80 protein-coding genes (2 of these 80 running past the window's edge) are annotated in these 115,343 nt (G+C 63.6%); 31 read left to right on the forward strand and 49 right to left on the reverse strand.

All coding sequences use genetic code 11. The features are described from left to right. Positions 1 to 327: the 3' portion of a 1-deoxy-D-xylulose-5-phosphate synthase gene (gene dxs / locus AT395_RS17730; RefSeq protein ID WP_048627522.1), read on the forward strand. Its footprint begins 1,599 nt before the window's first position; the window shows 327 of its 1,926 coding nt (coding positions 1,600-1,926); the start codon falls outside the window, past its left edge; it ends in the stop codon at positions 325 to 327. Between the two features lie 109 nt (positions 328 to 436). Here dxs and hpnN read toward each other — a convergent pair whose 3' ends face one another. Then, on the reverse strand, positions 437 to 3,070 hold the full coding sequence (gene hpnN / locus AT395_RS17735) for a hopanoid transporter HpnN (protein WP_048627523.1): 2,634 nt from the start codon (positions 3,068 to 3,070) through the stop codon (positions 437 to 439). Between the two features lie 239 nt (positions 3,071 to 3,309). Here hpnN and AT395_RS17740 point away from each other — a divergent pair, with 239 nt between their 5' ends. From AT395_RS17740 to AT395_RS17760, 5 genes are all read left to right on the forward strand, one after another. After that, positions 3,310 to 3,957: an MlaC/ttg2D family ABC transporter substrate-binding protein gene (locus tag AT395_RS17740; RefSeq protein WP_042112023.1), complete on the forward strand. Its 648-nt coding sequence runs from the start codon at positions 3,310 to 3,312 to the stop codon at positions 3,955 to 3,957. Positions 3,958 to 4,316: 359 nt separating this feature from the next. Continuing rightward, on the forward strand, positions 4,317 to 5,276 hold the full coding sequence (gene ispH, locus AT395_RS17745) for a 4-hydroxy-3-methylbut-2-enyl diphosphate reductase (RefSeq protein WP_042112025.1): 960 nt from the start codon (positions 4,317 to 4,319) through the stop codon (positions 5,274 to 5,276). A gap of 23 nt (positions 5,277 to 5,299) precedes the next feature. Beyond that, complete coding sequence (hpnH, locus tag AT395_RS17750) at positions 5,300 to 6,421, forward strand: adenosyl-hopene transferase HpnH (protein WP_042112027.1); 1,122 nt, start codon at positions 5,300 to 5,302, stop codon at positions 6,419 to 6,421. After that, positions 6,422 to 7,417 (forward strand): hopanoid-associated sugar epimerase, encoded by a 996-nt coding sequence (hpnA, locus tag AT395_RS17755; protein WP_042112029.1) that lies wholly within the window; start codon positions 6,422 to 6,424, stop codon positions 7,415 to 7,417. Continuing rightward, a complete protein-coding gene (locus AT395_RS17760) occupies positions 7,414 to 8,616 on the forward strand; it encodes a glycosyltransferase (protein ID WP_052765378.1) in 1,203 nt (400 codons plus the stop codon). The genes hpnA and AT395_RS17760 overlap by 4 nt, the downstream gene beginning before the upstream one ends. Positions 8,617 to 8,733: 117 nt before the next feature. Here AT395_RS17760 and AT395_RS17765 read toward each other — a convergent pair whose 3' ends face one another. The 4 genes from AT395_RS17765 to hpnD form a co-directional block, all read right to left on the reverse strand. Further along, positions 8,734 to 9,438: a phosphorylase gene (locus AT395_RS17765; RefSeq protein ID WP_053086301.1), complete on the reverse strand. Its 705-nt coding sequence runs from the start codon at positions 9,436 to 9,438 to the stop codon at positions 8,734 to 8,736. Between the two features lie 23 nt (positions 9,439 to 9,461). Next, positions 9,462 to 11,426, reverse strand: a complete 1,965-nt coding sequence (shc, locus tag AT395_RS17770) for a squalene--hopene cyclase (RefSeq protein ID WP_048627538.1) — start codon at positions 11,424 to 11,426, stop codon at positions 9,462 to 9,464. Between the two features lie 226 nt (positions 11,427 to 11,652). After that, positions 11,653 to 12,906, reverse strand: a complete 1,254-nt coding sequence (hpnE, locus tag AT395_RS17775; RefSeq protein ID WP_048627524.1) for a hydroxysqualene dehydroxylase HpnE — start codon at positions 12,904 to 12,906, stop codon at positions 11,653 to 11,655. Beyond that, complete coding sequence (gene hpnD, locus AT395_RS17780) at positions 12,906 to 13,754, reverse strand: presqualene diphosphate synthase HpnD (protein ID WP_082117581.1); 849 nt, start codon at positions 13,752 to 13,754, stop codon at positions 12,906 to 12,908. Before hpnD ends, hpnE begins: the two co-directional genes overlap by 1 nt. Positions 13,755 to 13,930: 176 nt before the next feature. Here hpnD and hpnC point away from each other — a divergent pair, with 176 nt between their 5' ends. The 3 genes from hpnC to AT395_RS17795 all read left to right on the forward strand — a co-directional run bounded on the left by hpnC (position 13,931) and on the right by AT395_RS17795 (position 17,241). Further along, positions 13,931 to 14,794 (forward strand): squalene synthase HpnC, encoded by an 864-nt coding sequence (hpnC, locus tag AT395_RS17785; protein ID WP_048627525.1) that lies wholly within the window; start codon positions 13,931 to 13,933, stop codon positions 14,792 to 14,794. 204 nt (positions 14,795 to 14,998) lie between these two features. After that, the gene (locus AT395_RS17790) at positions 14,999 to 15,949 is read left to right on the forward strand and encodes a DMT family transporter (RefSeq protein ID WP_231586200.1); all 951 of its coding nucleotides are present in this window, start codon (positions 14,999 to 15,001) and stop codon (positions 15,947 to 15,949) included. Positions 15,950 to 16,074: 125 nt separating this feature from the next. Next, positions 16,075 to 17,241, forward strand: coding sequence for an NAD(P)H-dependent flavin oxidoreductase (locus tag AT395_RS17795; RefSeq protein WP_048627526.1), 1,167 nt, complete (start codon positions 16,075 to 16,077; stop codon positions 17,239 to 17,241). Between the two features lie 6 nt (positions 17,242 to 17,247). Here AT395_RS17795 and AT395_RS17800 read toward each other — a convergent pair whose 3' ends face one another. From AT395_RS17800 to AT395_RS17830, 7 genes are all read right to left on the reverse strand, one after another. Then, the gene (locus AT395_RS17800) at positions 17,248 to 17,850 is read right to left on the reverse strand and encodes a hypothetical protein (protein WP_048627527.1); all 603 of its coding nucleotides are present in this window, start codon (positions 17,848 to 17,850) and stop codon (positions 17,248 to 17,250) included. A gap of 167 nt (positions 17,851 to 18,017) precedes the next feature. Continuing rightward, positions 18,018 to 18,956 (reverse strand): LysR family transcriptional regulator, encoded by a 939-nt coding sequence (locus AT395_RS17805; protein ID WP_048627528.1) that lies wholly within the window; start codon positions 18,954 to 18,956, stop codon positions 18,018 to 18,020. Positions 18,957 to 18,958: 2 nt separating this feature from the next. Then, positions 18,959 to 19,330, reverse strand: coding sequence for a cytochrome o ubiquinol oxidase subunit IV (gene cyoD / locus AT395_RS17810; RefSeq protein ID WP_042112047.1), 372 nt, complete (start codon positions 19,328 to 19,330; stop codon positions 18,959 to 18,961). Then, a complete protein-coding gene (gene cyoC, locus AT395_RS17815) occupies positions 19,327 to 19,962 on the reverse strand; it encodes a cytochrome o ubiquinol oxidase subunit III (protein WP_042112049.1) in 636 nt (211 codons plus the stop codon). Before cyoC ends, cyoD begins: the two co-directional genes overlap by 4 nt. After that, positions 19,962 to 21,968: a cytochrome o ubiquinol oxidase subunit I gene (gene cyoB, locus AT395_RS17820; protein ID WP_048627529.1), complete on the reverse strand. Its 2,007-nt coding sequence runs from the start codon at positions 21,966 to 21,968 to the stop codon at positions 19,962 to 19,964. The genes cyoC and cyoB overlap by 1 nt, the downstream gene beginning before the upstream one ends. A gap of 3 nt (positions 21,969 to 21,971) precedes the next feature. Beyond that, on the reverse strand, positions 21,972 to 22,943 hold the full coding sequence (cyoA, locus tag AT395_RS17825; protein WP_335645770.1) for a ubiquinol oxidase subunit II: 972 nt from the start codon (positions 22,941 to 22,943) through the stop codon (positions 21,972 to 21,974). A gap of 421 nt (positions 22,944 to 23,364) precedes the next feature. Beyond that, the gene (locus AT395_RS17830) at positions 23,365 to 26,742 is read right to left on the reverse strand and encodes an autotransporter outer membrane beta-barrel domain-containing protein (RefSeq protein WP_083577665.1); all 3,378 of its coding nucleotides are present in this window, start codon (positions 26,740 to 26,742) and stop codon (positions 23,365 to 23,367) included. Positions 26,743 to 27,566: 824 nt separating this feature from the next. Here AT395_RS17830 and AT395_RS17835 point away from each other — a divergent pair. After that, positions 27,567 to 28,169 (forward strand): response regulator transcription factor, encoded by a 603-nt coding sequence (locus AT395_RS17835; protein ID WP_042112055.1) that lies wholly within the window; start codon positions 27,567 to 27,569, stop codon positions 28,167 to 28,169. Positions 28,170 to 28,205: 36 nt separating this feature from the next. Next, positions 28,206 to 29,786, forward strand: coding sequence for a sensor histidine kinase (locus AT395_RS17840; protein ID WP_082164610.1), 1,581 nt, complete (start codon positions 28,206 to 28,208; stop codon positions 29,784 to 29,786). Between the two features lie 111 nt (positions 29,787 to 29,897). Here the strand turns inward: AT395_RS17840 and AT395_RS17845 are convergent, their stop codons facing one another. Genes AT395_RS17845 through macA form a run of 3 tightly spaced genes read right to left on the reverse strand, consistent with a single transcriptional unit; the run spans position 29,898 to position 34,609 of the window. Continuing rightward, the gene (locus AT395_RS17845) at positions 29,898 to 31,313 is read right to left on the reverse strand and encodes an efflux transporter outer membrane subunit (protein WP_048627542.1); all 1,416 of its coding nucleotides are present in this window, start codon (positions 31,311 to 31,313) and stop codon (positions 29,898 to 29,900) included. 20 nt (positions 31,314 to 31,333) lie between these two features. After that, on the reverse strand, positions 31,334 to 33,403 hold the full coding sequence (locus AT395_RS17850) for a MacB family efflux pump subunit (protein ID WP_042112061.1): 2,070 nt from the start codon (positions 33,401 to 33,403) through the stop codon (positions 31,334 to 31,336). Positions 33,404 to 33,433: 30 nt separating this feature from the next. Further along, positions 33,434 to 34,609 (reverse strand): macrolide transporter subunit MacA, encoded by a 1,176-nt coding sequence (gene macA / locus AT395_RS17855; protein ID WP_048627532.1) that lies wholly within the window; start codon positions 34,607 to 34,609, stop codon positions 33,434 to 33,436. 529 nt (positions 34,610 to 35,138) lie between these two features. Here macA and AT395_RS17860 point away from each other — a divergent pair. Beyond that, entirely contained in the window at positions 35,139 to 35,774 is a 636-nt protein-coding gene (locus AT395_RS17860) for a trimeric intracellular cation channel family protein (RefSeq protein ID WP_042112065.1), read from the forward strand. 54 nt (positions 35,775 to 35,828) lie between these two features. On the opposite strand, the gene AT395_RS17865 is transcribed toward AT395_RS17860, so the two are convergent. The 10 genes from AT395_RS17865 to AT395_RS17910 all read right to left on the reverse strand — a co-directional run bounded on the left by AT395_RS17865 (position 35,829) and on the right by AT395_RS17910 (position 68,081). Continuing rightward, complete coding sequence (locus tag AT395_RS17865; RefSeq protein ID WP_058375230.1) at positions 35,829 to 48,020, reverse strand: filamentous haemagglutinin family protein; 12,192 nt, start codon at positions 48,018 to 48,020, stop codon at positions 35,829 to 35,831. Between the two features lie 219 nt (positions 48,021 to 48,239). After that, on the reverse strand, positions 48,240 to 49,265 hold the full coding sequence (locus AT395_RS17870) for a FecR family protein (protein WP_042112069.1): 1,026 nt from the start codon (positions 49,263 to 49,265) through the stop codon (positions 48,240 to 48,242). Positions 49,266 to 49,355: 90 nt separating this feature from the next. Beyond that, positions 49,356 to 49,898 (reverse strand): RNA polymerase sigma factor, encoded by a 543-nt coding sequence (locus AT395_RS17875; RefSeq protein WP_042112071.1) that lies wholly within the window; start codon positions 49,896 to 49,898, stop codon positions 49,356 to 49,358. Beyond that, the gene (locus AT395_RS17880; protein WP_048627545.1) at positions 49,895 to 50,626 is read right to left on the reverse strand and encodes a hypothetical protein; all 732 of its coding nucleotides are present in this window, start codon (positions 50,624 to 50,626) and stop codon (positions 49,895 to 49,897) included. Before AT395_RS17880 ends, AT395_RS17875 begins: the two co-directional genes overlap by 4 nt. A gap of 188 nt (positions 50,627 to 50,814) precedes the next feature. Continuing rightward, positions 50,815 to 51,483, reverse strand: coding sequence for an RNA polymerase sigma factor (locus AT395_RS17885; protein WP_124988726.1), 669 nt, complete (start codon positions 51,481 to 51,483; stop codon positions 50,815 to 50,817). A gap of 173 nt (positions 51,484 to 51,656) precedes the next feature. After that, complete coding sequence (locus AT395_RS17890; RefSeq protein WP_058375232.1) at positions 51,657 to 63,902, reverse strand: filamentous haemagglutinin family protein; 12,246 nt, start codon at positions 63,900 to 63,902, stop codon at positions 51,657 to 51,659. A 169-nt stretch (positions 63,903 to 64,071) separates the two neighbouring features. Continuing rightward, positions 64,072 to 65,097 (reverse strand): FecR family protein, encoded by a 1,026-nt coding sequence (locus AT395_RS17895; protein ID WP_058375233.1) that lies wholly within the window; start codon positions 65,095 to 65,097, stop codon positions 64,072 to 64,074. A gap of 213 nt (positions 65,098 to 65,310) precedes the next feature. Then, on the reverse strand, positions 65,311 to 65,817 hold the full coding sequence (locus AT395_RS17900) for an RNA polymerase sigma factor (RefSeq protein ID WP_042116836.1): 507 nt from the start codon (positions 65,815 to 65,817) through the stop codon (positions 65,311 to 65,313). Further along, a complete protein-coding gene (locus AT395_RS17905; RefSeq protein ID WP_048629881.1) occupies positions 65,807 to 66,508 on the reverse strand; it encodes a secretin and TonB N-terminal domain-containing protein in 702 nt (233 codons plus the stop codon). Before AT395_RS17905 ends, AT395_RS17900 begins: the two co-directional genes overlap by 11 nt. Before the next feature lie 256 nt (positions 66,509 to 66,764). Further along, the gene (locus tag AT395_RS17910) at positions 66,765 to 68,081 is read right to left on the reverse strand and encodes a citrate synthase (protein WP_224787591.1); all 1,317 of its coding nucleotides are present in this window, start codon (positions 68,079 to 68,081) and stop codon (positions 66,765 to 66,767) included. Between the two features lie 193 nt (positions 68,082 to 68,274). Between AT395_RS17910 and AT395_RS17915 the strand changes: the two genes are divergently transcribed. From AT395_RS17915 to AT395_RS17925, 3 genes are all read left to right on the forward strand, one after another. Next, entirely contained in the window at positions 68,275 to 69,639 is a 1,365-nt protein-coding gene (locus AT395_RS17915; RefSeq protein ID WP_048629882.1) for an MFS transporter, read from the forward strand. Between the two features lie 23 nt (positions 69,640 to 69,662). Beyond that, a complete protein-coding gene (locus tag AT395_RS17920) occupies positions 69,663 to 70,652 on the forward strand; it encodes a substrate-binding domain-containing protein (protein WP_048629883.1) in 990 nt (329 codons plus the stop codon). Positions 70,653 to 70,715: 63 nt separating this feature from the next. Beyond that, a complete protein-coding gene (locus AT395_RS17925; RefSeq protein WP_231606171.1) occupies positions 70,716 to 71,480 on the forward strand; it encodes a class II aldolase/adducin family protein in 765 nt (254 codons plus the stop codon). Between the two features lie 28 nt (positions 71,481 to 71,508). Here the strand turns inward: AT395_RS17925 and AT395_RS17930 are convergent, their stop codons facing one another. Beyond that, positions 71,509 to 72,228, reverse strand: coding sequence for an SDR family NAD(P)-dependent oxidoreductase (locus tag AT395_RS17930; RefSeq protein WP_048629884.1), 720 nt, complete (start codon positions 72,226 to 72,228; stop codon positions 71,509 to 71,511). 174 nt (positions 72,229 to 72,402) lie between these two features. Between AT395_RS17930 and AT395_RS17935 the strand changes: the two genes are divergently transcribed. After that, positions 72,403 to 73,338, forward strand: a complete 936-nt coding sequence (locus tag AT395_RS17935; protein WP_048629969.1) for a LysR family transcriptional regulator — start codon at positions 72,403 to 72,405, stop codon at positions 73,336 to 73,338. Between the two features lie 59 nt (positions 73,339 to 73,397). Next, complete coding sequence (locus AT395_RS17940; protein WP_174554645.1) at positions 73,398 to 73,535, forward strand: hypothetical protein; 138 nt, start codon at positions 73,398 to 73,400, stop codon at positions 73,533 to 73,535. A gap of 73 nt (positions 73,536 to 73,608) precedes the next feature. Here the strand turns inward: AT395_RS17940 and pdxA are convergent, their stop codons facing one another. The 3 genes from pdxA to AT395_RS17955 form a co-directional block, all read right to left on the reverse strand. Beyond that, positions 73,609 to 74,610 carry a 4-hydroxythreonine-4-phosphate dehydrogenase PdxA gene (pdxA, locus tag AT395_RS17945; RefSeq protein WP_042116847.1) on the reverse strand — a complete coding sequence of 334 codons (1,002 nt, stop codon included), beginning with the start codon at positions 74,608 to 74,610 and terminating at the stop codon, positions 73,609 to 73,611. Positions 74,611 to 74,733: 123 nt separating this feature from the next. Then, a complete protein-coding gene (locus AT395_RS17950) occupies positions 74,734 to 76,008 on the reverse strand; it encodes a four-carbon acid sugar kinase family protein (protein ID WP_048629885.1) in 1,275 nt (424 codons plus the stop codon). Beyond that, complete coding sequence (locus AT395_RS17955; RefSeq protein WP_042116852.1) at positions 76,005 to 76,994, reverse strand: 2-keto-3-deoxygluconate permease; 990 nt, start codon at positions 76,992 to 76,994, stop codon at positions 76,005 to 76,007. The genes AT395_RS17950 and AT395_RS17955 overlap by 4 nt, the downstream gene beginning before the upstream one ends. Positions 76,995 to 77,340: 346 nt before the next feature. Between AT395_RS17955 and AT395_RS17960 the strand changes: the two genes are divergently transcribed. Together AT395_RS17960 and AT395_RS17965 are read left to right on the forward strand one after the other, a co-directional pair. Then, the gene (locus AT395_RS17960) at positions 77,341 to 78,105 is read left to right on the forward strand and encodes a DeoR/GlpR family DNA-binding transcription regulator (protein ID WP_042118870.1); all 765 of its coding nucleotides are present in this window, start codon (positions 77,341 to 77,343) and stop codon (positions 78,103 to 78,105) included. Positions 78,106 to 78,202: 97 nt separating this feature from the next. Next, a complete protein-coding gene (locus tag AT395_RS17965) occupies positions 78,203 to 78,928 on the forward strand; it encodes an ABC transporter substrate-binding protein (RefSeq protein WP_048629886.1) in 726 nt (241 codons plus the stop codon). Positions 78,929 to 79,012: 84 nt separating this feature from the next. Here AT395_RS17965 and argC read toward each other — a convergent pair whose 3' ends face one another. Next, entirely contained in the window at positions 79,013 to 79,936 is a 924-nt protein-coding gene (argC, locus tag AT395_RS17970; RefSeq protein WP_048629887.1) for an N-acetyl-gamma-glutamyl-phosphate reductase, read from the reverse strand. A gap of 126 nt (positions 79,937 to 80,062) precedes the next feature. On the opposite strand from argC, the gene AT395_RS17975 reads away from it, so the two are divergent. From AT395_RS17975 to AT395_RS18000, 6 genes are all read left to right on the forward strand, one after another. Continuing rightward, entirely contained in the window at positions 80,063 to 80,956 is an 894-nt protein-coding gene (locus AT395_RS17975; protein WP_042116860.1) for a LysR family transcriptional regulator, read from the forward strand. A 338-nt stretch (positions 80,957 to 81,294) separates the two neighbouring features. After that, positions 81,295 to 82,089 (forward strand): DUF3050 domain-containing protein, encoded by a 795-nt coding sequence (locus AT395_RS17980; protein WP_224787593.1) that lies wholly within the window; start codon positions 81,295 to 81,297, stop codon positions 82,087 to 82,089. A 98-nt stretch (positions 82,090 to 82,187) separates the two neighbouring features. Continuing rightward, the gene (locus tag AT395_RS17985; RefSeq protein WP_048629888.1) at positions 82,188 to 83,111 is read left to right on the forward strand and encodes a diiron oxygenase; all 924 of its coding nucleotides are present in this window, start codon (positions 82,188 to 82,190) and stop codon (positions 83,109 to 83,111) included. A 10-nt stretch (positions 83,112 to 83,121) separates the two neighbouring features. After that, a complete protein-coding gene (locus tag AT395_RS17990; protein WP_048629889.1) occupies positions 83,122 to 86,724 on the forward strand; it encodes an amino acid adenylation domain-containing protein in 3,603 nt (1,200 codons plus the stop codon). A gap of 72 nt (positions 86,725 to 86,796) precedes the next feature. Next, positions 86,797 to 87,291: an SRPBCC family protein gene (locus AT395_RS17995; protein ID WP_048629890.1), complete on the forward strand. Its 495-nt coding sequence runs from the start codon at positions 86,797 to 86,799 to the stop codon at positions 87,289 to 87,291. Between the two features lie 125 nt (positions 87,292 to 87,416). Further along, positions 87,417 to 88,643, forward strand: coding sequence for an aminotransferase-like domain-containing protein (locus tag AT395_RS18000; RefSeq protein ID WP_048629891.1), 1,227 nt, complete (start codon positions 87,417 to 87,419; stop codon positions 88,641 to 88,643). A 123-nt stretch (positions 88,644 to 88,766) separates the two neighbouring features. Here the strand turns inward: AT395_RS18000 and AT395_RS18005 are convergent, their stop codons facing one another. Beyond that, entirely contained in the window at positions 88,767 to 89,681 is a 915-nt protein-coding gene (locus tag AT395_RS18005; RefSeq protein WP_042118876.1) for a LysR family transcriptional regulator, read from the reverse strand. A gap of 303 nt (positions 89,682 to 89,984) precedes the next feature. On the opposite strand from AT395_RS18005, the gene AT395_RS18010 reads away from it, so the two are divergent. Beyond that, a complete protein-coding gene (locus tag AT395_RS18010; RefSeq protein WP_335645771.1) occupies positions 89,985 to 90,962 on the forward strand; it encodes a sigma-54-dependent Fis family transcriptional regulator in 978 nt (325 codons plus the stop codon). 73 nt (positions 90,963 to 91,035) lie between these two features. Here AT395_RS18010 and AT395_RS18015 read toward each other — a convergent pair whose 3' ends face one another. Next, entirely contained in the window at positions 91,036 to 92,034 is a 999-nt protein-coding gene (locus AT395_RS18015; protein ID WP_048629893.1) for an aldo/keto reductase, read from the reverse strand. Positions 92,035 to 92,472: 438 nt separating this feature from the next. On the opposite strand from AT395_RS18015, the gene AT395_RS18020 reads away from it, so the two are divergent. Next, a complete protein-coding gene (locus tag AT395_RS18020; RefSeq protein ID WP_052765683.1) occupies positions 92,473 to 93,228 on the forward strand; it encodes a 4'-phosphopantetheinyl transferase family protein in 756 nt (251 codons plus the stop codon). 309 nt (positions 93,229 to 93,537) lie between these two features. Continuing rightward, positions 93,538 to 96,273 (forward strand): autotransporter outer membrane beta-barrel domain-containing protein, encoded by a 2,736-nt coding sequence (locus tag AT395_RS18025; RefSeq protein WP_072632870.1) that lies wholly within the window; start codon positions 93,538 to 93,540, stop codon positions 96,271 to 96,273. Positions 96,274 to 96,413: 140 nt separating this feature from the next. Here the strand turns inward: AT395_RS18025 and AT395_RS18030 are convergent, their stop codons facing one another. The 13 genes from AT395_RS18030 to AT395_RS18095 form a co-directional block, all read right to left on the reverse strand. Next, positions 96,414 to 97,073, reverse strand: a complete 660-nt coding sequence (locus AT395_RS18030) for a GntR family transcriptional regulator (RefSeq protein ID WP_048629895.1) — start codon at positions 97,071 to 97,073, stop codon at positions 96,414 to 96,416. A gap of 24 nt (positions 97,074 to 97,097) precedes the next feature. Then, positions 97,098 to 97,907, reverse strand: a complete 810-nt coding sequence (locus AT395_RS18035; RefSeq protein ID WP_048629896.1) for an alpha/beta hydrolase — start codon at positions 97,905 to 97,907, stop codon at positions 97,098 to 97,100. A gap of 17 nt (positions 97,908 to 97,924) precedes the next feature. Continuing rightward, positions 97,925 to 98,812, reverse strand: coding sequence for a 4-hydroxy-tetrahydrodipicolinate synthase (dapA, locus tag AT395_RS18040; RefSeq protein ID WP_048629897.1), 888 nt, complete (start codon positions 98,810 to 98,812; stop codon positions 97,925 to 97,927). 33 nt (positions 98,813 to 98,845) lie between these two features. Next, a complete protein-coding gene (locus AT395_RS18045) occupies positions 98,846 to 99,592 on the reverse strand; it encodes an ABC transporter permease (protein ID WP_042116888.1) in 747 nt (248 codons plus the stop codon). Positions 99,593 to 99,602: 10 nt separating this feature from the next. Next, a complete protein-coding gene (locus tag AT395_RS18050; protein ID WP_048629898.1) occupies positions 99,603 to 100,157 on the reverse strand; it encodes a VOC family protein in 555 nt (184 codons plus the stop codon). A 60-nt stretch (positions 100,158 to 100,217) separates the two neighbouring features. Continuing rightward, positions 100,218 to 101,315 carry a porin gene (locus tag AT395_RS18055; protein ID WP_048629899.1) on the reverse strand — a complete coding sequence of 366 codons (1,098 nt, stop codon included), beginning with the start codon at positions 101,313 to 101,315 and terminating at the stop codon, positions 100,218 to 100,220. A gap of 68 nt (positions 101,316 to 101,383) precedes the next feature. Further along, positions 101,384 to 102,259 (reverse strand): ABC transporter ATP-binding protein, encoded by an 876-nt coding sequence (locus AT395_RS18060; RefSeq protein WP_082117961.1) that lies wholly within the window; start codon positions 102,257 to 102,259, stop codon positions 101,384 to 101,386. After that, complete coding sequence (locus AT395_RS18065; RefSeq protein ID WP_042116895.1) at positions 102,256 to 102,657, reverse strand: VOC family protein; 402 nt, start codon at positions 102,655 to 102,657, stop codon at positions 102,256 to 102,258. Before AT395_RS18065 ends, AT395_RS18060 begins: the two co-directional genes overlap by 4 nt. A 116-nt stretch (positions 102,658 to 102,773) precedes the next feature. Next, positions 102,774 to 103,769, reverse strand: a complete 996-nt coding sequence (locus tag AT395_RS18070; protein ID WP_042116897.1) for an ABC transporter substrate-binding protein — start codon at positions 103,767 to 103,769, stop codon at positions 102,774 to 102,776. A gap of 63 nt (positions 103,770 to 103,832) precedes the next feature. Further along, positions 103,833 to 104,762: a fumarylacetoacetate hydrolase family protein gene (locus tag AT395_RS18075; RefSeq protein ID WP_042116898.1), complete on the reverse strand. Its 930-nt coding sequence runs from the start codon at positions 104,760 to 104,762 to the stop codon at positions 103,833 to 103,835. Between the two features lie 647 nt (positions 104,763 to 105,409). Then, positions 105,410 to 106,906 carry a monocarboxylate uptake permease MctP gene (gene mctP, locus AT395_RS18085; protein ID WP_042116901.1) on the reverse strand — a complete coding sequence of 499 codons (1,497 nt, stop codon included), beginning with the start codon at positions 106,904 to 106,906 and terminating at the stop codon, positions 105,410 to 105,412. Further along, complete coding sequence (locus tag AT395_RS18090; protein ID WP_039365210.1) at positions 106,906 to 107,085, reverse strand: DUF3311 domain-containing protein; 180 nt, start codon at positions 107,083 to 107,085, stop codon at positions 106,906 to 106,908. Before AT395_RS18090 ends, mctP begins: the two co-directional genes overlap by 1 nt. A 207-nt stretch (positions 107,086 to 107,292) precedes the next feature. After that, complete coding sequence (locus tag AT395_RS18095; protein ID WP_048629900.1) at positions 107,293 to 108,186, reverse strand: LysR family transcriptional regulator; 894 nt, start codon at positions 108,184 to 108,186, stop codon at positions 107,293 to 107,295. Positions 108,187 to 108,285: 99 nt separating this feature from the next. On the opposite strand from AT395_RS18095, the gene AT395_RS18100 reads away from it, so the two are divergent. From AT395_RS18100 to AT395_RS18110, 3 genes are read left to right on the forward strand one after another with little or no spacing between them, the layout of a single operon-like run. Further along, positions 108,286 to 109,590, forward strand: coding sequence for a CitMHS family transporter (locus AT395_RS18100; protein WP_042116904.1), 1,305 nt, complete (start codon positions 108,286 to 108,288; stop codon positions 109,588 to 109,590). 23 nt (positions 109,591 to 109,613) lie between these two features. Continuing rightward, positions 109,614 to 110,981: an acyclic terpene utilization AtuA family protein gene (locus tag AT395_RS18105; protein ID WP_048629901.1), complete on the forward strand. Its 1,368-nt coding sequence runs from the start codon at positions 109,614 to 109,616 to the stop codon at positions 110,979 to 110,981. Between the two features lies 1 nt (position 110,982). Next, positions 110,983 to 111,294 (forward strand): AtuA-related protein, encoded by a 312-nt coding sequence (locus tag AT395_RS18110; RefSeq protein ID WP_042116907.1) that lies wholly within the window; start codon positions 110,983 to 110,985, stop codon positions 111,292 to 111,294. Positions 111,295 to 111,337: 43 nt separating this feature from the next. Here AT395_RS18110 and AT395_RS18115 read toward each other — a convergent pair whose 3' ends face one another. The 4 genes in view from AT395_RS18115 to AT395_RS18130 are tightly spaced (at most 27 nt apart) and all read right to left on the reverse strand, a layout consistent with a single transcriptional unit that may run on beyond the window. Further along, positions 111,338 to 111,766, reverse strand: a complete 429-nt coding sequence (locus AT395_RS18115; RefSeq protein WP_048629902.1) for a Rossmann-fold NAD(P)-binding domain-containing protein — start codon at positions 111,764 to 111,766, stop codon at positions 111,338 to 111,340. Further along, positions 111,763 to 113,436 carry a GMC family oxidoreductase gene (locus AT395_RS18120; RefSeq protein WP_048629903.1) on the reverse strand — a complete coding sequence of 558 codons (1,674 nt, stop codon included), beginning with the start codon at positions 113,434 to 113,436 and terminating at the stop codon, positions 111,763 to 111,765. Before AT395_RS18120 ends, AT395_RS18115 begins: the two co-directional genes overlap by 4 nt. A 27-nt stretch (positions 113,437 to 113,463) precedes the next feature. Further along, positions 113,464 to 115,008 carry an aldehyde dehydrogenase family protein gene (locus AT395_RS18125; RefSeq protein ID WP_083577666.1) on the reverse strand — a complete coding sequence of 515 codons (1,545 nt, stop codon included), beginning with the start codon at positions 115,006 to 115,008 and terminating at the stop codon, positions 113,464 to 113,466. Positions 115,009 to 115,019: 11 nt separating this feature from the next. Further along, positions 115,020 to 115,343 carry the end of an ABC transporter substrate-binding protein gene (locus AT395_RS18130; RefSeq protein ID WP_045852671.1) on the reverse strand. The gene runs 699 nt beyond the window's last position, so the window shows 324 of its 1,023 coding nt (coding positions 700-1,023); the start codon falls outside the window, past its right edge; its stop codon occupies positions 115,020 to 115,022.

A 115,343-nucleotide genomic window follows, 5' to 3' on the forward strand; every position in this document is an offset into this window, starting at 1 on the left:
GTCAACATGCGCTTTGTCAAACCACTCGATAACGCCACGCTGCTCGACATGGCACGTACGCACGACCTCGTCGTCACGCTTGAGGAAGGCGCGGTGATGGGCGGTGCGGGCACGGCCTGTGTCGAAGTACTCAATGCCAATGGCGTGCTGGTTCCGGTGCTGCAATTGGGATTGCCCGACACGTACATCGATCAGGGCACCCCGGCGCAGCAACTCGCGTCTGTCGGGCTCGATGCGCCGGGTATTGCGGCGTCGATTCGCCGGGCGCTGGCCGAGCGTCTGGGCGGCAAGGTCGAGGCGGTGCCGTCGGCGCCGTCGGCGCCTTGAGCGAGATCGCTTCCCTGCGCTCAGATAGAAAAACGGCACCGGAAGGTGCCGTTTTTCATTGCCCCCGAGCCCTCGGACCGTGATCCTCAGGCGCGGTAATCGAGGAAAGTCATGGCTTCTGTGGCACGTCCTTCTCGCGCGGCTTGCCCATGAGCACCGGCTGGAAGAACACTGCACCGATCAGCGTGCATACCAGCGAGAGCGCGAGCAGCTTGCCCATGCTCGACGTGCCCGGGTGGTGCGACAGCCACAGACTCCCGAAGGCGATACCCGTCGTTGCCGCGGAGAGCACAATGGCCTGCGTCAGACTCGACGCGAGCAACTGCGTCTTCCCCTCGCGCCAGGCGATGACGTAGTAGATCTTGAACGCCACGCCAACGCCGAGCAGCAGCGGCAGCGCGATGATGTTCGCAAAGTTCAGCGGCAGGCCGATCAGCACGGTAATTTCGAGCGTGACGGCCGCCGAGACCAGCAGCGGCACCAGCGTTCGCAGTACGTCGCCGAAATTGCGCAATGCGAGCCACAGCAGCACCGTGATCGAGAGCAACGCCCAGATTCCCGCCTCGATGAAAGCGCGAATGATCGTGTCGGCCGAGCGCAAGATCGAAATCGGACCGCCCACGGCATCCGGTGCGCTCGCCAGCACGGCTGCACTGAACTTGCGCAGCATGGCGTCGTCGCTCGGGTCAGCGCCCTTCTCGACATGCGGAGAAATGTTCACGAGCGCGCGCCCATCGGCAGCCACCCATTGCGACACGATGTCCCTGGGCAGCGATTCACGCGTCACCTCGCGCGGTTGCAGCGCGTCGCGCAACTGACCGAGGGCGAGTTTCAACGGCCCAGCAATCGCACGATCGGCGCGCTCACGCGTGGCGGCATCCGCCGCCGCAAGCTTGCGCAAGGCTATCGCCAGACGCTGCGCTTCCTTGGCCCCTTCGCCCGGATGATCGAGCGCGGCGTCTTCCAACTGGCCGGCGGCCGTCTTGAGCGAGGACACGCGAGCCGCATCGGCCACGGGCGGCAGCGGCGTCTGCGTGAGCACCGGCAGCAGCGACGCGGCCGCCGTGCCGATCTGCGCGAGCTTGGCCGGCTGCTCCGTCGGGATGAACGTTGTGAGCGTAACCACGCGGCCGACCTCGGGCACCGCACGCAACTTCGCGGCTTCGGCGTTGGCAGCGTCAAGCGTCGGCGCGAGCAATTGCACGTCGTTGACTCCGGCTTCCGGCGAATTCGCCAGATCCAGCAGCGTCGCCATCGACTCCGTTTTCGGGTCTTTCAGATGCAATGGGTTGAAGTCGAAGTGCAGATGCGCCAACAGCGGCAGGCCGGCCACCACGAGGGCGAGGGTGCCGTACAACAGCGGCTTGCGGTACTTGTCGGTGAAATCGTCGACCGGACCCAGGCTGCGAAAACCGGGTGGGCTCGCTTCCCCCTTCGGCTTGAACACACTGATGAGTGCGGGCAGCAACGTGATCGCCGACGGGAAGGCCACGCACAAAATGCCTACGCCTGCGATCAGGCCCAGTTCGGAAACCCCGCGATAGTCCGTCGGCAGGAACGAGAAAAAGCTCGCCGCCGTGGCCGCTGCGGCCAGCGACAACGGCATGGCGATTGCCTTGCCGGCCCCGGCGAGCGCCCCGCGAAGCACGTCGTCGCTCGACGACTTGCCGTCGCTGTCCAGACGATGTCGCTCCTCGCGATAGCGCACGCCGAACTGAATGCCGAAGTCCACGCCAATGCCCACGAACAACACGGCGAACGCCACCGAAATCATGTTGAGCGCCCCGACCATCATCAGGCCGAGTGCAAACGTGACGACCAGCCCCGCCAGCAAGGTGATGAACACCGCGAGAATCATCTTGCCCGAGCGCACCGCCAGCCACAGCACCACGAGTACGGCCAGCATCGTGATGATGGCGTTCGGGCCGGCGTCTTCGCGCACCGAAGCAAACTCCTCGTCGGACAGCGGACGTGGGCCCGTCAGGCGCACCGTCGCGCCATAGCGTTCAGCAAGCTTCAGATCGGCAGCGGCGTCACGAATACGCGTTGCGGCGTTCGCGCCGGCTTCGAGCGCCGCATAGTCCAGCACCGGCTGGACCTGCACATAGCTGCGCGCCACGGTATCCGGCGCGACCAGCGAGCGCCACGACATTCCCGCCGGACGCCCGGCCAGCACCGCCTCGGTCGTATCGGCGGCGTTGCCGAGCAGGCGTGCCATGTCCGGCAGCTTCACCTGCCCCGTGAGCAGCGGGGTCTGCAGCGTGACCGACAGCAGGTTCGACAAGCCCGTCAGGCTGGGGTCCTGCGCCAGACGGTTGAGCAGCGGCTTGGCGTCTTCAAGCTTGCCGGTCAGCGACTTCACGTCGTCGAGCGAGGCAAAGAGCAGCGCATTGCGCGCAAAGAACTCGCCCGATCCCGGACGGCTCACCGAGCGGAACACGTCTGTCTCGGTCGAGAGCTTCTCTGCCAGTTCGGCGGCGGCCCGGTCGGCGAATTCCACGGCCGGAGCCTGTACCACGGCAAGCGTGATATCAGCCTTCTGCGGGAAAGCGCGGTCGATTTCGCGGCCGCGCTCGGCGGCAGGCGTATTCGAATCGATCAGGCTGGAAATATCGGTGTTGATCGCAAAGTGCTTGGCGACGTATACCGAACTCGCGATAACGAGGAGCAGCGAAGCGAAGATGACTGGGTACGCGTGCTTCGCCGAAAAACGGACGATGCGCACGACGAGCGAAGTCAGCATGTAGCGGTTCCGGAAGAAAGTGGAGGCCGCCCTCGCCTTTGGCCAATTCGATCCATATCGTCACGAAACGTTATGTATGCGATGCGCCGGGGAACCAATCGCGGAGGAAATCCGTCGATCCGCCCATGAAAAACGAGGAAACGGTGAATTTACAAAATCGCAGCAGTATACAAGGCCGCGTGCACTACACTACGGGCCTACCCGTTTTAACCGACTAAAACCGACGAAGACGAGCTGGTATGAACAAATTTCTGGTGACGGCAACTGCCGCCGTCGCATTGAGCGGCATCGGTGTTGCCTCTGGCGCCTGGGCACAGGCGAGCAGCGCCAATCCGAACGACATGGTGAAAACGGCCGTCGAAACGGTCGTCAAGGGTGCCAAAGCAGACCCGGCTGCCCGCGATGGCGACGTGAGCGCGACGGCGCGTGTCGTCGCCCGCGACTTCCTGCCTTACACCGACTTCCACCGCACCACGCGCTATGCCGTGGGCCCCAAGGCGTTCGATGCCGCCACGCCGGCCCAGCAGCAGCAGGTTTTCGAGCAGTTCCAGCAGTTGCTCGTCAACACCTTTGCGCTGCAACTCTCGCAAGTACGCGGCACCCAGATCTCGTTCAAGTTCGCCCCGGCCAAACTCACGGCGAACAGCAACGATGTTGTGGTCGGCGCCTCGGTCAGCGGTACCGGCGACAATCTTTCGGTCGCCTACCGTCTGGCCAAGACCGAGAAGGGCTGGAAGATCTACGACATCAACATGATGGGCGAGAACGTGGCCGACGCATGGCTCATCCAGTTGTATCAGCCGCAATTCAAGGCACGCATCGCTCAGGGCGGGATCGACAGCCTGATCGCCTATCTGCGCGAGAAGAACGAGCGTTTCGGCAAGTAAAATCAATGACTTATCGGCGAGCCTCGTGAGCGGCGCGGTCCATCCAGGGCGGCCTCGCCAGCGCGTTCCGCCGGCTTGCACCCACTTGCCGGCAGAATCGATACAAATTCGCCACAGATAAACGCCGATTCGTCAACACTTATGCAACACTCGCAGGCGGTTTCCCACAGGGGGTCGCCAGCAGATTTTGGCCGCGGCGGTTACAATCGCTGCTTGTCAAACGACCGGACGGCGGTCCCCCCGAGGGTGTGCGCGAATTGCCAGCGAAACTGGCGCCGCGCGTTCCATGAGGCCATAGTTTTTACAACGTGGACACCCAGTAGAACCGCCATCCCGGCCGACCTGAGCCGGAGAGCTGAATGCAAGTCTTCCTTGCCCAACCCCGAGGGTTTTGTGCGGGTGTCATACGTGCCATCGAGATCGTGGAGCGCGCCCTGGAAAAATACGGCGCCCCGGTCTACGTTCGCCATGAGATCGTCCACAACAAACATGTGGTCGATTCGCTCAAGGCCAAGGGCGCGCGCTTTATCGATGAGCTGTCCGAAGCGCCTGCTGGCGCCGTGACCATTTTCAGCGCGCATGGCGTCGCACGGGTCGTTGAGCTGGAAGCGCAGACGCGTGGCCTGAAGGTGCTCAACGCCACCTGCCCGCTCGTCACCAAAGTGCACATTCAGGGCAAGAACTACGTATCTGCCGGTCGTGAAGTCATTCTGATCGGCCATGCGGGTCACCCCGAGGTCGAGGGGACGATGGGCCAGATCGATGGGCCCGTGCATCTCGTTCAGACCGAGGACGATGTCGATGCTTTGCCGCTCGCCGACAACACGCCGCTGTCGTACGTGACCCAGACCACGCTGTCGGTCGACGAGACTCGCGGTATCATTGCTGCACTGCAACGTCGCTTCACCAATATCGTCGGCCCGAACACCAAGGACATCTGCTACGCCACGCAGAACCGGCAAACGGCCGTACGCGAGCTGTGCGAGCGTGTGGACGTACTGCTCGTGGTCGGCGCGACGAACAGCTCGAACTCGAACCGCCTGCGCGAAATCGGCACCGAAATGGGACTGCCGAGCTATCTGGTGGCCGACGGCTCCGAGTTGAACCCCGAATGGGTGCGTGGTCAGGCCCGCATCGGCATTACCGCCGGGGCGTCCGCGCCCGAGCGCATGGTCGAAGACGTGATCGACGCACTGCGTCGCATCGACACCGTCGAAGTGACTCTCATGGACGGCATCGAGGAAACCATCCAGTTTCGCCTGCCGTCGGAATTGATTAAAACCGAGCCGGCCGCCGTACAACACGCGGTCGCTGGCTAACGCAACACGAACAGGAGCCGAACTTGGCCATCCCCTTCCTGCAACAGGCGTATGTTGGCGCCTACCTGATGAAACAACGCTTCAAGGGCAACAAGCGCTACCCGCTGGTGCTGATGCTCGAACCGCTGTTCCGTTGCAACCTCGCATGCTCGGGCTGCGGCAAGATCGATTATCCGGACCCCATCCTGAATCAGCGTGTCTCGCTCAAGGACTCGCTCGACGCCGTAGACGAATGCGGCGCACCGGTGGTCTCGATCGCTGGCGGCGAACCGCTGCTGCACAAGGAAATGCCGCAAATCGTCAAGGGCATCATCGAGCGCAAGAAGTTCGTCTATCTGTGCACGAACGCCCTGCTGCTTGAAAAGAAGATCGACGATTACGAGCCGAGCCCGTTCTTCGTCTGGTCGATTCACCTCGACGGCGACCGCGAAATGCACGACGCTGCCGTGTCGCAGGAAGGTGTGTACGACCGCGCCGTGGCCGCCATCAAGCTGGCCAAGTCGCGCGGCTTCCGCGTGAACATCAACTGCACGCTGTTCAACAACGCCGATCCCGAGAAGGTCGCCAAGTTCTTCGATTCGACGAAGGATCTGGGCCTCGACGGCATTACCGTCTCGCCGGGCTATGCCTACGAGCGCGCCCCCGATCAGCAGCACTTCCTGAACCGCTCGAAGACCAAGCAACTGTTCCGCGACATTCTCAAGCGCGGCAACGGCGGCAAGAACTGGTCGTTCAGCCAGTCGAGCCTGTTCCTGGACTTCCTCGCGGGCAATCGTTCGTACCACTGCACGCCGTGGGGCAACCCGACGCGTACCGTGTTCGGCTGGCAGCGTCCGTGCTACCTGCTTGGCGAAGGCTATGCCAAGACGTACAAGGAACTGATGGACACCACCGACTGGGACAAGTACGGTGTGGGCAACTACGAGAAGTGCGCCGACTGCATGGTGCACAGCGGTTTCGAAGCCACGGCTGTGAACGAGACGCTCACGCGTCCGCTGCGCGCGCTGGGTGTGGCGCTCAAGGGTGTACGTACCGATGGCCCGATGGCCGAAGACGTCTCGTTCGCCAAGCAGCGTCCGGCTGAGTTCGTGTTCTCCAAGCACGTCGAGATCAAGCTCGACGAACTGCGCCGGGCAAAGGCGTAAATGCCGTCGCGTGTGCTGGTCACCGGCGCCTCCGGGTTCGTCGGTTCTGCGGTAGCACGCACGGCGCTCGCGCGCGGTCACGAGGTTCGCCTGCTGGTGCGAGGCACCAGCCCGCGCGCGAACCTCGCCGACCTGCCCGTTGAAGTCGTGGAAGGCGACATGCGCGATGCCGCATCGATGCAACGCGCGCTTGCCGGGGTGGATGCTCTGCTCCACGTCGCCGCCGACTATCGTCTGTGGGCGAAAGATCCCAACGACATCATGCGAGCCAATATCGACGGCACGCGCACGGTGATGGAAGCCGCGCTGCGTGCCGGGGTCGAGCGTGTGGTGTACACGAGCAGCGTTGCCACGCTGCGTGTGCACGACGCCACGGGCCCGGTCGATGAAACCTCCCCCAACGACGAAGCCACGACCATTGGCGTGTACAAGCGCAGCAAGGTCGCGGCCGAGCGTCTGGTCGAGCGAATGATCGCAAACGACGGTCTGCCTGCCGTGATCGTCAATCCGTCCACGCCCATCGGGCCGCGCGACATCAAGCCCACACCCACCGGGCGCATCATCGTCGAAGCCGCGCAAGGCAAGATTCCCGCATTCGTCGATACGGGCCTGAATCTCGTGCATGTCGACGACTGCGCCGAAGGCCATCTGCTTGCTCTCGAGCGCGGTCGCATCGGTGAGCGCTACATTCTCGGCGGCGACGACGTGCTGCTGCGCGACATGCTCGCGAGCATTGCGGGCATGGTCAATCGCAAGGCCCCGACGATCGCCCTGCCGCGCTGGCCGCTCTATCCGCTCGCGATGGCCGCGCAAGGCGTTGCCCGTTTTACGGGCAAAGAACCGTTCGTCACGGTCGATGGCCTGAAAATGTCGCGTTATCACATGTTCTTCTCGTCCGAGAAGGCAAAACGCGAACTTGGCTACACCGCCCGCCCCTACCCCGAAGGCCTGCGCGATGCGCTTGCCTGGTTTGGTTCTGCCGGATATCTGTCATGACTGTTTTGGCCTGGATCGCCGCGCTCTCGCTGGCCATCTGGATCTATCTGCTGAGTTCGCAGGGCGACTTCTGGCGCGCCCGCGAACGCGACGATCTCGACGAAGACCGCTTGCCCGTGCCCGAGGTCTGGCCTGCCGTGGCCGTTGTCATTCCCGCGCGCAACGAGGCGGAATCGATCGGACAGGTGGTTGAATCCCTGTGCCGTCAGGACTATGCGGGACGCCTGCGTATCGTTGTCGTCGACGACCAGAGCAACGACGGCACGGCCGATCTCGCGCGTGAGGCAGCCACCCGTGCTGCCGCAGATGGCTTCAACCGCCGGGTAGATGTGCTGAGCGGACAACCGCTGCCCGGCGGCTGGACCGGCAAGATGTGGGCGGTACGTCAGGGCGTGGCGTTTGCCAGTGACCCCGGCACCAACGACGACGGTATCGCCCCCGACTATCTGCTGCACACCGACGCAGACATCGCGCACACCCCGGAAAACGTGCGCCGTCTGGTCACGCGCGCCACGGGCGACAAGCGGGTACTCGTCTCACTCATGGCGAAGCTGCGCTGCACCGCATGGTTCGAGCGCACGTTGATTCCGGCGTTCGTGCTGTTCTTCCAGATGTTGTACCCGTTCGCGTGGGTCAACGATCCGAAGAAGCGCATGGCCGCCGCCGCCGGTGGCTGCATGCTGATCCACCGCGCCTCGCTCGAAGCCGGCGGCGGTATCGAGGCGATACGCGACGAGATCATCGACGACTGCGCCATGGGGCGCCTGCTCAAGAAGCAAGGGGCAATCTGGCTGGGCCTGACCGAGCGCGCCATCAGCGTGCGTCCGTACGACAACCTTGGCGAGATTCGCAAAATGGTGTCGCGTACGGCCTACGCGCAATTGCGGTACTCGCCCGTGCTGCTGGCAGGCACAATCGTGTCGCTGCTGCTCACATTCATCGTGCCGCCGGTCATGACGCTCTTCGCGTCAGGCATTGCGCAATGGCTCGGCCTCTTCGCCTGGATCGCGATGACGCTGTCCTATCTGCCGATGTTGCGCTTCTATCGTCAACCGTCTAGCTTCGGCCCGTTGCTGCCGCTGGTCGCGGCGCTGTACACCGTCTTCACATTCGATTCGGCGCTGCAACACTGGCGCGGTCGTGGCGGCATGTGGAAGGGACGCGCTCAGGCGCGCGGACAGCAATCGTCGGACGTATGAACTGACTCACGCCCTCGCACCGGCATCCGCCCAAAAGAAAAATGCCAGCCCGTCTGCAAAGACGCGCTGGCATTTTTCTTGAGAGACGTTTGCCCTTGGGGGCGGTAAGCGTGGCGATCAGATCCCTGCGGCGCCGGCGCCAAATCCATCCCCCAGCTTGAGGGCCACGATCTGGCGTCCGTGACGCATGGCCTGCCTGGCGAGGCTCGCGTCTTTACCGACCCGCAGCAGCGCGGGCAATTGCAGCGGATTGGCGGCGAGCGAGCGCAGCACGCCCAGAATATCAGTGGAACCGTCGCTGCGAAGCCCGGCGAGCGCCGCCGGGGGAAGCGAGCGTTCCGCCGGATCGATGACCACGCGTGCTGCAACGAACGGCAGACCGTGTGCCTGCGCGACGCGCGCCACGACATGCGACTCCATATCCGCCGCCGCCGCCCCGGTCTCACGGAACAACGCGGCCTTGTCGCCGGCATTCACCACGGGGGCGCTCACCCCTGCGAGATCGGCGCGCAAGGCGCCGGGCATGGCGCGACGCAAGGCGTCCGCCCAGCCGGTCGCCGAAACATACTCGTGCGCTTGCCGCGGCATGTCGAGCACCTTGTGCGCGATCACCCACTGCCCCGGCTTCACGCCGGGAATCAAGCCGCCGGCAGTGCCGAAACTCACCAGTCCACGCGCGCCGTCGTGCGCAATAGCGGCTTCGAGGTCTGCGGCAAGCGTGTTGTTCTGCGCGCAAACTACGACCACGCCGTCGCCGCGCGCAATGCGCGCCTCGAAGGGCATGCCGGTCACAACGATGATGGGCGGGTTCAGGGGACTCACTTATTTGGCGTGCGTTTCAAGGACTACATGCCGCAGGGTACGGGGCAATCGTTGCGCACCGTCAGATTGCGATAACGAGCCAGTGCCCACAGCGGGAAGAACTTGCGATAGCCGTGATAGCGCAGATAGAACACGCGCGGGAAACCCGTCGCCGTGTAGAGTTCTTCGTCCCACAGTCCTTCTTCGTTCTGCGTATTGAGCAGATAGTCGACGCCACGCTTGACCGCCGGATCGTTGGCCTTACCCGCCGCCATCAGGCCGAGCAATGCCCAGGCCGTCTGCGACGACGTGCTCGGTGCCGCCTCGTAGCCCTTGTAATCGAGCTTGTAGCTATCGCCGTCCTCGCCCCAGCCACCATCGGCGTTCTGGATCGAGATGAGCCACTGTGCCGCACGTGCCATGGCCGGATGCTCCGGCGGCAAACCTGCTGCCTGCAAGCCGCACATGGCCGACCATGTGCCGTACACGAAATTCATGCCCCAGCGGCCATACCAGCTGCCGTCGGCTTCCTGATCGTCGAGAATGTACTTCAATGCCAGATCCGCAGAGGCCTTGCGCGCCGGCGACTGCGGCAGTTGCGCCAGCATCGACAGGCAACGCGCGGAGACGTCTACCGTGGGCGGATCGAGCAACGCGCCATGATCCGAGAACGGAATGCTGTTCAGGTACAGATGCGTGTTCTCCGGTTCGAACGCCCCCCACCCACCGTTACTGCTCTGCATGCCAATGACCCACTCCGTGCCACGGTCGATCGCATGGCGCATCGGGCGCGGACTCGCATCGATCTTGTCGTTCTCGAAGGTACCGGCAAGCTTCTCGTAGCGATCCATCGCCATGGCCACGACAGCGGTGTCGTCCACGTCCGGGTAATGGGGGTTGGCGAACTGGAAGGCCCAGCCGCCCGGACGCACGTTCGGCCGACGCGAGATCCAGTCGCCGCGCACATCCAGAATCTGCAACGGAATGAGCCACTCGAGCCCTTTGCCCGCCTGTTCAATGGCACGCTTGTCGCCGGTTTCGAGCAGCGCGTGCGCCGACAATGCGGTGTCCCACACCGGCGACAGACACGGCTGCACATAGGTTTCGTGTTCGGCCGGTGTCACCAGCTTCTCGACCGACTTGCGGGCAATCGCGCGGCTCGGATGATCTTCCGGATAGCCAAGCACGTCGTACATCATGACCGCATTGGCCATGGCCGGATAAATGGCACCGAGGCCGTCTTCGCCGTTCAGGCGCTCCTCGACGAAATCGACAGCACGCCGGATCGACTTTTCGCGCAGCTTCTTGGGGAAGAACGGATCGAGCGCACGCAGCACCTGATCGACACCCGAGAAAAACGTGAACCAGAAGCGGCTCTGATGCGGCGCACGCTTGGGCGGGCCGACGTCCTTGGGACTGCCGATGAACAGTTCGTCGATGCCGACACCCTTCGGATTGCGCGCGCGCGGACGCTTTGCCTGCAACACGAGCAGCGGCACGATCACGGTGCGCGCCCAGTACGACACCTTCGACAGGTGGAACGGGAACCACTGCGGCAGCAGCATGATCTCGACGGGCATCATCGGCACCGCCCTCCATTCGAGCACGCCGTAGAGCGCGAGCAGAATGCGCGTGAAGACGTTCGAATTCTGTGCACCACCACGCGAGAGAATGGCCTCACGCGCGCGCACCATGTGCGGGGCGTCGATCGGCTCTCCGATCATCTTGAGCGCGAAGTACGCCTTCACGCTGGCGCTCATGTCGAATTTGCCCTTGTGAAACAGCGGCCAGCCGCCGTGTTCGCCCTGAATTCGACGCAGGTAGGCCGCGATCTTCGCCTCCAGCTCGGCGTCGACCTTCTCCCCGAGATGGTGACGCAGCAGCACGTACTCGGCCGGAATGGTCGAGTCGGCTTCCAGTTCGAACAGCCAGTGACCGTCGTCCTGTTGCAGATCGAGCAGTGCCGTGATCGAGCGTTCGATCCCCGTTTCAAGGGTCTGCGTGGCCATCGCCGTGCTCACCTTCTGAGCGAGCTCCGTATGCAGCTTGAGGTCCACGGCCGTGGCAGTGGCCGTGCGTCGCGCTTCTTTTTCGGAAGCATCGCGTATCGTATCCATGGCGTTCTTGCCTTCTCAAAGGCGTATGAGCGGCGCGTGGTGCGCGCCGGTTAAACATTCACTCTTGCGATTACGCCGGGTTCTTCTGCCCGGCTGGCGCGTAAGACGATGACAGCGCTCAGTCCGGACGCAGCACGTCGGCCGCCCGGTTGCCGCTGCGCAGCGCACCCTCGATGGTCGCGGGCAACCCGGTGGCCGTCCAGTCGCCGGCCAGCACGAGATTGCGCCAACGCGTGCGCGCGCCCGGACGGCGCTTGTCCTGTGCCGGCGTGGCTGCGAACGTGGCGCGCTTCTCACGCACCAGTTGCCACACCGGCATCGGTGCCGACGGCACCCGACAAGCGCGCGCGACCTCTTCCCAGATGCGAAGCGCGAGCGATTCGCGCGATTCGTCGAGCAGGTGGTCTGCGCCGCTGATCGTGACCGACAGGCGGCCGTCGAACGCGAAGATCCAGTCGCTCACCCCGTTCACCACGCCGATCATCGGCGGGCAGCCCGGCGGCGGCGATACCTGGAAATGCGCGTTGACGATGGCGCGGTATTCATCCGGCGTCGTCAGCTCAGGCACCAGCGCGGCCGCAACATTCGGCGGCACGGCGAGCACAACGGCGTCGTCGGTCCCGAGCGGCTGCGGGCCATCGCCAAAATCGATCGATTCCACGCGGCTGCCGTCAGGCGAATAACCCAACGCCCGCACACGGTGCTGCATCATCACGCGCGCGCCCTTCGCTTCCAGATACGCCAGCGCAGGCGTGACGAACGACACGTCCAGACCGTCGCTCGCAATCAGGGGGTGACAGGCCTTGCCCCCCGCCGCGAGTGTCTCCCGAATGACAGCGGCCGCCATCTGCGCCGAGCCTTCCGCCGGATCGGCGTTGAGTACGGCGAGAAACAACGGGTGAATCAGCCGCTTGTACAGCATGGGCGGGCAACGCATGGCGTCGGTCATCGTCGCATCGGGCCCGGCGCGCAGCAACGGTGCGAGCGACAGATAGTCCGACCACTTCGTGCCCGGTACGCGGGCACGCCGGTCGAAAATCCACCACGGCAAACGCCCTTCCGACAGACGTACTGTCCAGCGCTCGTCGCTATCGAGGTCGATGAACGCGAACTCGGCGCGATCGGGGCCGCTCAGCGTGTGTTCCGAACCGATGATGCGCGTGAACTCGCGCATTGTCGTATTGCCCGAGAGCACCAGATGATTGCCGTTATCGATCACGGCATTCAATTGCCGGTCGAAATACGAGCGGCACCGCCCGCCCGCCTGCGGCGCCGCCTCGTGCAGCACGACGGACACACCGCGCGTGGCAAGCCTGACCGCGGCGGCCAGCCCTGCAAGGCCGGCGCCGATGACGTGAACTGTGCCCGCCATCAGAAGACCATCTGCCGCAGCAGCATCAGAATGAGGCGCCAGCGCGGCACACGCACCCGCTCGCGAGGCACGGCAAAGCCGCGCGCAACGAGTTTGTCGAGAATGGCGCCATACGCCTTGGCCATCACCGCAGGGGCGACGACCACGCGACGCGGATGCCGCGCCATGATCGTGCGCGCCTTCGCGTAGTGCTCGCGCGCCTGGGCCACGAGCGGCGCACAGGCGCGGTCGAGCCCGGCTGCCACGACAGTCTCGGGCGTGGCGTTCACGATACCGGCGTCGGCCAGCGTTTCACGCGGCAGATAGACGCGGCCGATGCCGGCGTCTTCATCGATATCGCGCAGGATATTCGTCAACTGGAGTGCACGGCCGAGGTGATACGACAGGTCAATGCCGTCCTGCTCGGGCATACCGAACACCTTGACCGACAAACGGCCGACGGCGCTCGCGACGCGATCGCAATAGAGATCGAGCGTGGGCAGATCGGGCGCAACAATCGGGCCGCAGGCATCCATTTCCATGCCGTCGATGACGGCAAGGAAGTCTTCGTGCTTCAGACCGAATTGCTTGACCACGCGGGCGAGGTTCGCGAGCGAGGGCGCCGGGCGACCGTCGTACAGATCGGCCAGATCGCGCCGCCAGGCGGCCAGACGCGACATCCGGCTCGCCGATGTGTCTTCGCCGTCGTCGGCAATGTCATCCACTGCGCGGCAAAAAGCGTAGATCTCGAACATGCCTTCGCGCTGCGCGGGCGGCAGAATGCGCATGGCAGCGTAAAAACTGCTGCCCGAGGCCACGCGTGCGCTGCTTTGCTCAGGCGAAATTTCGATGGGTTCGGCGACGCTCACGAGGCTCCTCGTCGTGCAGGGGAACAGGGTGACACCACGGAAAAAACTCAGGGGATTCTTGCAAGGAGGGAAGTATACCGGGGATTGGCGCGACTTTCCCGCCAGGATCTGGAACGATAGCATAGAATCTCGGGGCACTCAGCGCAGCCGCGTTGCCATAATTGCCTCACCCGCCGATGACTTCCGACGCCAAGATCGAGCATTACGAGAACTTCCCGGTCGCCAGTATCCTGCTGCCGCGCGAAATGCGCGCGCCGGTGGGCGTGATCTACAACTTCGCACGCACCGCCGACGACATTGCCGATGAGGGCGATGCGACCAATGCCGAGCGCCATGCCGGCCTCGCCGCCTATCAGGCCGAACTCGACAAGATCGCCGCCGGGCAGCCCACATCGCCTGACAAACCGCTGTTCGCCGCCCTCGCGCGCGTCATTGCCGAGCATCGACTCAGCGTGCAGCCCTTCGCCGACCTGCTCTCGGCATTCGATCAGGATATCGAGGTCAAACGCTACGCAACATTTGCCGAGTTGCGCGACTACACCCGTCGCTCGGCCGACCCGGTCGGGCGCATCATGCTTGGCCTGTTCAAGCTGGACACCCCGGAAAACATCGCCTGCTCGGACGACATTTGCTCAGCCCTGCAACTCATCAACTTCTGGCAGGACGTAGAGGTCGACTGGCGCAAGGCGCGCGTGTATCTACCGCAGGACGACATGGCCCGCTTCGGCGTCACCGACGCCGATATCGGCGCGCAGACATTCGACGACCGCTGGCGCGCGCTCATGCGTTACGAAGTCGACTTCGCCCGCAAGATGATGCTTCGCGGCGCGCCGCTGGCCAACCGCGTGCCGGGTCGTTTCGGGCTTGAGTTGTGCTGCGTGGTGCATGGCGGCCTGCGCATTCTCGACATGATCGAAGCCGCCAACTACGACGTCTTCCGCCACCGCCCGCAACTGGGCAAGTCCGACGGACTGCGCGTGTTCCTGCGCGGCCTCTGCATGAAACTGAGCGGCAAGCCGCCCAAGGCTCGTAGCGCCTGATGCCGCTCGGCGCCATTGCGCTGTGCCGCGCCCTCCCGTCACGCAGCCCATAACACCCCGTGGCACTACCGATTTCTCCGTTTCTGGCGCTTCTCACCCCTCCACGACTGCCCTAACGTGACGGGATAGCGCGCCGTCCGTCTCGGCATATCGCCATATCGGCCGATCGGCGCGCTCGTCTGCGACCTCCGGGAGCCCGTGCGCGTGAATCTGCCAGCCAGTCTGCAACGTCTTGCCTCGAATCGATCCCCGGTGCGATCCCACGCCGGCGTGCTCTTTGCCGTCGTCATCGTGGCATGGGGCGTGAACTGGCCGGTCAGCAAGGCGTTGCTCGCCCATGTCTCACCGTGGTGGAGCGCGGCGCTGCGCTCAGTCGTCGGCATGACGACGCTCTTCGTCATCTGTGCCCTCACCCGGCGTCTCGTGTTGCCACGCCGGGGCGATCTGCCCGTTATCCTGAGCGTCGGGCTGCTACACATGACGTTGTTCTCGCTGCTCGTCGCGCTGAGCCTTCAATACGTCAGTGCGGGGCGCTCCGCCGTACTCGCTTACACCACGCCTCTCTGGGTGATGCCGGCGGCGCGTGTGTGGCTGGGCGAAGCGCTCACGCCGCGCCGTCTGCTAGGACTGGCCTGCGGTCTGCTGGGTCTGGCGGTCATGTTCAATCCGCTTGCATTCGACTGGCACGACCGCCATGCCGTGTTCGGCAATGCGCTGGTGCTGGCGGCGGCGTTCGTGTGGGCGGTGGCGATCGTCCATATGCGGGCGCATCGCTGGGTCAACGGTCCGTTCGAACTCAGCCCTTGGCAGTTGCTGCTGGCGAGCAGCGTGATGTGCACGCTCGCGGCCGGGGTCGACGGCGCGCCACGCATCACCGGCTGGGGCGGATTTTCGGGATTGCTGGCGTACGGCGGCGTTATGGGCGGCGGCATCGCCTACTGGCTCGCGGGCGTGGTCACGCGGCAATTGCCGGCGGGTGTCACCTCGCTCGGGCTGCTGGGTGTACCGGTCGTCGGCACGCTGGCTTCGGCGCTCATCCTGCGCGAGTCGCTCGGGCTGGACGTCTGGATCGCCCTCGTGCTGATTGTCGGCGGCATTGCGCTCGGCACGGTGCCGGGCACTGCGACGTCATGCCGCACGCAGCGCGCCGCCTGAGCGCCCCGGCGCTTGACCCATCGCAATAACCGTTCGACAGGCAGATGCCAGACTGCCTCTTCGCGTGCGCGTCGCCATGGTGGCCCGGTCGCGCCGGCGAACCCACTTCGACGAACGGAACTGACATGAACGAGCAATGGTTGACCCTGGCCGGCCGCCGGCTGGTGCCGGTGGTGCAAGGCGGCATGGGAATCGGCATCTCCGCGCACCGGCTGGCGGGCACGGTCGCGCGGTACAACGGCATGGGCACGATCGCGAGCATCGATCTGCGTCACCATCACCCCGACCTGCTCGCCAAAGTCGAGGGCACTCGCGACAAGGCGGCCGTCGAAGCCGTCAATCTGATCGCGCTGGATCGTGAAGTCCGGGCGGCCAAAGCAATGGCGAACGGTAGCGGACTCGTGGCGGTAAACGTCATGAAAGCCGTGAGCGCACACGCCGCGCTGGTGCGCCAGGCGTGCGAAAGCGGGGCCGACGCCATTGTGATGGGCGCGGGACTACCGCTCGATCTCCCCGAACTCACGGCGGCATACCCGAATGTCGCCCTCATTCCGATTCTGTCCGATTCGCGGGGCGTGAGTCTCGTGCTGCGCAAATGGATGAAGAAGGGGCGTCTGCCCGATGCCATCGTCATCGAACATCCTGCGCATGCGGGCGGCCATCTCGGCGCATCGCGCATCGAGGATTTGAGCGATGCGCGCTTCTCGTTCGAGCGCGTGCTGGAGGAATGCCGCGAGATCTATGCCGCGCTGGGCATCGAATGGGCCAGCGTGCCGCTGATCGTGGCAGGGGGCATTTATCGGCACGAGCAGGTCCGGCATTGGCTCGACAAGGGCGCGGCCGGCGTGCAGTTGGGCACGGCCTTCGCCGTGACCGAAGAATCGGATGCGCACCCGGCATTCAAGGAAGTGCTCGCGAGTGCGCGCCCCGAAGACATTGTCGAATTCACCAGCGTGGCCGGATTGCCCGCACGCGCCGTGCTCACGCCGTGGCTGCGGAAATACCTGTCGCGAGAGACTGCGTTGCAAGCAAAGGCGAAGGTGCGACAGTGTCTGGAAGGATTTGATTGCTTGCAGGCGTGCGGGCTTCGCGACGGCGTGGCACGCATCGGACAGTTTTGCATCGACCTGAAACTCGCTCAGGCCGTGCGCGGTGATGTTGCACGCGGACTCTTCTTCCGTGGACGCGACCCGCTGCCCTTCGGCGAGCGTATCCGGCCCGTGGCCGATCTCATGCGCTATCTGCTCACGGGCGAGAAGCCGGAGGAGGGAAATGCGGCGAATGCAGCCTAATTCGGATCAATTCGCCGGCGATCCGGGTTGAGGGACTGCGGTGGCGTCGGGTTGGCTGGCACTTCCCGGTTCGATTCGCGCCGCGATCCGTCGATCGAAAAACGCCGCGAGTGCCGGGTCGTTCACTTTGAGATCGAACTGAAGCTCGTCGACGGCGTTGAAGTAGCCGTCGCACAAATCGGCCTTCTCGGCTTCGGTCGGTTGATCGTCGATGCTGCGCGCGTACACAACGAACTGGCGCTCCACGAGCATGGGCAACTGCGTGCGCAACAGATCGTCGAAACGCTCACGCGCCTGCGCATCGGTGTAGGTCGCCTGCAATTCGGCACGCACCCGCCGGCCCTCGGCAAGGTACTCGCGGTGACGCGCCTGCCAGGCACGCAACGCCGCGTTGCCATGTGCGCGGGTCGACTCGCCGTAGAGGCCGCATTTCTGGACAAGCCGTTCCAGTACCAACTCCACGCCTTCCGGCGAGGCGATGGCGGCCCCCATCAATTCAGCGTCGTTCTTGTATTGCGGCGGTTGCGCAAGCGCGGGCGCCACCCACACGACGCCCGCGCCGGCCAGTGCACAGGCGACGAGGCGTCGCAATACGTTGCCACGTAGCATCGTTCCACTCGAAGGGATGGCGGGCTCGCACTGCCCCGCTCTCGGAGATATCGCATCGGCCACGACGTCGATGGCTGCATCTTAGCCGAAGTCACGCCCCAGCGCGCCGCAGCCCGTGCCCCTGCGCGCAAGCCCCGTCAGAACGGATCAGGTCGGGTCCGGTTCTGTCAGCCCGATGTCGCGACCGGGTAGACCTCCGGCCCGAGCTTCTCGACCATGTAACGTACGAAGTCCTCGAGTTTTGACGACACGTAGCGTCCTGCCAGATGCACGAGATGCATCGGCTCGCCGAATTGCGCGTCGGCCTCCAGCACACGTACCAGCCGCCCTGCGCCCACCTCAGGTGCGAGCAGATACTCGGGCAGCAGCGCGATCCCCATGCCATGCACCGCAGCCTGCAACTGCGCAAGCGGATTGTGAGCGATGAGCCGGGCGTCGCGTCCCGCCCCACCACTCGCTCCGGCTTGGGTGAACAGCCAGCGGCCCAGCACATCGTCGTAGCGGAACCCCAGACACTCGTGTCCGGCCAGATCGGCGGGATGCTGTGGCACCCCGCGTCGCGCCAGATAGCCCGGCGACGCGCATGCCATACGTGTCACCCCGCGCAACGTGTGCGCGACCAGCCCCGGCTCGGGATTCCCGCCCGACTGAAAGGCCGCGTGAATCCCCTCCTCTTCGAGATCGACGGCGCGATCCTTCAGGGCGAGATCGAGCGCCACGTCCGGATGCGATTGCAGATACTCGGCAAAAATCGGCATCAGCAGATGCGAGCCTACGGTGGTCGGTGCGCTCACACGAAGCTGACCGACTGGCCGGGACATCGCGTTCGACATGGATGCGCCAGCCGGTGCGGCATCGCCCAGCGCATCGGCATTCTCCACGCGTGCCAGCACCTCGGCACACTCGGCGAAGTATCGTTGCCCCAGTTCGGTCGGCACTTGACGCCGGCCGCTGCGCCGCAGCAGCGGCTGCCCGAGACGCGCCTCCAGCGCCTGCACATGGCGCGCCGCCGTGACCGCCGACATGCCGCAAGCCGCCGCACCGGCCGACAAGCTGCCGGCGCGCACGACCTGCACGAACACCTCCATGCATTTGAGGCGATCCATGATCAATCGCGCAGCTTGGCCCGCTCAATGGACATGTGCGTCGGCATCATGTTGGTGTTGGCGTTGTGCATCACCCAGAGCGACCCCGCAACGATGATCGCGATCAACCCTGCCGTACACAGGAAGATGGCCGAGTTCTGGCGCTGACTGCGCTTCGCGCCGATGTGCAGGAAGTACACGAGTTGCACGACCAGTTGCGCGACACACAGCACAACAATGGTGGCCAACCCCATATCGGCGGGCACGAGCTTGAGCATGACCGCGCCGAACGACGCGAATGTGAGCACCAGAGAGAGGAAAAAGCCGATGACGTAGTCGCGCAGGTGACTCTGCGAGGCATACGCCGCATGGTCGTGAACTTGAGCGCTCGTCATACGAACTCCCGCAGATAGACGAAGGTGAAGACACAGATCCAGACGAGGTCGAGAAAGTGCCAGAACAGGCTGAGGCATTGCAGACGGCGGCGGACCACGGCGTCGAAGCCGAAGCGGCCGATCTGGTGAATCATCACGACAAGCCACAGCAAACCACAGGTGACGTGCAGGCCGTGGGTACCCACGAGGGTGAAGAATGCCGACAGGAACGCGCTGCGTCCCGGCCCGGCGCCCTCGTGGAGCAATGCCGAAAATTCGTAGACTTCCATGGCGACGAAGGCTGCCCCGAGCGCAAACGTGACCCATAGCCAGCGCTGGACGACGGCCTCGTTGCCCGGGCGCATCGACAGCGATGCCAGGCCAAAGGTGAAGCTCGAGAGCAGCAGCAGCATGGTCTCGCCGAGCACGAACGGCAGTTCGAAGAGTTCGCGCCCGGTGGGCCCGCCGGCGGTGTTCTGCACGAGCACGCCGAACGTGGCGAAGAGCACGCAGAAGATAAGGCAGTCGCTCATCAGGTAGATCCAGAAACCGAGCGTGGTGGTCGCACCGGTGTCGTGATGACCGTGAGCGTGATCGTTGGACGACGCCTGAGCGCCGTGCCCGTGATGGGGATGAAGGGATGCCGAGGACATCAGGCGGCCTTTTGCAGGGATTGACGCGCAGGAAGCGCTGCACGCAGGTCGGCAAAGCGGGCGTTTTCGATACGCTCCACTTCGGCCGCCGGCACGTAATAATCGACGTCGCGGTCGTAGGTGCGCCACAGGAAGACGGCAACGGTGGCGACAAGGCTCGCACCGGCCAGCCACCAGATATGCCACACGAGCGCGAAGCACATGACACCGCTGAAGACGGAGACGAGGAAGCCGGTGCCGGTGTTGCGCGGCATGTGAATGTCTTCGTATTGCTTGGGCTCACGCCACGCGAGGCCGCGCTCTTTGTCGTCCCAGTGCTGTTCGAGCGAGTCGATGTGGGGCACGTGCGCGAAGTTGTAGAACGGCGCGGGCGAGGATGTCGCCCATTCGAGGCTGCGCGCGTCCCACGGGTCACCGGTCAGATCGCGGTTGGCATGGCGGTCGCGAATGCTCACAACGAGTTGGACGATGAACGCCAGAATCCCCAGTCCGATGACGGCGGCGCCCACGGCGGCCACGATCAGGTAGGGCTGCCAGTCGGCCTGCACGTAATGGTTCATGCGACGTGTCATGCCTTTGAAGCCCAACACGTACAGCGGCATGAAGGCGAGGTAGAAACCCACCAGCCAGCAGGTGAAGGAGATCTTGCCCCAGCGCTCGTTGAGGGTGAAACCGAACACTTTGGGGAACCAGAAGGTGATGCCGGCAAGGCACCCGAACACCACGCCGCCGATGATGACGTTGTGGAAGTGAGCCACCAGGAACAGCGAGTTGTGCAGCACGAAGTCGGCGCCCGGCACGGCGAGCAGCACGCCGGTCATGCCGCCGATGGCGAACGTCACCATGAAACCGATGGTCCAGAGCGTTGACGAGTGGTATCGGATACGGCCCTGATACATGGTGAACAGCCAGTTGAACAGCTTCACACCGGTGGGAATCGAGATGATGGTGGTCATGATCCCGAAGAACGCATTGACGTTGGCGCCGGACCCCATGGTGAAGAAGTGATGCAGCCACACGAAGAACGACAGAATGCCGATCGACGAGGTGGCGTAGACCATGGATTTGTAGCCGAACAGGGGCTTGCGCGAGAACGTGGCGATGATTTCGGAAAACGCGCCGAACGCCGGCAAAATCAGGATGTACACCTCGGGGTGGCCCCAGATCCAGATGAGGTTGACGTACATCATGGCGTTGCCGCCCAGTTCGTTGGTGAAGAAGTGCATGTCCAGATAACGATCGGCGGTGAGCAGCGCGAGCGTGGCGGTCAGCACGGGGAACACGGCAACGATGAGGATGTTGGTGATGAGCGCGGTCCACGTGAACACGGGCATTTTCATCAGGTTCATGCCAGGCGCACGCATGCGCAGGATGGTGACGATGAAGTTGATGCCGGTGAGCGTGGTGCCCAGCCCCGATATCTGTAGCGACCAGATGTAGTAGTCGACTCCGACGGTGGGGCTATACCCGAGTTCGGAGAGCGGCGGATAGGCGACCCAGCCGGTGGCGGCAAAGTCGCCCACGAACATGGACATCATGACGAGCACGGCGCCCATGGCGGAGAGCCAGAACGAGAGGGAGTTCACGAACGGGAACGCCACGTCGCGCGCACCGATTTGCAGCGGCACGATAACGTTCATCAGGCCAAGCACGAGCGGCGTGGCCACGAAGAAGATCATGATGACGCCGTGCGCCGTGAAGATCTGGTCGTAGTGATGCGGCGGCAGGTAACCCGCTTCGCCACCGGCGGCAACGGCCTGTTGTGCGCGCATCATGATGGCGTCGGCGAACCCGCGCAGCAGCATGACGAGCGCGAGCACGATGTACATGACACCAATGCGTTTGTGGTCGACGGAGGTGATCCACTCTTTCCAGAGGTAGCCCCACTTCCGGTAGTAGGTGATGGCGCCCAACAGCGCCGCGCCCCCCATAAGCACCACGGCAAGTGTGCCCATGATGATGGGCTCGTGCAGCGGAATGGCGTCGAGATCTAATTTTCCGAACATGACTTACTCCGTGAGCGCGCGTTGGGCAGCGGGTTGTGCACCGGCTTCGCGCTCGGGACGCAGCGCGAGCAACGCTCGGCGCTTCATTGGATCGAGTTGGCCGTCCACGCGGCAATTGGCGGCGGCGATGATGTCGTCGATGGCGTTACCCGTGACTCGCATGCCTTGCGCGGCACCCTCCATGGGCCCCATGTATTTGCCGACGACGGCATCGAACAGACCCGGCATAACGTTCGCGTAGATCGCCACGGGGGCGCCGGTGCCCGGTTGTTCGAGCTTGACGTAGGTGGGCGCGTCGAGCGTGTCTGGCACAGACTGGGCTTCTTTGACCCACTTTTCGAAATCGCCGCGCGAGGTCACGTGGGCCTTGAAGTGCATGTCCGAGAAGCCCGCACCGCTGTAGGCCGACGACATCCCGGCATAGGTGCCGGTCTCGTTGGCAATCAGGTGGAGCTTTGTCTGCATGCCCGACATGGCGTAGACCATGCTGCCAAGCTGCGGAATGAAGAAGGCGTTCATCAACGACTCGGCCGTGAGCTTGAACTCGACAGGCGTGTCGACCGGCAACACGAGTTTGTTGACGGTAGCGACGTGGTAATCGGGGTAGATGAAAAGCCACTTCCAGTTGAGCGCCACGACTTCGACTCGCACCGGCGGCTTGTCGGTTGCCACGGGCTCGATGGGACGGTAGGGGTCCAGCTTGTGCGTGGTCTCCCAGATCATCACGGCAAGCGACACGACGATGACGACCGGGATACTCCACACGACAACTTCGATCTTGGTCGAATGTGCCCATTTGGGCGAATACGTCGCGGCAGTGTTGGTCTCGCGATAACGCCAGAAGAACACGAGCGTGAGCACGATCACCGGAATGACGACGAGCAGCATGACGCCCAACGCAATCAGGATCAGATGCTTTTCCTGTTCGCCAACGCTACCCTTCGGGTTCAGCAACTCCAGCGTGCAACCGCTCATGGGCACCATCGCCATCGCCGCTGCGACGCGCGCGCACACCATGCGCCAACGAACGCTGGGTGCTGTGTCTGCCCCTCCTCTCAGGGGGGGCGAGACCTTATGCATGGACATCTTTAGCCTCTATGTATGGATACACAATTTGCGTGACGAATGCTACGCATGCGCATATTCCATACATCGCGACATAATGACGCAGGCCACGACTTCCCGGTTCGTGCACCCGCTGTTGGCTTTCTTATCTTGTTTTGTTAGCGCTGGAACCTGCTTTATTTACTGCGTTTTTGATACTGGTTACCTCAGCTGCGCCAGACCGGAGACCCCCTTCCGATACTCAGACAATGAACCAACTCGTCTCGGAAGGGGGTCCCCGGTCCGGCCTCTTACGCCCCAGATTCTCCCCCCCTCTCCTCTCTCCTCCCCCCTAGAAGCGCCACGTCGCTGACACCGACCCCGATACGTCCGCATTGCCCGCCTTGTAAACACTGCTCGATACCGCAGCACCGATCACCACGCGCCGCGCTATCCGATACGACACGCCCGCCTGTATACCAAGGCTGTCTCTTCCCACCACCTCGCTCCTTGTCGTAAAGGTCGCCCCGGGATACCCCGCGAAGTACGCACTCTGATTTATCGCGCCTCCCGTCAACTCATGGTTCCACGTCGCCTGCAAATTCGCCGTCAACGCATTTCCTGAAACCATCGGCAACTCGAAACGCACTTCTCCCCCCAATCGACTCCTCAGCGAATTGAACGTCTTGCCGTCAACGTGCAATCGCACACCATCAGCATTTCCCTCCGTTACGCTCGGACGATACAAGGCCGTGTAATCAAACGCCGCCACCGGACCCGCACTGGTCGTGCCGCTCAACTGCCAACGCCATCCACCGCCCACCGTGGCCGACGCCGTTGCCCCCGTCCACGTTCCCCTTGGCGTCGCCGAGTATCCGTTCACAGCAACCGTGCGATCAACTCGGCCATCTTCAACCCCCGCACGCACCGCCGCAAACGCATGGGGCCCTGCGCTCAGATCCGGCGCGTATCGTGCATGTACGCCAATATCGAACGCCGTCGTCTTGCCCGACCCCGGTGTCTGGCCATCAAGACGTGTCGACTGACTACTGACAGCACCGTGCGCACCAAGGGTCCAGTCTCGGCCCTCGCCCGCCACCTTCTCCACACCAAAGACAACGCCGTAGGTGTTGCCGCTCACCCCCGCCATGTCGCCGTCGCGACTCCGCCAGTAACCGCTTCCGAACGGCATCGCGAACGCTCGCCAATTGCCGCCGGCTACGCTTTCGCCCGTGCTGATGCCGGTGTCCGCGCCCGCACCATTTGCGCCGTCTGCCCCCACCGCGGCAGCCACGATGTCGGTGATCTGACGCTCACGCATCAATCCTCCCGCGAACATGGCGCCATAGGCGGCAGGCGTGAGTTGCGGCAACGCTTTGGCAATGCCGCTGCCATCGGCCGCCGAGAAGTCCAGCGCCGTGACAAGCGGCTGCAAGTCCGTACCGGCACTGCCGGCGATCTTGTCTAACGCCGCCCCCACCCGCTGGCTGTTGCCGTCGGTGCTGTACTGGGAGTAAGCATTCGCCGCACGCGTCACCGCCACGCGATAGGTGTTGCCACCAAGCGACGTGGCGCTCGTCAGCAGCGTCGGCGAAGACAGCAGGGTGGTCACGTTGGCAAACGCACCATTGATGCTCGACGCATTGAGCCATTGATCCGACGTGACGCTGAAAGCATTCGCGTACCAACCCCGCTGTGGAGCGATGGCGAGTGTGCCGTCCAGTGTCGCAGTGCCCGAGACGATCAGTTTGCTGAAGGTGCCATCGCCCGAGAGTTCAGCAAGCAGGCGTCCCGTGTTCGTCTGCCTGTAGTCGCCGGCGATGCTGATAAAACTCCCTGCCAACAAGGGCGCAACGGTGCCTTCGTTCAAGAAGCGTCCGGCAGCGTTAAGCTGGTAGCGGCTGTTGCCGCTGAGCGTCGCGCCGTTTGCGACAGACACGTCGTAGACGGTGTGATCGCCGTTAATTTGCGTGGTCCCGCCAAGCATCGACACCGACAGGTTGTTGCCAATGATATTGCCGTCGAAGCGCAGGTTGAAGGTCGAATCGGGCTGCTCGGTCGCACGGCCGTTCGCGTCAGGTGCCAGACCGAATTTGAGTTGCGTCAGACGAAGGGCGCCGTTGTCGTCGAGCCGCGAGTAAGACGACAGAATGTCGCCGTAGAGCGCCGCCCCCCGCATGATGTTGATCTGCCCGACGTAACCGCTCTCGGACATATATAGCGAGGCGAATTTGCCCGAGAGTCGGCCTGTGACGTCGACCTGCGACACCAGCGGCCCATTGATTTCGTCGGGCAACGCCAGCGCTTTGTTCAGCTCCTCGCGAAAGTACGAGCCTCGATATTCCATGCCTTTACCATCGCCGAGCGGGTTATAGCCGAAATCGAAGCTCGCCGCGATGCCGTGTTCGCCCATTGCCTGAACGTCGCCACGCTGTACAAACGTGTGGTTTTTGCCATAGGCAAACATCACGCCACGGCCATAGGCGCCGTCGGCATACACGCGCGTTCCGGGCAGCACGGTGATGGTATTCCCAACGCCGTCAACCCGAACACCCGCGCCCCCGGGGCCGATGCTCAGCAGATCGGCCAATTGCGAAACATTGTTGTAGCTGCCGTAGACATGCAACCCCAGCCCTTGCGTGGCGGTGTTGTAGACGTTCGGCAGGTAAGCCGTACCGTCCGCATTGCGCGCGAAGTACGGTTGGTCATTCACGAGGCTCAGCCCATCGTTGTATATCGAACGACCAAAGAAATTACGGCGGTCGATGTTGTAGCCGAGGTCTTGAAGCGCTGCCAGTTCGGCCTCCATGAACCCGGTGTAATTGCGATAGGCCTGATGACTCATCAGGCTGTTTTTCAACTCGATATGGGACATGAACGGCAGGTCCACATACCTGACGTTGTCGATCGTGGCCGTCGTGGCCACGGGAATCCCTTTCATCGCCCCCGCCAGCACTTCGCTTACGTGATCGCCGGTAAAGTACCCCCCCTCGTCGCTGACGTCGAATGGATCGTTTGCGGGGGGTTTGGTGCAAAACGGACAATAGATGACTTGTCCCGGCCGGGCCGGATTACCATTCGCGTCGCGCAAATGAGAGGTCCAGACATCGAGCTGGTCGGGGAAGGACGCAGCGTATGGCGACGGCCCCGCGTAGTTCATTTTGATATTGGTACCAATACCCAGGTTATGCCCCACCTCATGAAAGATCACCGCTGGCAAATCGGCTTGCCGATTGAGCGGGACTTGCGACGGAATGTACGGCGCCGTCGAGAAATTCATGTCGGTGATGGTGATTTCTCCGTGCGCCTTGAAGTAGTCCGGGTCCAGCACCCGGTTTTGAAGCAGCGTTGAGACCACCATCGTGTCAACACCACGTTCGTCAGCACCAAACGGGCTATAGGCATGGGTGCCGCCCGTGTTCGACAAGCCGATGTTAAGGATCGCCGGGGTCTGCCCCTGCCCAAACCTCAGAATCTCGCCCCAGTAGCGCAAGGCAGCCACCGTCTGAGCCCTCTGGGTTGCCGAAATGACGCCGCTCGACGGCACCGGCTGCCCCGTAATTTCCGACGTCCGATAGTCGCCGAAGGATGGCGACACGAAGCGCGCAACGATGAACGGCACTCCGTTTGCGTCGGCGATGGTCTCAATATCGTCGGATGCGCCGGCCCCCGGCGACACCATCATGCAAAGCGCCGCAAACGCGACGCCGGTCATACGAATCGTCCTCATTCAGTACTCCGTATCCATTTTTCGGCTTTTGTAATGCTTTGTAATGCCAAGCGCATGGTACGGAGAGCTCCGGGGAGCGTCACTGCGATTTATACGGGGTTCGGGGGAGACCGCCCGCACACCCTTGTTAAATCAAGACTTTTTGAATTTACAGGCTGTCATTCCCGGGGAAAACGGCCCGACTTGTACTAATCACAGTTTCGCCCGGGAGGGTCGATGACGATACTTCACTCACCGACTGACGCAACAAAGCGGCAGCCGAAAACCGAAACCACGACACATCGACTCAAGGAGAAACAATATGCCCGCCATCATCGCTTACGGCTTTCCCGCACTCCTCGGCCTGGTCGGCGTCATCGCCCCGATTTTCGGCTGAACCGCGCCTCAACCCGACCCGCCCCCGGAGAACGACACCATGAGCCACCTCTACGATTTCATCGACAGCTTGCTGACCAACGACACCTGCGTCGAAACCGGCATGCAATGCGCCATGACCATCGGCCACTTCTTCGGCTACTGAACCACCCGTAGCCCCCGCGCCATCAGAGATCTCGTTCACCAAGGAGAAACACCATGCCCGTCACCCTCTTTCACGCCGCCCTGGAGCTGTTCGATAAAGTCAGCCACCTTGTGCCGCTCCCCTTCTGAATCGCCATGACGACAATGAAGAAAGGACCGCACCAGCGGTCCTTTTTCTTTCACGATGTGGCAACGCCCGGAAGGAAGACCTCTATGTCGCCCGTGTGGCATTGGTGGGAATTTCGTCATCCGGTGATTTTTTAGTAGGATTCCACTATTCCATATAAAAATCCGGGGCCAGAGGGATGTCATCTCCCACTAAAGTTTTTTGCATCGAGGACGACCATGATTCGGCAGATCTGATTCGCGAGGATCTGACGGACCGGGGCTATGTCGTCAAGGTGGCGCACGACTTCACGACAGCGCTGGCGACGCTCGCGTCGTTTATGCCAGACGTCATCCTGTGCGACGTCAATGTGCCGGGCATGACCGGCTTCGAGTTTCTGGAAAGCGCGCGCAGCATTATTCAGGGCGAACGCAAGATCCCTTTCATTTTTCTGACGGGCAACGCCGACAAGGCGTCGATTATGCGCGGGCACAGCACCGGCGCCGACGAGTACATGCTCAAGCCGGTCGACTTCGACGTGCTCGACACTGTGATCCGCAAGTACACCGATCACGAGGAAATCCCGGATGGCACACCGCTGCCGTTTGGCCTCACAAAGCGGGAAGTGGAAGTGCTGCAGTGGTCGGCACGCGGCAAGACGTCGGCCGAAATTTCGATCATTCTCGATCTGGGCAAACGCACGGTGGACTTCCACATCGATAACGCCCGCGAGAAGCTCAACGTCGCCACACGCACGGAAGCCGTGGTACGCGCGGCGCTACTCAATATCATCCAGCTTTGATTGCCTCAGACTCTCCTCCCGCGACGGATCACCCGCATGGCTAAAGCATCTTCCTCTGCCCACAAGCAACTCCCGATCCGGCGCAAGATGTATCTGCTGCTCGCCGTTTGCCTCATCGCCATGCTCGCGGTGGGCGTTATCGTGCACCGTGAGGTCGACGCGTCGCAGCGACGCGCGATCGAAGCGGAACGCACGCAGATCGAACACCTCAGCGTGCTCGAGGCGATCAACGATTACATTTCGGACTTCCGCACGGTGGAATCCGAAGCCCTCGCCCCGATGTCGCCCAAGGCACTGGCCGATATCCGCACGGCCGCCGCCGAGTTCGATGACAAGATCAAAGCCGCCACCGATCGCTATCAAAAGGTGCTCGTTCACGACGAGTTCCGTCTGGCCTTCGCGAAATTCCAGACACAGTGGGCACAGTATCGGCGCGCCTCGAATCAGGTGTTTCAACTCGCCCAGGCCGGCAAGCTGAACGAGGCCGTGAAGCTCTATCGCGGCGAGTCGAACAATAAGTACACGCAGGCAAACAGCACCTTCGGCTCACTGGTGTTTCGCAGTACCGAGGCGCTGATCAAGGAAGTCGAAGCCAAGAACAAGGCGGCCCGCAATCGCTTGCTGCAAATCGATGGCCTGATCGCGGCAATGATCGCCGTGACACTGCTCTGCCTGATCTATGTCGATACGGTGATCCTCAAGCCACTCACCCGCCTGATCCGTATGTCGGGCAATGCCGTGTCGGGCAAGGAAAAGCTGCGCCTGCCCTGGCTCTCGCGCGGCGATGAAATCGGCACGCTCTCCCGCTCGCTCGCCAAGTTCCAGGAGAGTACGTCGTCGCTGGTGCGTAATCAGAAGCTCGCCACCGCGAAGAACACGATCCTGCAACGCGCGCTGGCCAATGAGGAACGCCTCAACAATTTCCAGAAGACCTTCCGGTCGATGGCCACGCACGAGTTCCGCACGCTCCTCAATGTGATCGACGGGCATGCGCAGCGCCTGCTGAGCCCGCGTAACGAGGAAACGGATTCGAGTCCGCGCTATACGAAAATCCGCGAAGCGGTTGCCAAGCTCAACAGCCTGATTCAAAACTGGCTGGATGCCGCGCAAAGCGCGTCGCTCGACGACCCGAAGTTCGGCAAGCGCGCCGAGTTGTCTCTCGTCTCCCTGCTGGAGGACGTGCGCGGTGTCGGCTCGGACATGTTCCCGAACGCCACGATTACGGTGCAAGCCGCTCCGGAACTCGACACCCGCATGGTCGGCGACAGCAACGTGCTGTTCCATGCGTTTATCAACCTGATCAGCAACGCCACCAAGTACACGATGGTGGCGCCCGCCATCGATATCGGCGTGTCCGATGCAGGGGACGCCCTGCGCGTGGTCTTGCGGGACAACGGTACCGGTATTCCGGAAGACGAACTCAGGGATATCTTCCAGATGTCGTTCCGCTCGCGCAGCAACGCCGTGCTGGAAGACGGCTCCGGTGTGGGCCTTGCCGTGGTCCACGCCGCCATCGAATTCCACAAAGGCACCATTGAAGTGGCGAGTCAGGTCGGTGTGGGCACCACGTTTACGATCACGCTGCCGAAATCGCCTGACATCGGCGAAGCCGCCTGAGACCATCGCGCGAGATTTGCCAAAAGCAAAACGGGCCGGCATTGCCGGCCCGTTTTGCTTGGTCGCTCGCGCCTTGCAGCTCCCCTCTGCCGCAGGGCCATCCGCCGCCCGTCAAGCGGGCGGCGCCACGTCTGAAGGATTGCCCGAGCCCCCCAACGCCTTGTAGAGCGCCATACGATTGTTCAATCGGTTGAGACGAACCCGCGCGTCTGCGGTCTGCGCGTCGCGCAGGCTCTTTTGCTGAAGAAGCCAGGGCTGAATGTCGATGGCGCCGGCCAGATAACGCGAGCGAAAGAGGGCTTCCGCGCGCTGCGCCTGCGCCAGCGACAAGGCGCGCTGCTCGCCCTCTTTCGCCAGTTGCTCGCGCGCCGAAAGCGCATTCTCGACTTCGCTCAGGGCAGTGAAGAGACTCTTGCGGAAGGTCACGGCAGCTTCGTCGAATTGTGTTTGCGACACCTTGATCTGCAATTGCATGGTGTTCCACTGAACGAACGGCAACGCCAGCCCAAGCCCCAATGTCCCCAACGGGTTGGCCAGCACGCGCTCGAGTGACGAACTCGATGTCCCGAGCGTTCCCGTCAGAGTGAACGTTGGATAGAAGCTCGTGCGCGCTACGTCGACGTTGGCGAGCATTTCTCGCAGACGCCGCTCCGCCGCTTGCAGATCGGGACGACGCCCCAGCAACTCGGCAGGCAACCCGGCCGGCACGACAGGCAACGCCTGCGTGGGCAACGCCGACGGCTCGTCGGCCGCCTGCTGAGGCGGACGGTCGAACAGGATCGCGAGCGCGTTGCGGTTCTCGGTGCGTTGTTGCAGCAGTTGCGTGAGCGCCGCGCGCTGATCCGACAACGTTTGCTCGGCTTGCGCGACGTCCAGCGCCGAGACGGCGCCCGCAGCAAAGCGCGAGCGAACCAGCGCGAGAACTTGCTCGCCGTACGCGATATCGCTTTGCGCGTAAGCAATCACCTGATTCAGGTACCCGATCTGCCAGTAGTACTGTGCCGTCTGGCTGATCACGGCCAGACGCGCCGCTTCGCGATCGGCCTCGGTGGCTTCGAACTCCCAGCGGGCGGCGTCGCGTTGCGCAGCAAGCTTGCCCCACAGGTCCAGCTCGTAGCTCGCCGTCGCCGTCAGACCGCTTGCGCGCGCCATGGCATGGTTGTCCAGCCGGCGCGATACGCTCCCCTGACCTTGCACCGTCACCCCCGGCGTAAGGTTGGTATCTGCCAGTCCGGCCTGCAACTGCGCGCGATACGCCCGGATGCCGGCCACGGCGAGGTCGTTGTTGACGGCCAGTACGTCGGCAATCAGACGGTCGAGCACGGGGTCGCCGAACGCACGCCAGAAATCGGGGGCGATCGCGTTAGCCGACGCGGCGGCCACCGGCGCACCGGTCCACTGCGCCGGCACCGGCACGGCCGGCAGCGGTTCGTGACGAACGCCGGCGCAGCCGGCCAGCAACGTGGCCGCACTCGCCAGTGCGAGCACCGTGCGGGTCAGCGTCGGAATACGAATCGTAGGAATCATTCGGATCATCAGGCAGTACCTCAATCGCGTGCCAGCGCTTCGACGGGGTCCAGCCGCGCGGCATTGCGCGCAGGCATGAAGCCGAACACAACGCCGATGAGCGTCGAACACAGGAAAGCCGTGACAACGGAGCCTATCGAAAACACCATTTTCCATTTGGCGACGAACAGCGAGAAGACGAAGCTCGCCCCGAAGGACAGCGCGATACCGATCGCGCCGCCCATCAGGCACACCATCACGGCCTCGACCAGGAACTGCTGCATGATGTCGCTCTGCCGTGCCCCTACCGCCATACGGATACCGATTTCCCGCGTGCGCTCGGTCACGGACACGATCATGATATTCATCACGCCAATCCCGCCCACGACGAGCGAAATCACGGCAATCAGCGAGAGCAACAGCGTGAGCGACTGACTCGTCTTCTCGACGGTCTTCACCACGCTGTCCATGTTGTAGGTGAAGAAGTCCTTGCGCCCGTGACGCTGCGTCATGAGCGATTCCAGACTTTTCTCGGCCACACTGCTCGGCTGGCCGTCTCGCACCCGCACCGTAATGCTGTCGACATTGCGCTGTCCGAACAAGCGACCGGCCGCCGTGGTGTACGGCACCCAGATGTTCAGACTCTTCATATCGCCAAAGGCGCTCTTCTTCTCCGCCGTCACACCGATCACTACACACGGCAGGTTACCCACGAAAATCACCTCGCCCAGCGGATTCGGATTGGCGCCAAACAGCTTGCGGCGCGTGTTCTGGTCAATCACAGCGACCTGCGCCTGACGGCGCACCTCATCCGGCCCGAAGGCGATACCTTGCGCGATCTTCATGCCGCGCACCTGGAAAAAGTGCTCGCCCACGCCTGTCACCATCGCGCTGGCGTCGATGTTGCGATATCGCAGCAGCAGGCTTCGCGCCGTCTCGGGCGTCGCGCTGTCGACATACACCTGCTCGGACAGCGCGCTCACGTCTTCCGGCACGAGTGTCTGAATCGTGGTGGCGCGATTGTCGCCCCAGTCCTTGCCGGGGTAGATGTTGATCGTGTTCGTACCAATGCTGCCGATCTCGGCCAGCATGTAGCGCTTCGCGCCCTCGCCAATGGCGACGATGGAGACCACGGACGTAATGCCGATAATGATGCCGAGCATCGTCAGGAACGTGCGCAGGCGGTGCGACACCAGCGCGATCCACGCCATGCGGAAGGCTTCGGCAAACCGGCCGATCCCGCCGGCCCACCGGCGCGGCGGCAGAGCGCCGCCGTGGCTCGCCCGCGTAGCGGCCGGGTCGGCTGCGCGCGTAATCGAGACGACTTCACCGTCGGCAGCGCCCTCGCCCGCGCGGACCGGCACCGCAACCGGGGCATCTTCCACCGGGGTATTGGATCGGTCGTCCACGACCTCGCCGTCGCGAATCTCGATGATGCGGCGAGCGTGCGCGGCAACGTTTTCGTCGTGGGTCACGATGATGACCGTGTGGCCGAGCGCGTTGAGTTCCTTGAGAATACGGATGACTTCGCGGCCGCTGCGCGTATCGAGCGCGCCGGTCGGCTCGTCGGCCAGAATCACTTCGCCGCCGTTCATCAGCGCGCGGGCGATACTCACGCGCTGCTGCTGACCGCCCGACAACTGGCTCGGCCGATGGCCGGTACGATCCGCGAGTCCAAGCCGTTCGAGCAACTGTGCCGAGCGCGCACGACGCGCCGCCTGGGGCATGCCGGTATAGACCGACGGCATCTCGACGTTGGCGGCAGCGTCCAGATGCGGCAACAAATGGTAGCGCTGGAAGATGAAACCGAAATGCTCGCGACGCAACTGGGCCAGCGCGTCGGCGTCGAGATCGCGGGTCTCGCGTCCCGCCACGCGGTAGCTACCCTCGCTCGGATGATCCAGACACCCGAGAATGTTCATCAGCGTCGATTTGCCCGACCCCGATGCGCCCATGATCGCAACGATCTCTCCCGCCTCGATGGTGAGATTCACGTCGTTCAGCACGACCACGTCCCGGTCTCCCGAGGGAAAGCGCCGGGTAACGCCCGTCAGCTCGAGCATGGGGTGCGAACTTGCGCTCAAAGGGGACTGGGCGACGGCGCCCGACATTCTCGGCATCCTCAGCGTCCTCGTCATCGTTTATTGACCTGCACCGGCCGACGTGGATTCGCCCGCCTCGCCGATCACGACTCGCTCGCCCGCCTTGAGCCCTTCGCGAACTTCGACCTTCACGTTGTTGTTCAGCCCGGTGACGACCTGACGCGTCGCCGCTTTACCGTCGTCGCCCCGCACTCGTACCTCGTAACGATCGGCTCCGACCTTCTTGCCGAGCGCCGCCACGGGAATGCTCAGCGCTTGCTTGGCGGTACCGAGCAACACGTTCACCTGCGCGGTCATGGAAATGCGCAGGCGGTGATCGGCGTTCGGCACTTCGAACAGCGCGTTGTAGAACACGGCTGTGTTGTTACGCGTGGCGCCGCCACCGAGCGTGCTCTGGGTGTCGAGGAAGTTCTGCGGTGCGGGTTCAATGGCGCGCAGCTTGCCGTAGTAGCGCTTGTCGGGGTCGCCCAGAATCGTGAAGTACGCCGTCTGCCCGGGCGACACGCGGATCACGTCGGCCTCGGAGACCTGCGCCTTCACGGTGATGGTGTCGAGATCGGCGAGCTTCAGAATCACCGGCGCCTGCTGCTGCGCGATCACGGTCTGGCCTTCCTGCGTGACGATGGCGACAACCTCCCCGTCGATGGGAGCGTCGATGCGCGTATAACCGACATTGGCTCTGGCCGATTCGATGGCCACACCGGCCTTGCGCAACTGAGCGTCGAGGCCCGCGAGTGCAGCGCGCTGCGTGTCGAGCGCCGCCTGTGCCGCTTCGAAGTCCTGACGCGAAGTCGAGTTGTCGGGCAACATCTGCTGCTGGCGTGCAAACGCCAATTCTGCCTGCCTGAGCTGCGCGGCAGTCGAGCGCTTCTGCGCCTGAAGGTTCTGCTCTTCGGCCTCGGCCTGACGCAGGCTGTTCTGCGCCAGCACAGGATCGATCTGCGCGAGCCATTGCCCCTTCTTCACCTTGTCGCCGAGCTTGACCTTGAGCGACTTCAACTGCCCGGACACCTGCGCACCGACGTCGACCTGCTGAAACGCCTGGAGCGTTCCCGTCGCAAGAACGGTGTTTTCGATATCGCTGCGCTCAACCTGAGTTGTGATGTACTGCGGCGGCCTGGGAGTCGCGAGACTGCGCAGACCAAGCGCCACGAGTACGACGAGCACGACAAGGCTGGCGACCAGATAGCGTCGGCGGCGAATGAACTGGATCATGGAACGAAGTGGGCGATCAAAGAGGCACGTCGAAAGATACGATGCGCAAAGCCGCTGCCCCCTATTGGCTGGTGAGTCTGCCGGTAGCACACATCGGCAGGATCACCGCCCCGAGGCATCGTTAGGCGCACAAAAAGTTGTGAGTTTAAGGCGTTTGACCGCTTTGGAGGCCATTCGTGCAGCCGAACGCAGCAAAGAGATGCCGCCAACGACAACGACGAACAGGCTGTGCACCTGAAAAAGCACCCGCATCACAGATCGCCGACGAACGGGAAAATGGCCACTATCGTTTCGAAAATACGGGGGAGCAGACCGGGAACGTGAGGCATGACGGACTCCTTGACGCGTTGGAAAGACGACGGTTTTCTACGTCCGACGACGGGAGAGGTATCTGCGGACGTCGTTTCGTTGGAAGGAGTGTCGCATTGCCCCGCGCCCTTGAAAACTTGTACAAATCGCAGCAGACGGGGCGCGAATATTGGGAAAATTTCACGAAGTGATATATTCCCCCGGCACTTGAAGGGACATTATGAAAACAGAGATCTTCTACGCCCTCTATCTGATTGCCATCGTGACCGAGGCCATGTCGGGCGCGATCATGGGCATGCAGCGCGGCATGGACCGCTTCGGGCTCGCCTTTATCGGCATGGTGACGGCGCTGGGCGGTGGCACCATCCGCGACGTGCTGTTCGGTCGTCATCCACTGGTCTGGATCGCCCACCCGGAGTATCTGCTGCTCACGCTGGGGGCCGCGACGCTGACCTCGATCATCGCGCGCCACGTGCACCGGCTGCGCATGACCTTCATCACCGTCGACGCCATCGGGCTCGCCGCCTTCACCATTCTGGGCTGCGACATCGGTATGACCGTGAGCACCAGTCCGGTCATTGTCGTGCTGGCCGGGGTACTTACGGGAATTGGCGGCGGCATGCTGCGTGACCTGCTCTGCGGTCAGGTGCCGCTCGTGCTGCGCCGGGAGATGTATGCGAGCGTGGCGTGCATCGCGGGCGCGATGTACGTCGTCATGCTGCGCCTGGGGGTCGAGAACGGCATTGCGACCGGTATTTGCTTCGCCGCCGGCTTCATTATCCGGATGCTGGCCGTGTGGTTCGGCTGGCGCTTCCGCACGTTCGAGAACGAAGCACCGGCCGAGCCGATGCATTGACGAGCCGTTATTCCCGGCTCGTCAATGCGGTAGGGCGTTATCGCTCGCTCTCGCTTAGCGATCCGCTCTCAACTGCGCACGTTCGTCCGGCGTGAGCAACGACATGGCACGCGGGCTGAGATCGGCACCGTGGCCGACGATCTGCACCCGATTTCGACGGTCGTAAGCGCTCGACTGCGAGCCGGCGCCGGTAGCACTCCCGTCGTCCTGCGTGCCCCCCGCTCCCGTGCCGCGCTCCGTCGGACCCGCCGCGTTGCTCAACATCCGCACAGTGAAGATCGACGGCGTGTTCTGGCGCTGCGCCGCCCGGTCTCGCGCCACGGCGTCCTGCGCGGCGGTGGCTGCCTGCGCCGCCGTTGCACTGGCGTTGGTGAGGGCTCCTACATTGACCGCCGCGATCACCGGCAGGCCCGTCGACTTGCCCTGCACCTGCACGTTGGCCGCATTGACCACGGCAAGCGCCGCAAAGTTGACGTTGCCCGACACGCGAATCCCGGCCTCACCGGCGTCGATCGTGCCCAGCGGCGCCACGAGATCCACATCGCCCGGCCTGACCTCGGGGATCGGATTGAGCGTGGCGATACCCGCCCCCGAACTCGGCACGTTCGGCGAGAGCGTGACATTGCCCCATGCGTCATACACCCGCCTGGGCGGCGTGTACAGCACGGTGGTCTTCGCGCCCCGCCCCGCATTGATGTCGCCCTCGGCCGACCAGCCCTGAATCGCCCCGCCGAAGGTCGTCATCACCCGCGACAAGCCAAGCAGGATACTGCCCTCGCTATAGATCCGGATGTCGCCCTCGCCCTGCGTCAGCACCCCCGCAGGCACCGTCGTCGCCGAGACGGACGGGGTCACGCCTTCCACCCCGAGCGTCGTCTGTCCGCCCGGCACGAGCAATTCGATATTGCCGCCCGCGATCGTGCGCACGCCACCGTTGGTCGACAAGCCCTGGAACAGCGTCAGCCCGCCGCTTCGCGAGATCGGCTCGCCGTTGGCAGCCGTCTCGGGGAACAGGGTGGCAATCGCTTCGCGGCCTCGCAAATAGCTGCCGTAGCGCTTGCCCGAAACGTCGTTGTACTCGCGGCCCGCCGCAAGCAATTCCGCGTAATAGACCTGCCGCACGAACACGCGCTGCTGCTCGCCGGGCAGCGTCAGGAACCACGCCAGCGCCTGCGCCCCGCCCGCGCCCGTATAGCCGAATCGCGATTGCAGCCAGACGAGGAGTTCGGCGTCGTAGGTTTTCGCGACCTTGCCCGTCTGATCTGCCAGCGGCTGCGCAGCGTCGGCGAGATTGGCCGGATCGAAGTAACGCTGGGCAAACGCCGCCACGTCGGTTTGTCCTAAGCCCGGCTTACCCGCGCCCAGCCCGGCCTGTACCGCAATGCTGGCTCCCGGACGCGCGTCGCCCGGCACGAGCGGCCCAAGGCTCGTGAAGTTGGCGGTATTGCCCAGATAGATGTCGCCGCCCGCCGACACTTCAAACGTGCCGGGCCCCGTCACGGTGAAGCCCGTACTGTTCGCGCCCTGATAGAAAATGTTGCCCCCGGCGGCCAGCATCGAGACATCGGACTCGCGCGTCTGGTTGATCAGCCCGCTGCTGTTCACAATGTCGCCACCTGCGACCAATTGCACGGGCTTGGACGCCCAATAGTAAGTGGCGTTGGCACCGTTCCCATTGAAGAAGGTCTTGATCTGCCCGACATTGACGCTCTGAATGTCGCCGGTCAGCGCATAGATCCGCGAGATCGTGCTGTTACCGTCGGCACTGGTGTCGGTGAGCGTGTTCGGACCAAACATCACGAGACCGCCGCCCTGCCCGAGGTATTTGCCGTAGCCAAGGTTGTACGACGAGGAATAGATGATCTCGTTCGAGGTGTTGTCGAAATCGATACCGCCGTTCCAGTAGTTGGACGCCTGCCCGGTCTGCCATCCCGGTTGTTGCGGCGTGGCAAGCGACGACAGCGACGTGCCGAGCGCACCGAACGTGCCCGAAATATTGCTGACGTTGTTTGACGAAACGCCCGAGACGTTATCTTTGGCGAGAAACTGAAAGTTGCCGTCGGGAGACGGCATGAGGTAGTCCGCAGACTGCCGGGGAGCAAAGTAGATACTGCCGCCTGCGGCCGTCACATCGAGGATCGGCGGAAGATAAAGGGTGGTGCTGCTCTCCGAGCTTGTGTTACCCAGCGGCGACGCGTTTCCGCCTGCGGAGAACAACGAGAGGCGCGTGTCGTTCTGCCACAGCGTGAACCAGCTCGCCGCGTTGGTACTCACGCCGCCGAGCGATGCCTGCGTCTGAACACGTTCCTCGGCACGCCCCGGATCGATGACCTTACCCATGACGAGATCGCCCAGCGCCTGCAACGTGACCGAACCGTCGCCCGGCGCCACGCTCGCGCCGTCCCGGCTAAATGCTGCGTACGCCTTATGGCTGCTGAGACCTCGCGGGTCCTGCAACTGCGCAACGCCATAGTCGCGCAGTTGAATCAAACCGATGTTGCCGTCCGCCGTTACAGTGGTATCGCCGCGCAGATCGGAATACAGACCGCCGTAGAGGTTTCCTCCCGCGGCCACGTTCAGCACACCACCGCCGGTCTGCACGATGCCTGCGTCAGTCACGCGGCCCGAACCGCCTACGGCAACCACGATATTGCGTTTCGACGTCGGATCGTCCGTCCCGATGTTGCCGCCGGCGCGCACGTTGACCGCGCCGCCACCGAGCGCGCCCATGCCCGAGAATGCCGCCAACCCCAACGCGCCCGAACTGACGCTGCCGTCAAGCGCGTAGGTGCCGAAATTGATCCCCCACGCCGTGCTCTGCCCCAGCGCCGCCCCCCCCTGACGAAGCACCCATGTACCCACCATTTCCGAGTTGGGTTCCTGCCAGCCGAGGATGTCGCCCCCTGCCGAGAGCGTGAAGTTGCCGCCGTCCTGCGTGTACCACATGCGCTGCGCATTGAGCGTAGCTTCGTACGCCGCACGGGCCGTCACGTTATTGCCGAGATAGGTGCCGTCGGAGGCAAGCGCACGCGGCGCGTTCCATTGGGTGCCGGCCCCGGTTCCCGCCACCGAGGTGCCTGCCGTATAGACCCCGAACGGCGATAGCTGCCGATAGTCGCCCGCCGCGAAGAGTTCCAGATCCCCCGTGCCGGTCCGCACGACGCTGATGCCCGCCGCAGGCGTTCCGCGCCCCTTGCCGAGGACATTGACGGTGAACGGGTCGTTGAGCACGATGTCGCCGCCCTGCGCCGTGCCAAGCACGGCGCGCGAATCTGCACTCGTCAGGTCGCTGCCTCCCACCATGCGCATCGACCACGACAGCGTACCGGGATCGAGCATCGGCGCAATTGCCCAGATCGGCCGATCGCCCACCTGCGCGTCCCCAGTCGATACATACATTCCCGTAGGCAGTACCGAACCCTGTGCGACATCGAGCGGCGCGGCGAGCGTGTAGTTCTTGATCGGCGCGATCGACACGCCAGCCGGCCAGACCGTGGCCGCGACTTTCATCACATACGCCCCGGCGTCGCTGAACTGAATCGCGTTCATGCCCGCCTTGAGAATCGTGCCGGGCGGCAGCAGCATGTTGTTCACCGTCGTCCCGACAATGCCCACCAGCGTCGAGGTGTTTGTCCCGGCCGCAATGCGATACCCGCCCGCACCGACGACCGTGCCGTTCTTCATGGTGTAGCCGGCCGGAAGAATGATGTCCGCCGTTGTCACCACGCCGGACTTCAGGCGGTTGGACGAGATCGAAGACCCGCCGAGCACGACATCGATGGGCAGATGCGCCGTGTCCGAGAGATAAAGTTGCGTGCCGGTGGCGACGCTGAGACTGAAATTCAACGTGCCGGTCGTGGGCAGCTTCGTACCTACGCCTAGCGTCATGCCGCCTGCGGCCACTGTATAGGGACCGGTAAGCGTGACGGCAGACAGTACGGTTTGAAACACCGCGCCGTCCGGCGACGACACCGGGGTGCCGAATCCGTCCGTGACACTGCCGTTGATCTTCAGATCGCCCCCTGCGCGCAGCACCAGCACACCCGGTTCCCCCGAGCCTCGCACGCCCGAGATGACGCCCGGCCCGTAGCGGTACCCCGCCAGATCGAGATCGCCTCGCGTGTTGATGTCCGACGTGCTCGTGATTGCCACGCCCGGGCGCAAGTGGAACGCGTCTCCATAGGCGGCGAGCCCCGCGAGACGCGACTGCAACGACGCATTGCCCCAGGCATTGTCGATGAACTGGCGGCTGCGCGCGTCGATCTGCGCGAGCCCCGCTACGCCGTCTGCGCCGATCGGACGCCCGGCGGCATCGCCGTTGTCTTGCGTTACCGTGCCGTTCGCATCTGTCGGCGTGTAGGTCCAGAAGCCGTTCACGGCGATGCTGCGTGCGCCGCGAATATCGGGCGGTGCCGACGCGTCGATTCGAATGTCGCCACTCGTCTCATCGGTCCGTGGCGCGTTGATATCCAACTGCCCGCGCGCCACGCCATCGGGCGAGCGCATGTCGAAACGCGCGCCGCCGCCCAGACGTACGGTGCCCGAGGTCGAAGTGAGTGCAATGTTCGCGCGGTTCGACGCGTCGACAGCGGCCCCCTGGCTGTCGGTCACGAGCGACGTGGCATGCGCATCGAGCACGGCGCTGCCCGCAAGCGTCACGTCGCCCAGCGCCGAGAGAATGATCGATCCCGGCGTGGCGCCCGACGCATCGATTGTGCCGACGACATTCAGGCTGCCGTTGTCGGTGGCAATGCTGATGTTGGTCGCACGAACGCCGTCGCCCACAGTGAGATCACCGTGACGCAACCGGAAACTGCGCGACGCGAAGAAGCCGGCATCACTGAGCGTTTGATTGAGCGCCGAGAAGCCCGCGTTGGACAGACTTCCCGAATCAAGCGAGAACTGACCGCTCGTCTGTCCTTGTCCCGAAGTCCCTGACAACGTGCCGCCGACCAGCACCTGCCCCTGTGGCGCGCTCAGACTCACCGAGCCAGCGGCGGCATGTGCCGCCGAAACATCGATCACCGACCCGGATTGCAACGTCACATCGCCATTCGCGCTCGCGAGCAGCACCTTGCCGCCCCAACTCGGTTGCGTAACGTCGAAGAATGTCGTATCTCGCCCGGCCAGATCGAGACGCGCCGCAGCACCGAGCGTAATCGTGCCGTCGGCCGCCACGGAGAGCTTCCCGCTGGGCAGCGCGAGGGCGGTGTCGATGGTCACGGACTTTGCGTTGAAGGCGAGCGACGCGCCCAGATCGTTCTGGGTATCCGTCGACGAAGGACTCACGCCCGACGGCGCAGTGACAACGATGTTGCCGCCGGCGTTGTAAGTCATCGACGCGCCGGGCTTGCCGGTGACAAGCGGCGTGACGAGGTTCAGATCGCCACCGCTGCGCGTGCCGTTCGCCGCCTGTGTGCCGCCCACGCTCAGCGTCCCAAGATGGTTCGCCGTCACCTTTTCGGACGCCTGCAACGTCACCCCCGAAAAACCGAGCGCCAGCCTGTCGAGGGGGGTCTGGCTCTGCGGCTGGCTCAGGTCGTCATAACCGAATTCGATAGTGCGCGCATCGATAATGAGCTTGCCCGCACCGGTTCCCGGGCCGCCCGCCACCACGGCGGCAGGGGCCTGCGAGCTGAACGGATTGGTTGCCGTGCCCGCCCCGGTGGCCACGCCGTTCCACAGAAAGTTCGCGGTGGACAGACGCACGACATCGGTGCTGCTGCCCAGACCGTAAAAGGCTGGCGAATTGAACACCATCTGCACCGGCGAGTCGCCGGTATCGAGTGTGGCCGAGCCGAAGAAGTTGAACGCCCCGCCAGCGGTCAGCGTCAGCCGCTGGAGCGCGGGCAATCCCGAAGTTGCCGACGGACGCAGCAGCTTGTCGAGTACCGCTTGCGACAACTGCCATCCGGCGGGCAACACGCCTGCGTTGCCGGCAGCGCTCATGGCCGCTGAATCGCCGATGTTGATCTGATTCTGGGAAACGGTGAGATAGCGTGCACCGAGGTTCACGTTCCCCAGCGACAGATTGTTCGGCGCGGCGAAGGCGATCGTGCCTTGCGTCAGGAGCGACGCACCGTCGCCCACACTCACACTGCCGATCCCGTCGGACGGCAGGAAGTCCAGCCAGCCGTTGCCGACCGCCAGCAGGCCGGGGTGATAACCGAGGTTCTGGCCCGCGATCAGGCCCGTGGCATAAACGTAGCCGTAGCGCGAGTCGATCACATTGTCCGAGAAGCCGCGCGTATCGATGGTGGCGCCGGCCTCCACCGTCACGTTATTGCCAACCAGAAACACCTGCCCCGCGCGCAGCGAGGCACCGCTGCGCACCGTCACGCCGTTGTAGATCAGGCCGTCGTTGCCGAAGAACAGGCGTGCACTGTCGCCCAATGTGCTTTGACCGTCGAAGTAGGTCCAGTAGCCGCCCAGCCCGAGTGATGGCGCAGCAAATGCGTTCAGGTCCCGGTCCACCAGCGAAACCATGCCTGGGGTAGGTGCTGCGCCCGGCGAGCGGATCTCAATGACCGACTGACCGCCCGTGATGAAGAGCGCGCCCTCCACACCGGTCACCGCAGGCGTCGTCGCGCCGTCGAAACGCACGGTGCCCGCAAAGTTCAGCGCCTCGCCGGGCGTGGTCGCCGGCATGAAGCTCACGTTCAGAAGCTTGCCGTCTTCGGGCAGACGCGAGCGCACAGTGCCGAACTGCGCGGACTGTGCCAGCAGGAACTGGCTGAACGTCGTTTCGTTGAATTGCGAGAACTTGCGCACGGCGCCGCCGGGTGTGACGATCAGGCGCGTGAGTTGAGTGTCCAACTGCCCGGTGCCTGCCGTGCCCTGCACACCGGTTGTCATCCACGAGCCGTCGCCGGTCGCCATGACGGGCACGCGAGTCCCTTGCCGCAGCGGCACCGATCCCGCCAGTTCCACGCGGTATGCCCCCGGCATCAAGGCAAAGCTGGACGGCATCAGCGTATAGGTGCCCGCAGGCAGCCCGGGCACGCCATCGCCAATGGTGATCTGCTTGCCGATGGCGGGGTCGCCCGCGCCCTTGTCTAGCACCACGGGCGCATATGCTCCCTGGTAGCTCGGCACAATCGCGTAGACCTGATCGCTCGCCTTGCTGTAAGTGTTGGCGGCCGGGTTCGCGTTCACGAGCGGCGTGTTCAGAACGTTGACCGAACCCCCTCGCCCCGAGACGAAGCCCTCGCCTTGCAGCGTGCCGCCGCCCGACAAATCGATGACGGCGCCGGACTCCCCGATGAAATGGGCCGCGCCGATGTTTACCCCCGAGACGAGCACACGCGTATCGCCGGCCTTCCCCCCACTCGTGTCGCCGCGCGAGACGAAGGTGTCGGCGAGGTTGTACTGCGTCGCGTATCGGCCACCAATGTTCACGCCGCGATATGTCACCCCGTCGGACGTACCGCCATACGGCATGTCGAGGCCGGCTGCGCTGGCCGAGGTAAGACTGCCGCTGCGCAGAATCACCGTGGGATCCGTCTGCGTGGCGTTGAGCGTGCCATCCTGTCCCAACAGCAGCACGCTCGTCCAATCGGCGCCGAGATTGCCGCCCGTGGTGTTCAACGAGACGACCCCGAGCGGCGCACGTACAACGCCCCCCTGATCGACCGTACCGCCCATCAGAATCAATTGCCCGAAGACGGAGTAAGGCACATCGGGCACGACACCGCCATTCGAGCGGATGGTCAGATGGCTGTCGGGCGCGATGCCCGTGAACCGGTCGCCGGCCACCACCGCCGCGTAGGCGGAAGACACCGGATAGATCTGCGCCGCCGTCAGATTGATATTGCCTTGTGAGTTGAGGCCGCCCGCCAGCCGGATATCGCCGGTGCTCACCAGGGAGAGGTCGGCGAAACCGTCCTGCGCGAACCACTGCGTAGGCACGGTAGTGCCGCCAATACTGCCTAACCCTTGCCACGCCTGCGCCCCCGACACCACACGGCCGGCCACATCGATGAGGTTCGCCGAGAACGTCAGCGCACTGTTCCCTGCCGATGCCTGCCCGGCGCGCAGGCTGAAGATGCCCGGAACGAATGTGTCGCCAAAAATAGTGGGGGCACTCCACGACCCACCGTCGAGGCGAATGTATGGGGCGGCAATCCGCACTTGTGCGTCGGGCGTCTGGCCCGATACCGTCAGCAAGCCGCCCTTGAGGTTCACACTGCCCGCCAGCGACAGATTCAGATCGCCCTGGAAGACGAAACGGTCGTTCGTGGAGAGCACAAGATTGTCGAATCCCCCGCGGGTCAACCGATCCACGCCGATCACGGCCTGACCATACTGAGGATCGCTCCCCGTCGTGTCCGGCGGCGGCGCGGTCTGTACGAGCGTGATGTCGTGCAGGTTTCCGATCTGCGCAGGCAAGCCGGCCGTCCCGACATAGGAACGGGTGTCGAAATAAACCCCCAGCGTGCCGCCCTGTGCACCGGCATTGGCAGCGCCGGCTTCGGCACGCAACGTGCCGTCGAGCACGAAGCCGTTGTTCGAATGCAGCGCGATGTTGCCACCATTGCCGGCCAGCGTAACAAGATCCGGCGCGCCAGACGCGGCCGAACCTGCGTTGCGATCGACGCGGGCCGACGCGCCCGAAGCGTCGAGCACAGCGCCCGGGCGTATCACCAGAAACGCGTCGCTGGGATTGACGGTGATGCTGCCACCGTTCGGCGCCACACCATAGGCGCGCCCTTGCGCATCGTAGGCCACGTAGGCACGCGCCGCGACATCGAGTCGCGCGTCGTCGCCGATGACGATCGAGCGCGCCGGGACATTCGAATATCCGGTCCCGGCGCTCTGACCCGTGGCCGCCAGCGTGAGGCTGCCGCCCCAGGCGTTGAGCGTGCCGCCGATCGTCATCTGCCCTTCGCTGGTCAGGCCGATCGACTGCTTCGGATCGACCGTGATCGTCGCGCCGTGGCCGATCGTAAGGGGCGCCGTGGCCGGCGATCCATCGTAACCGGCACTCAGCGCCAGACTTGCACCGCCGCGCTGCGTGAGCGTTGCACTCAGCGGGTTCTCGCTGTAGACGGGCGGCGTCCACACGGAGAAGAGGGCGGCCGGTCGGCTGCCCGTCACCGATGCGCGCGCGATGTCGGGGTCGGCGCGAAGCACCGGCATCGTCACATCGAGCGTGGTGCCATCGGCCACCGTGAGACCGTCGTGCGCGTTCACGACATAGTTGGAGAAGCCTGTTTGGAAGCGTGCCGGATCAAGGTGCAATGACGGCGGCGGATTCACCCCGCCAGTCGTCGCAGCCACGTCCGTCACCGGCCCGATGAGGATCGTGCCGCCCGATTGCACATTGAGCGTTCCGCCTCCCGTCACCCCGTAAGCACGCACATCTCCCAGCCAGGTCAGACGCCCCGGCGTCGACAGACTGTTGATGCTGTATCCGGCATTCAACGTGACGTCGCCGCCCGCGCCGCCATCGATGGTGGCATTCGCGCGCATGACGCCGCCGGAGGATACATCGATCAGCGTGCCGGCGCCGACGTTCACATCGCCGGTACTTTTCATCGTCACGTCGCCCCCGTTGACGAAGGGCAATGCCGAGGTCGTGCTGCCGTCGAGGGCGAGATTGGTCCATAGCCCCGACGTATCGAGACGAACGCCGTCTGCAACCGTGACGTTGCCCAGACCATTCGCAGGAGTTAGCGAACCTTCGACGCGCGCACCGCTCTGCGCCACCGTACTCACGACATTGCCAAGGGAGATGGCCCCACCGTGCGCGACGAGATCGGCGCCAATGCCGACTTGCGGCGCGTACAGCGCGATCGTGCCGCCCGGCCCAACGCTGAGCGTGCCCTCGACACGAAGCGTATCGTTCGCGGCGGCCCGAATCGCGCCCAGCCCGAAGCGGCTCACATATTGGCTATCGAGGGCAATCGTGGTGTTGGGGTCATTCGCGCTGTCGTTGGCCGCCGGGGCGTCGCCAGTGAAGACGATAGTTCGGGCGACCGGCGAGAGATTGTAGAAAACGCCCGTTGCCCCCAGGGTCGGGGAACTGTTGGACGCCGACTGATAGCTGCCGAGAATCAGTTCCGCGCCGCGCGGCGCAGCTTGCTGGGCCTGTGCATAGCCGTCTGCGATGGTGGCATCGGCGCCCTTCACCTGCGTCGGCCCCTGATAGGTCGCGGCGACGACATCGCCCGCCATCGTCGCCGTCGGTGTCGACACGACAAGACGCCCTGCATCGCGGCCCACCGTATAACCGTTTTGCAGCACACGCTGCGGCGCGATGATCGGGTTTGCGTAGGACTCCGTCGTCGTGGTGCCCCAACGCGGATGCTGGACTTCGAAGCCGGTGTAGACGCTGGTGTACGTTATTCCGGCAGGGGCCGAATTCGCGTTGTAGATCTGGCCGTCCGCACCGCGTAGCCAAGTTTGATTCAGAAAGCCTGTCTGCACATCGAGCGAGCCGCCGGACACGTTGATGACCGAACCGGCCTGCGTCACGGCGTTGCCGCCCGCGAGCGTGACCGTACCGCCCTGCGCGGCCCATTCGCCAATGCCATGCGCCTGATTCGCCAGGTAGCCGCCGACTTCGAGCAAACCGCCCGGGGTGTACCAGCGCTCGTTCGCGTAGCCCCCCACAGAGGCCGGAACATAGACCAGACGGCGGCGATCGATCCAGACATTTGCGTTATTCAACGCGGCGTTATCGCGGTTGCCCGGCGCGTCGCGTTGCTCGTTGCCCTGCACGTTCACCTTGACGTTGTTGCTGTCCATCGACAGCGACACGCCGACCGCACCCGACACATCGAGTTGCGCACGGTTCGCCACGAAACTGCGGCCCGTCGCACTCACGGCAATCTGTCCGCCCGTGGCCAGCGTGAGCGAATCGCTCTGGAATTCCACGTTGCCACCGCTCACGATCTCGACGCGCGACTGGTCTCGGCGGTCGTCAAGGCGAGACAGGTTGTCGAACATCCCTGCGGCGCTCTGACGCCGGATGAGATCCTGTGCCGCGCCGTCCTGAATCAGTGCCGTGCGCTGGCTGTCGAGGGCGGTGGCGCCGCTGTCGCTGATGAGCACCGACGTGAGCGCCCCGCTGCCCAGCGTCACCTTGCCCTGCGTGTCGCTCGCCGAGTTCAGCAAGTGGATCGTGCCGCGCGTGTTCACCGTCGTGGTCGACACCGCCGTGCCTAGCTGCTGAACGTCGCGGCCCGCCAGCGTAATGTCGCCTTCCGACGCCATCAACAAGCCCGTATTGACCACCTTGCCCGCCGTGCTCTGCGCAACGAACTGCGGCGAGATTTCGTTGCCGCGCGTGGTCGATGCCGTATTCGCATCCGTGCCGACGCCCTTGCGAATCACGAAGCTATCACCCGCGGCGAGCGCCACCTGCCCTTGCGGGGTGACGATGGCGCCCGCATTACTCACCTGGTTGCCCAGCAGCAGCACATAGCCGCCGCCCTGCGTCACCGACGTCGGCGTGCGGGTCGTGATGTTCGCACCCGCCTGCACTTCGACCTTGCCCAGCGCATCGGTGAAGCTCGGTGTCGTGCCGTTCGCCCCGTAAATCCCACCGGTCTGGAACTGCGCGTCGCTCATGCGCGCCGCCGCCACCACCAGATTGCGCGTATCGACCTGACTCGTCCCACCGAAGATCACACCGTTGCGGTTCAGGATCAGCACTGTGCCGTCGCCGTGAATCTGCCCCTGAATCTGGCTCGGACGTGCATTCGGATCATTCACGCGATTGAGCGCCGCCCAATCGCTTTGCTGTGCGAAGTTCACCGACGTATTGCGCCCGACGTTGAACGTCTCCCAGTTCAGGATTGCCTTGTCGGCCGTTTGCGCAATGTTGACGTTGGTTTTGCCGTTGGCGCTCGTTTGCGTGGGCGCCTGCGCGTTGATCCAGCCTTTGGTCAGGCTGTTCGTGTCGACCTTCAGGCCGCCCTCGCTCAGACCGTCGGGAATCGTCGCATCCGTATTGCCAGCCGCCGCACGCGCATTGGCCTGCGCGGCCTGCATCGCGGCAATGTTCTGCGCCGCCGTGCCCAGATTCGCAATCGAGCGCTGCAACTGCGCGTTCGCCTGTTGCTGCTGCGCCGACGGGTCCATGAGCGACGTGACCGGCATGCCGTTGGGCAGGCGTCCCGTCTGCGACGCTGTGGCCTGTGCCGCGCCTCGCGCGGCGAACCACGCGTTGCTGAACGCTTGCTGTGCGTGGGCGCTGTGCCACACACCGCTGGTGGCCAGCGCCACGGCAACGGCCTGCATGATCGGTGAAACCGGTGAGACGCGCCGCCGCGCCGGAGGTGAGTGACGACGTCGATGGCTCGTTGCTGCGCCCTGGTGCCCGCGTGTGTTCATCTGGAATTCAGCCTGTGGTGGATGCGTCCTCCTAAAGACACGGGGGCTGCACGAAAACCACCAACTTTTTTGAAACCGTTCGAACCGGACCGCGCGACGTCTCTCACGAGAAGCCGCCGCAATATCTCAACTCAGAATCAGCACTCCACCGGGCAATGCACGTGACGTCAAACCGAACGACCGCTCAATCTGCAACAGCGCCTCGTTCAGGATCGCGATGGAGAAGCGGCCACTCACGGGATCTTGCCGGCGCGAGTCGGCCAACAACACGACACGCCCCGGACGATAGCGATTGATCTCTTCGATGACCTTCACAAGCGGCGTCTGGCGGAACACCAACTCGCCGCGCCGCCAGGCCGACACGGCCGCCGGCTCGACGCTCATGACGCCGCCGATGGCGTCGTCGCGATAAATGGTCTGCTCACGCGCCGCCAGCCGGCGCTCACCGGCAGGATGCTGCACGCGTACCGAACCCTCGAGACAGCTTACGCAAACGCGCCCATCGAGATAGCGCACCTCAAAGCGGCCCGAGTCGGCGATGCTGCGCCCTGCGCCGGCCGCGACCGCGAACGGCTCGCGCGCCGACGCCAGATCGACCGCCAATTCGCCGGCCAGCAGGCGCAGCCCATCAGCCACGCCGTCGCTCGCTTGCCGCCGCACGCTCGTCTGAGTATTGAGCGCCACATTGACGTGCCCGGCCAGCACAATATCGCGCTGCTCGCCGGTCGCCGTGCGATAGTCCGCCATCCATGTCGCCGCCGACGGCCAGAGGCCGAAAGGCGGATACACGGCGGCGACACCAGCCACCGCCGCTGCGCTCAACCCTGCGCCGAGAAGCGCACGACGCCCGGCGTGCACGCTGCCCGCCCCGGCGCCTTGCCGATCGCCGCGCACCAAACGCCGATGGTGCGCGGCCGCATCGGCATCCGTGCGCAACCATTCGCCGATCGCCGGCCGCATGGCATGCCATTGACGCTTCGCGTCGTCGAACGCCTCGGCGTGGGCTGCACTCGTACTCTGCCAGCGACGGAACGCATGCAGATCGGCCTGTCGTACGTCACCACCGGCCAGACGGGCGAGCCAGATCCGCGCCTCCTTGAGAAGCGCGTCGTCCCGATCCATCGGATCACGCGTTGTCTGGGATATCGTCATGGCCTTGCGTCCGCACTTGCGAGTCGATCGCGTCACACCGAATGGCGAGCCGCACCGAAATATTTTTGGTCTTCATAGAGATGACATGTTTCACGGCACGTTTCCGCCACCTTTTTTTGCGGGACCGTGACGTCTCGCCATCTGTTCCGCGCAAAAGTCCTGCGCACGCCGAAGTTCGTGCTCGACAACGCTCACCGATACGCCCAGTCGCGCCGCCACGTCCTTCTGCGACATCCCTTCCCAGCGCACCAGCAGCAGCACGTCCCGGCGACGCTCGGGCAACCGCTGAATCAGCCGCATGAGCATTTCCATCTCGGCACGCGCCTGCGCCGTCTGCTCCGGCCCCGGCGTCGGGTCGGCCACCTCGAGGATTTCGTCGATTTCGCTGGCGCTCGCGTGCTGACTGTTGCTGCGCAGATGATTGATGGCGATGTTCGTCGCCATGCGCAGCAGAAAGCCGTGCGGATTCAGTACGGTTTCCTGATCTTCCAGTCGCGTGAGCCGCAGCCAGGTGTCGTGCAGCGCATCTTCGGCCAGCTCCGGACTGCGCAACGAGCGCACGAGATGCCGTTTGAGATCGCCATAGCGCTTCGACAGATAGGCCATCAGGGCCAGCCGGACTTCCTCCGTCATGACGGGCGGGCTCCGGCACGGCATACCGGGCCGCCGTTCGACTCAGGCAGAATCAGCATGGCGAAGGGCTGCGGCAGATCGGGCGACGGCGGCTGCGACACCCGCACCCGCGAGAGCGTGTCGACGAGCGTAGCGCCCATCGGCGTCTCGCCCGTCTCGGAGAGCACGCGGACATCAACCACGCGCCCGTCCGGCGCCACCCGAAAACGCAGCAGCGCGCGATAGCGGCTCTTGGCTGTGCGGGCGTTGGTGCAGATCGCTTGCCAGATTTCCGTTTGCACCAGAGCGTCGTAACCGGCCAGCCTTGCCGTCGCGTCTCGCTCGCGCCCCTCACTCTCCAGTGCTTGCCCGGTAGCCGGCACCAGTACGAAGGTCGTAACGTCGTGACTGCTGGCCGTCTCCACGGCAAGCCCCGTGCCGTCGACCAGACGCCGCAACGCCTCCAGCGCGGTATAGCGGCCGGAGACGGGCGACGCGGTACGTCCGGCGACCAGTGCGCTGCTGAACAGTGCCGAACGTCCGGAAACGGTGGAGAACAATTCCAGTGCCATGTCGAGGGGTTGCGCGGGGATATCGAACGTATACCGTCGGTCGCCGGCCCCCGCGGTCGCCTGCGTCGGAGCCGTCTGTGCCTGTGCTCGCACGGCCCCGGATGCGCCAAGAAAACTCAAGCCGCACATGACGCCTGCCAGCACAAGCGCGCCGGCCAATGGCGGATTGCCTGTCATCTCGATGGGACGATCGTCGGAGTTCTAAGAAGGCCTCAAGCCGCTGTCTCGCCTGCAATGTCGTTGAATATTGTGAATTTTCAGTGACAAACGACATTCTTGCGGGACGGCGGCCGTCTTTCCGACAGCGGGATTTCGCCGGGTTCCGTACGCGGCAATCGCCACCGGCGACGAACCGGAAGGGCCCGTCAGACCTCGGCTTGCGTGCAAGACGGTGACGCCGAACCCGCAACGGGCGCGGCAGCGCGCCTGACCGGACGGCGTGCTTCGCTGATTCCGCCGCACGCCTGCCGCCCGGTCTGCGCGGCGCAGTAGTCGAGTGTCTGGCGCAGCAGCGTGTCGACTTTGCGCAACGACAAGCCGTGCCGCGCGGCCACTTCCTCGCGTGTCAGGTCGTCGACGCGCAACTCCATCAGCACGCGCCGGTGGTGGCCCGACATTGCCTCCAACGCACGAGCGAGCGCCGCCAGCTCCGAGCGGGCACCCGCGACCGCCTCGGGCCCCGGCCCGCGATCCGGCAGCACGTCGAACACGTCGTTCTCGTCGGCAAGCGACGCCCACATGCTGCGCCCGCGCATCTGATCGACGGCCAGGTTGTAAGCCATCCGAAACACATAAGTCTCGGCACTATGCACGGCGTCGGGCAGCGTTGCACTGCCCAGACGCACCCACGCCTCATGCAGGCTGTCGCTGGCCGTGTCGGAACAGCCGATCCGGCGCGACAAACGCCGCAGCAGGCGGTCGTAGTTCGACTCCAGACACTCCCGCAGCATCTGGGTCGCCGCGCTTGCCCGGTCGCCCTCGCTGCCGTCCTGTACTTTGGCCATGGCGACGGCGACGTTGCTTCTTGTGCTCATTTCCACGTCGACGCCCCCCAAGCCCTGCTTTCCCCGTGTGACTTCTGCGCGAACATTGTGTCCCCCCGATACCCATGAACGCTTCGATCTGCCGGCTGACGGCAAGCCTCAATGACAAGACGGATATCGAAGGGCAAATCCGCAGATTATTTTTTGTAACGGCGCCGGCGCTGTCACAGATGCGCCTTTTCCTCACGGGTGAGTTGCGTCTTCTGTGCTTCGGTCAACTCACCATTCCCAACCAGTTGGAATGCGCTCGCGGGGTCGTAGCTGACACGCGCCGGGGGTAACGCCATCGCGCCCTTCGCACCTGCTGCGGGGGCACCAGAATCCGGTCCGCCCAGCATCCGCACCGAGAAGATCGACGGTGCGTTCTGACGCTGCGCCACTCGCTCTCGCGCCATCGCGTCCTGTGCGGCCGACGCTGCCTGTGCCGCCGTGGCGCTCGCATTGGTCAGCGCGCCGACATTGACGGCCGCGATCACCGGCAAGCCCGTCGACTTACCCTGCACCTGCACGTTGGCCGCGTTCACGACCGCGAGCGCCGCGAAGTTGACGTTGCCCGACACGCGAATGCCCGCTTCCCCTGCGTCGATGGTACCCAGCGGGGCGACCAGATCGATGTCGCCGCCCGGCACTTCCGGCAGCGGCGCCAGCGTGGCGATACCAGCCCCGCTCGACGGCACCGATGGCGAGAGCGTCACGTCGCCCATGCCGTCGTACACACGCTTGGGCGGCGTGTAGAGCACGGTCGTCTTCGAACCGCGCCCCGCGTTGATATCGCCCTGCGCCGACCACGCCTGAATGCTGCCGCCGAAGGTCGTCATCACTCGCGACAGACCGAGCAGAATGCTGTCGCGGCTGTAGAGCTGAATGTCGCCTTCGCCCTGCGTGACCACACCGGCGGCTGCGCCCGGCGTGACGCCTTCAACGCCGACCAGCGTGCGGCCGCCCGGGTTGAGCATCTGAATGCTGCCGCCGAAGTTGGTGCGCACCCCGGCGTCGCTGGTGACGGGAATGTTCACGCCATTGACGTTGTTCATCCCGACCACGCTGCTGAACATCGTGATCGCGCCGTTGTAGTCATTGGGGCGACCGGCGGTATCGTTCGTGGGGAACAGCGTCGCAATGGCGTCGCGTCCGCGCAGATAGCTGCCATAGCGCGGGCTGCCCGAGTCGTTGTATTCACGGCCGCCAAGCAGCAACTCCCGGAAGTACACGTCGCGCACGAACACGCCTTGCTGGGCGGTGGGCAACGCGAGGAAGTACGCGAGGGCATCGGCCGGGGTGCCGTCGTAGCCGAAACGCCCCTTGAGCCATGTCACCAATTCTTCGCCATAGGCGTGCGCCACCTTACCGCTGCCCGCCGGCGCAATGCCGCCGGGCGACTGGTTCGCCGGATCGAAGTACGTCTTGGCAAAACCGGCGTAGTCCGGGCCGTTGGCGCCTACCCCAGCCAACACCGAGATCCCTGCACCGCCGCTCGTGTTCGACGGATGAATCACATCGCCCACACTCGTTAGCATGCCGTAATAGCCCTGATACAGATTTCGCCCGGCCTGCATCTGCAACAGCCCCGGTCCGAGAATGTTCGCCGACTGGTAGAGGATGTCGCGTCCGGCCTGCATCAGGGTGATGTCGCTGCCGGTTACATTCGCGAACGTGTCCGGTGCCGTCCCCATGCCGACGATGTCTCGCCCCGCCATAACCTCGAACGGCTTGGCGGCAACGTACCAGGCGTTGTGCGACGGGATGAACTGCGCCACCGGGTCATTGACCATCTTGAGCGTCTTGCCCAGCCCCAGATCGTCGATATCCACGCCTGCATAGATGCGGGCGGGCACGCTGTCGCCTGCGTGGAGCGCCGACGTCACCGTGTCTTCGCCGTAGGCGAGCGGCGTGCGGGCATTCTGACGAATGGCCGCATCGGTCGACGCGCTGTTAAGCGCTCCGCCGTTGAACGTCTGAAAGAAGACGTGCTGCGGCGTGGCCAACGCCACCATGTCGGCACCGGACATCGAGACAGTTCCGCCCTGACCGTAGATCGTACCTGCCGCATATATCTCGAGCTGCCCCACGGGCGAGGCGATCAACTCCAGGTCGGTTCTCGGGTCATCCGGCGTCATGCCCGTCTTGAAGCGGATGTCGCCATTGGCGGCCGTCACGCTGAGGCTACCCGGGAAGAACGTGCCGGCGTTGTTGATCGCGTTGCCTGAGGCGCCGCCGTCCATGGGCATCACGTCGCCACCGGCCGAGAACAAGGACACCTTGCTGGACGGCCGGAACAGTGTGAACTGCGTATACCCGCCCTTGCCAACGGTGCCTGTGCTGTCCGTGTAGTACCCGCCCTTGGTGTCCGCAGTCGGGATCATGCCCGCGTCGCCAACGCCGCCGAGCACCAGATCGCCACGTGCGCTCATGCTGACCGTCCCGTCACCCGGAACGAGTGTCGGCCCGCGTGTTTGCGTCACGCCCTTGATCGTCGTCAACAGTTGCACACGCGGATCGAACGACTTCCAGTAGCTGCCGTTGCCGAACGGGGCCATCGTGCCGATCGAGCCTGCATCGATGCTTGCATCGCCGCGCAGGTTCGTGACATTGCCGAAGTAGTCGGACGGACGGTCGGACTGCTGCGCCAGAGACGAGCGTCCGTTGAGCATCCCGCCGACCTTCAGGCTCACATCGCCGCCGCCGGTCTGGATCACCGTGCCATCGGAGAGCACGCGCTCGGTCGAGGCGACGACGAGGTCGAGACCGGTCGATTGCAATACGTTGCCCGACGTCATTACGCCGGCGTTGCGCCCGGCGTCCACGGTCAGATTCCCGCCCCCGAGCGTGCCAATGCCCTGGAACCCGACAATCGACTGCGTGAGGCTGTTCGGGTTGACCTGCGCCAGCGAGCCGAAGTTGATGCCCCATGCCGCCGGGTCCTGCGTCAGCCCGGCACCGCCCTGACGCCACAACCAGTTCGACGTGAGGTTACTGTTGTTATAGCGCACCGAGTTATCGGCGATCTGGATATTGCCGGTGACGTCCTGCTGCGCGACGAGCAGCATGTCGCCACCGTGCTCCGGATACCAGACCTGCACAGCGCCGCCTGACGCCGTGGCCGGCAGGTTGTACGGATTGCTGCCATCGGCCGCGAGGATCGGCGCCGACGCCGTGCCCGCCGTGTAGACGCCATAAGGCGTGGCTTCGCTGAAACTTCCGCCAGCCAGGATTTCCAGACTTCCGGTGCCGGTGCGCAGCACGCTGAACGCCGTGGCGCGTTGCGCGTTGGTGTACGCGGCGTCGCTCAACGTCACGTTGCCGCTGCCTGCCAGTGTGCGCATCGATTGCATGGCGCGCTGATCGGCGGCCGCAAGATCGGCGCCACCGACGAGGCGCACCGACGCCGAGAGCGAACCGGGGGCGAGCATGGCTGCCATCGGCGAAGTGGGCGCGGCACCAGGGACTGCGGGGGACGCCATCCGCCCGATGGCGGGCAGGTTCGAGACTTCGAACATCAGGTAGTCATTCCCCCCCGACGACGGGCCGGGGTCGAGCATGGTGCCTGCGCGGATCGTATCGCCGGGTCCGTAGGCACGGCCATTCGTATCCACGAACGGAACGCCGTAGTCCGTCACCATCTGCTGGTAAAACGCGTCGTCCGGCACGGTCCAGTCAGACATCAATGCGACAGCGATCTGGAAGGCGTAGCTGGAATTGCTCAGACCGGAGTAACTGGGCGACCACAGTTCGGATTTCGGGTCGTTCGCGTAATCGATCGCACTGTAGACCGCCGGCGTACCGCTCGTGGACTGGAACCCGTCCGAGAGGCTGCCTCCAATGGTCAGATTACCGCCCGCCCGGATCGCAAGCGCCATCGGCTCGCCTGCGCCGTAAGTCGCCGAATTCGGGTCGCGGTTGGCAGACGCGCCATAACGGTACTTCGCGAGATCAATATCGCCGATCGTCGAAAGATCGCCGGTCGAGGCAATCTGCACGCCCGGGCGCAGGTGGTAGGCGCTGCCGTAGGCCGACAGGCCCGCGGTGCGTGCCGCCAGTGCACCGTTGCCCGCCGCGGCGTTCATGAACGCCGTGCTCGCGGTGTCGTAGCCGTCGAGCGTTGCCTGCGAGATCGCGCTGCCCGGCGCGAGGTTGTATGTCCAGAAACCATTGAGCGCAATGCTGTTCGCGCCGCGAATCGTCAGCGGCCCCATCGCGTCGATGGCGATGTCGCCCGAGGTTTCGCCCGTGCGCATCGCGTTCAGCACGACGTCGCCGTAGGACTTGCCGTCCGGCGTGCTCAGATCGAGTGTTGCGCCCGGCGAGAGCGTCATTCGTCCGCCCGACGTCGTCAACTCGATATGACCGCGATTCTTCGACTCGACGGGTGCGCCGTAGCTGTCGACCTGGAGCTTCGTGCCATGCGCATCGAGCACTGCCGTGCCAGCGAGCGTGAGTCCGTTGCCTGCGGAAAGTCGGATCGTGCCCGGCGAGGTGCCGGACGCATCGATAGTGCCGCTCACCGTCAGGCTGCCGTTATCGACCGACAGGTTGACCTTGTGCGCCTTCACGCCGTCGCCGACCACCAGATCGCCCTGCTTCTGCACAAAACTGCGCGCATCGAAGAAGCCACCGCCATTGAGCCGCGTGTTGAGTCCGGCGAAATCCGCGAAAGTCCCGGCCGACGCGCCGAAGTCCCCGCTGACGAACCCCGCGTTCGCGTTGCCGCGCAATTGTCCGCCCAGCGCGACGGTGCCGGTACTGCCGTCGACGGTGATCGTGCCTGCATGATTGTTCTGAGCCGAGACGTCGATGATCGAACCCGACGACTGCGAAACGCCGCCTTGTGCGCTCGTGAACACCGCAGTGCCGCCGAAGCCGTAGAGGGTCGCCGCCTGAATACGCGACGTCTGCCCGCTCAGGTCGATGCGGCTGCCGTCGGCGAGCACGATGTCATGTGTCGCGTCGACGGCAAACTTGCCACTCGGCAACAGGACCGTCGTGCCGAGATGTACGGTATCGCCGGTCAGATCGATCTCCGCCCCCGCCACGCTCGACGTGACCGCACTGGGCGTCGTGCCCGCCGGGGCCACGACGTCTAGCGTGCCGCCTGCCGTGTAAGCGATGACCGACTTCTGCACGCCGGTCAGCAGCGGCGTGGCGAGCGTCAGGTTGCCACCCGTGCCGCTCTGACCGAACACGTCTCCGCTTTGCGTGCTCGGCGCCTGATACACGAAGAGCTTGCTGTTGCCTGCCGAGACAATGCGGTCGCTGGCAGTGAGATCGACGTTACCGAAGCCGTACATCGTGCGCGTGGCGCTCGTCGTGTCGACCGGCGCGAATGTGCCGAGATCGATTTCCTTCGCGATCAGACTCAACATGCCACTGCCCGGTGCGCCGACCAGCGCCGGTGCCAGCGCATCGGCTACACCGTTCCATATCAGTTGATCGGCCGCGATCGTCGCATGGTCGCCCACCGCACCGTAACCGTAGATCGCAGGGGCCTTGAGCACGACGCTCACACCGGAGCCGCGGGTATCGAGGCGACTGCTCCCGAAGACATTGATCGCGCCTGCTGCACCCAGCGTGAGCTTCTCGAGTGCGGGCGCCCCGCTTGCCGGGTCGCCGTGCATCAGCGTCGAGAGCATGGCCTGATTGAACAGCATGCCTGCCGGATTGCCTGCGGCGGCCACTTGCGCTGCATCGCCGACATTGAGCGAGCCGACGGCCAGCGTGATGTTGCGTGCACCGAAGCGCGACGTCGGATCGAGCGTCGAGGCACCGTTGGTCGAGAAAACCAGCGAACCCTCGGCGAAGAGGCTCGAGCCTGCACCGATGGTGATACTGCCCCGACTCGTTTGTGCGCCGCCGAATTCGATCTCGCCATTCGAGAGGCCAAGCACCGTGTAGTTGCCGGCGACGTAGGGCATGCCGGTCGACGCCGTGTCGAACGGGGCCGGCCCCTTGCCGACGGTCGTGAGCGTTACGCCGTTGCCGAGCGTGATGTTGTTGCCGATCAGGTAGAGCTCTCCGGCGGATAGCGTCACGCCGTCGCGCACGAACAGATCATTGACGCTGACGCCGCTGTTGCCGAACATGTACTGCCCGACCTTCGCCGACGCGTAGCCATTGATGCTCAGGCGCGGTGCGTTGATAGCGCTCAGATCGTTCGCACCGACCGAAACGCCGCCGAATCCGGCCGTGGGTGTGCCTGCGGTGATTTCGCCGACGTTCTCCACGGCCACCTGCCCGGCGATGCCACCCGGTGCCGCCTGGAAGTTGGCCTGCCCCTGGAACGAGAACACCGGCCCCGTTGCGGGCGTGCCAGGCGATGTGAACAAGATATCGAGCACTCGCCCATCGCGCGGCAGCATCGGCACGAGGTTGCCGAATTGCGCTGCCTGCGCCGAGAAAAAGTCGGCGTAGCTCTGCTCGTTGTACTGCGAATACTTGCGCACAGCCGTACCCGGGGTGACCAGCAGCGTAGACGGCAGTTGGCTGCGCGCGCCGGTGTTGGCGGTACTCATATAGCCCGCCGCCAGATAGGTGCCGTTGCCGGCGGCCGTCGGCGTGCCCGGCAGAATCTGTCCGGTGCCGCCGATCTCGACGCGGTACGCGCCGGGCAGCAGCGCGTAGTTCGACGGCAGCAGCGTATAGGTGCCGGCAGGCAGGCCCGGCACGCCGTCGCCGATGGTGATGCGTTGGCCCACGGCCGGATCGCCCGCGCCGTTTTCCGGTGAGACCGGTGCATAGTTCGACGCGTAGCCCGGCACGATGGCGTAGACCTTGTCGCCCGCCTTGCTCAGCTTCATGGTCGGGTTCGCGTTGACCAACGGCGTGTTGAGCACGTTGACCGAACCGCCGCGGCCGGACACGAATCCCGCGCCGGTGAGTGTGCCGCCGCCCGACAGGTCGAGCACCGCGCCGCTGTCGACCGTCACGACGTCGCCCTTCAGGCCGATGCCTGAACTGATCTGCCAGCCGCCACCGGTGAAGCCGCCTGCCTGCAACGGTGTGACACTCGCACCATTGAAGCTGTACGTCACGCCGTCGAACGTGCCGCCGTAAGGCATCCTCAGACCGTTCGACGACACCGAGGTGATGCTGCCGGGCAGCAACTCGATGGACTTGACCTCGGGGGCCCCCTCGCCGGGCACTGCGGCGTCCGTCTGGCCGAAGATCAGACGGCCCAGCGGCGCTCGCAGGATGCCGCCCTGACGGATCTTCGGCGCGGAAAACGTGAGCGTGCCGAACGCGGTCATCGGCATGTCCGGCACGCTCGATGTGGTGCGGCCGAACGTGAGCGTTCCGTCGTAGTCGCGATTTCGCTGGCCCGCCACGATGTTCGCGACCGCACCGGTCGTCGGATAGATCTGCGCGCCGTCGAGTTCGATGTCCCAGGCGGAGAGCAACGTCGTGCCCTGCTGGATCGCCGGCGTGGGCAGGAAGCGGATATCACCCTGACTGACCAGACGTGTCGTGAGAAAGCCTGTCACCGGTGCCGACAGGCTTGGCGAGAACGACAGCGGGCCTTGCAGATCGATGAGATTCGCATCGACTTCGAACGTTGCCGTCGTAGGGACCGGGGCCGAGCCCGGTGCGCCGATGCTGCCGCTGCGATAGCCATCCTTGTAGATGGATGGCGTGCCGGTCAGGCTCACGTAGGGTGCGGTGAGGCGAACCGTGTTGCTCGACGGCACGACGGTGCCAGTCTGCGGCGCCGAGGACGTAAAAGCATTCGCCGTGAGCTTGAGGCTCTTGTCGAGCGAGAGCGAGACATCGCCCGGGAAGATCATCATGTCGGTGACCATCAGCGACACGCCGCTGAAGCCCCCCTCCCTGATCTGGTCGACGCTCACGGCAGCCTTGCCGAACGCGAGTGCCGAGACAGCATCCGGTCCCGACAGTGCCGTGGGTACGCCGCGCGTTTCCGTCACCACGAACTGCCCCGGCACGGTGACGTTCCCCGGCAACTGCCCCCACGGGTCCAGGAACTGCGGCGTGATGAGCGAGAGCGACAAATCTCCGCCCAAAGCGCCGGCGCCCCCCGCTTTGGCATGGGCGTTGCCGTCGAGCATCAATCCACTCGTCGAACTGAGCGAGACGGTGCCGCCGCTGGACGCGAGCGTCGTCGTGCCCTTGGCATTCATCAGTTGTCCCGACACGGTTGACGTGGCGACGCTCACCACCGCGCCGTCGGCATTGAGCTCGGCCCCCGGGCGCACGATCACGAACGAGGGACCGCCGTTGATCGTGATGCTGCCGCCATCCGACACCGTGCCGTACTGACGCCCCGTGGCATCCGTGGCTGTGTAGCCAAAGCCAGAGACGTCGAGCAGTGCCGTCGGCCCCAGCCAGATCGACATGCCGAGGTTGTTGCCGCTCGCGTCGAAGTTGCGCGCGCTCGCCAGTACGTTGTCGGCTTCCGACGTCAACGCGATCTTCCCGCCGCGCGCAATGAGCGAGCCGTCGACGGTGATGCGGCCGAAGGCATCGAGCGTGAGGCTCTGCCCCGGGTCGACGGCGAGCGTCGCACCTTTGCCGATGCTGACCTCGCGCCCCGTCATGTTGCCCTGATAGTCCTTGCCGAGGGAGCGCAGCGCGAGACTCGCCCCGGCGCGCTGCGTGAGCGTGGCGGTCTGAGCATTCTCGGCAACCAGCGGCGGCAGTGTCAGGGTCATGACCTTCGACGGATCGCTGCCCGTCGGTGCCATCGGGCTGTCCGCCGTCAAGCGATAGACCGGCATGACCGGTGCGAGCGTTACGCCGTTATCGACACGCACGCCCTGGCCGCCATTGATGTCGTAGCTGGAAAAACCCGCGCTGAAGAACGGCGTATTGCTGCCCGAAGCCCCCGCATTGAACATCGGGACCGGTGTGATGGCGATGGTGCGCGCAAGGGTTGTGCCCGCCGGAATGACGACACCCACCGGATAGGTCACATCGACGTTACTCACCGTACCTGCCGTGTACACGATCTGGTACGGGCGAATCGCAAAGCCAACGGGGAACACGCTCGACGGAATGATCGTGCCGACGGGGAGGGCGCCGTCGCTGCTGTTCGCGCCGAAGATGTTGAAGATCAGCTTGCCTTTGGGCAGCGTGGCGCCAGCGTAATAGCGATCGTAACCCGAATTCGGCCCTGCCCGGTACGCATATACGTTCACGCCGTCCGGCACGACCCAGTCCGCCGCCGTCGGTACGGTCGGTGCGACGTCGAGCTGGATCGGCACCGGGAACGGGACGTCCAAGATCAGCCGGGTATGGGCGTCTATCGAGGAGAACGGCAGTGGTGTGCCGGCGGGCACGGTGTACGGTTCGGCCAGTTTCACGGCAATATCCACCGACGTGCCGGCGGCCAGTTCGCCGCCCGCGAGCGCCGCGTTCGCACCGATCAAGATGGCGTCGGGCGTCGAGACGGTCAGCTTGCCGCCACCGTTCACGCCGTAGGCGTTGATCGTGCCGTTCAGGATGAGCGTGCCGACGCTCACATTGACGTTACTCGCCGAATCGCCGGCGATCAGCGTCACATTACCGCCCGTGCCGCCCCGGGTCTTGCCATTGGCGAGGATTGCAGCGCCTGAGGACACATCGATCACGCTGCCGTCGCCGAGCGTCAGGTCACTCGTCGAATCGAGCGTGACGTTGCCGCCGTTGATGAACGCCACCTTGGAGAGCGACCCTGGGTTGGTGCTGCCATTGACCCAGAGACCGCGCACGTCGATGCGCGCGCCGGGCAACAACGTCAGCCCGACAGTGCCGTTGGGCGAAAAGAGTGCGGTGGCGTACTTGTCACCCTCGCGCAGGTACGTATTGGAGATGTTGACCGTCCCCGACGGCACCGTCAGATTGCCCGACACATCGACATACGGCGCGACCAGCGACAGGCGGCCACCGTTATCCAGACGCAGATCGCTGCGCACCTTCACGTCGCCCGAGGTCACGAGATCCATTTCGCCATAGCCCGTGGCGTTCACGCGCGAGGCATCGAGCCAGAGGGTGTTGGCGCGCGAGGGGTCCAGCGTGTCGGCCGCCGACAAGGCCGAGGTGATGTCGGCAATGCCGCCGATCACGACATCCGTCGTGAAAGCCCCCGTGCGGCCCGCGCCCGTGTACTGGCCGAGCGTAAGCGAACCGGCACGCGCGACCGTGAACTGACTCAATGCGTAGCCATCGGTCAGGCTCGACGGACGCGCCTGCGTCTGCACCGGTCCGGTGTAGACGTTGGCGACCACGTCCCCTTCGAGCACGGCGGTGGGCGCTGAGATCGACAGACGGCCGGCATCCCGCCCCACGGTATAGCCGTTTTGCAGCACCCGTTGCGGCGCGATCAGCGGGGTCGCATACGACTCGGTCGTGTTCTTGCCCCAGCGCGGATGATCGACTTCGAAGCCGTTGTACACGCCCGTGTAGAGCACATTCGACGGCGCGGTGTTGACGTTGTAGAGCTGACCGTCTGCGCCTTTGAGCCACGACTGGTTCAGGTAACCCGTCTGCACGTCGAGCGAGCCGCCCGACAAGTTGATGAGCGCGCCCTTTTGCGTGACAACCTCGTTGCCGCCGATCGTGACCGTACCGCCCTGCGCGGCCCATTCGCCAATGCCGTGCGCCTGATTCGCCAGGTAGCCGCCGACTTCGAGCAAACCGCCCGGGGTGTACCAGCGCTCGTTCGCGTAGCCCCCCACAGAGGCCGGAACATAGACCAGACGGCGGCGATCGATCCAGACGTTTGCGTTGTTCAACGCGGCGTTATCGCGGTTGCCCGGCGCGTCGCGTTGCTCGTTGCCCTGCACGTTCACCTTGACGTTGTTGCTGTCCATCGACAGCGACACGCCGACCGCACCCGACACGTCGAGTTGCGCACGGTTCGCCACGAAACTGCGGCCCGTCGCACTCACGGCAATCTGTCCGCCCGTGGCCAGCGTGAGCGAATCGCTCTGGAATTCCACGTTGCCACCGCTCACGATCTCGACGCGCGATTGATCGCGACGATCCGAGAGCTTCGAGAGGTTGTCGAACAGTCCGCTGGAAGTGCCCGCGCGCAGTGCGTCCTGCGTGGCCGAATCCTGAATCAGTGCCGTGCGCTGGCTGTCAAGGGCGGTCGCGCCGCTGTCGCTGATGAGCACCGACGTGAGCGCCCCGCTGCCCAGCGTCACCTTGCCCTGCGTGTCGCTCGCCGAGTTCAGCAAGTGGATCGTGCCGCGCGTGTTCACCGTCGTGGTCGACACCGCCGTGCCTAGCTGCTGAACGTCGCGGCCCGCCAGCGTAATGTCGCCTTCCGACGCCATCAACAAGCCCGTATTGACCACCTTGCCCGCCGTGCTCTGCGCAACGAACTGCGGCGAGATTTCGTTGCCGCGCGTGGTCGATGCCGTATTCGCATCCGTGCCGACGCCCTTGCGAATCACGAAGCTATCACCCGCGGCGAGCGCCACCTGCCCTTGCGGGGTGACGATGGCGCCCGCATTACTCACCTGGTTGCCCAGCAGCAGCACATAGCCGCCGCCCTGCGTCACCGACGTCGGCGTGCGGGTCGTGATGTTCGCACCCGCCTGCACTTCGACCTTGCCCAGCGCATCGGTGAAGCTCGGTGTCGTGCCGTTCGCCCCGTAAATCCCACCGGTCTGGAACTGCGCGTCGCTCATGCGCGCCGCCGCCACCACCAGATTGCGCGTATCGACCTGACTCGTCCCACCGAAGATCACACCGTTGCGGTTCAGGATCAGCACTGTGCCGTCGCCGTGAATCTGCCCCTGAATCTGGCTCGGACGTGCATTCGGATCATTCACGCGATTGAGCGCCGCCCAATCGCTTTGCTGTGCGAAGTTCACCGACGTATTGCGCCCGACGTTGAACGTCTCCCAGTTCAGGATTGCCTTGTCGGCCGTTTGCGCAATGTTGACGTTGGTTTTGCCGTTGGCGCTCGTTTGCGTGGGCGCCTGCGCGTTGATCCAGCCTTTGGTCAGGCTGTTCGTGTCGACCTTCAGGCCGCCCTCGCTCAGACCGTCGGGAATCGTCGCATCCGTATTGCCAGCCGCCGCACGCGCATTGGCCTGCGCGGCCTGCATCGCGGCAATGTTCTGCGCCGCCGTGCCCAGATTCGCAATCGAGCGCTGCAACTGCGCGTTCGCCTGTTGCTGCTGCGCCGACGGGTCCATGAGCGACGTGACCGGCATGCCGTTGGGCAGGCGTCCCGTCTGCGACGCTGTGGCCTGTGCCGCGCCTCGCGCGGCGAACCACGCGTTGCTGAACGCTTGCTGTGCGTGGGCGGCCGACGACGCGAGGAGTGTGAGTGCTGCCGCTTGTACGAGGGGTTTTCGATGAAGGCTGCGAATGACGCATCCGAATCGCTGACGTTGACGCTTACGTGGCGAGTCGGCAGAGGTGTCGGAATCGGGCGAAGCGAGCGAGACGAAAGGGTTCGGTTGCATGTCGGTTTTGCAGTGGCAATCGGTTAGCGACCGCGCGCTACGTGTCGATGCGCGCGGCCTTCCCTTTGATGACGACGCTCACTCTCAAAACCCGCAAAGCCGCCCTCGAAAATATGCTGCCGTGCGCGCTTCCGCGCTCCCCGGGCAGCACCGCCGCCACGCCCCGATGTCAGCCCACCACGACAATGCCGCCGGGCAACTGCGTCACGCGTGCGCCGAGTACTTCCTGAATTTGCGCGAAGACTTCGCTCAACCGGTCGATGCGGAACCGTCCGCTCAGACGGCTCTGCGCCAAATGACTGTCGATGACCACGACACGCCCGGCGCGATAGCGATTGATCTCGCCGACGACGTCGGCGAGCGGCGTGTCGCGGAATACGAGCACGCCCGAGCGCCACGCCGTGGCGACGGCCGCGTCGACAGACATGGCATTCCCGAGATGCCGGCCCTGATAGATCACTTGCTGACTCGCCGCCAACTGTACGCTGTGGCTTCCCAATTCCACGCGCACGTTGCCGGACACGCATGTCACGCAGACGCGCGTGTCGAGATTACGCACTTCGAAATTGGCCTGTGTGCCGATGGCGCGTCCGTCACCCGCCGTCACCACGAACCGCCCGGCACTGCGCGAGTTGTCGACGGCAATCTCGCCATCGAGCAAGTCGATACCGGCGCGCGCACTTCCCGAGGCATCCCCGCCAGCCCCCCCGTCCTTGTTCATCAAAGCGATGCGGGTTTGCGTGTTCAGATTGACGGTGACGTCATTGGCCAGAGCGATCTGCCGCTGCTCGCCCACCGACGTACGGTAATCGGCATGGGCCAGCGAGGTCATCGCGCCCCAGATGCCAACCGGGGCAATCACGGCAGCCCCGATGCCGGCCACCGAGGCGAGCGCGCCCCCGAGGAATACACGGCGGCCGACACGCGCAGGGCGCCGAGCCTCGGCACGCTCGCGTGCGCGCACCCTCTCGCCGGCGGGGCCGATATCGCGCCACAGGCGACGCGCGTCTGCGAACGCCGCAGCATGCGAGGGGCTCGCGTCGCACCATTGCTGGAGCGCCTGCGCATCTGCCACGGTAGCTTCGCCAGACGTGAGACGTCGCACCCACGCATGGGCGTCGCGATTCACGGCCTGCGCGTCGTACGACGCTTGCCGGGGGGGGATTCGGGTCGGGCTGTCGGGTGCTGCCTTCATGTCGGGTGGTATCTGTCGATCCTCTGCTTGCGGTGGCGGCTATTCTTTCCGCAATCCAGGCCGCCAATCCGCGAGAATCCGTGCGATTTCGTTAAACTTCGGGGCGTCTTGATTACATGACGTTTCCCATTACCGGATTCCGCAATTTTTCTTCAAATTATTTTTTGTCGCGTCGCACGACCGTCATAAAGTCGTGTCACGCGCATTGCCAATTCACTTCCGTTCGATGTGCTCGGCGCAAAACGCCTGCGCCCGCTTAAGCTCCAGTTCGACCAGACGCAAGGAAATCCCGAAACGCTCGGCGACTTCCCGTTGCGCAAGGCCGTCGAGACGCACCGCCAACAGAATGTCGCGACGGCGCTGCGGCATCTTCTCCAGCACGCGCACCAGTTCGTTCAGGTCGGAGTTTGCTTCCGCGATCTGAGCAGGGCCAGGGTCGGGGCTCACCAGATCGAGCATCGTCTCGATCTCGCCGACGCTCAGGCGACGGTCCTCGGCCCGTTGCTTGTCGATGGCCGCGTGATACGCCATTCGGTACAGATACGCGCCCGGATTGCGCACCGGCTCGATGTTCTCTGTGCTCTCGAGGCGCACCCACGTGTCCTGCAAGGCATCGCCTGCCAGGTCGGAAGAGCCGAGCTTGCGAGAGAGCAGTGTCTTGAGCTGCCCATATCGTTGGACGAGCAGCTCACGCAAGGTGGCGCGCGCACTATCGGCCATTCAGCCCTCCCGTCGCGGGCCTCGCGTCGTTGGCAGGCTCGCACCCCCAACTCCGGCCGGACGCTTTCGGCAAGATCACGAACGTGAACGGCTGAGCAAGCGATGGCGGCACCGCTTCTCCGATGCGCACCCCTTGCAACGAAGTCACGACCAGCTTATCGATGCTCGCGTCTCCGCTGGAGCCGAGCAACGAAACCGGGCCGATCTGGCCGGTGGCGTCGATCCACAAACGCAGTGCGATACGCCGGGCGCCCTGCGCCAGCACCGGTTGCGCACAGAACGCATCGCGCACGCGTGTCTGCACCAGCCCGAAGTAACGACGCGCCGTCGCGGCCGCTGCGGATGTGTCGTCGGCGACATCGGGCGCATTGCGGCGCACGGGTACGAGCGCCACCGTCTTTGCACCGGTATAGCGCGGGGTGAGGCCACTGCCTTCCAGCAAAATCGGGAGCGCCGCGCGCGCGGTCATGTCACCTTGCACAGGCGGGGAAACACGTCCTGCGGTGAGGGAGCTGTCATAAAGCAACGAAACGTCCGTGAATGCGCCGTACGCCTCGAGCGCAGACTGCAGCGGCTGCGCGGGGATATCGAAATGCAACGGCGTCTGCGCCACGGCATCGGCGGGGATCACGCCGCCCGGCGCGACCTCCGTCGCCGAGACACGGGCAGAGCAAGCGCAGGAACAGATCATCGCGATGCACAGTAACAATGTCGGCCGCGGCGTGCTTATCGCTATGTTTCTGAGCATGTCCGCGCTACTTGGCGCACAACTGGCCCCGGGCAAAGCCGGGGCCTTCGGGGGCGTGCGGAATTGAATTCTTCGCGCAGGCTAGCAGTCCGACGTGAATTTTTTGTTACAAGCGCCGTATCTGCCGGGGCGCTCACGTCTGACACCTGAGCAGTGCCCCCTTATGCCGGACGCTGTCCCGCCTGTCCGACCTGTAGGCCTATCTTGCGCCGGGCGCCTCAAACGTATCGGCCTCGACAGGGCCGCCAAAGCCATACTTCGCACGCGGACGCAGCATAAAGGCCTGAGTGCGTTGCTCCATTACATGCGCCACCCAACCCGCCGAGCGGCCGATGATCCAGAGCGCCGTCGATGTCCCGTCGGGCAGTCCCAACGCGCGGGCGAGCGCAACGAGCCCCGTCGCCAAGCCCGCGTGCGCGTTCGCTTCGGTGCGCATGCGCTCCAGAAAATTGAGCGTAAGACGCGTGTTTTTCCGCAACGTGTCATCAATCGTCGCGTCATCCGTCTCGCTCATCAGTTCGCCTGCGATCTGCATCATCAGATCCGCTCGCGCGTCGCCGCCGGGATACAACGGGTGATTGAAACCGAGCAGACTGGCGCCGTACTCGCGAACGCGGCCAACGCGCGAATCGAGGGCCTCGAACGGCTCGCACAGTAACAACGTCTCGATCTTCTCTGTGCTGGTGCCCGTGGTGAAGCCGATGTGCGAGCCGATGGCCGCCGCCACACAACCAAACAGATCCGCATTGGTAGACGCCGCAACGCGCGCCGAAAAAGTGGCCGGGGCCAGTTCGTTGTCGGCGAGCACGACGAGCGCGGCGTTCATCGCGCGAAGTCTCACGGGCGTCACTGCGCTGCCTGCCGCACGCAAAACATGCGCCGCGACGCTTTCATCGTCGTTGCGCGCGATGAAGCGTTGCTGCGGACCAAGAAATCCAACGCATCCGGCCATGCAATGCAGCATGGCCCGCGCTGCCTGCACGGCCGCGCCATCGGCGAGCTCGCGTGCGCCGCGCCCGTGCATAGCCAGCGCAAACGGCACCATGCCCAGCAAGTTGCCGATGTCGGCACTCGCCACTTCGCCGTCGTAGACGGACAGAAAACGCAACACGTCGGGTGGCGTTTCCTGCATGGGCCATTCGGCAATGCTGTCTTGCCAGATGCCCGTCATCAGCAAATGCACCACCGATTCGAACGATGCCCCGCCGCTCGCCAGATCGATAGCCAGCCGATTGCGATAGCGTGGGCCGTGCGGCGTGATCTGGGTAATGGCCGAATGCAGCACCGGATCGCCGAAGCGCATGGTCGATTCGGCCACGGCACCGGTCGGCGCGCGCCCGCGCTTGCGGGTTGCCAGACGCTCGACGTCGCGACGCAGATAGAGGCTCTTTCGACCGTCTTCATGCGGACGCGCCCGGATCAACCCCCGGCTCACATAGGCGTAAAGCGTGGCGGGTTTGATGTCGAGCACGGCAAGCACTTCCTCGCGCGTCATCAGATCGGTTTGCTGCGTCATTGTCACCCTCGGCGATAGCCGCCGCCCGGCTGCGACGGCTTTGCGGCACATCATGCCACATTCATATTGACTTTAAAAATCAATATTGATAAACAAAAAATCGCCCAGTAAAGTCAACGCCGATAACACGACAAAGACACTGCGAGCCCGGTACTTCCTTGCGCTCGACAGGTCGTCCCTTCGGAGACACGGCATGACCCAAGACACTTCATCGCGGCCATCGGAACGCATCGACGTTCGCGACGCGCTGCAATCGGCCCCGCTCGGGGCGTTTCACTACTGGCTGGGCACACTGCTCGCGCTGATCCTGCTGTTCGACGGCTTCGACCTCTACAACGCGGCCTATATCGTTCACGACGTGAGCGCGCTGTGGCATCTGTCGCCGAGCCAGATCGGCGTGCTGTTGTCGTGCGGACTCGCTGGTTTCGCCGCAGGCTCGGCCGTCTCGGGGTTGTTCAGCGATCGCATCGGGCGGCGTCGCGTGTTGCTCACGGGCATCTGGCTCTCGGGGTTGATGAGTCTCGCCATCGCCCTCTTCGCGCACGATCTGCGCACCTTCATTGCGCTTCGTTTCGTGATGGGGATCTCATTGGGCTTGCTGATGCCGGTTGCCGTCACCTACATCAACGAGATCGCGCCCAGACGCAGCGCCAATGTCTTCACCATTGTGTTCTTCTCCTGCGGGTGGATCGGTGGGGCAACGGCGTCCGGTTTCATTGCCGCGTGGCTGATTCCGCAGCATGGCTGGCAGAGCATGTACTACGTCGGGGCGCTGTCGGTCGTGCTGGCATTGGCCTTGCAATTCGTGCTGCCGGAGTCGGTCTCGTTTCTCGCCAGTCGTGGCCGTCAGGACGACGTGCGGGCACAGCTCACCCGCCTTTGGCCTGCTCGTGCGAGCGAGTTTGCGAACGCGACGTTTACCTCGCCGGACGCCGGCGTGAAAGCAGGCTCGGTAGCCGCGCTCTTTTCGAGCGAATTCCGCCGTCAGACGATCTGCCTCTGGGCGATGGGCGCGCTGTCGCTATTCTCGTCTTACGGTCTGTCGGGCTGGTTGCCGACGATCATGCTCAAGCGCGGCGAAAACCTCTCGACGAGTTTTGCCTACGGCTCGCTGCTGGTCTTCGCGTCGGCATTCGGCAGTCTGCTCACCGGGGTCGTGGCAGACCGCATCGGCAATCGCCGTCTGGCCATGTCGCTCGCCTGGTTGTGCGGTGCGGCGGCCATCGGTGTGCTTGGCACGATCACCGGGGGCTCGGTGACGTTCTTGGGCATCGTGGTTGCCGGCATGTTCGTCATCGGCACGCAGACGGTGCTGAACAACCTCGTCGCCGTGAGCTACCCGACGGAGATTCGCAGCACCGGTGTCGGCCTCTACCTCGGTATTGCCCGCGTCGGCGCGATGTGCGGACCGGCGATCGCGGGTCTGCTGCAACAGACAACGGGCGGGGCCGGCGTGATGTTCTTCGTGCTCGGCGCAGCCCTCGTCACGGCTGCCGTGCTGGTGTTCCTCGTCGCCCGTCCCGAAAACTTGCCCAAGGCGCCGGCCTTCGGCCACTGACTCTCTGCGCATCGGAGCGCGTCATGTCAAAACTCTCTCTCTCGCTCGCCGTCAACGATTACGACCATGTGCGCGACCTGCTCGATGGCCGGATCGCCGCGCAAGGCATCGACCTCGTGCCGTCGGTGTTGCCGGTCGAAGAGATTTTCTATCGCACAACCCACTTCCAGGAGTGGGATCTCTCGGAGATGTCGCTTGCCAAGTACGCGTCGCTGCGCTCGCAAGGCGACGACCGTTTGATCGGCCTGCCCGTGTTTCCCTCGCGGGTGTTCCGGCTGTCGTCACTCTATGTGCGGGACGACGCCAGCGTGATGTCGCCCGCCGATCTGCGCGGCAAGCGAATCGGTGTGCCGGAGTGGGCGCAAACGGCATCCGTCTATTCGCGCGGATGGCTCGTGCACGATCAGGGCGTGGCGCTCGCAGATGTCGAATGGGTGCAGGGCGGTGTCAATCAGGCGGGGCGGCGCGAGAAAGTCGCCGTGCGCGTGCCGGACGGCGTGCGTTACCGCCCCTCGCCCGAGAAGTCGCTCACGGCCATGCTGCTCGACGGCGACATCGATGCGATTCTCAGCGCCCGTCCGCCCGCACCGCCCGCTGGCCGCGAGCGGGAGATCGTTCGCATGCTTCCCGACTTCGAGACCGCCGAGCGCGCCTACTTTGAACGAACCGGCATCTTCCCGATCATGCATCTGATCGTCATGCGACGCGATGTTTTCACTGCAAACCGCTGGATCGCCGGCAATCTGCTCAAGGCGTTCACGCAGGCGAAAGACGCCAGCGTCGCACGTCTCGAAGACATCACCTGCTCGCACTTCCCGCTGCCGTGGATGAGCCAACGCGCCGCGCAGGCGCGCGTGATGTTCGGTGGCGACCCGTGGCCGTACGGCATCGCGCCGAACCGAACCACGCTCGACGCCTTCCTGCGTTTCGCCTTCGAGCAGGGCGTGTGCCACCGCCCGATGCAGGCCGACGAACTATTTCCTCCGGAGGTGGCGGCCGCCGTGCGGGTCTGACCACCGCTCGCAGCCGACGTCCCTTCCTCGCCTTTTTTCATTGGTATTTCACTTGTCACGATCATGACGCAAGCTGCTACCCCCTACACCCCGGCGCTCACCGAACACGATGCCCGTTCCATGGCGCAATTGCTCGAAGACCTCGCCGCCGCGAATCATATCCTCGCGCATCACGAAGTCCTCGACGGCTTCGGCCATGTGAGCGTGCGCGACCCGCGCAATCCGGCCCATTTTCTGATCGCACAATCGATGGCGCCCGAACTCGTCACGCCCGACGACATTCTCACACTCGACCTCGATTGCCAGCCGGTCGACGGCGACACCCGAAAGCGCTATCTCGAGACGTGGATTCACAGCGAGATTTACCGCGCGCGCCCCGACGTGGCGGCCATCGTGCATAGCCACTCGCCATCGGTGATCCCGTTCGCGGCGTCGTCCGTGCGGTTGCGTCCCGTTTATCACATGGCGGGCTTTCTCGGCAGCGGCGCCCCGGTGTTCGACATTCGCCATTGCTTCGGTTGCACCGACATGCTCGTGCGCAATAGCGATCAAGGCAAAGCGCTGGCCGAGTCGCTCGGCGACGCCGATGTCGCACTCATGCGCGGACACGGCTTCGTCGCAACGGCCCCGTCGCTGCCCGCCGCCGTGTACCGCGCCATCTACACGGAACTGAACGCGGGTATGCAGTTCAAGGCCATCGCGCTTGGCGGCGAGGTGACGTATCTCGACCCCGAAGAAGGGAAACGATCGAACGCGACGAACCTGGGTGTGATCGAGCGTCCGTGGACACTGTGGAAGCGTCAGGTCGCGGCACTACGCGGCAATTGACCGGCGATCGATACGGGGTTGCCCGGCATCACCACGGCACCGTTCGACCGAGATAGTCGACATAGTGAAGCCCCGGGCGGCCGTGATGCGCGGTAATGGTATCGATCAGGTTGGGAATGCTCTGCTCGATACTCAGACGCGCATCGGGCCCGCCCATGTCCGTGCGCACCCAGCCGGGGGCCATCAGCAGCAATGTGCGTGTATCGTCGCGGTGACGTGCCGCAAAACTGCGCATGAACATATTGAGCGCGGCCTTGCTGCCCCGGTATACCTCGTAGTTCCCATTGGTGTTGTTAGTCAGGCTGCCCTGCCCCGACGACATCACGCCAAGTGTGCCATCCGACGGCACCAGCGCCTCGAACGCTTCGATCACTCGCATCGGACTGAGCGAATTGGTCACCATGACGCGCACAAACTCGTCGGTCGATACGTCGGCAATCGTCTCCTTGTCGTCGTTTTTCACACCGGCGTTCACGAAGAGCAGATCGAGACGGCGACCTGAAAGCCGCTCGCGCAATGCGGCCACCTGTGCCGGGATCGTGATATCGACGGTCTCGACTTCGAGTGCGCCGCCAGCGTTGGCCGCCAGCGCGTCGAGCTTGTCCGACGCGCCCTCTCGCGCCGTGGCGATGACACGCCAGCCGCGCGTCAGATACGCCTGGACCATTGCGAAGCCCAGACCGCGCGACGCGCCGATCAGCAGTGCGGTTTTCGACGGCGATATGTGAGCGGTGAGTGTGTTGTGCATGCGTGTTTCCTCGTGTGGGACGCCCCTCGCTCGTGCCGGCGAGATGCCGCGCGGCGAAGCGACGTGATCTGTCAGGAAATATAGGACGATGGGATACCTGGCGGAAGACGCACCACATGCACTGATAACATGCATGAAGCGCCATATCCCAGTGCACCGGAGATTGTCACCACCATGCCCGATCCCGATCTGAATCTGCTCATCGCGCTCGACGCCCTGCTCTGCGAAGCCAGCGTGGCGGGCGCATCGCGCCGGCTGGGGCTGAGCGCATCGGCAATGAGCCGGACGTTGAGCCGATTGCGGGAAGCTACCGGCGATCCGCTGCTGGTCCGGGCGGGTCGTCAGATGGTACTCACGCCGCACGCCGAGCAGTTACGCTTGCGCAGCCGTGGCGCTGTCGACGAAGCGCGCTCGCTGCTCACCCCGGCGACAGCGTCGCCCGACTTTGCAACCCTGCGCCGCACCTTCACCTTGCGCGTCAACGACGGCTTCGTGGAGGCCTTCGGTGCCACGCTGATTGCCGCCGTCACGCGAGACGCGCCTTTCGTCAGCCTGCGCTTTCTGCCCAAGGCAGAGAAGACGGCAGCCCCCTTGCGCGACGGACGGACCGATCTGGAAATCGGTGTCCTCGGCGAGGTGGGCGAGACGAGCAACATGGGGCCGGAAATTCGGGTGCAGGCGCTGTTTCGCGATCACTTCGTGGGCGCGGTGCGTGCAGGCCATCCGCTGGCAACCGAAGCCGCGCCGAGCGCCGAGCGATATGTCGCCTTCGGGCATGTCGTGGCGTCGCGCCATGGCAACGGCGAGGGGCCGGTCGATAACGCGCTCGCCGCATTACGCCTGCATCGGGACATCGTGGCGGTCGTACCGAGTTTTCCCGCGGCCTTATCCCTGGCGCAGACATCCGATCTGATTGCGCTGGTGCCCGCGTCGCTCATTACGCAACGCGCGGCACGGCGGCCTGCGGCCTCTTCCGCGGCATTTCATGTGTTCGAATTACCCGTGCCGACCGCACAGATCACGGTCTCGCTGATGTGGCATCCGCGCATGGAGGCAGACCCTGCGCATCGGTGGCTGCGACGACATGTGCTGTCGGTGTGCAGAAACTAGCGTCACGCCCCGGGGAATGACAACTCGATGGCGGACGAATCTTGCGGCGGGATCTGAGCGTGAGCGTGCCGTCGACGGATGTGGGACTGGTGTGGGCGGAGCGACGTCCGCCGGAAGGATTGACCGAGCGCATCGTCAGCGCGTTACGCTCGCTCATCCGCGAAATCAACGATCGCGGTGATAGGGGTGTCGAATAATCGACACACGGCAACGCACTCGACAGACGTGCCGTTGCCGTTTTGCGTGACTGATGTGTGACTGATGCGCGGCTTATGCGCGGCGCGTGGCCAGTTCCGCCCCTTGGCGCAACGCCTCGAGCAGGCTGCCTTCGTCGGCAATGCCCTTGCCGGCAATGTCGAACGCCGTGCCGTGATCGACCGACGTGCGCACCACTTGCAGACCGACGGTAACGTTCACACCGGCTTCGAGCCCCAGCACCTTCACCGGGCCGTGTCCCTGATCGTGGTACATCGCGACCACGAGATCGAAGTCGCCACGCCCGGCGCGGAAGAACAGCGTGTCGGCCGGCAGCGGGCCTTCGATGTCCCAGCCACGCTCGCGCAGCAGTTGCACCGCCGGCACGATCTTCTCTTCCTCTTCCCCGTAGCCGAACAGACCGTTTTCCCCCGCGTGCGGGTTGATACCGCACACGGCGATGCGCGGATTGGCGATACCTGCCTTGACCAGCGTGGCATGACCCCGCTCGATCGTGCGTTGCACCAGGCCCGGCTCGATCTTGCGAATCGCATCGATGATGCCGATGTGGGTCGTCACGTGAATCACGCGAAGTTGCGGCGCAACGAGCATCATCGACACTTCGTCGACCCCCGTCAGATGCGCCAGCATCTCCGTATGCCCCGGGAACTTGTGGCCACCGGCGTGCAGCGCTTCCTTGTTCAGCGGCGCGGTGCAGATCGCGTCGATCTCACCGGCTTCGGCGAGCTTTGCCGCATGCGCAATGTACTGATACGCGGCATCGCCCGCGATAGCGGAGAGTTGGCCGAACGGCAGGTCTTCGGGAATCAGATCGAGGTCGATACAATCCACCACGCCCGGCGTGAACGTGGCTTGAGAGACCGTCTGGATACGCCGCACACTCAGCGGCGTCTTCACGATGGCAATCGCCTGCTCGAGACGTCGCGCGTCGCCGATCACGACCGGGCGGCACTGCTGATAGACGCTGTCGTGCGCCAGACTCTTGACGATGATTTCCGGGCCGACGCCAGCCGCATCACCCATGGTGATGCCAATGACAGGGAGATATTGATTCATGGCGTTTGCGTTGATGTCCGTTTCGTTTAGGGGGATGCCCGGAACGTACTGCGTGTTCCGGGCCGATGTCCGTTTGTCCTGATGTCCTGATGTCCTGCTGTCCTGCTGCCCGCTCACGCCGCCTCAATGCGCGTCGCGGACCCTCGCCGTAGCGCGCAGATGCCGGTAAGCGCTGTGCAGTGCCGCTTCTCCACCGAAGGCACCGGCCTTGGTGACGATGCGCACTGGCGAGCCGTCGGCGGGCCGTCCGACGGCAACGCCCGGCTCGACCTCCGAGAGCAATTCCAGCGCGCCGATACCGGCCGCGCTCAACATCGCACGTGCCGTCTCGCCACCCGTCACGATGAGGCCCGACAACCGCGAGAAATGTGGCGCGATCAATGTGGCCAACACGGCCGACAGTTGCGCGCCCTCGGCGGGATCGAACGCGTCGTCGCGGCCGATTCGCACCAGCAGGTCGTTACCCGCTTCGATCGCCTCGCCAATGCGCGCGCGCCAGACAGCGCACTCAGAATGCGCCTCACCGGCACGCAACACGGCAGGCGGCACAGTCCATTCGATCACGTCGTTGTCTTCGCACAGGCGGGCGCATTGCTGCTGAGACACGGCAGACAGACTGCCAACCAGCGTCAGCACACGACCGTTCGCATGGTCGTCCGTCGTTGCAAGCCTATTGTGCTGCCCGTCCTCCGAATGCTCCGGCGATGCAAACAGTTCGGGGAGTTCGGCCAGTTCGCGCGCAAGCCCGCCCGAGCCGACCCAGAAGGTGTCGGTGAACGTGACACTGGCGCGTGCCAGCATGGCGAGATCGTCATCCGTTTTCGCATCGACGATCAACGCCGTCACGCCATGGGCGCGCGCTTGCGCGATGACGTCGTTCAGTGCCGAATGGACTGCGGCGAAATCGCCGTGCAGCACATCGACCGGCACCGTCTGCGTCGTCATGCCGGCAGCCGCCAGCATGGGCGCGAGACGCGCCTCCCGACCCTCATGTTCCAAGCGCCACGTGTCCGTCTCGGCAAGCGGCACACCGCGCACGAAGACTTCTCCGTTTTGCACAATGCGTCCCGTGGCCGGGAACGCGGGCGCCACGATAGCGAGTCCCGCCAGCGGCTGCAATGCCGCGACTTCCGCAACCCAGTTACCGCGCAACGTCGAGTCGATTTTCTTGTACAGACGACGGCCCGGTGCGGCAAGCCGCTGCCATGCCGCAACGGCACGCGCAGCCGCCTCGGCGGGAGCGAGACGACGCGTGTCCGTGTCGATCGCCACCACTTGCGCAGCCGCATTGAAGCCGTCGACGTCGAGCGACACAACGCTGCGACGGCCGGCTTTGGTAAAGCCGATCGCGCAGTCGGCGGCGCCAGACAGGTCGTCGGCGACAATCACAATGCTCACTGCGCCGCCCCCTTGGCCGCTGCCCCAGCCTCACGTGCCATCGCACGCTTGGCGACAGCCGCCGTCAGGATCGGGGAGACGATGGCGGTCACCACCACGCAGGCGGCGACAAGCAACGTCGCGCTCTTGGCCGCTTCTTCGTACACCGGGTTCGCAGCCGCAATGAGCGCAGGCACCGCGGCGGCATTCCCCGCCGTGTTGGCGGCAGCCGTGCCGGCCACGCCCGTGCCGCCCGTGAGACGGTCGACGATATACAGTGGAATGCCCGTCACGACGACAACGGCGAAACCGAGCAGAATGCCCAGCAGGCCAGCCTGCCACACCTTGTGCAGATCGAGCCCCGCGCCAAGCGCCAGCGCGAAGAACGGAATCATCACCGGCACGGCGCGCCCCAGAAAGTCTCGCATCTCGCGGTCGAGATTGCCCAGCAGCATGCCCACGGCCAGCGGCAGAATGCTGCCGACCAGCGTCGGCCACGGGAAGGCGGACAGACCCGCGACACCCAGCGTGACCATCGTCAGGAACGGCCCCGACTCCAACGACATGATCGTGTACGCGCCCACGTCTTCCGAGCGACCGTACTGCCCCATGAGCGCCATGTACAAGCCGCCGTTCGTGTCGTTCATCGCTGCCACGACAGCCAGCGTGGAAATGCCGGCGAACATGCCCGACGTGATCGGCGCTTCGCCCAGGAAATGGCCCAGCACAACCCCAACGACAATGGCCGCGCCCACCTTGGCGCCGAACAACGCGCCGCCCTTCTTGACCAGGTACGGCGTTGCCTTGACGTCGATGCTCGCGCCCATGCAGACGTAGAACACCGCAAGAATCGGCAACGCGCCCGTGAACAGTGCGTTGGTAAACGAGCCGAAGAACTTCGGCATACCCGGCATGAACGTCGCAATCAACGAACCGATCAGCAGGGGAACGATCATCATCCCGCCCGGCACGCGCTCGATTGCACGCTTGATACGAATTTGAGCCATTGTTGTCTCCCGACTGGTATAGATTTTGATCAATCGATCATTATTTTGATCGTTTTGAGCAGACGGAAGTCTAATCGCTGCCAGAAAAATGTGCAAATTTTGTGACTAAGGGTTTATCCTTGGCAGAAATCGGTCAAATTCGCTCGGCGGCGACTTTGCTTTGCGTCCAAAATGATTGAATCGATCATTTTGGACAACCCTCACGATCGCGTTGACGCCGGCCGGCGTCTTTACGGCTTATCGGACGATTTCCGTACACAGCAAGCTACACTATGCGCGCCGCGCGGCGAACACGCTGTCTGCCCGCGAAACGCCACGATTCGTTCTGCTCAGCTTCGATCCATCCATGAAAGTTGCTAACCGCCGCGAGGCGATTTTCAAAGCCGTCCTGTCGGGCATGACCGATGTTGCCGCGCTGTGCGCACATTTCGGCATGTCGGAAGCCACGGTGCGTCGCGATCTGCGCGCGCTGGCCGACGAGCGCCGCATCGTGCGCACGTACGGCGGCGCCGCCGCACCCGTGCGCATGCATGAACCCGAGGAATCGCTGGAGTTGCGGCGCGAGAGCTTGCGAGAGCAGAAGGACGCCATCGCGCGCGCTGCCGTGGCCCACGTTGATGATGGCGATACGATCTTTCTGGACGGCGGCACCACGACCGAAGCAATGGCGCGCTTTCTTGCCGGGCGCGAGGGTGTGCGAGTCGTGACGAACAACCTGCTCGCCGTAGGGACGCTGGCCGCCAACAAGGTTCCGGTGACGCTGATCGGCGGCGACGTACGGCCGTCGAGCATGAGCGTGCTCGGTCCGCTGGCGCAACTGGCGCTCTCCCGGGTGTCCGTCGACAAGGCGTTTCTGGGGGCCGACGGGGTCGTGGCCGGACGCGGTCTGTGCGAAGCCTCCGCCGAACAGGCGTGGCTCAAGGAGTGCATCATCCGTCAGTCGGCCAGCGTGTATGTGCTGGTCACCGCCAACAAACTTGATCGCGCCAGCCAGCAACACTGGACACCGCTGGAGCGCGCCTGGACGCTGGTCACCGAAGCGCGCGCCGACGACGACGCACTTTCGGAATTCCGCAAGCATCCGGAAATCACCATCGAATCGGTCCATTGACGCAGCCATCGGCCACGACATTCGGTAGCGCAATATGTCGTGTTCGATACCGTCGCCATCGGTAAGATGGCATCTATTGCGCCCAACCCTCACCGCCATGACACTCGATCCCTCTCTCGTTGCCGTCTTCGCGCCGACCGGTGTGCTGCGCGCTTCTATCAATCTGGGGAACCCGATCCTCGCCGGGCTCGATGCACAGTCCAGGCCCTGCGGCATTTCAGTGGATCTGGCATCGGCGCTCGCGCAGCGGCTTGGCGTGCCCCTCGATCTCATCACGGTCGATACCGCCGGGAAATCCGTCGACGTGGTCTCGGCTGGCGACGCCGACGTCGGCTTCTTCGCCGTCGACCCGAAACGCGCGGCGACCATTACCTTCACCGCGCCCTATGTGCTGATTGAAGGCTACTACTTGGTGCCGGAAGCGTCGGCCGTGAAGACCAACGCGGATGTCGACCGGGTCGGTACGCGTGTCGTGGTCGGCAAGGGCAGCGCGTACGACCTCTTCCTCACGCGCGAATTGCAGCATGCGGAGATCGTGCGGGCACCGACGTCGCCGACCGTCGTGAAGACATTTCTCGAAGGCGGCTACGAAGTCGCGGCAGGCGTGAAACAGCAGATCGAAGCCGATATTGCAGGCACGCCAGGCTACCGGCTGTTAGGTGAGCGCTTCATGGTGATTCGACAGGCAATGGGACTGGCGATCGGCCGAGGGGCGCAGGCCGACGCGTTTCTGGCAGCCTTCGTCGAAGAGATGAAGGCGTCGGGATTCGTGACTGACGCCTTACGCCGACATCATATTTCCGGCGCAGCGCTTGCGCCCTGAGCCGCGAAGATCGCGGTCGTGCAGCGCGACGGCGTCAGGGGGAGTCCGATAGGACTCCCCGAGCCGCAGTTTGCGCAGCGGCACTCAGGCGAGCATCAATTCAAGGTTCTGAACGGCTGCCCCCGACGCCCCTTTGCCTAGATTGTCCAGAACGGCGGTCAATAGCACTTGCCCGTGCGCCTCATTGCCGAACACACTCAACTGCATGACGTTGGTGCCATTCAGCGCTTCCGGGTCGAGCTGTTTGACCGCACCGGGTTCCTGCATCGGCATGACCTGAACGTACGGCTGACCGGCGTAGTGATCGACGAGACATTGGTGCAGCGCGCCGGCGTTCGCCCCCGACGTCAGAAGCCGCGTCTCGATCGGAATGGTCAATACGATTCCCTGACGATACGCGCCGTACGACGGGACGAACATGGGACGGAACGCGAGCCCCGAGTGCTGTTGAATCTCGGGCGGATGCTTGTGCGCCAGTTCCAGACCGTAGAGCCGATACCCCGACGCCTTCGTCGCGTTCGGTCCCTCATGCGCTTCAACCCCCGCACGCCCGCGACCGGAATACCCTGAAACGGCATGAATGCTGACCGGATAGTCCTCAGGGATCAAACCGGCGCCAAGCAACGGCCGCAACAAACCGATGGCCCCTGTCGGGTAGCAACCGGGGTTGGACACCCGGCTGGCGCTCGCAATGCGGTCCGCCTGACCCTTCGCCATTTCCGGAAAACCGTACACCCAGTCGGCATGCGTGCGATGCGCGGAACTCGCGTCGATCACCCTGACGCGAGGATTGACGATGGATGCCGCCGCGTCACGAGCAGCGCCGTCAGGCAGGCAAAGGATCGCAATATCGCAACTGTTGATGGCCTCGGCGCGACGCTGCGGATCCTTGCGCTGCGCCTCGGGCAGCGTGACGAGCGTGATGTCGCGACGATCCCGAAGCATCCCGTGGATCTGCAACCCGGTGGTGCCCTGATCGCCATCGATAAAGATATGCGGAGAAGACATTTGCGCAACCTCCCTGTCATTCGGTCAGAAATTGTTCTCGATGCGCTATATTCCCGCGACGCGTAAAATTGGAAAAGTTGAATTTCATGAATCTCAAATTCGTATTTTCTAAATTACGGCGCCGACATGAGAGAAATCAGCCTGGACCGATTGAAAACGCTTGTCGCTGTTGCAGACAGCGGCTCATTTGCCGACGCAGCGCAAGCCCTGCATCTGTCGCCGCCGACGGTGAGCCTGCATGTGGCGGATCTGGAAGCGCGGGTCGGCGCCTTGCTCCTGTCACGCAAACGCGGGCAAATACGGCCGACGTCGGTCGGGGAAGTGCTGGTCGAGCGCGCGCGGCGCTTGCTCGCCGAGGCGGAGCAAACGCTGGAGGATATCGAGCGTCATGCGCAGGGTCTCGCGGGTCGGGTGCGAATTGGCGCATCGACAGGGGCGATCGCGCATCTCCTGCCGCAAGCGCTCGAAGCGCTCCGTCTGCACCATCCCGACATTGACGTTCAGGCGGCGATCCTGACTTCGCAGGAAACGCTGAGCCGGCTTCGCCGAGGGGCGCTGGATGTCGGGTTGGTGGCGTTGCCGCAGTCACCGGTTGCCGGGCTCGTCATCAAACAATGGCGACGCGATCCTGTGATGGCGTTTCTGCCGGCCCACTGGTCAGCGCCAAAACACGTAACGCCTGAGTGGCTGGCCAGGCAGCCGCTGATCCTCAACGACAGCACTACGCGTTTGTCGCGACTGACCGCAGAGTGGTTCGCCACCGCAGGGCATCACCCTGCCCCGCGGATCGAGATCAACTACAACGACGCCATCAAGAGTCTGGTCGCCGCAGGCTACGGCGCGGCACTCCTACCGAACGAAGCGCAAAACGCCGTTCTTGACGAACGTATCGCCATGCGCGCCCTGCGCCCGGCGCTGTGGCGCCAACTCGGCATTGCGCACCGTACAGGTCACATCGAACGCGCGACGCAATATGTTCTCGATGCGCTATGGAGTCTGCGGGAGGGACGCAAGCGATGAGGCAAGCGCTTCGTTTGCAACAAGAGCACAAGCGCTACGACTCAGGCCTCCGCACATAACGACTACAAATATGGCGACCCGCGTAACGGCCGGATCAGGCTGACGCATCGGTTCTGGCATCCCCCGCAGCCCTACACACGCGTATGCACACCTGTCCAGAAGTTGTACAGGTGTCATGCGTGCTGCCCATCCCCCAACGTCCTGAAAATTGGCTTGAACCGCTAGATTCTTGCATTTCGAGAGACTGGTATCGAACTTGCTAATCCATGTCCGCGACGACGTGAAAGTCGCGCCGCATTCCCCTCACACAGGTTGAACTCAATTTCATTACCTCAAGGATGCATATCGTGGACAAGATCGAACATCTCGAACGGCAGATCCAGGAACATCATGCGACGCTGGCAAATCACCCGGTGTTCCATTCCATCGAATCGATGCAGGGCTTGCAGACGTTCATGGAATGGCACGTCTTCGCGGTCTGGGATTTCATGTCGCTGGTCAAACGTCTTCAGGCCGACCTGACGACCATCACCCTGCCATGGATCGCACCGCGCAACATTCATGCCGCGCGTCTGATCAACGAGATCGTGCTGGGCGAAGAGTGCGACGAAACGCCGCAAGGCCCGATGAGCCACTTCGATCTGTATCTCGCGGCCATGCGCGACGTCGGCGCCGACACGCGGCAGATCCAGAAGCTCATCGACCTGCTCATGAAGGGTCACAGCGTGAGCGCCGCGCTTGCCGCCGTTGAAGCGCCGCCGCCGGTGATCCGCTTCGTCAACTCCACGTTTGCGACCTGCTACGAAGGCGCGACCCATCAGGTCCTCGGCAACTTCTTCTACGGCCGCGAAAACGTGATCCCCGACATGTTCCGCACGTTGCTCGACGGCTGGAAGATCGATGCGAAGAGCGTGCCGCTCCTGACGTTCTATCTCGATCGCCACATCGAAGTCGACTCCGGCGAACACGGTCCGGCAGCGCGCGCAATGATCGCCGAGGCCGCCCGCAACGACGAACGCCTGCTTGCCGAAGCGCTTGAAGCCGGCCTGCGCGCCATCGACGAACGCCTGCGTCTGTGGGACAGCCTGCACGAGCACATCGTGGCCACGCAAAAGGAAGCCGTCGCCGCCTGACGCCCGGCGGGTCACACCGGGTCCGTCCTTTCGCTGCGTGCCGCGCCGCCTGTGGCGCGGTTTCCGGTCTGCCCGCCCCCATTCTCCGAGGCAATGCCATGTCACTGCAGAGTTACGTCAGCCACGCTGACCAATGGGAACAACGTGCCACCATCCGTTCCCGTCCGCGCCGCATCGTCGAGGACGATGACCTGAGCTATTACCCGGTCGAGCGCCAGCCGCTCTACGCGCATCCGGCGGTGATCGACGCCGGCAAGCAAGTGCAGGACTACATCCTGCTGCAGAGCTTTTACAAGTACATCAACGACGTCATCATTTTCGAGACGGAAATCGTCAACCGCACGGCACTCGCCATCGCAAAGTCGCGCTTTCCGTTCGAATTTCCGTTTGCCTGCCGCAGCGACGCCATGTCGGTCGTGATCGACGAGAACTACCATGCGTACGTGGCAATGGACTACCTCGACCAGGTCGAGCGCAGCACCGGGATCGGCCCGATCGAACAGAACCGCGAGATCGAACTCTCGCGCGCGATTCCGCGCGCCATGGAATTCGTGCCGCCGCAATACGCCGCCGGGATGGAACTGCTCGGCGTGGCGATTTCGGAGAATACGGTCACCGCAGAGGTCGCCGCGTTCTCGCGCGATACCACGCTCAAGCGCTCGGTCAAAGGCGTCATGGCCGACCATCTGGCCGACGAGGGCCGGCATTCGGTCTTCTGGATCAATCTCGTCAAGCTCTACTGGCGTGAAATCGACGAGCCGGCACGTGTCGAACTTGGTCGCGGGCTGCCCTTCTTCCTGCGCGAATACCTCACCAATGAACTGCAACTCGAGTTCGACCGGCGTCTGATCGCTACGCTCGACCTCCCGGCAGCCACGCGCGAACAGATCGCCCGCGACATGGTGGGCGCCTACCCGATCACCAACCAGCATCCGATGATCGTCAACATCCGCAAATTCCTGAAAATGGCAGGGCTGCTCGAACACGAGCCCACACGCGCGGCTATCGCGCAATACCTGTGAGGAACGTGTCATGAGAGCGATTTCCTTCGCTGTGGCAGGCAACAACCGCCTGGGTGCACGCCTGTTCGCTGCCCTTCACGACATGGGGCATGACGTGACGCCGCTGTGCAACGCGTCTGGGCCGCTGGCCGAGATGGCCGAGCAACTGGGCGCCGCCGTCCCGCACGCGCATGCCGCGCCGCCGAACGTCGAGTGGCGCATCGAGTGTGGCGATGCCGATCCGGCAATCGTCAGTCAAGCGAACCATGTGCTGAGCTTCGTCGCGCGCGCTCCCGCATTCCCTCCGGCTCGCGCGACGCTCTCTTGGCAATGGCAAGGGCCCAATGGCGTGGTCGACGTGGCATCAAGTCCGTGCGAGTTCGACCGTCCGATCTGCGGTGCCGATCTCGTGGCACATATCGATACCGAAGCCGAAGCCATGCTCGTGGACATCGTCAGCCAACTCGGGCGCGATGTATTGACGCCGCAGACGCTGGCGGCGCGCGCCCCGGCAATACCCACGCCCGGGAGCATAGTCCTCGACACGCATCAGTTGTCCGGCTGGCATGCGGGCAATGAGACGGCGCGAACGATGTCGTTGCCCCCCTCACTGCCCGAGATGGTGTCACGCCAGGCCGTGGCGGCACCGGCGGCGATTGCCTTGCGCGACGCGCATGGCGACGTCGACTACCGCACCTTCGTGGCCGCGTCGATGAAGCTGGCGTGGCAACTCTCGGCGCTAATACCGACAAGTGCGCCACACGACGGCACGCCATGCGTCATTGCGGTACGCCTGCCGAAGTCGCGCCTGCTCTACACGGCCATTCTCGGGGTCATTGGTGCGGGTGCGGCCTATGCGCCGCTCGATCCGTCGTTCCCGCCCGAGCGCGTGCGTCAGATCCTTGAGCAGAGCCGGGCCAAGTGCCTGATCACCGACGACGATTTCGACGCGAGCGGACTCGACGGCCTTGACGTCGAAGTGATTCGCCTGCGCTCGCTCGATGCCGCAGACGTGGATATCGGGGTGACGACATGGCCAGTGGAACGTCAAGCCGATCGGGCGAGCCGTTGCGCCATTACGATCTTCACCTCAGGGTCGACCGGCACGCCCAAGGGCGTCATGCTCACGCATCGCAATATCGTGCACTTCTGCCACTGGTATCGCGACTACATCGGCATGAACGCCAGCTCGCGCGTGCTGCAATTCTGTACCGTGGCATTCGATGTCTCGTTGCTCGACATCTTTCCGACGTTCCTCTCGGGCGCGACGCTGGTGATTCCCACCGAAGCCCAGCGGCATGCACTCGACGAGTTGAGCGACCTCATTGCCCGCGAAGCCCTCACTCACGCCTTCTTGCCGCCCGCATTGCTGGCGGTGATGCCCGACGCCCAGTGGCCGGCGCTGCGTCACCTGCTCACAGGGGGCGATGTCTGCTTTCCCGAGACGATCGCCCGTTGGAGTCAGGGCCGAGCCTTCCACAACATCTTCGGGCCGGCGGAATGTACGGTGCTCGTGACAATTGCGCGCCTTCAGGCAGGCGACAGTAATCGCCTGATCGGACAGCCTATCGCGAATGTGCGTTGTTACGTGCTCAACGATGACGGCCAACCTGCAAGAACCGGCGAACCCGGCGAACTGTGTGTCGCGGGGGCAGGCGTGGCCGACGGCTACCTGCACCGGCCAGACCTGACCGAGCGCAGCTTCGTGCCCAATCCGTTCGCCGATCCGAATGGCGAATGGCCGGCGGCACGCGACGAAAAGCTCTATCGCACGGGCGATATCGTGCAATGGGACGACAACGGCCAGTTGCATTTCGTCGGCCGACGCGACGCGCAGGTCAAGATTCGTGGTTTCCGCGTCGAGCTGGGTGAGATCGAGGGCGCGGCCATCGCGACCGGCATGTTCGGTCAGTGCGCGTGTGTAGTCGACGATCGCAAGCGCATCCGCGGCTTCGTTGCCAGACCGCTCGACACATCGGCCAGTGGCGACGCGCTGCGTGCACTGCTCGTCGCACGTCTGCCCGACTACATGGTGCCGTACGAGATCGTTGTACTCGACAAACTGCCCGCCACCAACAACGGCAAGATCGACCGCGGCGCGCTGGCGCGCATCCCGGCTCAGCGCGCCCATGCCCATGAGGCACAGGCGCACGAGGAACCGCTCACCGAAACGCAAACGCAACTGCAAGCGCTGTGGGCGCGGCTGCTCGATCTGGAACCGTTCGAGATCGGGAAAGACGATTCGTTCTTCAATCTCGGCGGACACTCATTGCTGGTCTCAAAGCTGATGCTCGCCGTCAAGAAGGAGTTTGGCGGCAATGCCCCGCTCGCCCGCTTCATGGAACGTCCGACCATCGCCTCGCTGTCGTCATTGCTCGAGAACGACGATGTCGACAAGGGCGAACGGATACCGCAGCGTGTGTTCGATGACATGGCGCTGCCCGACGATATCCGTCCTGTCGATGGACTGCGCCCCGTCCCCGACGGTGCCCGTGCCATCCTGCTCACCGGTGCGAACGGATTCCTCGGTACCTTCATTGCAGCGGAGCTGATCGCGCAGACATCGGCCGTCGTGCATTGCGTGGTGCGTGCTGCCAGCCAGAAGGAGGGAGAAGCCCGACTGACCCAGGCCCTGCAAGCGAACGGACTCGGTGCGATCGCCGGGCATCCGCGTCTGAAGGTGATCCTCGGCGATCTTGCCAAGCCCCGGCTCGGGCTGAGCGCCGATACGTGGCGCATGCTGGCGCGCGACATCGATGCGATCTACCACAACGGCGCGCATGTCAATCATGTCTACGACTATCCCTATCTTTACGATGCCAACGTCGGTGCAACACTGGCGTTGCTGCGCCTGGCCTGCGAGTTCCGCAACAAGTCGATGCACTTCGTCTCAACCTTGTCGGCCGCGAGTGCTGCGAACGACGCCGGGCACGTGCTGGAGCAAGGCCCCGCACGCAGCGCACCGGTGTTCGTGAACAACGGCTACAACGTCACGAAGTGGGTCGCCGAGCATCTCGTGTGGGAGGCAGCCGAGCGAGGGGTCGACGTGACCATCCTGCGCCCGGGCAATATCACCGGCGTTGCGGACACCGGTCTTTGCCAGCCCGCGCGCAACCGCATCCTGCTCCTCGTCAAAGGCTCGCTCCAACTCGGCGCTGCGCCTGCGGGCGACACCGACTTCGATTTCACGCCGGTCGATTTTCTTGCCCGCGCTGTCGTGCGCTGTACGACCGACCCGCAACGGGAATTGCGCGTGTTCCATCTCCAGAATCCGACCCCGCTGACCTGGGAGGATTATCTCGGCGCGCTGGCGCAATGCGGCTACCCGATAACACTGGAAGAACCGTCGGAGTGGCGCAAGCGATTGACCTCGATCGACGAGAGCAATGCGCTGTTCGACGTTGTGGCGTTCTACCTCGACGACAGTCAGGAGGACATCGGGGACATGTCACGCATTGACCATCAGCAAACCGCCGCTGCGCTCGCACGGCTGGGCGTCGTGTACCCGCGCAAGGACGCCCGATTGCTAGCCCGGCATTTCGCCTATCTGATCGAGAGCGGCTTTTTACCCGCGCCGGCCGGCAGCGACACCCGGCGCACCGAACGCGAGACGGATATGGCTTCCGCAATCTGAGCGCCATACCTCGTGACTTTGTCGTGACTTTGCTGTTTTCGTGCTGTTCCCTCACACCTCAAGGAGTTCATCATGCTGCAAAAAGTCCGCACCGAGCTGCAACCCGACACGTTGATCCACAACCTCACGACCACGGTGCATGCCGGTGTCGCAGAGCTGAACGCCCCCGCCCGCAAAGTGTGGGACGTGGTCGGTCGCTTTGACGGCTACAACCGTTTCGTCACGGGGCTTGAGTACATTCAGATGACGGGCACGGCGACCGGCCCCCGCTCACTGCGCCATAAGCACTTCACCGGCGGTGATCTGGTTGTCGAGCAACTGAACACGCGCGATGACGCCGCCATGACGATGAGCTGGACACTGATCTACACGACGTTCGACATCGGCAACATGTGGGCATCGATGGAAGTCGTGCCACGTGGCGACAACGCCTGTACCGCCACGTACCGCATCGTCGGCGAGGCACGCTCCGGCAACCCGAAGGATCAGGCGGCGTTCGACACTTTCGCCGTCGGCTTCCTGAAGATGGCCATGGACAATCTGCGCAAAATATTCAACGGCGGCTGATCGCCCGCACGGTGCCCGGTTCGCGCGGCAATTGGGGCATTCGGCAATCAAGTCGTTCGAACCTTGCCCTTGCGGCGCGTGCCGCGGGGGCCCCTTTTTTATTTCGCTTCGTCACGGACCGCACCATGGACAGACACATCCCGCCCGCTGGCCGCTGGCAACTTGCTGCGCGCGCGCGCCACATGAAACCCTCTTCGCTGCGCGAATTGCTCAAGGTGGCCGAACGACCCGACATCATTTCCTTCGCGGGCGGCTTGCCCTCCCCGCATGCGCTACCCGTCGAGCGATTGAGCACGGCGCTCGATCGCATTCTGCACCGTGACGCTGTCGGGGCGCTGCAATACGGCCCGTCCGAAGGCTATACGCCGCTACGCGAAGCCATTGCCGCACGCCTGTCGCGTCAGGGCGCGGCGGTGAGTCCCGCTCAGGTGCTCATCACGACGGGCTCGCAGCAGGCGCTGGACCTCGTCGCACGCGTGCTCATCGATCCCGGCAGCCGCGTGCTGATCGAGACGCCCACCTACCTCGGCGCGGTTCAGGCCTTTGCTCAGTACCAGCCGGTATTTGACGAAGTCCCGACCGACGCCGCCGGCCTTGTCCCCGAGTACATGGATGAAGCCTCGATGCGCGACGCCCGGCTGCTCTACATCCAGCCCAACTTTCAGAATCCCACGGGCCGCACGCTCCCTCTTGAGCGCCGCAAAGCGCTGGCATCCCGGGCAAAACGCCTGGGATTGTTGATGGTGGAAGACGATCCGTACGGCGAGCTGGTCTACAGCGGCGTGACACCGCCCTCGCTGCGCTCGATGGCGCCTGACGACGTCGTTCATCTTGGATCGTTCTCGAAAGTCATTGCGCCCGGCCTGCGCGTAGGCTACCTCGTCGCCCCGGAAGAACTCATGATCAAGCTGTTGCAGGCGAAGCAGGCGAGCGACCTTCACACGACCGGCATCACGCAGCGGCTGGCGCACGCCCTTCTCACAGACGGCGAGTACGACGCCCATCTCGACGCCATCCGGCTGCGCTACCGGGCGCAGTGCGCGCTCATGCTCAAATGCCTGGCCGAATACATGCCCGACGGTGTCTCGTGGACCCGCCCGGCGGGGGGCATGTTCCTCTGGGTTACGCTGCCGCCGCAGATCGACAGCGCCAGCCTGTTCGAAGACGCCCTGGCTTGCGGCGTGGCGTTCATCCCTGGCGCGTCGTTTCACGCGATCTCTCCGAAAGCGAATACGATGCGGCTGACGTTCACGACAGCGACACCGGCGCAGATCGAAACCGGCATCATGCGGCTCGCCAAAACCATCGAGGCGCGTCTGGAGAAGACAGCATCGCGTCTCGTCATGTCGTGACAGATTCCCCGGTTGGCCTGGATGGACGGCATCGATTGACGGGGCACCACGGAGACGCCGCCCGAGGGCGTCACGTCGATGCCGGTCCGGACACGGCATATGCGCATATGCGCGTCGCGTGATCTATGCGCATGCCTGGAGCGTGGCGTCCAAAGGTTCGAAGCGCCCGAGGTGTTGCGCCGTCTCGACAAAGCGCGGCACGCAGGGATTGCTGCTCGTTTTGCTCCATACAAGCGCAACGTCGATATGCGGCGCATGCAGTAGCGGAACGAACAACACGTTTTCCGCGCGCGTACTGCGCATCGAGCTATGCACGAGCGCGACCCCCAGCCGTTGCCCCACCAGATTCACGATCGTCTGTTGAAAATTGGTTTCTAGCCGTACGCGCGGCGTAAAGCCCGCCTGCCGGCAATGATCGGTAATGGTGTTATGGATGAAAGGAGATGCCTCGCGTGGCGAAATGATGAACGGGTCGTCCTTCAGTTCCGCTATGGAGATGGCGGTGCGTGCCGCCAGCCGATGACCGGCAGGCAGGGCTGCGACGAGCGGCTCACGGAAGATGGTTTCGGTGCATAACTCGTCGCTTGCGTCTGACGAATACATGATGCCCACGTCGAGCCGGCCGCAACGCAGTTCGTTTGCGAGATCCGTCGGAATCGTTTCCTTGAGTTTGACCTCGATACGCGGAAATGCCGCAGCAAAATCACGGGTGAGTACGGGGAGCACACTGCATGCCACGGCAAACATGAAACCCGCGCAAAGCACGCCGGTCTCGCCAACTTCCGCGGCGCGGGCATGGGAGCGCGCCTGGTCGAGCGTTGCCAGCACGGAGCGCGCATCGCGATAGAAGCGCTGCCCTGCGGGGGTGAGGCAAACGCTGCGCTGCGTTCGTTGAAAAAGCACCACCCCCAACTCCTCTTCGAGCATGGCGATCTGGCGGGACAACGGTGGCTGCGAGATGTGCAGCAGGTTCGCCGCCCGCCCGAAGTGAAGTGTTTCAGCCAGTACTACGAAATAGCGAAGTTGCCTCAGTTCCATGGAGCCTGCTCCTTCGAAGAACATCGGTTTCTATTCATAGCGAACCCGTATCAGTCGTCACATCATATGGTATTGGATACCTCTCGCGAATCGAACTATGCTTGCTCTTGCTTTATGGAGCACCCCCCACCACGGGAACATCGGCAACAGGCGATATTGCGCCGCCAAACGCAGCGCTCACCCGTTCCTATAAAGTCAATGAGAGACGCTATGTACGCCCACGATCCGCTGGACCGTTCAAACGCAAACTTTCAGTTGTCCTTACGTCCATCCCTCGACCAGCTTTGCGGTCAAGATCCCGTCATGCTGGCGACCCTCTCGCGTGCCCGCATGCTCATCGATCGGCAACTCCCCATCCTGATTCTCGGAGAAACCGGCACTGGCAAGGAGTATCTCTCAAGGGCCTTGCACGACTACAGCGCTCGCAGAAACGCGAGCATGGTTTCGGTCAATTGCAGTTCGATTCCGGAAAATCTTATCGAAAGCGAACTCTTCGGCTATCGGCGCGGCGCCTTCTCCGGTGCCCTGAATTCCGGCATGAAGGGCAAGGTCGAACAGGCCGACGGCGGCACCCTGTTTCTCGACGAAATCGGCGATATGCCGTCAGCACAACAAACGCGTCTGCTGCGAGTGTTGTCCGAACGGGAGGTCACCCCCATCGGGGCGACACATCCGGTCGCCGTCGACCTGCAACTCATTTGTGCGACGCATCAGAATCTTGAAGCTCGTGTGCAGGCCGGATCGTTTCGCGAAGACCTTTACTACAGGATTGCCGTGGGGATCGTCAATCTTCCCCCGCTACGGCTACGACAGGATCGCGCGTGGTTGCTCAACCTCATGTTTATGACGGAGTCGCGCGGCACGACGAACCTGGACTCGCTCGACAGTGAAACGCGCGAGTTGCTGCTCACCTACGCCTGGCCCGGCAACCTGCGTCAAATGCGCGCTGCCGTTCAGTACGCATGCGCCGTCAAGACCGATGACACTATCCGGTTGCGCGATCTGCCAACCAATCTCGTGCACAGTGCAAAGTCGGCCGCGACCGGCAACACAGCCACGCCGGTCAGTGTCCCGGCCACACCGCTCGACTCGCTCTCTCCTATCGCACACGGCGAGCGCGAGATCATCATCCGCGTGCTCTCGTCGCGCCGCTGGAATATCTCGGCCGCCTCGCGCGAGTTGGGCATCTGCCGCACATCGCTCTATCGCAAGCTGCGCGAACTGCATATCCCGCATGTTCGCGACATGGGTAGCGACGTGCTGCTCGGCTCGCAGCGTTGATCGTCAGGCGCGAATCACCAGCGCGGCGGATGCAAACGGGCCTCATCCCTTCTGCATCCGCTGAGTACAATGTCTACGCCCGATCCGCCAGCAACGCCATCATGGCGTTTTCCTTGTAACGGGGACCGGTCGTGGCACCGGCGCTAAAGTGTGCGTCGAGTGCACTCAGAATCGCGAGGTCGACATCCGCATCGGCGGCCGCGAGGTTCTCCTCCAAACGTTCTATACGACGTGTGCCTGGTATCGGCACGATGTCTTCCCCGCGCCAGAGCAACCAGACAAGCGCCAGTTGCGCGGGGGTGACGCCGGCTTTCCCGGCATACTCGGCCAACGTTCTGGCAAGCCGCATATTCGCCTCGAAATTCTCGCCTTGCACACGCGGATCGGATGTCCGACGCGAATCGCCCTCGGGGAAGTCCTCGGCCCGGCGCGCAGTACCTGTAAGAAAGCCGCGCCCGAGCGGCGCGAACGGCACCAGTCCCACGCCGAGTTCGCGCAGGCAAGGCAGGATCGACGCCTCGATGTCGCGGTGCCAAAGCGAGTACTCGCTTTGCAGCACGCTCACGGGATGCACGGCGTGAGCGCGACGGATCGTACGCTCACCGGCTTCGGACAAGCCGAAATAACGCACCTTTCCCGCCTTGACGAGATCGCCGACGGTACCTGCGACGTCTTCGATCGGCACGTCGGGATCGACACGGTGCTGATAAAGAAGATCGATGTAGTCGGTACCCAGCCGCGAGAGGCTGGCGTCGACCACGTTCCGAATATGAGACGGCTGACTGTTCGCACCGGTTACCGTGCCGTTATCGAGACGGAATCCGAACTTCGTCGCAATGATCGCCTTGTCGCGCCGTCCCTTGAGCACGCGCCCGAGCAGACGCTCGTTTTCGAACGGCCCATAGACTTCTGCGGTGTCAAAGAAATTGCATCCCAGCGCCAGCGCCCGTTCCAGCACGCGAACCGACTCCTTGTCGTCGGAAGGCCCGTAGGCATAGCTCATTCCCATACACCCAAGCCCTATAGCAGGTACTTCCAGCCCTTGCGTCCCAAGCCGTCGTGTTGGCAGCATCGTGCAGCTCCTGTGCAATTGAGTATTTTGTTCGGTTACCGAAGCGTCCGTCCGGCACCGCGTTCCTGACGATGCAAGTTTCGAACCATTCTTCAAGGTATTTTTCTATCCCCCGTTCGCCCCGCTTCGCTCCGACCTCCCCGCATCGATACGCCCCGCGTGCCTGCGTGATCTCGCGGTACGAGCGGACCTCAGGTATTGGCGCTTCGGGTGCGCTCAGACGGACAAGCGTCGGTCGAAAATGACGTGCGACATCTGTCCGAGGCTGCGACACCTGTTTCACGCTGCGACAGGTGTGTGCGTCACTCGCTTCACGTTGGAAAACCGACTTCCCTGCGCACTGGCTATTTCGGTTCGTCATGAGACGCATGGCATCCAAATTGCTTGGATCCCGTCGTTCCTATCACCCTGTGCCAGGTCTCTGGTACCCGATTACCGATGACCCACTCCATGACGGCCGGACCGACCGGAACGACGCTTGCGCTTTACGGCGAAACTCACGACGTGCTGGCCCGATTCGGGGGATGGACAGCCTATTTGACAGGGGACGAGCGCAAGCGCGCCGATGCGTTCTCCCGACCGGCCGACCGGGAGGACTATGTGGCGGCGCACATACTGGTTCGGGTCGCCGCCGCGCGTGTCACCGGAAGCCCCGATACGCCGGGGCCCGCAGCGCGTACTTACGGGCTCGTGCAGCGCTGCGAGCGTTGCGGGGGGGCCCATGGACGCCCACGTCTGCCGGCGCATCCCGGGCTGCATGTCAGTTTGAGCCACACCCGCGGCGCCGTGGCAGCGGCGTGTGCCATCGTGCCGATCGGGATCGACATCGAGCATTGGAATGAAGCACTGGATGCGGACGCGGATTTTCCGGGGATGAGTGCGCGAGAGCGACTGCGTCTGGACGCATTTTCGAGCGTAGCGCACACCCATCACGCGCCCTCCCCCCGCGCACTGGCGTGGCTGCGCCTCTGGACACGCAAAGAGAGTCTCGTGAAAGTCGGAGAGACGACGTTGGACGCAATGCCAGAGGTCGACATGTCGAGGCTGCCGATGAGCGAAGTGCCGCTTCGCACGTGGCAGCGCCGCGTTGCGCATGGAAGGTGGGCGATGACGGACTGGCTTGATCCCGGACTACGCGTGACGGGCACCGTTTCCAGCGCGGGCGCTGTGGCGATCGAGCGGGTCGCGCCCTGACGCATCCTCGATTCCTCGTGAGTGCCGAAGCCGATCTCACCGGGGGGGGAGGGGACGGGAACGCAGAGGCTCGATTGGCCCCAAACCCTTCTGCGCAAGTTTTACGACCGCTGATGCCCACTCGCCACCTCGGCAATCCGAATGAGCGCCAATGCGTAATCGCTTCGATTATCTTGAAGCCCGAAACATTATTCCGTCCAGAAAAACAATTCTGCTCCCCACCAAAACCCAGGCATTTCTTTAGAGGGATTGCAGGGATAGGATGCGGCGTTCGCAAAAAATATCGCCCGCAAGGGCAGACCACACCAGATGACCCACGAACGTCGCCACTTCAAACTGAAAGCACTACCCTTGGCCATTGCCGCGGCCCTGTCCGCAATGGCCTCTTTAGCCAACGCTACGCCGGCGCCCTGTTCCGTAACGTCTGCAACGAACGCCACGGTATCCTGGAGCTCGGGAGATTGTCAGGTAAGCGCCCCCGTTCAGACTGAGGACGCAGCGATTTACGTCTCGGGAACGGTCGGCACACTCACCAACAGCAGCACCATCATCGGAAACAACGCGATCAATATCGAGGCCGGCGCAAACGTTGCTGCGGTGGTCAATAACCCGGGCGGACTCATCTCGAACCAGTACATGTACGAGGTCGTTGTGAATAATGGCACGATCGCCACGTTCACCAACTCGGCCGGCGCAACCATTACCGGTTACACGGCGATTGACAACCGCAGCAACGCGTCAATCGTCACGCTGAACAACAGCGGGGAACTCTCTGGTCAAAACGGGATTGTCAACGCCGGCACTATCACCTCGTTGAACAACCTCGCTGATGGAAAGCTGTCCAACTACACCGGGGTTACGAACGCCGTCGGTGGCACGATCGGTTCACTGAGCAATGCAGGCACGATTACAGGCAACTTCACGGGGATTGCCAACAGTGGCCTGATCCAGCGCCTGAACAACGATGGTTACCTCTCCGCTCGCGAATATGTGATCGACAATCAGGGCACGATCGGCACGCTGAACAACACCGGGAAGATCACCGTCGGCATTGACAACCGGGGGGGCGAAACGTCTATCGCCCTGAATAACACCGGCTCGATCAGCTCGATTGTGAACACCGGCACCCTCAACTCGTCCATGGAGGCGGTGATCAACGCCGGGCGAATCGACTCGCTGACCAACAACGGCCTCATCAGCGGCGGCACCTTCGCCATTCAGAATGCGCAAAACGCCGTGTTGGGCACTATCGTCAACTCGGGCACCATCGCCGGCGATATCAACTCTGTTTCGGGTAAGCCTCTGAGGTTCTCGGGCGGGCAAGGTTCGACCTTCGGTGTTCTGACGGGCCTCAACGGAGCAACCGGCACGCTGATGAACGCCGGCGCAGACGTTGTGTTCTTGGACGGCAATCAACTGCTTGACGACAACGTCGTCGTCGGCGCCAGCAAAGTTGCCAACGTCTCGGGCAACCTGCAAATCAATCGAGTCATCTCGATCTTCGGCAATTACGCTCAATATGCGGAGGCAACGCTACTGATAGGCGTAGGCAGCGGCGCCGTAGCCAATGGCACCATGGAAAGCGACACCGGTTACGGCCGTCTGGTGGTGTCGGGCTCCGCCAACATCGCGCCGGGCTCAGCCGTGGCGTTGAAGAATACCGCTGCCTACGCGTTTGCCCCCGGTCAGCGTTTCGTAGTCATCGACGCGGCCACCGCCGGGACGAACTACAACGAAGGTCAGCTCAAGTATTCGATGGTCGGTGTCAAGGGCACTGTCACCGGCGCCGCCGTCGCCAATGGCGATCGCAGCGATCTGGTGCTGACCGTGACGAGCGTGGACGCGGACACCACACCGACCACACCGACGACGCCTACCGTGCCGACAACGCCCCCGGCGCCGAAGATTCAGGCAACGACGCCGAACGCCTACGCTTCCCTAAGCGGACTGTCACGTTACACCGGCATCAGCGATCCCGGCCTGTTGAACCTCTTTAATGCGGCAACGGCGCTCCAGCTTGGCGGCGCCGCGGCGTCGAACCGTGCCGGTGCGCAGTTGAGCCCGTCGGCGCCGGGCGCGAGCAGCCAGGCCGTATCGGCCCCGACCCTTAGCGTCTTGAACATCATCGCCGGGCGCAGCGACAGTCTGCGGCTCGCGCAGGCCGACGCCAAGAGCGGGGTATCGACGGGCGAAGCCGGGCCAAAGTGGGCCACGTGGGGACAAGCGTTCGGTGGCCATGCGAGCCAGAGCGAACGTGATTCGGTGGACGGCTACAGCGCCAACTTCGGTGGCTTCCTGATCGGTGTCGACCGGGCGATCAACGATGCCTGGCGTGCCGGCGGCGTGTTCAGCTACACCAACACCACCATCAACAGCACCGGCAACACCGACGGCAACCGAACCCGCGTGAACGCCTTCGGTCTGATGGGCTACGCCAGCTACATTGCCGATACGTGGTACGGCAATCTGTCGGCTGGCGTGGTGCAACAGCGCTACGACACCAACCGTTCGATCAACTTCACCGGCTTCTCGGGCAACACCAACGCGCAGTTCAACGGTACCCAGTACGTTGCCCGCGCCGAGGCCGGATACCCGCTGGCCCTGCCCTTCGCCACGGTGACGCCCGTGGCCGCGCTGACCTACAGTTACCTGCATCAGGCCAGCTATACGGAGTCGGGGGGCAACGGTGCCGCGTTGGCGGTCAACGCCGCCAATACAACGTCGGTCACGAGCGACCTCGGGGTGAAGATATCGCGTGAGTTCGCCACGTCCTACGGCAAGGTGGTGCCGGAGTTGCAAGTGGGCTGGCGTCACCAATACGACAACAGCCGCAGCGCAACGAATGCCCGCTTCGTGGCGGATCCGTCCGGCGCCACCGCATTCACGTCGCTGGGTGCACAACCGGCATCGGATCTGGCGTTGGTCACGGCAGGCGTGACGCTGCTGCGCGCGAACAACCTGAGCGTGACCGCGCGCTATGAACTGCAAGTCGGTGGCGGCCTCGTCGCTCAGGCTGGCACGTTGCGGTTGCGCCAGTTGTTCTGACCGACAGCGCATCGGCGTCTGAGGAAGACGCCTGCCGCATCCGGCACACAGGGCGGAGATAGCGATGTCTTCGCCCTGGACGTCCAATCCCCGCCCGCGTCAAGGCTTTGGCACGAAGCCTCAACCGCGCGGCAACACCTTCAGGCGTTGGCCTCGAAGTACTCGATCACGTTAAGACTCGCGTTATTCAAGTGCTCCCGGGCAGCGTTCTGGGCGTCCTCGGGCTTACCGGCAACGATGGCCTCGACAATGCGCTCGTGCTCGTTGTCTGAGGTCACCACGCGCCTTTTCTGATAGAACAACTTCGCCCGGAACGGCGAGAGCCTCACCCGGAAGCTACGTGCCAACTCCGCCAGCGATACATTGCGCGCGCCGTCAAACAGCAGTTCGTGAAACTTGTCGTTGATCTGCGCGTACAGCACGGCGTCGCCGGCCTCGGCCGCCTCGTGTGCTTGCTTCGCAACCATCTCCAGACGCAACCGCTCCGAGCGGGTCATTCGCTCGGCGGCGAAGCGCGCGCATAGCCCCTCGATTTCAGCCGCCGTCTCGAACATGTCGCGAAGCCGGGCGACGTCCACGCTGAGCACTGTCGCACCGCGTCGCGGCACGATCTCGACCAACCCGGCAATGGCCAGCTCGCGCAGCGCATCGCGCACGGGGGTAGCGGAAATGCCAAACCGATCTGCGATGACCTGAATCTCCAGTTTGTCGCCACTTGGCACGCGCCCGCTGATGATGTCCTCGGTCAGCCCTCGCACGACCTTCTGCGACAAGGTGGTTTCTTCCCGGGTGTCATTCATGGTCATCTCCCGCGGAATAGGGGGTTAGCGTGATGTACATGTCGTGTAGAAGCGATAAGCGTCGTCGAATACCGGCGTTCCGGGTTTCGAGAATGAGTCCAAGACTGAATAATGATGCAGTGCGGCCCAGCTTGCCAAGCACACCGGCAAGCCCAGCGCCACGCGCCGGTCATGCATGGTACGCGATTGCCCCTGGAGCGCCGGCAATTCGCTCCCTCCCACCCCCAGCATCACCGGCCCCGGCGATGACGTTGCCCACAGCGCCGGACTCGCCGCTTCGGCCGATTCCTGCGTCAACGCCAACACGTCGTTCAGCGATGTCCCGGTCAGCGGCCTCAGATCGTACAGCCCCGACAAGGCAATGACGGCGTCTGCCTGTGCGCCCGCACTCATCGCCAGATGCCCGCCGGCCGACCAACCCGACACCACAACCTTGTTCACCGTGCCGACATAAGGTGCGAGCGCGGTGCGCAGCCCCGTCAATGCCTTGCCGACGCCCGCCATCATCGTCGCCAGATTCGCCCCCGGGGCCAGCGGATAGCCCAGATTCACAACATGCACGCCGCGCGCTCGCCACGCTGGCGCGATAAATGCGAAGACTTCCCGCGAATACCACTGCCAATAGCCTCCGTGGATAAAGACCAGCACATCGCCGTTCGGTGCCTCGCCCGGCATCAGATCGAACGCCTCGCGCTCGCCGTCGCCATAACGAATGCCACGCACTACCGCCGGGTCGTCGTACGCCAACGCGCTGCGCGCATGCCAATCGTCGAAATAAGCGTCGCAATCGGCCACTGAACCCCGATTGTCATAAGGATGTGCCGGCTTCGTCATTGAGTCCTCTCCAGCGCTCACGCGCTCGCCTGAATGGTTTCCAACACTTCGCGCAACTTCGCCCGCCTGGCTTGAGGCAGCCCTTCGATGGGCCCGCGCGCGGGGCCTGCGTCGCGGCCGACCAGCGCCATCGCCTCTTTGATCACCACCGGAAACGAGCCCAACGCCCACGCAGCGCGTAGCGGGGCGAGCTGATCGTGCACTGCACGCGCCTCTTCCCACCGCCCCGCCCGTGCAAGTTCGTAGAGTTTTAACACCCGTTCCGGAAACACGTTCGCCGCCGGCGAAATCGCGCCTGAACCGCCGTGCAGCAACATTGAAAGAAATAACGTATCACGTCCGCAGAAGCCAAGCGTCGACTTGCCGCCCACCCGCATGTACTCGGCAAACTGGGTCAGGTCGCCACTCGAATCCTTGATACCGACAATGTTCTCGACCTCCATACACCGTTTGAACAACCCGACCGGTACATCGACCGCCGTTCGCGGCGGGTTGTTGTAGATCATCACCGGCAGCCGTGTCGCCTGCGCAACGGCGCGATAGTGGCCGAAAAGCTCGTCGTCGTTTGGTTGCACGAAGTACGGCGTGATGACCAACGCCAGATCGGCGCCGATCGACTCGGCCGCCTGCGTCAGGGCAATCGATTGACGGGTCGACGGTGCGCCAGTCCCTGCGTAGACCGGGACTCGCCCATTCACTGTCTGAACGGCAATCTCGATGAGGCGCACGTGCTCATCGAAACTCAAGAAGTAGAACTCGCCCTGGCTCCCTGCCACCGAAATACCATGGACGCCCGCCTCGAGATAACCTTCGATCAACTCGCGTGTACGGGCTTCATCGAAATTGCCGCTCGCATCGAACGGCGTAACCATGGCGGGGATCACCCCGTGAAAATGTCGAGTCATGAAATTGTCCCTATCCATTGAAGTCGAAGTCGCTTACAGAGCGCGCCACCAGATCTTTCGTCCGGCAAGATCGATCAGGGCATAAAGCCCCCCCGATATCACGGTGATGGTCACAATCACGGAGAACATGAGGTCGGTCTTTGCCGACGCATTTGCCAGCAGAATCAAACTCCCGAGTCCGTTTTCCGAACCAACGAACTCGCCAACGATGGCCCCGATCACCGCCAGCGGCATCGCCATCTTGCAACCGTCGACAAAGCTCGGCAGTGCGCTCGGCACGCGCAGCTTCCAGAAGGTGCGCAAGGCGGATGCGTTCATCGCCCGGAAGTGCTCGACCAGATGCGACGGCGTGCCCGCCAGCCCGCCCAACGTCGAGATCACAATGGGGAAGAAGGCGAACAGGAACGCCATGAGGATCTTCGACGTTGCCCCATATCCGCACCACACGATGAGCAACGGCGCGAGCGCCACTTTCGGAATGCCCTGGATCGCCACGATCATCGGCATCACGGTGCGCCGCAGGCCGTCGAAGAAAAACACCAGCAGACTGATGAGCACTCCGCCGAGCACTGCGGCGACGAAGCCCGCGACCACCTGCCACGTCGTAATGAAGGCGTGATGCGCGAGCGCCGCCCGGTTCTCCCAGAACGCACTCGCAACAGCACTGCCCGATGGCAGGAGATATGGCTTGATATGAAATAGCGCCACCCCCATTTCCCAAACGATCGCCAGCAACACGAACCCGATAGCGGCATCAAAACGACGCAATGACTTGCGCATGGCCTCCCCCTTAATTGTTGTGATTGTCGTCGCCATCGCCTGTGCGCGGCCCCCACGCAGGAGGCGGCACAAGGAAACGCTGGAAATGCCATTGATCAAAGGCGTCGAGGTTGTTCTCCCACGTACGCGGCACATGAGGCGTTGCCGCGTTCATCTGAATCATGTCGCAATAGAATTCGACATAGTTGCCATCGGGATCTTTGAACACCAGGAAGACGTTCTCGCCCGGACCGTGCTTGCCGATTCCACGCACGATCTCGACACCCTTCGCCTTCAGAAACGCGGCGGCGCGTTCGATTTCGTCAAGATTGGCCAGTTGATAAGCGAAATGCTCCAGGCCCGGCCGCCGGGTGTCGGGCCCGTCGTCGAACTTCGGGGAGTCGGCCGGCAGCTGCGCGAGCGCCAGATCATGATGTTCCTCGCCGCAGCGAAGAAAGACCATCTGGTCACCAATACGGTCCGACACCTCCAGGCCGACAATGTCGACGTAAAAGCGAGCGGACGCCTTTAGATCGCGCACCATCATGACCAAATGGCCGAGGCGGCGGGGACGAGGGCGTGTCATTGCGATATCTCCATTGCGTGTGTGTCTCGAAAACCAGCGGTCGACGCTCGGCCCCCGGCCTCAGAATGCATGCTGCATACCCGTGACAACGGCCATCTGCCGATTCGTGGACGACGGCCCGCCAATGCCCTGGAGCACGGCCACCGCGCCATTACCCGACGCCATCTGGTACAGCACGTTCACGTATAGCGACGTGCGTTTTGAGAGCGAATAGACATCTGCGACGCTGAACTGCGTCCACCGCTGGCCGTTGAACCGCGAGTACGCAACGCCAGCGTTGACGGCATTCGTGAGCGTCCACTGGAAGTTCGCCCCCAAATCGTAGTTCGTCATCGTCTGCGCATTGCCGCCTGCGGCGATGCGTGTGGCGGTGATCAACGCATGCAGCAACCAGCGCTCGATCCGGTACGACATGCCCACGCCGTAATTGCGCACGTTATCCGTTGGAAACGTCGCACCGTTCGCGAGACTGACGCCTTGATAGGCAGGCAGCCCGAGGCCCCCACCCAGATTCAACGCGCGGTTGTTCTCGCTCTCGTAAGTCGCGCCGATTTTGAGCGGGCCGTTTGCGTAATCCAGCGCGAACGCATAATTGCGCCCCTGCGCAAACGCACCGGCCTGATTCGAAAACCCGTACATCGCCCCCGCCGTCAGGCCGCCAATGCTGGGTGTGCGGTACTTGACCGAGTTGTCGTACTGGAAGGTGTTGGCCAACTCGTCGAAGTTGCCCGGGTGCATGGCGTAGAAGCTGCCCAGGTTGAAGCCCGTGGAGAACGGCGCGAGGATGTCGAAGTTGAAGGTCGTCTGATGCCCAAACGTCAACGTACCTGCACGCGCCGACGCGAGCCCCACAAACGCCTGGCGGTTGAACATCACGCCCGGGCGGATCATGTTGCCGTTCAATACGGAAAACCCGCCCTGCAAGTTGAAGATTGCGCGATTCCCCTCGCCCAGGTCCTCGCTGCCGCGAATCCCCCAGAAGTTGGGCACCAGGTTGCCTTCCTGTGCCGCGAACAGCGCGTTACCTCTCACATTGTTGACGTACATCACGCCGGCATCGATGTTGCCGTATAGCGTGACGTTACTCTGGGCAAAAGCGGTCCCGCTGCACAGCGCCAGAAGCGCCAGAAGCGCCGTAGCCGATCGAATGCGGTTCATGAATGTGTCTCTCTGTATTGATCTATTGTTGTCCGGGGCACGCGATGCCGACGCTCTGCCGTGCAGCGTCAGGCAACACCCATGATTTCGCCAAGCTCGGTCACCAGCCGCCCGTATTCGGGGAGTCGACGCGTGACCTTCGGATCGCGCGGGCGCGGCAGGTTGACGCGAATGTCTTGCACGACTCGCCCCGGGCGGGGCGACATCACCAACACCCGGTCTGCCATAAACACGGCTTCGTCAATGCTGTGCGTTACAAGCAGCACGCTTTGCCGGTTCGTCTGACATAGCCGCAGCAGCTCGACATTCAGGCGGTCACGCGTCAGGGCGTCGAGTGCGCCGAAGGGTTCGTCGAGCAGCAGCAGATCCGGCTGCGTGATCAGTGCCTGTCCCAACGCCACCCGCTGCCGCATGCCGCCCGACAACTCGTGCGGATAGCGGTTTGCAAAGTCGTCGAGACCAAGCACTTGCAACATGCCGGGCACCCGCTCGTTGATCACATTGCGTGGCATGCCGCGTGTCTGCGCGCACAGGCAGAGATTCTCGACCACGTTCAACCACGGCAACAGGTTGTAGGTCTGAAACACGATCCCGACATGCGGGGACGGCGCTTTGACTTCGTCGCCGAACACCCTCACCACCCCTGACGGATCGCAGGGATACAGCCCGCCGATCAGTCGCAGCAATGTGCTCTTGCCACAGCCGCTGGGGCCCAGCACCGCAACAAACTCGCCGCGCGGCACCTCCAGCGAGAGCGGATCGAGCGCACGCACGCCGGCCCCCTCAAACGTCTTTGCGACCTCATGCAGCGAAATGGCGAGCGCCGCGGGCACATCGCCGGGCACTGCCGCACGCGGGCGCGTGCCATCGGCTGCGGGCGAACTCATCACCTTCATCGTCAACACATCGCGCTCCTTGCGAGGAATGAGCGAAGCGAGCGTCATTTGCGCGCGCCAACCCAGCCGTTATGAGAGATGTCGAACACATTGCCGAGGGGATCGCGGAATTTCTTTTCGTAGTACAGCGATGTCTTGTCTATCGGCAGATCCATGAAAAATTCGCCGCCATTCTGTGTGATGGCGTCCGATTGCGCGTCGAGGTCGTCGCACCAGAAACCAATGTGATGAAAGCCGACAAAGTCCTTGCCTTTGTCCAGCCCCGCCGATTCGTCGTTCTTGTAGTTCAACAGCGCGAGGCACACTGTGCCGTCCGTGAGATAGACGCCGCTCGCCAGCGGTGAATCGGTCTGTCCTGCAATCGTCATGCCGAACGTTTCGCAATAGAATTTCGCAGTCTCGGCCGGATTCGGCACGGCGAGGGCAATGTGGCGCAGCTTGGCCATGGTTGTGCTCCTGTCTGTCGTTCGTGGTTCTTGGTAGTTCTTTGGGAAAGCGGCCTTCGCGAGGGCCGCAGTGCTTTAGCCGAGGCAAACGCTCCGGCACGAATTCACCAGGCGACTCAGTCGAAGAATGCGTCTGTGTAGATGTCCTCGCTCTTGACCTTGCCGCCGAGCCTGAAGGCGCTGTCGATAAAGGCCGCCGTCTTGTTCATGCGGTCTGGCGACATCCAGCCGAGCGACTTCTTCGACGCGGTCTTGTCGACGATCAGATCGGCCGTCTCCGACACCTGCTGGGTGAGTACGTCGCGATCGAGCATTGGGTACTGCTTCGCGATGATGTCGACCGTCTCTTTCTGGTGTGCCACCAGATAGTCGTAACCCTTATAGGTCGCTTGCACGAACTTGCGAACCATCTCGGGGTCTTTCCTGATCAGTTCGTCGGAGGTGACGATGCCGTTGCCGTAGATGTCCAGTCCGTAGTCGGCATACTCGATGGCGCGAAGGGTGAGCTTCGCCTGACGCGCATCTTTCTGGATCACCGCGCGGTTCGAGCCGCGCCAGCATTCGGCAAGATCGATCCGGCCCTGAATGAGAGACAGATCTACCACCGAGGGGTCCATTTGCACGAGACGGAGATAGTCGCGCGGCAACTTGTTCTTTTCGAGCCACGCCGGTGCAATGTTCTGCACCGGCGACCCCGCACCTCCACCGAGGCGCTTGCCCGCCAGATCCTTCAGCGATGTGGCTTTGGTGTTCTCTTCCACGTAGCAAAGGCCGGCCGGCCATCGCGTATTGATCGCGCCCACCATGCGTGTCTGGCCGCCGTTGGCCCGGTTGAGCGATACGCTCACCGGATCTCCATAGCCAAACTGAAATGCACCGCGATCCACCTCGTTGACGGTCCGATTGCCGCCGTAGCCGCGCACTGCCGTGACATCGAGACCCACGTCGCGGTAGAAGCCCTTATCGATCGCCACCAGCACGCCCGCCGTACTCCCTTGCGGAACCCACGCCAGATTGAACGTCACGGCCTGTCCCGCCTGCGCGGCTCCGGCGCAGAACGCAACGCCCGCAACCCACGCGGCCCAATACTGAATTCGCTTGCCCCACTTCATGGTGTCTCCTGTGAGAATGCCTCTTGCCGTGCACACGAGGTTGCGGAGGTACGATCTGCGGGGCTAAGCAGCTGCCACCGGGTTGCGCAACGTGCCGATGCCCGCGATGTGCGCTTCCATGACATCGCCCGGCTTGAGATAGATGCCGCGCCCCATGCCCACGCCAGTTGGTGTGCCGGTAGCGATCACGTCGCCCGGCTGCAACGTGAGAATCGTCGACAGGTAAGCGATCTGCTCGCGTACGTTGAAGATCATCTCGGCGGTCGAGCCGTTCTGCATCACGTCGTCGTTCACCTTCAGACGCATGTGAACGTCTTGCGGATCGGGAATCTGGTTGGCCGGCACGATCCACGGACCGATCGGCGCGAACGTGTCAAAGCATTTGCCGCGGAACCAGTCGAACTTGAAGGGGAAATCGGTGCGCATATTCAGATCGCGTGCCGACACGTCGTTCACGACCGTATAGCCCGCCACACAATCGAGCGCTCGCTCGACGCTGATGTTGCGCGTCGTCTGGCCAATCACCGCACCCAGCTCGATCTCCCAGTCGACCTGTTGGGACGCCGCGGGCATACGCACCACGTCGTTCTGGCCGATCACCGACGTATTCGGCTTCAAAAATACATAAGGTTGGCTGTCAGCTTTGGCGGCCAGCACCGTCCCCATTTCATTCGCGTGCTCGACGAAATTCGACGCCGCACAGAACACCCGTTGCGGGCGCACGGGCGGCAGGATGTCGTTCGCCCCGATCGTCAGCGGACGCATCTCCCCACGCTTCGCCTCTGCCTTCGCCGCGAATCGATCCAATTCGAGCGAAACATCCGGCCATTGGGCAATCAGGCCGTCGACCGGCAGCGTCGCCCAGGCGGGCAACGCCCCGTCGAAGACGAGACGTGCCGCGTTGGCCAGATCGAAAAGTTGTTCGCCACTAAGCACAAGCGCCGCGCGCTCCGTCGTGCCGTTCCGGTAATTTGCCAATGCGTACCACACCATTTTTTCTTTCCTCGCGATGTTGTTCGGACCGCCGTGCGCGATCGAATCCCAAGGTTCGATGTCTCACGCCGCACGGTTAAATGCATGCTAGATTCATCACATATATGTGTAAACGATTTTATGCATTTGTAGGGTAAGCACCGATTTGTGCTGCGAAGCGGAAAAATGTTGGGGAATTACGTGCGGATGACGGATAAAGCGAGCGGGTATGCCGCCACTCGTCATGGCGCAATGCGGAAAACGGGGAGGGAGATGGAGGGCGACGGCCGTAGCGAGCGGCTGTACCTACTCGCAAAACTCGGCGGCGAATGCCGTCCAGTTCAAGCCAGCCGGCGTGGGCAGCCGGTGGTCAGCATGACGTTGCAGAGACATCTGCGCCAAATCGCTGGACGGATGTGCTCCGCGATGGCATCAAACGATCCACGGAACGCCTTTCCAGCCGTGGCGCGCCATCGGGACATTGCTTAAGAAAGCACGCTGACGGTCAAACTGCCCGCGCGCATGGCACTTTGCGTCGTGCAGGTACTTGTTAGGTGGACGCGTGCGAAGGGGACACTGCAAAGGAAAACCGGTGCCACACATGCCGATGACGTGTGGCACCTTGAACCGCGCGTAATGTCGCGCGAGCCGATTGGACATCAAACGGTTTAAGCGCTGCGCAGCGCCGGATGCGCACCCCTTCCGAGCACCACGTTGGCGATCACGGCGACAACGATATTTACTGCCAGGGCGATGAGGCCGGTGTACAGAGATATCTTGTCCCCTCCGAACGCGAACGTGTGTACTGGCTTGATTCCGTCTGCGAATGCCAGCCAACTCCCGTACACGATACCGACCGCCCAGCCGCACAACAGCGCACGCGCCCCAAACCAGCTAACGAACAAGCCGAACACGAGCGCCGGGAACGTCTGCAAGATCCAGACACCACCGAGCAACTGCAAATCCAATGCGAATTGCGTCGGAAGGAACAGGATGAACACCAGCGCACCGAGTTTCACCACCAGTGACACGATCTTGGCGACCTTCGCCTCACCCGCATTCGAGATGCCCGGGTTGACGTAAGGTTTCCAGAAGTTGCGCGTGAACAGATTGGAGGCGCCGATCGACATCACGGCGGCAGGCACGAGCGCACCGATCGCAATCGCCGCGAATGCGAAGCCTGCAAACCAGCTCGGGAACAGGCCGTTGAACAACGCCGGTACGACATCGTTGTTGGTCTGCACTTTCACGCCAGCGGCGTAGGCCATGAAACCCAGCAAGGCGATCAGGCCGAGCAGCACAGTGTAGGCCGGCAGGAACACGGCGTTCTTGCGAATCGTGTTGGCATTCTTCGCCGCAAACACCCCTGTCAACGTATGCGGATACATGAACGCCGCCAGCGCCGAACCGATCGCGAGTGTTGCGAATGGCAGGAATTGCGCCGGCTTCAGCGTCAGCCCCGTCGCCCCGCCCTTCTTGGCGAACACGTCGCGCGCCGTATCGAACACTACGCCGTACCCGCCCAGCTTGGCCGGCACGACGATCACCGCCACCAGAACGACGATGTAAATCATCAGATCCTTGACGAACGCGATCAGCGCCGGCGCACGCAACCCCGCAGAGTAGGTGTACAGCGCGAGAATGACGAACGCGGCCAGCAGCGGAAACTCGCCCGTCAGACCCAGCGCCTTGATCACGACTTCCATACCGATCAGTTGCAGGGCGATGTAGGGCATGGTGGCCACCACCCCCGTGAGCGCAATGGCGAACTCAAGCGGACGCGATTGATACCGGCCATAGACAACGTCGGCGGCAGTGACATGCCCTGCCTTGTGCGCCGCATGCCACAGCTTCGGCATGATCAGGAAAACAATCGGATAGACGAGAATCGTGTACGGCAGCGCAAAGAACCCATAGGCGCCAACGGCATAGACCAGGGCAGGCACGGCAATCACCGTATAAGCGGTGTAGAAGTCTCCGCCAACGAGGAACCACGTAATCCAGGTACCGAAATTGCGACCGCCCAGTCCCCACTCGTCGAGGTGGGCGCCCTTGGGCGATGTGCCTGCCATCCATCGAGACGCCCAGAAACCCATGACGGTCACAAGGGCAAAGAAGAATACGAAAACCGCCAGTGCGGTCCAGTTGATGCCGGAGGCGTTCATCACTCTTCCCCTTTCTTCAGTCCGTTGCGGAACACGATCCAGATCAGCAACGACGTCAGTGGCACCCAGGCGAATTGATACCAGTAGAAGAACGGAAAGCCCCAGAGCGATGGCAATTCCCGGTTATAGAACGGAACCCACAATAAGCCGATGAACGGCAGCAATAGCAATAACCGCATTTGCGTGTCTCTCCTCGCGTTTTGGTTGGATTGATGCGTATTGACTTGCCACTGTTTCTCACTCTAGCCCATCGACACAGGTTTTGCCGGGCTGGCCTGAAAGCCCCGAACGGCGGCCGTCGCGAGGATTTTTGGGGTGTTGTGCGTGTTGAAACGACGCAGCGCATTGCTGGGGAATAAGCGTGGGCTCGCGCCCGACGTCATCGCTCAATGCGAGGCCAATCTTTCGAGCAGCATCGACACAAATGTCTGGGTAATGGGCGGCAATGTCCGCCCTCGCTTTTTGATCAAGGCAATGGGGCGCAAGAAGGCGTCGTGATCAATGGGACGAATCAGCAAGTCCGGTTCCGCCCTGACCTCTCGGGCGGACGCCGGCAGGATTGTCACGCCAAGCCCCGCCCTGACCATGGCAACGGCCGTCATCATGTAGGTCGGCTCACACGCAATCTCCGGCATGTAGCCACTGCGCGCAAACGCGCCGTCGACGACCGCCCGGACACTCGTATTCTTCGCGGTCAGCACGAGCGGCACACTGGCAAGCTCCGCGAGCCCGAGGTGCTTGCGTCGCGCAAGCCTGTGGCGCGCGGGCAGCACCGCCACGAGATGATCGCCGCCCGAATACAGGACATCGAACTCGGGGTCGGTCACGTCGCCCCCCGTCAGTCCGATATCGACCTCCTCAGTGCGCACCAGCGAGTCGACCACGCCGGCTACGGCGTCGCGCACGTGGAAGCCCGCACGCGGCACCCGTGCCTTGACTCGCTGAATCAGCTCCGGCAATTCGCTCGCGGCAAACGTCGGCAGGCACGCAATACGCACGACACCGCTCGATCCGTCGCCCAACGCCCGCGCATCGATCAGCACATGCTCCATGTCGTGCAGCGACTTCTGCAACAACGGCAAGAGCGCACGCCCCGCCGGAGTCAGCGCCACATTTCGGCTATTGCGGTCGAACAACCGCACACCGACCGTCTCCTCCAGCCGGCGAATCTGCACAGTCAACGCCGGTTGCGACAGATGCAGTTGTCCCGCCGCGCGCGTAAAACTGCCGCTCTGCGCTACCGCGAGAAACGCCCGAATGTCTCGTAGATTCAAATCCATTATGTTTTGTGATTACTGCGATCAAATCATTTCAATTGATTTATCAATCTCCTGAAATTACGCTCGAACGCACTAAAAAACAATATTGGAGACAAGCACATGCTGCCATTACTGGGGCTGGCCACTATCGTCGTACTGCTCGGCGCGATTCTGTCAAAACGCATGTCGCCACTGGTGGCGCTCATCATCGTGCCGATCGCCGCGTCGTTGATCGGCGGGTTTGGCCTTCAAACCAGCAAATTCGTCATCGACGGGCTCAAGAGTCTCGCGCCGGTGGTCGGTATGTTCGTCTTCGCGATCCTCTACTTCGGCACCATTACCGACGCCGGCACGCTCGACCCGATCATCGATCGCATTCTGAAGGCCGTCGGCACGCGCCCGACACGTATCGTCGTAGGTACGACGCTGCTGGCGCTCCTCATTCACCTCGACGGCTCCGGCGCCGTTTGCTTCCTCGTGACGATTCCCGCCATGCTGCCGCTCTACGACCGCCTCGGCATGGACCGGCGCGTGCTCGCCGCCGCTGTGTCGATGGCCGCCGGCATCAACTTCCTGCCGTGGACCGGCCCGATGATCCGCGCATCGGCGTCGCTGCACCTGCCTGTGTCGAGTCTTTTCAATCCGCTGATTCCGGTACAGGCCGTAGGACTGGTCTTCGTGTTCGGCATGGCTTACTGGCTGGGTCGTCGCGAAGAGAAGCGTCTGGGCTTCACCGCCGCCAGCGGGGCGATTCCGATGCCGAAACGTGAGTTGTCGCCGGAAGAACAGGCACTGCGCCGCCCGAAGCTCTTCTGGTTCAACATTGTGCTCACGCTGATCGTGCTCGGCACCATGGTCGTCATGGGCGAGAAGATTCCGCCCGCGATCATGTTCATGGTCGGCTTGTGCGTGGCGTTGATGGTGAATTATCCGAACGTCGACATGCAGCGCAAACGCATCGATGCGCATGCCCGCGCAGCGCTGATGATGGCAGGCATTCTGCTCGCCGCCGGCGTGTTCACCGGGGTGATGCAAGGCAGCGGCATGCTCAAGGCGATGGCCCAAGCCGCCGTAGGCTTCGTGCCGCAAGGCATGGCGAGCCACATTCCGGTCGCCCTCGGCATGGTCTCGATGCCGCTCAGCATGCTCTTCGACCCCGACTCATTCTATTTCGGCGTGCTGCCGGTCATCGCTGAAGTGGCTGGCCAACTGGGTGTGCCGGCGGTACAGGTTGGTCAGGCCGCGTTGCTGGGCCAAATGACAACGGGTTTCCCGGTCAGCCCGCTCACGCCCGCCACATTCCTCGTGGTCGGTCTGTGCCGGATCGATCTGGCGGATCACCAGAAATTCACGTTTCCGTTGCTCTTCGGCGCCTCGATCGTCATGACGATCGCCGCCGTCGCGCTCGGCGTGTTCCCTTTTTAAGCCCCACCGAACGGACTCGACGCATGACAGGCAAGCCAACGCAACCGGCCCCACGACACGTCCGGATCGGTGCGGGCGCCGGGTATTCCGGCGACCGCATCGAACCCGCCGTCGAACTCGCGGAACACGGCGCACTCGACTACCTCGTGTTCGAATGTCTCGCCGAACGCACGATTGCCATCGCACAACAGGCGCGACGTAAAGACCCGCTGTCGGGTTACGATCCGTTGCTCGAAGCGCGAATGACTGCCGTACTGCCGGCAGCCATTCGCAACGGCATCCGAATCATCTCGAACATGGGCGCGGCGAATCCGCTGGCTGCCGCGCGCAAAACGGCCGAGATCGCCCGCAAGCTGGGCCTTGGCGACGTGAAAATCGCAGCGATTACCGGCGACGACGTGCTCGACGTCGTGCGGCAAAGCGATGCGAAATTCGAGGAATCAGGCGAGACCGTGGCATCTTATCGGGATCGCATTGTCTCCGCGAACGCGTATCTCGGCGCGAGCGCCATCGTCGACGCGCTGGCCGCCGGCGCGCAGATCGTATTGACTGGCCGCGTCGCGGACCCGTCGCTGTTTGCCGCGCCGTTGATCCACGAGTTCGGCTGGCGTATGGACGACTGGGAAACGCTCGGTCAGGCCACCGTAATCGGCCATCTGCTGGAGTGTGCGGGACAAGTCACGGGGGGCTATTTCGCCGATCCCGGCTACAAGGATGTACCGAACCTCGCAAAGCTCGGCTTTCCGATCGGCGAGGTGACGGCCGACGGTTCGGTCGTCATCACGAAAGCCCCGCACGCCGGCGGACGTGTCACACAAGCCACATGCAAGGAGCAGTTGCTGTACGAGATCCACGATCCGCGGCGATACCTGCAACCCGATGTCGTCGCCGATTTCTCCGAGGTCCGCGTGACAGAGGAAGCGCCCGACCGCATCAAGGTGACCGGCGGACGCGGGACTCCCCGCACCGACACGCTCAAGGTGTCGGTCGGCTATGTCGATGGATTCATCGGCGAGGGACAAATCTCCTACGGGGGGCCCGGCGCGGTTGCGCGCGCACGCCTCGCTATCGAGATCGTGCGTGAACGACTCGCCTTGACCGGCGTTCAGACAAGCGAACTGCGTTTCGATCTGATCGGTGTGGATTCGCTTTACGGCCCAACGGCGAGCGCACTGAACGCCGACCCGTACGAGGTGCGCGTGCGCGTGGCGGGGCGCACGGCATCGGCCGAACAGGCCGTGCGCATCGGCAACGAAGTCGAGACGTTGTACACAAACGGTCCGGCGGGCGGCGGCGGCGCGACCAAGTCCGTACGAGAAGTGCTCGCCGTCCAGTCGGTGCTGTTACCGCGCGAGCATGTAAAGCCCGCGTTCACCCTTGTGGAGATTTGAGATGAAGCTGCGAGAACTCGCGCATTCGCGCACCGGGGACAAAGGCAACACGCTCAATGTTTCGCTCATTTGCCATGACGCGCAGCATTACGAGCACCTGCGCGCCGAAGTCACGCCCGAGCGGGTCAAAGCCTTTCTGGGAGATGTCGTGCTCGGCGACGTGGTGCGCTACGAACTCCCCCATCTGGCAGCATTCAACTTCGTGCTGGGCAAAGCGCTCGGTGGCGGCGTCACGCGTTCCCTCGCGCTGGACGCGCATGGCAAATCGCTGAGTTCGGCACTACTGGCATTGGAGGTCGCCAAACCGGCGTGACGAGCGACAGGGCAAGGCTAACGGCAGCCGCAAGTGCCCACGTTCAGAAACTGCAACAATCGCAAAGCAGTTCCGGATTGAGCAGATCGGGCGGGCGTCCGCCCAGTCTGCCGAAGCCGAACGCAGCCACCAGATTCTCCACCGCGCGCCCAACGTCGGGCGACGACATCGCACGCACGCCCGCTCGCGTCATCGCCTCGATGTCCATCTGCGGTTCGCTCCGGGTCAGGCAGCACACCGCCTGAAGCGCGTCGAGACCGGCGAGCATCTGCGCGTCGATCACATCGCTCGCGCCCACGAGCGCCGCCGCCGCCGAACGAAGATGCTCACTCAGCGTATCGCGCGACATCGCCTCCGTCTGGCCGCACATCGAGACATCGAAAAAGCTATCGAGACGCTCGATGGCGGCCTCGTCGAGCGGCTGTGTGACCACCACCCGATGCCGTCGCAGCCCTGCAAGAGCGAGCTTCACGCGGGCACCGCTTCCGCGTTTTCGCGCACCGCCTCGCCGGTACGCATCGGCACACGTCCACGAATCAAATCGGCCGCACGTTCGGCGATCATGATGACCGGCGCATTGATGTTGCCCGAGGTCAGGTCCGGCATCACCGACGCGTCGATCACGCGCAACCCTCGCACCCCCTTCACCCTCAGTTGGCTATCGACCACCGCCATCGGGTCGTCGTCGCTGCCCATCCGGCAGGTGCCCGCCGGGTGGTGAACCGTAATCGCGGTCTTGCGAATAAAGGCGTCGATATCGGCGTCGGACGCGCTCGCCGGTCCCGGCGCGATTTCCGCCCCGATGTAAGACGCGAGACTCGGCTGCGCGGCCAGGTCTCGCACAATCCTCACGGACGAACGCAGCGCCGCCCAGTCGTAAGGCGTCGACAGGAAATTCTGATGGATGCGCGCCTTCGCAGACGGATCGCTCGATGCGAGCCGAACCTCTCCGCGGCTTTGCGGATGCAGCAACACCGTCCGACATGCGAAACCGTCGTTGAACGGTGCCTTGAAGGGCTTGAAGTACGGCCACGCCCCGAGCGGTGCTGCGGTCAGCAGCAGTTGCAGGTCGGGGGCGTCGCTGACGTCAGGCGCCTCGCCACTGTGCATGAAACCGACCACGCCGCCCGGCACGTCCGCAGCAAAACCCTTGCCCGTCAGATATGCGCGAATCAGTTGAGTACCGATGCGGTCGAGACGCATCATCCTGTGGAACGGCCCGGGGGTGGCCCGGCGATACATCACGATCACCGACGGATGATCCTGAAGGTTGCGGCCAACGCCCGGGCTCGCCACCAATGTGCGGATGTCGCTCTGCGAGAGCCGTTCGGGATCGCCGATCCCCGAGAGCATCAGCAATTGCGGCGTATTGATCACGCCGCCCGACAACAGAACTTCGCGGCTGGCCCGCGCCACATGCTTCACGCCGTTCTGCCAGTACTCCACGCCCACCGCCTTGTCGCCTTCGAGCAAGACACGAGACGCGAGCGCATTCACTTCGACCCACAGACCGGCGCGTGCGCGGGCCGGGTGGAGATAGGCGCTGGCGGCACTGCAACGGCGTCCGTTGCGAATCGTCATCTGAAGGCGGCTGAAGCCGGTTTGTGTGGCGCCATTGTAGTCGTCGACCCATGGGTGCCCGGCGGTCGCGGACGCCTTGGCAAACGCCCCCAGCAGCGGGTCTTCATAGCGGCAGCGCTGAACGTTCAGCGGTCCGTCGCCGCCGCGAAATGCACCGCCGCCCTCTTCCCAGCGCTCCTGCTTGCGGAAGTACGGCAGCACCGCGTCGTAGGACCAATCGTGTAATCCATAGGCGCTTGCCCATCGGTCGAAGTCGGCGCGATTACCTCGCACATGCGCCATGGCGTTGACCGACGACGATCCGCCCACGACCTTGCCTCGCGCACATTCCACACGGCGCCCGCCAACATTCTCTTCGGGCTCGCAGTCGTACATCCAGTCGTGCAGCCGCTTGGTCAGAATCTTGCCCCAGCCCAGCGGAATATGAATCCACGGGTCGCGATCCCATCCCCCTGCCTCCAGCACGAGGACTCGCACGTCGCTGTCCTCGGTCAGGCGATTGGCGAGCGTGCAACCCGCCGAGCCCGCACCAACGACGATGTAATCAAAAGTGGTTTGCATGCCTGGGTCCTGCCATCGGTTGACGGGTCAGCGCGGCGCGGCAACGCGACGCAGGCTGACGTGAATGTTCTTTTCCTGAGTGAACGACAACATCTCGCCGAGGCATTCCTCACGGCCCATACCAGACTGCTTCATGCCGCCGAAGGGTGCGCCCAGAAAGTGCTTGCCGACTTCGTTGATCCACACATACCCCGCGTTGACACGTGACGCCGCGCGCATTCCTCGCTCAAGGTCGTTCGTCCAGATGGCGCAGGTCAGCCCATAGTCGAGCGCGTTCACGTCGGCGAGCATCTTCGCCTCATCGCGCCATTTGATGATCGACAGCACGGGACCGAAGATCTCCTCCTGGGCGATGCGCATTTCCGGATCGACGTCGGCGAACACTGTCGGCTCGATGTAGTAGCCGTTCGCCAGCGCGGGGTTGTCGGGCACCTTGCCGCCGACGACGAGCCTCGCGCCCTGCTCGCGTGCAGAGGCAATGTATTCCAGCACCCGCGCGTGTTGGGCCTGACTGATGATCGCGCCCATGCTCGTTTTCGGATCGGTCGGCAGCCCCGGCACAAACGCTTTGCACCGCTCGGCAATACGCTCGATCACGGCCTCATACAGATGCTCGTGCAGGAACAGGCGGCTCGTGGAACCGCACGACTGACCACACCATGTGAAATTCATGCCGGCGACCGCACTGGCGGCGAGCGCGTCAGGGTCGACATCGGGGTAAGCGATCAGAGCGTTCTTGCCGCCCAGCTCCAGCAGCATCGGCTTGATGCGCTCCGCCGCACCGCGCGCCACTGCCCGCCCGGTCGGTATGCTGCCGACCAGTCCCAGCATCGCCACGCCGGGATGCGACACGAGCGACTCGCCCACCTCGCGCCCGCCGTTGAGAATCGACACCACACCGGGCGGGAACAGGCCGCCCACGATCTCCGCCAGGCGCAACGACGACAGCGGGGCCTGCTCGGGCGGTTTGATGATGACTGCGTTGCCCGCTGCGAGCGGTGCCGCCATCTTGCCCGCAGCGAACATGAACGGGTGGTTGAACGCCACGATTCGGGCGACCACCCCGACGGGCTCGCGCACCGTGAAGTCGATCGCATCGGGCCCCATCGGAATCGACACCCCTTTCATCTCGGTGACAAGCCCGGCGAAGAACTCGAACAGCGCGGCGGCGACCATCACGTCGCCCGTCATTTCGGCGACCGGGTTGCCGCAATCGGCCGCGTCGAGCAGCGCAAGATCGGCGGCATGCTTGCGCATCTCTACCGCGGCCGCCTTGAGAAGGCGAGCCCGTTCCAACGGCGGTGTATCGCGCCACACCGCAAACCCCTCGCGGGCGGCGGTGACTGCGGCGTCGACATCGCTTGCGTCGCCGATCGCCGCGCGACCGATGCGCGACCCGTCGCCCGGGCTGAAAACGTCGCCATAGCGGCCCGAACGCGGGGCGTGCCATGCGCCGCCGTAGAAAAGCCCGTCGTGTGCCGGCAGCACCAATCCCGGCACCCGGTCTCGCGTTGCGGACGCCCCGGACGCCCCGGATACCGGGGAAGAAATATCGGACGTAATCGCTGTCATCTCTGCGCGCCTCATTTACGCAACGGCTTGGCAGCCGTCAGGAACTTCATGTCGAAGCCGGCACTCGGCTTCGCTCCCGCATCGATCGACCCCTCCTTCTGGAGAATGTCGAACATCTCGCCCCAGCGTTTGCCGTCTACCCAGCCGATGCCGTTGGCCGCCGTGTCGGCCGAGTACATCGTGTGCCTGAAATCGGCATCGAGCTGTTCGGCGAGGATCTTCTCCTGCCCCTTGTATTCGGGGTTGGCCTTGACCAGAATGGCGAGCGCGTCGTCGGGATGGGCGATGACATAGGCGAACGCTTCCATGTACGCGTTCACGAAGCGCTGAACGAG

The organism is Pandoraea apista (assembly GCF_001465595.2).
GTDB lineage: Bacteria > Pseudomonadota > Gammaproteobacteria > Burkholderiales > Burkholderiaceae > Pandoraea > Pandoraea apista.

What these genes read in the sequence shown, in the direction of transcription:
- AT395_RS18100 (WP_042116904.1), top strand. Translation starts at nt 108,286, where the DNA reads ATGCTGCCATTACTGGGGCTGGCCACTATCGTCGTACTGCTCGGCGCG.
- AT395_RS18010 (WP_335645771.1), top strand. Translation starts at nt 89,985, where the DNA reads ATGCTGGCGACCCTCTCGCGTGCCCGCATGCTCATCGATCGGCAACTC.
- AT395_RS17805 (WP_048627528.1), bottom strand. Translation starts at nt 18,956, where the DNA reads ATGGATCGCCTCAAATGCATGGAGGTGTTCGTGCAGGTCGTGCGCGCC.
- AT395_RS17850 (WP_042112061.1), bottom strand. Translation starts at nt 33,403, where the DNA reads ATGTCGGGCGCCGTCGCCCAGTCCCCTTTGAGCGCAAGTTCGCACCCC.
- AT395_RS17870 (WP_042112069.1), bottom strand. Translation starts at nt 49,265, where the DNA reads ATGACGATATCCCAGACAACGCGTGATCCGATGGATCGGGACGACGCG.
- cyoD (WP_042112047.1), bottom strand. Translation starts at nt 19,330, where the DNA reads ATGACGAGCGCTCAAGTTCACGACCATGCGGCGTATGCCTCGCAGAGT.
- cyoB (WP_048627529.1), bottom strand. Translation starts at nt 21,968, where the DNA reads ATGTTCGGAAAATTAGATCTCGACGCCATTCCGCTGCACGAGCCCATC.
- AT395_RS18055 (WP_048629899.1), bottom strand. Translation starts at nt 101,315, where the DNA reads ATGAACCGCATTCGATCGGCTACGGCGCTTCTGGCGCTTCTGGCGCTG.
- mctP (WP_042116901.1), bottom strand. Translation starts at nt 106,906, where the DNA reads ATGAACGCCTCCGGCATCAACTGGACCGCACTGGCGGTTTTCGTATTC.
- AT395_RS17800 (WP_048627527.1), bottom strand. Translation starts at nt 17,850, where the DNA reads ATGCTACGTGGCAACGTATTGCGACGCCTCGTCGCCTGTGCACTGGCC.
- hpnC (WP_048627525.1), top strand. Translation starts at nt 13,931, where the DNA reads ATGACTTCCGACGCCAAGATCGAGCATTACGAGAACTTCCCGGTCGCC.
- AT395_RS18045 (WP_042116888.1), bottom strand. Translation starts at nt 99,592, where the DNA reads ATGCGCAAGTCATTGCGTCGTTTTGATGCCGCTATCGGGTTCGTGTTG.
- AT395_RS17890 (WP_058375232.1), bottom strand. Translation starts at nt 63,902, where the DNA reads ATGCAACCGAACCCTTTCGTCTCGCTCGCTTCGCCCGATTCCGACACC.
- AT395_RS17900 (WP_042116836.1), bottom strand. Translation starts at nt 65,817, where the DNA reads ATGGCCGATAGTGCGCGCGCCACCTTGCGTGAGCTGCTCGTCCAACGA.
- macA (WP_048627532.1), bottom strand. Translation starts at nt 34,609, where the DNA reads ATGATCCAGTTCATTCGCCGCCGACGCTATCTGGTCGCCAGCCTTGTC.
- argC (WP_048629887.1), bottom strand. Translation starts at nt 79,936, where the DNA reads ATGTCTTCTCCGCATATCTTTATCGATGGCGATCAGGGCACCACCGGG.
- AT395_RS18120 (WP_048629903.1), bottom strand. Translation starts at nt 113,436, where the DNA reads ATGCAAACCACTTTTGATTACATCGTCGTTGGTGCGGGCTCGGCGGGT.
- cyoA (WP_335645770.1), bottom strand. Translation starts at nt 22,943, where the DNA reads ATGAGCGGTTGCACGCTGGAGTTGCTGAACCCGAAGGGTAGCGTTGGC.
- AT395_RS17875 (WP_042112071.1), bottom strand. Translation starts at nt 49,898, where the DNA reads ATGACGGAGGAAGTCCGGCTGGCCCTGATGGCCTATCTGTCGAAGCGC.
- shc (WP_048627538.1), bottom strand. Translation starts at nt 11,426, where the DNA reads ATGGCCACGCAGACCCTTGAAACGGGGATCGAACGCTCGATCACGGCA.
- AT395_RS17925 (WP_231606171.1), top strand. Translation starts at nt 70,716, where the DNA reads ATGACGCAAGCTGCTACCCCCTACACCCCGGCGCTCACCGAACACGAT.
- hpnN (WP_048627523.1), bottom strand. Translation starts at nt 3,070, where the DNA reads ATGCTGACTTCGCTCGTCGTGCGCATCGTCCGTTTTTCGGCGAAGCAC.
- AT395_RS18105 (WP_048629901.1), top strand. Translation starts at nt 109,614, where the DNA reads ATGACAGGCAAGCCAACGCAACCGGCCCCACGACACGTCCGGATCGGT.
- AT395_RS17965 (WP_048629886.1), top strand. Translation starts at nt 78,203, where the DNA reads ATGACACTCGATCCCTCTCTCGTTGCCGTCTTCGCGCCGACCGGTGTG.
- AT395_RS18005 (WP_042118876.1), bottom strand. Translation starts at nt 89,681, where the DNA reads ATGGAACTGAGGCAACTTCGCTATTTCGTAGTACTGGCTGAAACACTT.
- AT395_RS18070 (WP_042116897.1), bottom strand. Translation starts at nt 103,769, where the DNA reads ATGAAGTGGGGCAAGCGAATTCAGTATTGGGCCGCGTGGGTTGCGGGC.
- AT395_RS18000 (WP_048629891.1), top strand. Translation starts at nt 87,417, where the DNA reads ATGGACAGACACATCCCGCCCGCTGGCCGCTGGCAACTTGCTGCGCGC.
- AT395_RS18075 (WP_042116898.1), bottom strand. Translation starts at nt 104,762, where the DNA reads ATGGTGTGGTACGCATTGGCAAATTACCGGAACGGCACGACGGAGCGC.
- AT395_RS17980 (WP_224787593.1), top strand. Translation starts at nt 81,295, where the DNA reads ATGCATATCGTGGACAAGATCGAACATCTCGAACGGCAGATCCAGGAA.
- AT395_RS18030 (WP_048629895.1), bottom strand. Translation starts at nt 97,073, where the DNA reads ATGAATGACACCCGGGAAGAAACCACCTTGTCGCAGAAGGTCGTGCGA.
- AT395_RS17960 (WP_042118870.1), top strand. Translation starts at nt 77,341, where the DNA reads ATGAAAGTTGCTAACCGCCGCGAGGCGATTTTCAAAGCCGTCCTGTCG.
- AT395_RS17955 (WP_042116852.1), bottom strand. Translation starts at nt 76,994, where the DNA reads ATGGCTCAAATTCGTATCAAGCGTGCAATCGAGCGCGTGCCGGGCGGG.
- AT395_RS17845 (WP_048627542.1), bottom strand. Translation starts at nt 31,313, where the DNA reads ATGATTCCTACGATTCGTATTCCGACGCTGACCCGCACGGTGCTCGCA.
- AT395_RS18060 (WP_082117961.1), bottom strand. Translation starts at nt 102,259, where the DNA reads ATGACGCTCGCTTCGCTCATTCCTCGCAAGGAGCGCGATGTGTTGACG.
- AT395_RS18050 (WP_048629898.1), bottom strand. Translation starts at nt 100,157, where the DNA reads ATGACACGCCCTCGTCCCCGCCGCCTCGGCCATTTGGTCATGATGGTG.
- AT395_RS17920 (WP_048629883.1), top strand. Translation starts at nt 69,663, where the DNA reads ATGTCAAAACTCTCTCTCTCGCTCGCCGTCAACGATTACGACCATGTG.
- cyoC (WP_042112049.1), bottom strand. Translation starts at nt 19,962, where the DNA reads ATGTCCTCGGCATCCCTTCATCCCCATCACGGGCACGGCGCTCAGGCG.
- hpnE (WP_048627524.1), bottom strand. Translation starts at nt 12,906, where the DNA reads ATGGCGGGCACAGTTCACGTCATCGGCGCCGGCCTTGCAGGGCTGGCC.
- AT395_RS17995 (WP_048629890.1), top strand. Translation starts at nt 86,797, where the DNA reads ATGCTGCAAAAAGTCCGCACCGAGCTGCAACCCGACACGTTGATCCAC.
- AT395_RS17905 (WP_048629881.1), bottom strand. Translation starts at nt 66,508, where the DNA reads ATGATCTGTTCCTGCGCTTGCTCTGCCCGTGTCTCGGCGACGGAGGTC.
- AT395_RS18025 (WP_072632870.1), top strand. Translation starts at nt 93,538, where the DNA reads ATGACCCACGAACGTCGCCACTTCAAACTGAAAGCACTACCCTTGGCC.
- AT395_RS17760 (WP_052765378.1), top strand. Translation starts at nt 7,414, where the DNA reads ATGACTGTTTTGGCCTGGATCGCCGCGCTCTCGCTGGCCATCTGGATC.
- AT395_RS17975 (WP_042116860.1), top strand. Translation starts at nt 80,063, where the DNA reads ATGAGAGAAATCAGCCTGGACCGATTGAAAACGCTTGTCGCTGTTGCA.
- AT395_RS17990 (WP_048629889.1), top strand. Translation starts at nt 83,122, where the DNA reads ATGAGAGCGATTTCCTTCGCTGTGGCAGGCAACAACCGCCTGGGTGCA.
- AT395_RS17865 (WP_058375230.1), bottom strand. Translation starts at nt 48,020, where the DNA reads ATGCAGGCCGTTGCCGTGGCGCTGGCCACCAGCGGTGTGTGGCACAGC.
- AT395_RS17860 (WP_042112065.1), top strand. Translation starts at nt 35,139, where the DNA reads ATGAAAACAGAGATCTTCTACGCCCTCTATCTGATTGCCATCGTGACC.
- AT395_RS17880 (WP_048627545.1), bottom strand. Translation starts at nt 50,626, where the DNA reads ATGACAGGCAATCCGCCATTGGCCGGCGCGCTTGTGCTGGCAGGCGTC.
- AT395_RS17985 (WP_048629888.1), top strand. Translation starts at nt 82,188, where the DNA reads ATGTCACTGCAGAGTTACGTCAGCCACGCTGACCAATGGGAACAACGT.
- AT395_RS17930 (WP_048629884.1), bottom strand. Translation starts at nt 72,228, where the DNA reads ATGCACAACACACTCACCGCTCACATATCGCCGTCGAAAACCGCACTG.
- AT395_RS17795 (WP_048627526.1), top strand. Translation starts at nt 16,075, where the DNA reads ATGAACGAGCAATGGTTGACCCTGGCCGGCCGCCGGCTGGTGCCGGTG.
- AT395_RS17840 (WP_082164610.1), top strand. Translation starts at nt 28,206, where the DNA reads ATGGCTAAAGCATCTTCCTCTGCCCACAAGCAACTCCCGATCCGGCGC.
- AT395_RS18035 (WP_048629896.1), bottom strand. Translation starts at nt 97,907, where the DNA reads ATGACGAAGCCGGCACATCCTTATGACAATCGGGGTTCAGTGGCCGAT.
- AT395_RS18095 (WP_048629900.1), bottom strand. Translation starts at nt 108,186, where the DNA reads ATGGATTTGAATCTACGAGACATTCGGGCGTTTCTCGCGGTAGCGCAG.
- hpnA (WP_042112029.1), top strand. Translation starts at nt 6,422, where the DNA reads ATGCCGTCGCGTGTGCTGGTCACCGGCGCCTCCGGGTTCGTCGGTTCT.
- AT395_RS18015 (WP_048629893.1), bottom strand. Translation starts at nt 92,034, where the DNA reads ATGCTGCCAACACGACGGCTTGGGACGCAAGGGCTGGAAGTACCTGCT.
- AT395_RS17895 (WP_058375233.1), bottom strand. Translation starts at nt 65,097, where the DNA reads ATGAAGGCAGCACCCGACAGCCCGACCCGAATCCCCCCCCGGCAAGCG.
- AT395_RS17915 (WP_048629882.1), top strand. Translation starts at nt 68,275, where the DNA reads ATGACCCAAGACACTTCATCGCGGCCATCGGAACGCATCGACGTTCGC.
- dapA (WP_048629897.1), bottom strand. Translation starts at nt 98,812, where the DNA reads ATGACTCGACATTTTCACGGGGTGATCCCCGCCATGGTTACGCCGTTC.
- AT395_RS18110 (WP_042116907.1), top strand. Translation starts at nt 110,983, where the DNA reads ATGAAGCTGCGAGAACTCGCGCATTCGCGCACCGGGGACAAAGGCAAC.
- AT395_RS18090 (WP_039365210.1), bottom strand. Translation starts at nt 107,085, where the DNA reads ATGCGGTTATTGCTATTGCTGCCGTTCATCGGCTTATTGTGGGTTCCG.
- AT395_RS18020 (WP_052765683.1), top strand. Translation starts at nt 92,473, where the DNA reads ATGACCCACTCCATGACGGCCGGACCGACCGGAACGACGCTTGCGCTT.
- ispH (WP_042112025.1), top strand. Translation starts at nt 4,317, where the DNA reads ATGCAAGTCTTCCTTGCCCAACCCCGAGGGTTTTGTGCGGGTGTCATA.
- AT395_RS17830 (WP_083577665.1), bottom strand. Translation starts at nt 26,742, where the DNA reads ATGAGGACGATTCGTATGACCGGCGTCGCGTTTGCGGCGCTTTGCATG.
- AT395_RS17885 (WP_124988726.1), bottom strand. Translation starts at nt 51,483, where the DNA reads ATGAGCACAAGAAGCAACGTCGCCGTCGCCATGGCCAAAGTACAGGAC.
- AT395_RS18125 (WP_083577666.1), bottom strand. Translation starts at nt 115,008, where the DNA reads ATGACAGCGATTACGTCCGATATTTCTTCCCCGGTATCCGGGGCGTCC.
- AT395_RS17910 (WP_224787591.1), bottom strand. Translation starts at nt 68,081, where the DNA reads ATGACGCAGCAAACCGATCTGATGACGCGCGAGGAAGTGCTTGCCGTG.
- AT395_RS18065 (WP_042116895.1), bottom strand. Translation starts at nt 102,657, where the DNA reads ATGGCCAAGCTGCGCCACATTGCCCTCGCCGTGCCGAATCCGGCCGAG.
- pdxA (WP_042116847.1), bottom strand. Translation starts at nt 74,610, where the DNA reads ATGAATCAATATCTCCCTGTCATTGGCATCACCATGGGTGATGCGGCT.
- AT395_RS17740 (WP_042112023.1), top strand. Translation starts at nt 3,310, where the DNA reads ATGAACAAATTTCTGGTGACGGCAACTGCCGCCGTCGCATTGAGCGGC.
- AT395_RS17835 (WP_042112055.1), top strand. Translation starts at nt 27,567, where the DNA reads ATGTCATCTCCCACTAAAGTTTTTTGCATCGAGGACGACCATGATTCG.
- AT395_RS17935 (WP_048629969.1), top strand. Translation starts at nt 72,403, where the DNA reads ATGCCCGATCCCGATCTGAATCTGCTCATCGCGCTCGACGCCCTGCTC.